Annotated in this window: 104 protein-coding genes (2 of these 104 running past the window's edge); 67 read left to right on the forward strand and 37 right to left on the reverse strand. The window is 67.6% G+C overall.

Annotated features, from left to right (window positions below):
- Positions 1–440 carry the 3' portion of an AAA family ATPase gene (locus tag F464_RS0108405; RefSeq protein ID WP_018989351.1) on the forward strand. 1684 nt of this gene lie to the left of the window's left edge, so the window shows 440 of its 2124 coding nt (coding positions 1685–2124); its start codon lies off the left edge, out of view; it ends in the stop codon at positions 438–440.
- A 36-nt stretch (positions 441–476) separates the two neighbouring features.
- Here F464_RS0108405 and F464_RS0108410 read toward each other — a convergent pair whose 3' ends face one another.
- From F464_RS0108410 to F464_RS0108420, 3 genes are all read right to left on the reverse strand, one after another.
- Positions 477–1052 carry a class I SAM-dependent methyltransferase gene (locus tag F464_RS0108410; RefSeq protein WP_018989352.1) on the reverse strand — a complete coding sequence of 192 codons (576 nt, stop codon included), beginning with the start codon at positions 1050–1052 and terminating at the stop codon, positions 477–479.
- A gap of 123 nt (positions 1053–1175) precedes the next feature.
- Entirely contained in the window at positions 1176–1505 is a 330-nt protein-coding gene (locus tag F464_RS0108415) for a TfoX/Sxy family protein (protein WP_018989353.1), read from the reverse strand.
- Between the two features lie 122 nt (positions 1506–1627).
- The gene (locus F464_RS0108420; protein WP_018989354.1) at positions 1628–1843 is read right to left on the reverse strand and encodes a DUF3079 domain-containing protein; all 216 of its coding nucleotides are present in this window, start codon (positions 1841–1843) and stop codon (positions 1628–1630) included.
- A 252-nt stretch (positions 1844–2095) separates the two neighbouring features.
- Between F464_RS0108420 and trmA the strand changes: the two genes are divergently transcribed.
- Positions 2096–3199 (forward strand): tRNA (uridine(54)-C5)-methyltransferase TrmA, encoded by a 1104-nt coding sequence (gene trmA, locus F464_RS0108425; protein WP_018989355.1) that lies wholly within the window; start codon positions 2096–2098, stop codon positions 3197–3199.
- 4 nt (positions 3200–3203) lie between these two features.
- Here trmA and F464_RS0108430 read toward each other — a convergent pair whose 3' ends face one another.
- The 6 genes from F464_RS0108430 to F464_RS0108455 form a co-directional block, all read right to left on the reverse strand.
- Positions 3204–3566: a hypothetical protein gene (locus tag F464_RS0108430; protein WP_018989356.1), complete on the reverse strand. Its 363-nt coding sequence runs from the start codon at positions 3564–3566 to the stop codon at positions 3204–3206.
- Between the two features lie 104 nt (positions 3567–3670).
- Positions 3671–4555 (reverse strand): DUF6708 domain-containing protein, encoded by an 885-nt coding sequence (locus tag F464_RS0108435; protein ID WP_018989357.1) that lies wholly within the window; start codon positions 4553–4555, stop codon positions 3671–3673.
- Positions 4556–4564: 9 nt separating this feature from the next.
- A complete protein-coding gene (locus tag F464_RS0108440) occupies positions 4565–4762 on the reverse strand; it encodes a hypothetical protein (RefSeq protein WP_018989358.1) in 198 nt (65 codons plus the stop codon).
- 233 nt (positions 4763–4995) lie between these two features.
- Positions 4996–5793 carry a hypothetical protein gene (locus F464_RS30880; protein WP_157353614.1) on the reverse strand — a complete coding sequence of 266 codons (798 nt, stop codon included), beginning with the start codon at positions 5791–5793 and terminating at the stop codon, positions 4996–4998.
- Complete coding sequence (locus tag F464_RS0108450) at positions 5790–7142, reverse strand: hypothetical protein (RefSeq protein WP_018989360.1); 1353 nt, start codon at positions 7140–7142, stop codon at positions 5790–5792. The genes F464_RS30880 and F464_RS0108450 overlap by 4 nt, the downstream gene beginning before the upstream one ends.
- Positions 7143–7151: 9 nt before the next feature.
- Positions 7152–10064 carry a type VI secretion system Vgr family protein gene (locus tag F464_RS0108455; RefSeq protein WP_040394756.1) on the reverse strand — a complete coding sequence of 971 codons (2913 nt, stop codon included), beginning with the start codon at positions 10062–10064 and terminating at the stop codon, positions 7152–7154.
- A 290-nt stretch (positions 10065–10354) separates the two neighbouring features.
- Here F464_RS0108455 and F464_RS0108460 point away from each other — a divergent pair, with 290 nt between their 5' ends.
- The 5 genes from F464_RS0108460 to F464_RS0108480 are packed head-to-tail and all read left to right on the forward strand — an operon-like array spanning position 10355 to position 16398.
- Positions 10355–11458, forward strand: coding sequence for a polyamine ABC transporter substrate-binding protein (locus F464_RS0108460; protein WP_018989362.1), 1104 nt, complete (start codon positions 10355–10357; stop codon positions 11456–11458).
- Positions 11459–11481: 23 nt separating this feature from the next.
- Positions 11482–12615: an ABC transporter ATP-binding protein gene (locus F464_RS0108465; RefSeq protein WP_018989363.1), complete on the forward strand. Its 1134-nt coding sequence runs from the start codon at positions 11482–11484 to the stop codon at positions 12613–12615.
- Positions 12612–13574, forward strand: a complete 963-nt coding sequence (locus tag F464_RS0108470) for an ABC transporter permease (protein ID WP_018989364.1) — start codon at positions 12612–12614, stop codon at positions 13572–13574. The genes F464_RS0108465 and F464_RS0108470 overlap by 4 nt, the downstream gene beginning before the upstream one ends.
- Positions 13574–14455 (forward strand): ABC transporter permease subunit, encoded by an 882-nt coding sequence (locus F464_RS28040; protein ID WP_018989365.1) that lies wholly within the window; start codon positions 13574–13576, stop codon positions 14453–14455. The genes F464_RS0108470 and F464_RS28040 overlap by 1 nt, the downstream gene beginning before the upstream one ends.
- A 5-nt stretch (positions 14456–14460) precedes the next feature.
- Positions 14461–16398, forward strand: a complete 1938-nt coding sequence (locus F464_RS0108480) for an ABC transporter ATP-binding protein (RefSeq protein ID WP_018989366.1) — start codon at positions 14461–14463, stop codon at positions 16396–16398.
- A gap of 21 nt (positions 16399–16419) precedes the next feature.
- Here F464_RS0108480 and F464_RS28045 read toward each other — a convergent pair whose 3' ends face one another.
- Positions 16420–16917, reverse strand: a complete 498-nt coding sequence (locus tag F464_RS28045) for an SRPBCC family protein (protein WP_018989367.1) — start codon at positions 16915–16917, stop codon at positions 16420–16422.
- A 415-nt stretch (positions 16918–17332) separates the two neighbouring features.
- On the opposite strand from F464_RS28045, the gene F464_RS0108495 reads away from it, so the two are divergent.
- Both F464_RS0108495 and F464_RS0108500 read left to right on the forward strand, forming a co-directional pair.
- Positions 17333–17812, forward strand: coding sequence for a VOC family protein (locus F464_RS0108495; RefSeq protein WP_018989368.1), 480 nt, complete (start codon positions 17333–17335; stop codon positions 17810–17812).
- 57 nt (positions 17813–17869) lie between these two features.
- Entirely contained in the window at positions 17870–19159 is a 1290-nt protein-coding gene (locus F464_RS0108500) for a cystathionine gamma-synthase family protein (protein WP_232428851.1), read from the forward strand.
- 89 nt (positions 19160–19248) lie between these two features.
- On the opposite strand, the gene F464_RS0108505 is transcribed toward F464_RS0108500, so the two are convergent.
- The 5 genes from F464_RS0108505 to F464_RS0108525 form a co-directional block, all read right to left on the reverse strand.
- Positions 19249–19821, reverse strand: coding sequence for a glycine zipper 2TM domain-containing protein (locus F464_RS0108505; RefSeq protein ID WP_040394700.1), 573 nt, complete (start codon positions 19819–19821; stop codon positions 19249–19251).
- 226 nt (positions 19822–20047) lie between these two features.
- A complete protein-coding gene (locus tag F464_RS28050) occupies positions 20048–21325 on the reverse strand; it encodes an HlyD family type I secretion periplasmic adaptor subunit (protein WP_018989371.1) in 1278 nt (425 codons plus the stop codon).
- Positions 21325–23049, reverse strand: coding sequence for a type I secretion system permease/ATPase (locus F464_RS0108515; protein WP_018989372.1), 1725 nt, complete (start codon positions 23047–23049; stop codon positions 21325–21327). Before F464_RS0108515 ends, F464_RS28050 begins: the two co-directional genes overlap by 1 nt.
- Positions 23050–23149: 100 nt before the next feature.
- On the reverse strand, positions 23150–24736 hold the full coding sequence (locus F464_RS0108520) for a calcium-binding protein (protein ID WP_018989373.1): 1587 nt from the start codon (positions 24734–24736) through the stop codon (positions 23150–23152).
- Positions 24737–24873: 137 nt separating this feature from the next.
- The gene (locus F464_RS0108525; RefSeq protein ID WP_232428852.1) at positions 24874–25791 is read right to left on the reverse strand and encodes an SdiA-regulated domain-containing protein; all 918 of its coding nucleotides are present in this window, start codon (positions 25789–25791) and stop codon (positions 24874–24876) included.
- A 226-nt stretch (positions 25792–26017) separates the two neighbouring features.
- Here F464_RS0108525 and recC point away from each other — a divergent pair, with 226 nt between their 5' ends.
- The 5 genes from recC (at position 26018) to F464_RS0108550 (ending at position 38839) form a co-directional block, all read left to right on the forward strand.
- Positions 26018–29593: an exodeoxyribonuclease V subunit gamma gene (gene recC, locus F464_RS0108530; RefSeq protein ID WP_018989375.1), complete on the forward strand. Its 3576-nt coding sequence runs from the start codon at positions 26018–26020 to the stop codon at positions 29591–29593.
- Complete coding sequence (recB, locus tag F464_RS0108535) at positions 29590–33390, forward strand: exodeoxyribonuclease V subunit beta (protein ID WP_018989376.1); 3801 nt, start codon at positions 29590–29592, stop codon at positions 33388–33390. The genes recC and recB overlap by 4 nt, the downstream gene beginning before the upstream one ends.
- Complete coding sequence (gene recD / locus F464_RS0108540; RefSeq protein WP_018989377.1) at positions 33390–35579, forward strand: exodeoxyribonuclease V subunit alpha; 2190 nt, start codon at positions 33390–33392, stop codon at positions 35577–35579. The genes recB and recD overlap by 1 nt, the downstream gene beginning before the upstream one ends.
- Positions 35580–36006: 427 nt before the next feature.
- Positions 36007–37422: a sensor histidine kinase gene (locus tag F464_RS0108545; RefSeq protein WP_018989378.1), complete on the forward strand. Its 1416-nt coding sequence runs from the start codon at positions 36007–36009 to the stop codon at positions 37420–37422.
- Positions 37423–37426: 4 nt separating this feature from the next.
- Positions 37427–38839, forward strand: coding sequence for a sigma-54-dependent transcriptional regulator (locus F464_RS0108550; RefSeq protein WP_018989379.1), 1413 nt, complete (start codon positions 37427–37429; stop codon positions 38837–38839).
- Positions 38840–38896: 57 nt separating this feature from the next.
- Here F464_RS0108550 and F464_RS0108555 read toward each other — a convergent pair whose 3' ends face one another.
- Complete coding sequence (locus F464_RS0108555; RefSeq protein ID WP_018989380.1) at positions 38897–40087, reverse strand: type II secretion system F family protein; 1191 nt, start codon at positions 40085–40087, stop codon at positions 38897–38899.
- Between the two features lie 30 nt (positions 40088–40117).
- Entirely contained in the window at positions 40118–40564 is a 447-nt protein-coding gene (gene gspG / locus F464_RS0108560; RefSeq protein WP_018989381.1) for a type II secretion system major pseudopilin GspG, read from the reverse strand.
- 196 nt (positions 40565–40760) lie between these two features.
- Between gspG and F464_RS28055 the strand changes: the two genes are divergently transcribed.
- From F464_RS28055 to F464_RS28070, 20 genes are all read left to right on the forward strand, one after another.
- The gene (locus F464_RS28055) at positions 40761–41399 is read left to right on the forward strand and encodes a lytic transglycosylase domain-containing protein (protein WP_018989382.1); all 639 of its coding nucleotides are present in this window, start codon (positions 40761–40763) and stop codon (positions 41397–41399) included.
- A gap of 378 nt (positions 41400–41777) precedes the next feature.
- Positions 41778–42143 carry a hypothetical protein gene (locus F464_RS0108570; RefSeq protein ID WP_018989383.1) on the forward strand — a complete coding sequence of 122 codons (366 nt, stop codon included), beginning with the start codon at positions 41778–41780 and terminating at the stop codon, positions 42141–42143.
- Positions 42144–42722: 579 nt separating this feature from the next.
- On the forward strand, positions 42723–43181 hold the full coding sequence (locus F464_RS0108575; RefSeq protein ID WP_018989384.1) for a hypothetical protein: 459 nt from the start codon (positions 42723–42725) through the stop codon (positions 43179–43181).
- A gap of 54 nt (positions 43182–43235) precedes the next feature.
- On the forward strand, positions 43236–43418 hold the full coding sequence (locus tag F464_RS0108580) for a hypothetical protein (protein ID WP_157353616.1): 183 nt from the start codon (positions 43236–43238) through the stop codon (positions 43416–43418).
- A gap of 917 nt (positions 43419–44335) precedes the next feature.
- The gene (gene mnxG, locus F464_RS0108590) at positions 44336–50131 is read left to right on the forward strand and encodes a manganese-oxidizing multicopper oxidase MnxG (protein WP_018989387.1); all 5796 of its coding nucleotides are present in this window, start codon (positions 44336–44338) and stop codon (positions 50129–50131) included.
- Positions 50132–50384: 253 nt separating this feature from the next.
- Entirely contained in the window at positions 50385–52331 is a 1947-nt protein-coding gene (locus F464_RS0108595) for a cytochrome D1 domain-containing protein (protein WP_018989388.1), read from the forward strand.
- 101 nt (positions 52332–52432) lie between these two features.
- Complete coding sequence (locus F464_RS0108600; protein WP_198292246.1) at positions 52433–53188, forward strand: SCO family protein; 756 nt, start codon at positions 52433–52435, stop codon at positions 53186–53188.
- 4 nt (positions 53189–53192) lie between these two features.
- Positions 53193–53891, forward strand: a complete 699-nt coding sequence (locus F464_RS0108605) for an SCO family protein (RefSeq protein WP_018989390.1) — start codon at positions 53193–53195, stop codon at positions 53889–53891.
- 19 nt (positions 53892–53910) lie between these two features.
- Positions 53911–55497 carry an ABC transporter substrate-binding protein gene (locus tag F464_RS28060; protein WP_040394703.1) on the forward strand — a complete coding sequence of 529 codons (1587 nt, stop codon included), beginning with the start codon at positions 53911–53913 and terminating at the stop codon, positions 55495–55497.
- A gap of 94 nt (positions 55498–55591) precedes the next feature.
- Positions 55592–56248, forward strand: a complete 657-nt coding sequence (locus F464_RS0108615) for a SurA N-terminal domain-containing protein (RefSeq protein WP_018989392.1) — start codon at positions 55592–55594, stop codon at positions 56246–56248.
- A gap of 217 nt (positions 56249–56465) precedes the next feature.
- On the forward strand, positions 56466–57023 hold the full coding sequence (locus tag F464_RS0108620) for a response regulator (protein ID WP_026295856.1): 558 nt from the start codon (positions 56466–56468) through the stop codon (positions 57021–57023).
- Between the two features lie 104 nt (positions 57024–57127).
- Positions 57128–58852, forward strand: coding sequence for a GspE/PulE family protein (locus tag F464_RS0108625; RefSeq protein WP_018989394.1), 1725 nt, complete (start codon positions 57128–57130; stop codon positions 58850–58852).
- A complete protein-coding gene (locus F464_RS0108630) occupies positions 58833–59627 on the forward strand; it encodes a hypothetical protein (protein WP_026295857.1) in 795 nt (264 codons plus the stop codon). Before F464_RS0108625 ends, F464_RS0108630 begins: the two co-directional genes overlap by 20 nt.
- A complete protein-coding gene (locus F464_RS0108635; RefSeq protein ID WP_018989396.1) occupies positions 59627–60208 on the forward strand; it encodes a PilN domain-containing protein in 582 nt (193 codons plus the stop codon). The genes F464_RS0108630 and F464_RS0108635 overlap by 1 nt, the downstream gene beginning before the upstream one ends.
- Positions 60195–60743: a GspMb/PilO family protein gene (locus tag F464_RS0108640; RefSeq protein ID WP_018989397.1), complete on the forward strand. Its 549-nt coding sequence runs from the start codon at positions 60195–60197 to the stop codon at positions 60741–60743. Before F464_RS0108635 ends, F464_RS0108640 begins: the two co-directional genes overlap by 14 nt.
- Complete coding sequence (locus tag F464_RS0108645) at positions 60743–61348, forward strand: hypothetical protein (protein ID WP_018989398.1); 606 nt, start codon at positions 60743–60745, stop codon at positions 61346–61348. The genes F464_RS0108640 and F464_RS0108645 overlap by 1 nt, the downstream gene beginning before the upstream one ends.
- On the forward strand, positions 61345–63720 hold the full coding sequence (locus F464_RS28065; RefSeq protein ID WP_018989399.1) for a secretin and TonB N-terminal domain-containing protein: 2376 nt from the start codon (positions 61345–61347) through the stop codon (positions 63718–63720). The genes F464_RS0108645 and F464_RS28065 overlap by 4 nt, the downstream gene beginning before the upstream one ends.
- Positions 63721–63729: 9 nt before the next feature.
- Complete coding sequence (locus F464_RS0108655) at positions 63730–64200, forward strand: type II secretion system protein (protein WP_018989400.1); 471 nt, start codon at positions 63730–63732, stop codon at positions 64198–64200.
- A gap of 8 nt (positions 64201–64208) precedes the next feature.
- Complete coding sequence (locus F464_RS0108660; RefSeq protein WP_018989401.1) at positions 64209–64595, forward strand: type II secretion system protein; 387 nt, start codon at positions 64209–64211, stop codon at positions 64593–64595.
- A 2-nt stretch (positions 64596–64597) separates the two neighbouring features.
- Positions 64598–65230 (forward strand): hypothetical protein, encoded by a 633-nt coding sequence (locus tag F464_RS28070; RefSeq protein WP_018989402.1) that lies wholly within the window; start codon positions 64598–64600, stop codon positions 65228–65230.
- Positions 65231–65292: 62 nt separating this feature from the next.
- Here the strand turns inward: F464_RS28070 and F464_RS0108670 are convergent, their stop codons facing one another.
- The gene (locus F464_RS0108670; RefSeq protein WP_018989403.1) at positions 65293–65496 is read right to left on the reverse strand and encodes a cold-shock protein; all 204 of its coding nucleotides are present in this window, start codon (positions 65494–65496) and stop codon (positions 65293–65295) included.
- Positions 65497–65794: 298 nt separating this feature from the next.
- Here F464_RS0108670 and F464_RS0108675 point away from each other — a divergent pair, with 298 nt between their 5' ends.
- The 3 genes from F464_RS0108675 (at position 65795) to F464_RS0108685 (ending at position 67816) form a co-directional block, all read left to right on the forward strand.
- Positions 65795–66238 (forward strand): NfeD family protein, encoded by a 444-nt coding sequence (locus F464_RS0108675; RefSeq protein ID WP_018989404.1) that lies wholly within the window; start codon positions 65795–65797, stop codon positions 66236–66238.
- A 9-nt stretch (positions 66239–66247) separates the two neighbouring features.
- On the forward strand, positions 66248–67111 hold the full coding sequence (locus F464_RS0108680) for an SPFH domain-containing protein (RefSeq protein ID WP_018989405.1): 864 nt from the start codon (positions 66248–66250) through the stop codon (positions 67109–67111).
- A gap of 399 nt (positions 67112–67510) precedes the next feature.
- Positions 67511–67816 carry a hypothetical protein gene (locus F464_RS0108685; protein ID WP_018989406.1) on the forward strand — a complete coding sequence of 102 codons (306 nt, stop codon included), beginning with the start codon at positions 67511–67513 and terminating at the stop codon, positions 67814–67816.
- 88 nt (positions 67817–67904) lie between these two features.
- Here the strand turns inward: F464_RS0108685 and F464_RS0108690 are convergent, their stop codons facing one another.
- The gene (locus tag F464_RS0108690) at positions 67905–68420 is read right to left on the reverse strand and encodes a retropepsin-like aspartic protease family protein (RefSeq protein ID WP_018989407.1); all 516 of its coding nucleotides are present in this window, start codon (positions 68418–68420) and stop codon (positions 67905–67907) included.
- A 502-nt stretch (positions 68421–68922) separates the two neighbouring features.
- Between F464_RS0108690 and F464_RS0108695 the strand changes: the two genes are divergently transcribed.
- From F464_RS0108695 to F464_RS0108705, 3 genes are all read left to right on the forward strand, one after another.
- A complete protein-coding gene (locus F464_RS0108695) occupies positions 68923–69714 on the forward strand; it encodes a helix-turn-helix domain-containing protein (protein WP_018989408.1) in 792 nt (263 codons plus the stop codon).
- Between the two features lie 62 nt (positions 69715–69776).
- Positions 69777–71930: a bifunctional acyl-ACP--phospholipid O-acyltransferase/long-chain-fatty-acid--ACP ligase gene (aas, locus tag F464_RS0108700; RefSeq protein ID WP_018989409.1), complete on the forward strand. Its 2154-nt coding sequence runs from the start codon at positions 69777–69779 to the stop codon at positions 71928–71930.
- A 44-nt stretch (positions 71931–71974) separates the two neighbouring features.
- The gene (locus tag F464_RS0108705) at positions 71975–73855 is read left to right on the forward strand and encodes an MFS transporter (protein ID WP_018989410.1); all 1881 of its coding nucleotides are present in this window, start codon (positions 71975–71977) and stop codon (positions 73853–73855) included.
- A 1-nt stretch (position 73856) separates the two neighbouring features.
- Here F464_RS0108705 and F464_RS0108710 read toward each other — a convergent pair whose 3' ends face one another.
- From F464_RS0108710 to F464_RS0108720, 3 genes are read right to left on the reverse strand one after another with little or no spacing between them, the layout of a single operon-like run.
- Positions 73857–74726, reverse strand: a complete 870-nt coding sequence (locus F464_RS0108710; protein WP_018989411.1) for an alpha/beta fold hydrolase — start codon at positions 74724–74726, stop codon at positions 73857–73859.
- A 58-nt stretch (positions 74727–74784) separates the two neighbouring features.
- Positions 74785–75894 (reverse strand): transglutaminase-like domain-containing protein, encoded by a 1110-nt coding sequence (locus tag F464_RS0108715; protein WP_018989412.1) that lies wholly within the window; start codon positions 75892–75894, stop codon positions 74785–74787.
- 19 nt (positions 75895–75913) lie between these two features.
- Positions 75914–76471, reverse strand: coding sequence for a TlpA family protein disulfide reductase (locus tag F464_RS0108720; RefSeq protein WP_018989413.1), 558 nt, complete (start codon positions 76469–76471; stop codon positions 75914–75916).
- Between the two features lie 391 nt (positions 76472–76862).
- On the opposite strand from F464_RS0108720, the gene F464_RS0108725 reads away from it, so the two are divergent.
- On the forward strand, positions 76863–77564 hold the full coding sequence (locus F464_RS0108725) for a hypothetical protein (RefSeq protein WP_228215165.1): 702 nt from the start codon (positions 76863–76865) through the stop codon (positions 77562–77564).
- Between the two features lie 75 nt (positions 77565–77639).
- Here the strand turns inward: F464_RS0108725 and F464_RS0108730 are convergent, their stop codons facing one another.
- Positions 77640–78128, reverse strand: a complete 489-nt coding sequence (locus F464_RS0108730; protein ID WP_026295858.1) for a CreA family protein — start codon at positions 78126–78128, stop codon at positions 77640–77642.
- A 381-nt stretch (positions 78129–78509) separates the two neighbouring features.
- Between F464_RS0108730 and F464_RS0108735 the strand changes: the two genes are divergently transcribed.
- Complete coding sequence (locus F464_RS0108735) at positions 78510–79178, forward strand: c(7)-type cytochrome triheme domain-containing protein (RefSeq protein WP_157353617.1); 669 nt, start codon at positions 78510–78512, stop codon at positions 79176–79178.
- 17 nt (positions 79179–79195) lie between these two features.
- Here F464_RS0108735 and F464_RS0108740 read toward each other — a convergent pair whose 3' ends face one another.
- The 6 genes from F464_RS0108740 to F464_RS0108765 form a co-directional block, all read right to left on the reverse strand.
- Positions 79196–79858 carry a DsbA family oxidoreductase gene (locus F464_RS0108740; protein ID WP_018989418.1) on the reverse strand — a complete coding sequence of 221 codons (663 nt, stop codon included), beginning with the start codon at positions 79856–79858 and terminating at the stop codon, positions 79196–79198.
- A 172-nt stretch (positions 79859–80030) separates the two neighbouring features.
- On the reverse strand, positions 80031–81041 hold the full coding sequence (locus F464_RS0108745) for a DnaJ C-terminal domain-containing protein (protein WP_018989419.1): 1011 nt from the start codon (positions 81039–81041) through the stop codon (positions 80031–80033).
- Between the two features lie 5 nt (positions 81042–81046).
- Positions 81047–82129, reverse strand: coding sequence for an extracellular catalytic domain type 2 short-chain-length polyhydroxyalkanoate depolymerase (locus F464_RS0108750; protein WP_040394707.1), 1083 nt, complete (start codon positions 82127–82129; stop codon positions 81047–81049).
- 27 nt (positions 82130–82156) lie between these two features.
- Positions 82157–82651, reverse strand: coding sequence for a GDYXXLXY domain-containing protein (locus tag F464_RS0108755; RefSeq protein ID WP_018989421.1), 495 nt, complete (start codon positions 82649–82651; stop codon positions 82157–82159).
- Positions 82648–83709 carry a DUF4401 domain-containing protein gene (locus tag F464_RS0108760; RefSeq protein ID WP_018989422.1) on the reverse strand — a complete coding sequence of 354 codons (1062 nt, stop codon included), beginning with the start codon at positions 83707–83709 and terminating at the stop codon, positions 82648–82650. The genes F464_RS0108755 and F464_RS0108760 overlap by 4 nt, the downstream gene beginning before the upstream one ends.
- Positions 83706–84683, reverse strand: coding sequence for a DUF2157 domain-containing protein (locus F464_RS0108765; RefSeq protein ID WP_018989423.1), 978 nt, complete (start codon positions 84681–84683; stop codon positions 83706–83708). The genes F464_RS0108760 and F464_RS0108765 overlap by 4 nt, the downstream gene beginning before the upstream one ends.
- Before the next feature lie 226 nt (positions 84684–84909).
- On the opposite strand from F464_RS0108765, the gene gmk reads away from it, so the two are divergent.
- Genes gmk through F464_RS0108785 form a run of 4 tightly spaced genes read left to right on the forward strand, consistent with a single transcriptional unit; the run spans position 84910 to position 89087 of the window.
- A complete protein-coding gene (gene gmk, locus F464_RS0108770) occupies positions 84910–85524 on the forward strand; it encodes a guanylate kinase (RefSeq protein WP_026295859.1) in 615 nt (204 codons plus the stop codon).
- 3 nt (positions 85525–85527) lie between these two features.
- Positions 85528–85743 carry a DNA-directed RNA polymerase subunit omega gene (gene rpoZ, locus F464_RS0108775; RefSeq protein WP_018989425.1) on the forward strand — a complete coding sequence of 72 codons (216 nt, stop codon included), beginning with the start codon at positions 85528–85530 and terminating at the stop codon, positions 85741–85743.
- 31 nt (positions 85744–85774) lie between these two features.
- Complete coding sequence (locus F464_RS0108780; protein WP_018989426.1) at positions 85775–87979, forward strand: RelA/SpoT family protein; 2205 nt, start codon at positions 85775–85777, stop codon at positions 87977–87979.
- A gap of 7 nt (positions 87980–87986) precedes the next feature.
- Positions 87987–89087 (forward strand): CobW family GTP-binding protein, encoded by a 1101-nt coding sequence (locus F464_RS0108785; RefSeq protein WP_018989427.1) that lies wholly within the window; start codon positions 87987–87989, stop codon positions 89085–89087.
- Here F464_RS0108785 and F464_RS0108790 read toward each other — a convergent pair.
- On the reverse strand, positions 89082–90515 hold the full coding sequence (locus F464_RS0108790) for an aminotransferase-like domain-containing protein (protein WP_018989428.1): 1434 nt from the start codon (positions 90513–90515) through the stop codon (positions 89082–89084). The two genes, F464_RS0108785 and F464_RS0108790, sit on opposite strands and share 6 nt — an antisense overlap.
- 164 nt (positions 90516–90679) lie before the next feature.
- On the opposite strand from F464_RS0108790, the gene F464_RS0108795 reads away from it, so the two are divergent.
- The 3 genes from F464_RS0108795 (at position 90680) to F464_RS0108805 (ending at position 93047) form a co-directional block, all read left to right on the forward strand.
- Positions 90680–91279: a LysE family translocator gene (locus F464_RS0108795; protein WP_018989429.1), complete on the forward strand. Its 600-nt coding sequence runs from the start codon at positions 90680–90682 to the stop codon at positions 91277–91279.
- Positions 91280–91366: 87 nt separating this feature from the next.
- Positions 91367–91555: a DUF3460 family protein gene (locus tag F464_RS0108800; protein ID WP_018989430.1), complete on the forward strand. Its 189-nt coding sequence runs from the start codon at positions 91367–91369 to the stop codon at positions 91553–91555.
- Positions 91556–91643: 88 nt separating this feature from the next.
- Positions 91644–93047, forward strand: a complete 1404-nt coding sequence (locus F464_RS0108805; protein ID WP_018989431.1) for an exonuclease domain-containing protein — start codon at positions 91644–91646, stop codon at positions 93045–93047.
- A 16-nt stretch (positions 93048–93063) separates the two neighbouring features.
- On the opposite strand, the gene F464_RS0108810 is transcribed toward F464_RS0108805, so the two are convergent.
- Complete coding sequence (locus F464_RS0108810; RefSeq protein WP_018989432.1) at positions 93064–93744, reverse strand: Crp/Fnr family transcriptional regulator; 681 nt, start codon at positions 93742–93744, stop codon at positions 93064–93066.
- 219 nt (positions 93745–93963) lie between these two features.
- Between F464_RS0108810 and F464_RS0108815 the strand changes: the two genes are divergently transcribed.
- The 18 genes from F464_RS0108815 to ccmI all read left to right on the forward strand — a co-directional run bounded on the left by F464_RS0108815 (position 93964) and on the right by ccmI (position 110114).
- Positions 93964–95913 (forward strand): histidine kinase, encoded by a 1950-nt coding sequence (locus F464_RS0108815; protein WP_018989433.1) that lies wholly within the window; start codon positions 93964–93966, stop codon positions 95911–95913.
- Positions 95910–96563, forward strand: a complete 654-nt coding sequence (gene narL / locus F464_RS0108820) for a two-component system response regulator NarL (RefSeq protein ID WP_018989434.1) — start codon at positions 95910–95912, stop codon at positions 96561–96563. The genes F464_RS0108815 and narL overlap by 4 nt, the downstream gene beginning before the upstream one ends.
- A 120-nt stretch (positions 96564–96683) precedes the next feature.
- Positions 96684–97184, forward strand: coding sequence for a ferredoxin-type protein NapF (gene napF, locus F464_RS0108825; RefSeq protein ID WP_018989435.1), 501 nt, complete (start codon positions 96684–96686; stop codon positions 97182–97184).
- Positions 97181–97504: a chaperone NapD gene (locus F464_RS0108830; RefSeq protein WP_018989436.1), complete on the forward strand. Its 324-nt coding sequence runs from the start codon at positions 97181–97183 to the stop codon at positions 97502–97504. Before napF ends, F464_RS0108830 begins: the two co-directional genes overlap by 4 nt.
- A 1-nt stretch (position 97505) precedes the next feature.
- Entirely contained in the window at positions 97506–100058 is a 2553-nt protein-coding gene (napA, locus tag F464_RS0108835) for a nitrate reductase catalytic subunit NapA (RefSeq protein ID WP_026295861.1), read from the forward strand.
- Positions 100059–100087: 29 nt separating this feature from the next.
- Positions 100088–100951, forward strand: coding sequence for a ferredoxin-type protein NapG (gene napG, locus F464_RS0108840; protein ID WP_018989438.1), 864 nt, complete (start codon positions 100088–100090; stop codon positions 100949–100951).
- The gene (napH, locus tag F464_RS0108845) at positions 100948–101829 is read left to right on the forward strand and encodes a quinol dehydrogenase ferredoxin subunit NapH (protein ID WP_018989439.1); all 882 of its coding nucleotides are present in this window, start codon (positions 100948–100950) and stop codon (positions 101827–101829) included. The genes napG and napH overlap by 4 nt, the downstream gene beginning before the upstream one ends.
- Entirely contained in the window at positions 101826–102278 is a 453-nt protein-coding gene (locus tag F464_RS0108850) for a nitrate reductase cytochrome c-type subunit (protein WP_018989440.1), read from the forward strand. Before napH ends, F464_RS0108850 begins: the two co-directional genes overlap by 4 nt.
- A 30-nt stretch (positions 102279–102308) precedes the next feature.
- Positions 102309–102947 (forward strand): NapC/NirT family cytochrome c, encoded by a 639-nt coding sequence (locus tag F464_RS0108855; protein WP_018989441.1) that lies wholly within the window; start codon positions 102309–102311, stop codon positions 102945–102947.
- Positions 102948–103061: 114 nt separating this feature from the next.
- The gene (ccmA, locus tag F464_RS0108860) at positions 103062–103688 is read left to right on the forward strand and encodes a cytochrome c biogenesis heme-transporting ATPase CcmA (RefSeq protein ID WP_018989442.1); all 627 of its coding nucleotides are present in this window, start codon (positions 103062–103064) and stop codon (positions 103686–103688) included.
- On the forward strand, positions 103685–104362 hold the full coding sequence (gene ccmB, locus F464_RS0108865; protein ID WP_018989443.1) for a heme exporter protein CcmB: 678 nt from the start codon (positions 103685–103687) through the stop codon (positions 104360–104362). Before ccmA ends, ccmB begins: the two co-directional genes overlap by 4 nt.
- Before the next feature lie 8 nt (positions 104363–104370).
- Positions 104371–105135, forward strand: a complete 765-nt coding sequence (ccmC, locus tag F464_RS0108870) for a heme ABC transporter permease CcmC (protein WP_026295862.1) — start codon at positions 104371–104373, stop codon at positions 105133–105135.
- The gene (gene ccmD / locus F464_RS28075) at positions 105135–105347 is read left to right on the forward strand and encodes a heme exporter protein CcmD (protein ID WP_018989445.1); all 213 of its coding nucleotides are present in this window, start codon (positions 105135–105137) and stop codon (positions 105345–105347) included. The genes ccmC and ccmD overlap by 1 nt, the downstream gene beginning before the upstream one ends.
- On the forward strand, positions 105344–105790 hold the full coding sequence (gene ccmE / locus F464_RS0108880; protein WP_018989446.1) for a cytochrome c maturation protein CcmE: 447 nt from the start codon (positions 105344–105346) through the stop codon (positions 105788–105790). The genes ccmD and ccmE overlap by 4 nt, the downstream gene beginning before the upstream one ends.
- On the forward strand, positions 105787–107760 hold the full coding sequence (locus F464_RS0108885; protein WP_018989447.1) for a heme lyase CcmF/NrfE family subunit: 1974 nt from the start codon (positions 105787–105789) through the stop codon (positions 107758–107760). Before ccmE ends, F464_RS0108885 begins: the two co-directional genes overlap by 4 nt.
- A gap of 8 nt (positions 107761–107768) precedes the next feature.
- The gene (locus F464_RS0108890) at positions 107769–108365 is read left to right on the forward strand and encodes a DsbE family thiol:disulfide interchange protein (RefSeq protein ID WP_018989448.1); all 597 of its coding nucleotides are present in this window, start codon (positions 107769–107771) and stop codon (positions 108363–108365) included.
- Positions 108366–108369: 4 nt separating this feature from the next.
- Entirely contained in the window at positions 108370–108846 is a 477-nt protein-coding gene (locus tag F464_RS0108895) for a cytochrome c-type biogenesis protein (protein WP_018989449.1), read from the forward strand.
- Positions 108843–110114 (forward strand): c-type cytochrome biogenesis protein CcmI, encoded by a 1272-nt coding sequence (gene ccmI / locus F464_RS0108900; RefSeq protein ID WP_018989450.1) that lies wholly within the window; start codon positions 108843–108845, stop codon positions 110112–110114. The genes F464_RS0108895 and ccmI overlap by 4 nt, the downstream gene beginning before the upstream one ends.
- Positions 110115–110464: 350 nt before the next feature.
- Here the strand turns inward: ccmI and F464_RS0108905 are convergent, their stop codons facing one another.
- From F464_RS0108905 to F464_RS0108930, 6 genes are all read right to left on the reverse strand, one after another.
- Positions 110465–111661, reverse strand: a complete 1197-nt coding sequence (locus F464_RS0108905) for a ligand-binding sensor domain-containing protein (protein WP_018989451.1) — start codon at positions 111659–111661, stop codon at positions 110465–110467.
- An 87-nt stretch (positions 111662–111748) separates the two neighbouring features.
- Positions 111749–112828 carry a ligand-binding sensor domain-containing protein gene (locus F464_RS0108910; RefSeq protein WP_018989452.1) on the reverse strand — a complete coding sequence of 360 codons (1080 nt, stop codon included), beginning with the start codon at positions 112826–112828 and terminating at the stop codon, positions 111749–111751.
- Positions 112825–113136: a c-type cytochrome gene (locus tag F464_RS0108915; protein WP_157353618.1), complete on the reverse strand. Its 312-nt coding sequence runs from the start codon at positions 113134–113136 to the stop codon at positions 112825–112827. The genes F464_RS0108910 and F464_RS0108915 overlap by 4 nt, the downstream gene beginning before the upstream one ends.
- Positions 113133–113786: a tetratricopeptide repeat protein gene (locus F464_RS0108920; RefSeq protein ID WP_018989454.1), complete on the reverse strand. Its 654-nt coding sequence runs from the start codon at positions 113784–113786 to the stop codon at positions 113133–113135. The genes F464_RS0108915 and F464_RS0108920 overlap by 4 nt, the downstream gene beginning before the upstream one ends.
- Before the next feature lies 1 nt (position 113787).
- Positions 113788–115212, reverse strand: a complete 1425-nt coding sequence (locus tag F464_RS0108925; protein WP_018989455.1) for a sigma-54-dependent transcriptional regulator — start codon at positions 115210–115212, stop codon at positions 113788–113790.
- Between the two features lie 39 nt (positions 115213–115251).
- Positions 115252–115343, reverse strand: partial view of a sensor histidine kinase gene (locus F464_RS0108930; protein WP_018989456.1) — the final stretch only. The gene runs 1459 nt beyond the window's last position; only the last 92 of its 1551 coding nucleotides appear in the window; the start codon falls outside the window, past its right edge; the stop codon is at positions 115252–115254.

The following is a 115343-nucleotide window of genomic DNA, read 5'->3' on the forward strand; positions in this document are numbered from 1 at the left end:
ACATCGAACACGACGTGCGCGTGCTGCTCGGCGGCATGGCCAACGAGGAGCTTTTCTTCGGCGAGGACGGCACCACCAACGGCGCCCACAACGACATCACCCGCGTCACGCAGCTCCTGCACCACGCCGTCGGCGAGATGGGCATGTACCGCAAGACGCGCCTCAACTTCGGCGCGCTGACGAACGACGGCCAGGGACCGAGTCGCGTACTCGACGAGGAGACGCGCGGCATCATGGAAGCGCAGAGCGAACGCCTGTATGGCGAGACCAAGGCCGTGCTGGCGGGGCTCAAGCCGCTCACGGAGCATCTGGCCGGCAAGCTGCTCGAGGCCGGCGAGATGGGCCTGGACGACGCGTTGACGGAGATCCGGCGCTTCGAGGCGGCGAGTGCGGCATCGGACCGCGGCGTGGGCCTGAGCGCAATGAAGGCAGCGGGTTGAAGCCGTCGGGCATGTCGCCCGGTCCGAGCCGCGTGTTCAGGGTGCCAGCCGCAGCTCCCAGATCCCCGCCGGCGGCGTGTTGCGCCAGATCACTGCCGTGCGCTTCCAGCGCAGGTGGCGCGGCGCAGCGAACGGCGCACGCGGATGGTACGTGAACTGCACGAGCTTGCGTTCCGGGCTATGCGCGAGGAAGCGGCACAGGCTGTGCGCCGTCTCGGATGCGACAGCTGCGGGAAGCGAACGGAAAGGCAGGCTGGAAACGAGGACGATACGGCCGGGCTGGTCGAACAGCGAGTCGACCACCTGCCGTGCCGTCGCCTCGCGCACGTCCATGGACGGGTAACGATGGCGCAGGCGTTGTGCGAGGGCAGTCTGCAGTTCGACCGCGATCAGCGGCACGTCGGGCAGCTTCGTCAGCAATGCGTCGGTGACCGGGCCGGTGCCCGCCCCGAGCTCTACGACGAGGTCCGCGCCTTCCGCGGCACTCGCCAGTGCGTTCGCGAGCGCGCGCGACGACGGCAACAGCGTGCCGGTCGAGCCCGGATCGCGCAGCATCGCGACCAGCAGTTGCAGGTGTGCGGAGGGGGGGGCGAGACGGAACATGTCCGCCATCTTAGTCAGGCCTCCTGTTCATGGGGCGGATGCTTGCGTGTGGATATGTAACGGTGGTCGGCGGCGACGGCCCGCGGCAGGCATTTCCGCGGGCTCGCCCCGGGTGTCGCCACTCCTCGCTCCTCATTTCGGCGGCAGCGAAGTATTGAAGCGCAAGGCTCGCTTGACCCAGCGCGACAGGTCGGCGTCCGACTCGAAGCCGGGCGGTTCGACCATCACGAATCCGGTCAGCGGGCGCCCCGTGAAGTCCATCGGACGTGCGTGGGCTGTGCGCAGGGCGTCCTCGTAGCGTTCGGCGCCGACGCGCACGACCAGCGTGTCGTCGAGGATGCCGACGCACATGTGGCCGTGCAGCATGAAGGCGAGGCCGCCGAACATGCGCCTTTCGGCGATGTCGTGGTGCGCCCTGAGTTCGTCCCGCAGCCGCTCGGCGAGTCCTTCGTCGAAAGCCATCCTGCGCGTCTCCCGCCAATCGGGGGTGACCCCCATGCTGCAGTGTAGTACCGCAGGAAGGTCGGGGCGGGCGAATGTTCGCGGCGCTGCCCGCAGGAGGGGCGTCCTGCCCCCCGGTCGAGTCAGCGGCTCGCCGGCTCCGCGGGCTTCTTCGGATCTTCCGTCACATCCAGCCCCCAGTCGCCGTATTCGTACCAGTCTTCGCCGAGCATCTCGGCAGGGTGCAGCGTGCGGCCGGAGCCGTTGCCGCAGGCGAGGGAATCGGCCGGGCAGTATTTGTCGCAGCCCCAGCAGATGCGTTCGGGGTGCTTGGGATGCAGGGGAAACTTCTTGGCCATGTCGGGGAGCCTCGTGACCGCTTGGATTGCGGATTCTGGGAATATCCGAGTAGTTTACTCGGTCATGACCGGCGGGCTTTGATGCCCGTCAAGACAGCCCGCAACCGGGGCGGCTGCATCGCAGGCTCGGGCGGCGTATAGTCGCGTCTCCGCAGATTGCCCGCTCTACCGTCCCCTCTTTCGCCCCACCTCCGTCACCGCTCGCCGCCCGTTTCCATCCGCGACGCGGGGCGCCACCGCCGCCGAATCACGATGTCACTGCCCCGCTTCGATCCCGCCGAATACTCCGCCCAGCTCGCCGAGAAGGTCGCCCGCTTTGCGGCCGATTTCGCCCCGTTGGGCGTGCCCGCACCCGAAGTGTTCGCGTCCGAGCCGCTGAACTACCGCCTGCGCGCCGAGTTCCGCATGTGGCACCACGGCGACGGTCTCGTCGACTACGCGATGTTCGCCCAGCACGACCCGAAGACGCCGGTGCTGATCGACGATTTTCCCGCCGCGGCAGCGCCGATCTGCGCACTGATGCCGCGCCTGCGCGACGCGCTGCGGACGAACGAGGTGCTGCGGAAGAAGATCTTCCAGGTCGAGTTCCTCGCGACTTTGAGCGGCGAGCTGATGGTGAGTCTGGTCTACCACCGCGCGCTCGACGCGGACTGGGAAGCGGCCGCGCGTGCGCTCGCGGCCGAACTGGGGGTACAGGTCATCGGCCGCAGCCGCAAGCAGAAGATCGTGCTCGGCCGCGACTGGCTGCTCGAGGAGTTCGAGGTGGACGGACGGCGCCTGCGCTACCAGCAGATCGAGGGCAGCTTCACGCAGCCCAACGGCGGCGTGAACCGCCAGATGCTGGGCTGGGCGCGGCGCCAGGTCGCGGCCGTGGGCGGCGACCTGCTGGAGCTCTACTGCGGCAACGGCAACTTCACGATGGTGCTGGCGCCGCTCTTCGAGCGCGTGCTCGCGACCGAGGTCAGCAAATCCTCGGTGCGCGCCGCGCACTACAACATCGAGGCGAACGGCGTCGACAACATCACGATGGTGCGCATGTCGAGCGACGAGATCAGCGACGCCTTTGCGGGCGGGCGCGAATACCGCCGCATGAAGGACGTCGACCTCGCCGGCTACCGCTTCTCGACGCTGTTCGTCGACCCGCCGCGCAGCGGCCTCGACGACGCGACCGTCAAGCTCGCCCGCGGCTTCGACCGCATCCTGTACATCTCCTGCAACCCGAACACCCTGCGCGACAACGTCGCCGCGCTCGCCGACACCCACGACATTTCCGCCGCGGCGGTGTTCGACCAATTTCCCTACACCCATCACCTCGAGGCCGGCCTGCTGCTGACGCGGCGCGGCCTGCAAGCCTGAGCGTTCAGCGGCCGCGCGTGCTCGCCCGCGCCTGAGACGGCGGATCGGGGCGATCCGCGTCCTGCAGCGGGTAGGAATCGGCGAAATAGGCCGGTCCCTTCATGATCAGCACGATCACCGCGCCGATCGCGAGCACAGTAACGGAGCTGAAGGTCAGGCCCAGGATGCTGAGGCCGATGATGTCGGCGGTGGTGATGCTCGCGGCGGGATCCGGGCCGATGCCGGCCCACGCCATGACGCGGGCGAGTGCGGGCGCGAGGGCGGCCATCAGCGTACCGCCTGCCAGCACGAAGGGAAGCCGTACAAGCAAGCTGCGTTCGAACGCCGTCGAGACGGTGTTCCTGTCGGGGGACGCGGGGGAGTTCATGACGACTCCTTTCGTTCTGGTCGGGGTTTGACGCTGAGGGGCGCGGATGATTCCGTTTTCACGCGATAACATATTCCGCCGCTGTGGCATTGCGGCAAATTACGTTAGTCAACGTACACATTGGTCGACACATCCATCACGCACGGATCGTCGGGCGCAATAGCGCATTCGTCCTCAACCCACTTAGGCCACCGCGGGATCTTGCTGGTACGCATCGCTACCCAGCGGAACAGACTTTGCGGGAAAAACCCCACTTGGAGCAGAAGCTGGAAGAGCGGCAGGCCGTTGAGCTGCAAAGTGATGCGCTCCCAGCCGAAACGCCAGGTTTCACGTTTGAGATCGAGCCGAGGCAAGCAGATGAGAGGTTTCTCCAGGGCCGACAATACGGCCTGAGGCCCCTCTTCCATATAGCGACGGTAGAACTCCCACAGGGTATGGAGCTGATCCTTCTCTCCACTGGCCCCCAATGCAAAGGTCTCGCGCACCGTCTTCCCGTCTGCATCCATCACATGGCCGGCGACATACAGGTCTTTCCATGTTGTCTCGCTGCCGCCGATTGTGAAATAGATGTCATCCCAACCAACCTTGAGCACGGTTCCATTGCGTCGCCAGACGTAGACCTGGCGGTTCTTGCGATTCAGGCGGATGGGGAAGTGGGTGTAGGTGAAGGTGTCACGAAATACAAGCCAACTGCATCCAGTTGCAACTGCAAGGTTCAAAAACATCAAAATGGCTGGTCGAGTAATGCCATCGTAGGCAAACACAAGCCATAGAAGCACAGCAAGTGGAATTCCGGCCATCGCAACAAAACCGCGAGAATAATAAAATTTATCGGCCCCTTCCAAGAAGGTGCCGTTTATGCGAATCACTGAGAGGTTGTAATGCGGTACGACACCCAATCGTTTCGTAGGCGTAAGGTGTTCTTCTCTCTCGAAATCTAGTAGTTGGCGGTTGATCCTGTAAGGCTGCACAAATCCGTAAAAATCCATGTTTGCTCCTTACTGGAAAGCACGGTCAAGCTGAATTTGTTCAAACTCAGCAGTGGCGTACTTGTCCGAATTGAAGCCGAAGAGACAGCGCGCCAGCCATTCATGGATTCTGTTTTCCTTTTTGTCTTCAATCAGGACGGTAACAACGATAAAGGTTATGCAAACACAAGCCGCGACTACCCAGCCGATCGGCACAAGAAGATTCATGCAGAGAAGCAAAATACCAAGTAGTGCCCCCAGGGCTGCCGCAGCTACGCAGATCGCATAGTCGACACGTCCGGAGACAGCCCAGGGTGACCGCGGGTTGCACAAATTTTGTGCAACTTGGTACCGTTTTGGTTGGGGAGGCAGCTTCTGTCGCCCACCTCACTGACAGTCTCAACATGCATAATGGGTAGCTGCGGCTGCCCTGTGGGATAGGCCAGAAATCTTCGATCCCTCTACGATGATCCCTCGGGAATAAGATCGAAAAGCACAGGCTTGCCAGTCTTGCGCTCAACCTGCCAGACGAGATAGATATTAAGGTAGATGCCAGAAACGAGCTTCGAAATTCCCCACAAGGAAATCGGCAACCCGAGAAAAGTCAATAACAGCAGGACCGCCTCCGCGCCACCGGCTGCGTCAGCAATCCGGGAAATTGCATAACCTGCGCTGGCCAGCGGGGCCAATGCCATAACTATTTTGGCTCCGTGACTGTTCCATAGGCGGCCGAGCATTGTGTTGCTGCTAATCGAAGGTGTTTCGAGATCCGTTTTTCGTTCCCACCGCAACGTAACGTGATCGGTGGATTCAGCGAATTCCCGTTCTATGTAATGTTTCTTTGTGACTCGTCGGCGTGTTCCGTTGAGGTCGATCCAACTCCACAGTCCCCCCGCAAAGAAAATTGCAGTCCATTGCAGCAGTCGGACTTCGAACGGTTGCGGAATTAGGATGAAGTAGGCAAAACCCATAAACCCAAAGAGGACGAGAACTGGCGTCGCACTTGCAAAGCCAATAGCAATCGCCCACGTGAGCGCTCGACGAATTCTTAATTTAACGTGGCTAAGGGCGAGAAAGGAGATTCCGCCTGCAATTCCAGATCCGGCGAAAATGGTCGGAGCGTCGCTTGCGATTCCGAGGCTATCATGAATTGCCCAAGCGCCAAACGCGGAAAATAGGCCAAGAAATATCCAGCTCCATGCGAAAATTTTGCACCGATCGGCATCGAACGCTGGTCGGCGATGAGATACGTTACTCATTGCGCCCCCTGCGACAGCATCTCATGGACCGATGACTGGTAATTTGCGTAATCGTTAGGAAATTTTTGGTCGAGATGTGCAGCTGAATTCCGAGCCGTTTCGGCGATGGTTGCTGTGATTCCAAATTTGGAGTCGAGCCATGCGAGTCCGTAGCCTACAAGAACTGCTGCGGCAATTGCTCCAACCACCACGACGGCACCTAAAATAGCCCCACCCGTCAGGGTCAATATAACCGACGTCGCCACCGATCCAATCCACGCGCCCAGCGCCGCCCAAGCAACATCGGTAAAAATTTTTGCACCAAGATCGAAAAAATCCCGTTTAGGCCGGCCGGTCCTGGGATTGCGCGCTTCATAATCGGAAAGCCATTCAGCTACATCTAGGCTGATGGTGAAGACCACGGCCCAACCGGCTGTGCCTTTGAAACTGCCTTTGGATGCGTCCCATGCGGCATTGTGTGCCCCTTTCAACGTACCTGCGCCGGCACTGATGGCAACAACCTTGCTGTTGTCCGAAAGGTAGCGAGTGCCTTTCAAATACTCGCGCAGCTCGTGGTTTCCCTTGAAAATGATGTACGCCTTGTCCTTGACCTTGGTAATCAGGAACTTTTGAGTCCACAGTTCACGTATCCATGCCTTGTTGCTGTCGAGATACGCGATGGTCCCCGTGATCTGCGCCCACAGCCAGTTGCGGGTCATCAGTTTGCTTGTGTCGATGGCAGTTTCCTCGCCACCTTTCTTGAAGAAATCGGCGAGATCTTCCGGTAACGATCCAAGGCCCCGCCTGACCTCCAATACATGCATGGTCTCTGTCGATTCGGGGGCTCTGCGGATTGTTCCCGAATTGGGGGTGGCGGAATCGACTACCACAATCATAGGTGCCGGCTTCGCTTTCGGGTCCGATCCATAGCGGAAGGCATCGAATGCGTTCGGTTCAAACCGGCCCACGACCTCGTCGCCTCGCTTCACAAGCAACACACCGTTGAATTCGCGTCCGACCCAGAGATGTAGTTGCTCACCATCCTGGAACTGGATTTTCTGTTTCAGTCGGGCTTCAATCAGTTTCTTGTCCCGGGCATTATAGAAGTCGCGTTGGGAAAGGATCGATTCGTGCGGACGTCCGGCCGATGCCGCTCTCAAGACCGGGTTCGGCTCGCTCTCAACGGTATACGTCGAGCCCGCCTTCATCTTGAACTGCAGGATGATGTCTCTGTGTTTTCGCAGGATCACCTCGACCTTATCGTTTGACCGCCAGCAGCGAACGGCCTCGCCGGGCAGGTCAATACAGACGCGCTGGTACGCAGTTTCAGGTGCCGCTTGACGTTTGGATGGTTCCGCAAGCATCTTCATCTTCATTCCTTACGTGCGACGACGCGGTTGGCGTCCAATAACAGGCCCTAGCGGCACGTTCCTAAGAATTGTCTTGCCGGTGGCGTCCAAAGTCGCTGCTTTGCTAGACCCGTCGTTGAAGGACAAGGCAATGTGTTCTCCTGCGGCGGGCTGGCCATCAGCATCGAGATAACGAATCTCCATGTCGCGCTTGAGGCGCAGTTCGTCGACCTTGGCAGCATGTTCGGCGGTTTCAATGCTCGCTGGTCCGGTAAAAACTTTCTGCGAGGCTTTGAGCTTGACTGCGCTGGGCGCATGCAACTGGATGTTGCCGCCCTCGATCCTGAGATACGCCCCCTGCGCGGTGGCGAGAATGTGCTTCTTCGCGCTGGCGGACAGCGCGGCGGTGGTGCTTGCGATGGTCATCTTCTTGTCGGCGGCGGCGCTGAGCTTGCCGCTCTGGCTTTGCACGCTGACCTGCCCGCTGGCAGCATGCAGGTGGATGCCGGTTTCGGTGTTGGGTTTCTGCCCGCCTGGGGCCTTGCCGATGGTGAAGAGGGCGAGGCCATGCGCGATCGCCATGGCGTGATTGCCCTGGCTGACGAGCTGGGTGTCGCCCGACGCGGTGACGAGGTTCTGCCCGGTGGCGAGGATGAGGTCTTGCGGGGTGAGCTGGGCGATGCCGGCGGGGGCGCTGTACTGGATGCGGGGGGCGGACCACGCGGGGACGGTGCCGGTGCCGCCGCCGGCGGCGAGGAAGCTGCCGCGGCTCGCAGCGGCGTCGGTGCCTTGACGTTCGGTGGTGCTGCGCAGGACCTCGAGGGCGTGGTCGAGTGACGTGGTGGCGGGCAGGCTGTCCGGGGCGTCGTCGGCGCTCAGGCCCGCGTGGTGTTTGTGGGCGGTCGCGGCGAGGCCGTGGACGAGGTCGCGGGCTTCGTCCGTGCCATCGATCGCCTCGCGGCTGTCGAGATGCGGGCCGCGTGCGTCGAGGCGGGCGTCGGCGCTGACGAGCAGTCCGCTGCCGGCGCGGGTGGCGAGCGCGGCGCGGGTGGCGAGTTCGGCGCCGTGTCCGCGGTTGGCCTCGCGCGCGTTGCCGGTTTGCTGCTTGAGGTGGCCCAGTTGCAGGCGGGTGTCGTGGGCCGTGGTGGAGAGTTCGATGCGTGCTTCGTTCGCGGTGTCGTCGAACACCAGCTGGTTGTAGCCGCCTTGGCCGCTGCGGCTGGCGGCGAGTTCCTGCGTCTTGATGCCGGAGAGGCTGGCGCGGTGGGTGTGGGCGGGGTCCGACTGGCCGGCGAACCAGGCCGGTGCGTTGGCGGTGGCGCGCTGGGTGCCGCCGGCGAGGCGGTTGCCCGCGGCGTCGGGGTTGCCCTCGCCGTTGTAGAGGGTGCCGATGACGACGGGGCGGTCGATGTTGCCGTGCTGGAAGGCGACCAGCACTTCCTGGCCGGGACGCGGGACGAAGTGGCCGCCCCAGTCGGCCCCGGCCATCGGCGAGAGCACACGCAGCCACACGCCGCGGCTCGAGTCGGCGGGGGCGTTGTCGCTGCCGCTCGGGTGCGTCTGGCGGCCGGCCGAGCGTTCGCCGCGCTGCCAGTGGAATTGCACACGCACGCGCTGGTCGCGGTCGGTGTGGGTCGGGGCGGGCTCGCCGGCGCCGGCGCAGTCGCCGACGACGATGGCGGTGGTGGGGCCGTGGGCGGTGGGGCGCGGGTGGATGGCGCGGCCGTGGCCGTCGCGCAGCATCGGACGCCAGGGGACGGCGGCGGGGATGCAGCGGATGTGGCTGCGGTAGAAGTCGGCTGTGCCGCCTTCCGGCGAGGTGCCCGCTGCGCTTGCCGGCAGCGTCGCGAGGTTGTTGCGCGCGCGGTGGGTGACGGCGGTGATCAGGAAGCGGCGCTGCACGCTGTCCGTGCCGGCATGGCGCGGGTGGTCGGCGAGTTCGAAGATGGTGCCGGGGGCGGCGCTGCGTGCGGTACCTTCGCCGCTCATCTGCCGCATGCGTGCGTCGATGGCTTCGCGCTGGCCGCGGATCATGCGTTCGCCGTCCGCCGCGGTCTGCCAGGCGTAGGGGCCGGGGTCGTCGGTGGCGACGGTCGTGGCCGCTGCGTCGCGATGGGCGCTGTCGGCAGCCTGGGGGCGCGTGGCGAGGCTGCGGTAGTCCCAGCTCGCGGCCCGGGTGGAGGCGGTGTCGACGCGGGCGGTGGCGGTCCAGCGGTCGATGCTGTCTTCGGCGAGCGTCGCGCCGGCCTGGGTGAAACGGATGCGCGGCTGCGGGGTGTCGCGGAAGGCAGCGTTGTGGTCGGCGATGACGAGCGTGTGGGCGCCGAGCGCGGGGCCGCTGTCGGACTGGTGTTCGAACCAGCAGAAGAGGCCTTCCTCGGCGAGCAGGCGTCGGAGGAAGGCGAGATCGCTCTCGCGGTACTGGGCGGTCATGCCACGGCGTGGGTAGACGGCGGGATCGGCGAGTTGCCAGCGCCAGGCGGGGGCGAGCCGGCCCTTGCCCTGCCAGTCGCCCAGCAACTCGTCGACGATTTCGACGACGCTCATGTCCTGGAAGAGGTAGCTGTCGCGCGTGTGGCCGAGGAAGCTCAGCCACGGTTCGATGGTCAGCCGGTAGCGCGCGAAGCCTCCGTCGGCGCCGAGCCGGTCGGCATGGGTGACGTGGCCGTGGAAGGGGCGGAGCACGGTGCGCGAGGCCGCGGTGACGAGATCGACGCGGGCGGGCTGCCCGAGCAGGGCGGCGAGCGGCAGGTGGGCGTCTGCGCTCAGGGCGGTGAGCTCGATGCGGAAGCCGGCATGTTCGGCGAGCGGGCCGAGCGCCTCGTCGATGGTGGCGGTTTCGGCGAGCAGCACGTCGGGGCCGAGCGGCGTCGTCAGGGTGAGCAGGCGTGCGCTCTGACGCCAGCCGGCGCTGCCGGCGATGAAGTCGGGAATGCTGTGCATATGGAGGTCGGGACGCGCGCCCCCGTGAACAGGGCAGCGTCGCCGCTTGCGCTTGATTGCCGGAAAGCCCGTCAGCATATCCGAAAAACATGGCAACGGGATTTTCCTGAAGCCGCTCCCACGGGTTCGCACGGACCGCGCAATACGGGGTCGAAGTTCATGGCGTTTGCCTGCTGCGCACGCACGCGGCAGTCGGGCGCGGGACGGTGGCGCGCTGCGCAAAATGTTGCGTACATTTTTCCGGCGCCTATGCACAATGGCGGCAGGTGAGACGTGGTGCGAGGAATGCGATGCGACTGCACGGGTTTCTGGCGGTGGTACTCGGCCTTTTGGGGATTGGTTTCGATGTGTCCGGGGCGGGCGCGGCGGATACGAATGCGCTCAACGTCTATAACTGGAACGACTACATCGCGCGCGACACGATCCCGGCCTTCGAGAAGGCGACCGGCATCGCGGTGAAGTACGACCTGTACGACAGCAACGCGACGCTGCAGGGCAAGCTGCTGACCGGTGCGAGCGGTTATGACGTCGTCTATCCGAGCGTCGAGTATGCGGGGCGGCAGATCCAGGCGGGCATCTTCCAGCCGCTCGACAAGGCGCGCCTGTCGAATCTCGCCAACCTCGATCCGGTGATCCTCAAGGCGGTCGAGCGTGCGGACCCGGGCAACCGTTTCGTCGTGCCCTACATGTGGTTCACGACGGGGGTCGCGATCAACGTCGATAAGGTCGAAAAGGCGCTGGACGGCAAGCTGCCGGACAACGCGTGGGATCTGCTCTTCGACCCCGCCGTGACCGCGCGCCTGAAGGGCTGCGGCATCGCGCTGATGGATGAGGCGAGCGACGTGATTCCGGCGGCGATGCTCTACGCGGGCGCCGACACCGCGAAGATGGATCCCGCCGACATCCGCGCCGCGGTCGAGCGCATCCGCCCGGTACGGGGCGACATCCGCGTGTTCAACTCGTCGCCGATCGACCAGATGGCCAAGGGCAGCCTGTGCGTGGCGATGATGTTCTCGGGCGATGCGCTGATCGCCGCGCGGCGGGCGGCCGAATCGCACACGGGCGCGAACGTGCGCTACCTGATCCCGAAAGTGGGGGCGATGATGTCGGTGGACGTGATGGCGATTCCGCGCGATGCGCCGCACGTCGCCAACGCGCACGCCTGGATCAACGCGATGCTCGATCCGCGGGTCGTCGCGCGGATCTCCAACGAAACCTACTACCTCAGCGCGAACAAGGCGGCGCTGCCGCTCACTGCGGCGGAAATCACCGGCAATCCGGCGATCAACGTGCCCGAGGCGCTGAAGCTGCGCCTGCACGCGAAGCCGGTGCTGACGAAGGAGGTTCAGCGCGAGCTCACGCAGGCGCTGAACCGTTTCAAGACGGCAAAGTAGCGCGGCCGGGCCGGGAGGCGGTCGTGGATCAGGCAGGCGAAAAGGGGGCGGCAAACCGGCGGGCCTACCTGCGCATCGAGGGCGTGACGAAGCGCTTCGACGACACGCTGGCGGTGGATGAGGTGTCGCTGGAGATCGGCGAGCGCGAGATCTTCGCGCTGCTGGGCAGCTCGGGCTGCGGCAAGACCACGCTGCTGCGCATGCTGGCGGGGTTGGAGACGCCTGATGCGGGGCGCATCGTGCTTGACGGCGAAAACCTCGCCGAGGTGCCCGCGCACCGGCGCCCGACCAACATGATGTTCCAGTCCTACGCGCTCTTCCCGCACATGACGGTCGAGGCCAACGTCGCGTTCGGGCTGTGGCAGGAGCGGCCGCGGCTGACGCGCGCCGAGGTCGAGGCGCGTGTCGCCGAGATGCTGGATCTGGTGCAGATGCAACGCTATGCGCGGCGCAAGCCGCACGAGCTCTCGGGCGGGCAGCAGCAGCGCGTCGCGCTCGCGCGCAGCCTCGCGAAGGAGCCCAAGCTGCTGCTGCTCGACGAACCGCTCGCCGCGCTGGACAAGAAGATCCGCCAGCGCACGCAGCTGGAACTGGTGAACCTGATCGAGCGCGTCGGCGTCACCTGCATCCTCGTCACGCACGATCAGGAAGAGGCGATGACGATGGCCGGGCGCATCGGTGTAATGAACGAGGGGCGGTTGCTGCAGGTCGGCACGCCGGGCGAGATCTACGAGACCCCCGACTGCCGCTTTACGGCCGAATTCATCGGCGAAGCGAACCTGTTCCACGGGCGCGTCGCCGACGGGGCGCTCGCGGGCGCGGACTTTCCCGCGGCAATCGTGCTGCCGCCGGAGGCGGGATTGGCCGAGGGGGACGAGGCCTGGGTGTCGGTGCGCCCCGAGCGCGTGAGCCTGAGCCGCGCCGGTGCCGCATCCGCTGGCGTATCCGAGCCTGCCGACTGCAACGCCGCGACCGGCGAGGTCGCCGACATTGCCTACCTCGGCAGCCATTCCGTGTATCACGTGCGGCTTGCGAACGGCCGCATCGTGATCGCGAGCGTGCCCTCCGTGCATTGGGGCGATGCGCCGCCGCCGACCTGGGGCGACGTGTTGCGGGTCGCGTGGTTCGCGCCCGACGGCGTGGTGCTGACGCGATGAGACGGCAGCACTTCTTCCTCGCACGCGGCCGCTTCTGGGTGGGGATGCTGCCCTGGGCGTGGATGCTGCTGTTCTTCGCGCTGCCTTTCGCGCTGATCCTCAAGGTCAGCCTGTCCACGCCCGAACTCGCGATCCCGCCCTACCTGCCGCCCTTCGTCATGGAGCCGGGCGACGTGTTGCCCCATCTGCGCCCGGATTTCGCGAGCTACCGCCGCCTGCACGACGAGCTGCTCGCGCTCGGCACGCCGGGCGCGGACCTGCAGTACCTCGCCGCATGGGGCAATTCCCTGCTGCTCGCGGCGCTCACGACGCTGCTGTGCCTGCTGATCGGCTATCCCTTCGCCTACCACATCGCCCGCTCACGCGAGGCCGCGCGCAACACGCTGCTGATGCTGGTGATGCTGCCGTTCTGGACCTCGTTCCTGCTGCGCGTGTATGCGTGGATGGTGCTGCTCGACAGCAGCGAGCTCGGACTCATCAACCGGGTGCTGCTCGCGGCGGGCCTCGTCGATGCGCCGCTGCAGCTCCTCTACAACCAGGGCGCGGTGCTGGTCGGCATGGTCTACAGCTATCTGCCCTTCATGGTACTGCCGCTCTACGCGAACCTCGTGAAGCTGGACCCGCAGCTGCTCGAGGCGGCGGCGGACCTCGGTGCGCGGCCGTGGACGACCTTCCTGCGCGTGACCCTGCCGCTGTCGCGGCGCGGCATCGTCGCCGGGTCGATGCTGGTGTTCATCCCGGCGGTGGGTGAGTTCGTGATCCCGGATCTGCTCGGGGGCGGCGACGTGCTGATGATAGGGCGCAAGATCTGGGAGGATTTCGGCCCCAACCAGGACTGGCCGATGGCGGCGGCGGTCGCCGTGACGATGGTGCTGGTGCTGATCGCGCCCATCGTGCTGCTGCACCGGCATGGCCGCGCCGATGGTCGCACCGATGGCCGCAGCGGGGAGGCCGGATGATGAGCGCGCGCGTCCGTCCCGGCGCGACAGTCTGGCTGCTGGCGGTGTACGCCTTCCTGTACGTGCCCATCCTGTGCCTGATTGCGTTCTCCTTCACCGCGGGCGAGATCACGACGCAGTTCGACGGCTTCTCGCTGCGCTGGTATGGAGAGCTGCTGCGCGACGACGAATTGGTCGACGCGGTGCTGCTGTCGCTGCGCGTCGGCGCGTTCGCGGCGACCGCGGCGGTCGTCGTCGGCAGCGCGGCGGCCTTCGTGCTCGCTCGCTTCGGGCGCTACCCGGGCAGCGCCGCCTTCGCCGGCATGACGACGGCACCGATGGTGATGCCCGAGGTCGTGATCGGGCTGTCGCTGGTGCTGCTGTTCACGCATCCGCTATTCACCTTCCTCGGCGGGCGCGGCGTCGCGGCGATCTGGGCCGCGCACACGACCTTGTGCACGGCCTACGTGACGGTGCTCGTGCAGTCGCGCCTGCGCGAAATGGACCGTTCGCTGGAGGAGGCCGCGCTCGATCTCGGCTGCCCGCCGTTCAAGGTCTTCTTCGTGATTACCGTGCCGGTGATTGCGCCGGCGCTGGTGGCCGGGTGGCTGCTCGCCTTCACGCTGTCGATGGACGACTTCGTGCTCGCGGCGATGCTGTCCGATCCGGGCAGCACGACCCTGCCCGTGCTCGTGTTCGCGCGCCTGCACCACGGTCTCAAGCCCGAGATCAACGCGCTCGCGACGGTCATCGTCGCGCTCGTATCGCTGGCGGTCGTCGTCGCCAACCGCGCGATGCTGTCGGCGCAGCGGAAACGTGCGGCGGCGCTGCGTCATGCGGCGGGAATTTCACCGACGGGCGTGCCAAACGTTACACTTGGGAGTCCCGACATTCGGAGGTGAGAGGATTGCGCGTTCCCGAAACCGTCGAAGTCATCGACGAGCAGGATGACGAGAAGGCAGTCCAGGCGGCGGTCGCCGTTCAGGCGGCGGTCGCCGTTGACGAGCATGCCGCCCATGAGCGCCCGGCCAGCCTGCCGGCGATGTACCGCGCGCTGTGGCAGCACGCGGACGGCGTGCGCCACCTGATCTTCGGCGCCTTCGGCCTGCTGCTCGCGTCCCAGCTCTTCAAGCTCGGCGTGCCGTGGTTCGCCGGCAATGCGATCAATGCGATCCAGAAGGGAGGGCTTGAGGCGCTGTCCGACGCCGGGCGCTGGCTGATCCTCGTGTTCACGGCCATCGTCGCGACCTGGCTGCTGCATGGCCCGGGCCGCATCCTCGAGCGCAACGTCGCGCTGCGCGTGCGCGAACGCCTGTCGGCGCTGCTCGTCGGGCGCCTGATGCGCGCGCCGCTGGCATGGCACGAGCGCCACCACTCCGGTGAGATCACGCACCGCGTGCAGCAGAGCACCGGTGCGCTGTACGACTTCGCGCAGAGCCAGTTCATCTACCTGCAGAACACCGTGCAGCTGATCGGCCCGATCGTCGCGCTGTGGCTGATCTCGTCGCTCGTCGGCAGCGTGGCCGTGATCGGCTACGGCCTCATCGCGCTGATGATCACCCGCTTCGACCGCGTGATGATGACGATCGCCGTCGATACCAACCGCGCCGAGCGCGCGTGGTCCGCGACCATGGTCGATGTGCTCGGCAACGTGCTGTCGGTGCTCGCGCTGCGCCGTGCCGACGGTGTCGCGCGCCTGATCGCGGCGCGGCTGGAGGCGATGGCCGGGCCGCTCAAGCGCAGCATCGTCATCAACGAGGCGAAGTGGGCCGCGGTCGATCTCCTCGCGAGCCTGCTGTGGTGCGTCCTCGTTGCTGTGTATGCCGCGCAGGCGGCCGGCCTGATCGGCGCGGAGGTGACGGGAGGGGCGGCTGCGGGCGTCGCGACCGGCATCGCGCTGGGCAAGGTCTTCATGGTGTACGAATACTCGCAGCAGGCCGGCGGCGTGATCACGGCGATCGCCTCGCACTTCCAGTCGTTGTCGCGCCAGCGCGCGGACTTCGCCTCGGCGCAGCCGGTGTTCGCGGCGCGCGAGTCCGCCGAGCCCGCGCGCTGCACCGCCGACGGCGAGCCCTGGCGCCGCATGACCGTCGCGGACCTGCGCTTCGCCCACGCCGGCAGCGACCGCGCCGGCGCGGCGATCGACATCCCGCACCTCGAGCTCGAACGCGGCCGCCGCTACGCGCTGGTCGGCCCCAGCGGCGCGGGCAAGAGCACGCTGCTGCGCCTGCTCGCCGGGCTGGATACCCCGGCCGACGCCGTCGTCAGCTTCGACGCGATTCCCGCGCCCGAGACGGCCTCCATCCTGCGCGGCATCGCGACGCTGATCCCGCAGCAGGCCGAGATGTTCGACGGCACCGTGGCCGAGAACCTGCTGCTCGGCGGCACCGCCAATCCGGAGGCGATCAGCGCCGCGCTGCGCGCCACCTGCGCGGACACTTTCGTCGAAAGCCTGCACGGCGGGCTCGCCGCGCGCGTCGTCGAAGGCGGCGCGAACTGGTCCGGCGGCCAGCGCCAGCGCCTCGCGCTCGCCCGCGGCGTGCTAGCGGCCGAGGGCAGCTCGCTGGTGCTGCTCGACGAACCGAGCAGCGCGCTCGACCCGGAAACCGAGGCGCGTTTGTATCAGGGTCTGTTCGAGCACTTCGCCGATGCGGTCGTCGTGTCCTCGGTGCACCGCCTGCATCTGCTCGATCGCTTCGACCAGGTGATCCTCATGCAGGACGGGCGCATCGAGGCGATGGGCAGCGCGTGGGAACTCGCGCAGGCCTCACCCCTCTTCCGCGAAATGCTCGCAGTGCAGGCGCGGCCGGAGAGGCGCAAGCAGCCGGGAACGCCGCACCATTAACCCGGCTGCGATGGCGCCGCGTCACGAGCGGCGCGCTTGCATGAACTCGATCAGCTGATCGAGCGCCTTGCCCCAGCCTTCCTCGAACCCCATCGCCGCATGCCGCTGGCAGTCCTCCGGCGTGCCATGCACGACGCGGGCGCCGTAGAGCGTGCCGTCGCCCTGCGGCGTCATCGTGACGATGCCGGTGAAAAAGAAGAAATCCGCCATCGTGCCGGCGGGAACCGGTCGAAATCCCGGCTCCAGGGCATTCGTCCAGACGAGGCAGCGATTCGGCTCGACCTCCAGGTAGCAGCCGCTGTTGGGGAATTCCTGTCCTTCCGGCGAGCGCATCACGGTGTGGAATTCGCCGCCCGGACGCAGGTCGATCCGGCATGCCACGGTGGTCCACGGGCGCGGACAGAACCATGGCATCAACAGCTCGGGCTGCGTCCACGCGGCCCAGATGGCGTCCGCCGGCAGATCGACGAAGCGCTCGAAGGACAAGTCGCGGGAAGGATCGTGGTCGGGGGTGTTCATTGCGTGGCCTCCATGCAGGGATCACGTCGTTGTGGCGTGTTCCCATTGACGCATGAAGGTGTGCGAGGGTTCCGGTGCGTGTGGCCTGCCGACTCGCGCAAGCCGACGGTTCCTCCGTCCTGCTGCCGTGTCTGGACGATCGCCCGGTGACGCTCCGTGAGGCGACCAGAAAAGGCGCCCGGTGTCTCGAAATCAAGTGTTTCGCCCCGTTCGTTGTCGAAACCGACCACGCGCACAGGTTGTCAACTTCGCCAGCAGCTAGAGTACGTCGAAGAGGAAAGCGCCACCGGCGTGGCCCGGCAGGCGTTGAACGGCCCGCAGGTTCCTGGTCCGCTTGTGGATCAGTGTCGCCTTCGTTCGCCGCTTCGCTGCGCGGCGCGAATGCACGTGATTCTTTCAATCTTGGAGAACCCCGATGGTCAGCAAGAACACGATATGCCTGTGGTACGACGGCACCGCGCTGGACGCCGCGAAGTTCTACGCTCAGACGTTCCCGGACAGCTCGGTAGGGGCCGTCCATCGTGCGCCCGGTGACTATCCGGACGGCAAGCAGGGCGATGTCCTGACGGTCGAATTCACGGTGATGGGTATCCCTTGTCTCGGACTGAACGGAGGCCCGGCGTTCAAACACAGCGAAGCTTTTTCGTTTCAGGTTGCGACCGAGGACCAGGCCGAAACGGACCGTTTGTGGAACGCGGTTGTCGGAAACGGCGGTCAGGAAAGCGCATGCGGCTGGTGCAAGGACAAGTGGGGACTGTCGTGGCAGATCACGCCACGCGCCCTGATCGCCGCGATTACCGATCCTGACCAGGCGGCGGCCAAGCGCGCGTTCGAAGCGATGATGGAGATGAGCAAGATCGACATCGCGGTGATCGAGGCCGCTCGGCGCGGCTGAAGCCGGTGTCGGCGAAGCGACGGCCGGCCGGTTCCCGGGTCAGATGGAAAGCTTTGCATGAGACCGAGTTCCAGACTGGTCGCGGCGATGTACACTTCGACGATGCATTCATCAGCCGACAATCGTGCACTCAGCACGGATAACGTCCATTCCGATCGCCGCTTCGGCGTCGAGCACGGAGGAATCCACAAACCGATCCACACCTCGGTTCAGTATGGTTTCGACCGCGCCGAGGACCTGATCGGAGCCTTTCAGGGAACCTACAAGGGAGGCTACCAATACGCGCGTCAAGGCACGCCGACTACGGCCGCGCTGGAGGCCAAGATCACCGCGCTGGAGGACGGCGCAGGAACGGTGTGCTTCGCGACCGGCATGGGGGCGATCGCCGGGACCCTGCTTACGCTCCTGCGTGCAGGCGACCATCTGGTTGCGAGCAGGTACATCTTCGGCAACACGAACAGTCTGCTCGGCACCATCCAGGGCTTGGGGGTTGCGGTCGACAAGGTCGACGCGTGTTCCGTCGAGAACGTCGCAGCCGCGATCCGGCCCGAAACGCGCATGGTATTCGTCGAGACCATTGCCAATCCGAGGACGCAGGTCGCCGATCTCGCCGCCATCGGCAAGTTGTGCAGCGAGCGCGGGCTCATCTACGTGGTTGACAATACGATCACCTCGCCGGCCCTGTTCAGGCCGCGCACGGTCGGCGCGAGCCTGGTGATCAACTCCCTGACCAAGACCATTGCTGGTCACGGCGAGGCGCTCGGCGGCGCCGTCACGGACACCGGGCTGTTCGACTGGTCGCTCAGCCCGAACATCTTTCCGTCGTATCGCAAAGGAGACCCCAAAGCCTGGGGGCTGCTGCAGGTCCGCAAGAAAGGCCTGCGCGACATGGGGGGCACGATGTGCTCCGACCAGGCGCATCGGATCAGCGTCGGCAGCGAAACCTTGCCGCTGCGTGTGCGGCAGACGAGCAGCACGGCGCTCGCGCTGGCGCGGTGGCTCGAAGCGCACCCGAAAGTTCAGGCGGTGCACTACCCGTTCTTGCCGTCGCACGCCGAACACGAGCGCGCGAAGAGCCTGTTCGCCGCCGGTTCGTGGCTGTTCAGCTTCGAGCTGTGCGACCCGTCGTCGATGATAGACGTGCTCAACCGCCTCACCCTGCCGATCAAGGCGACAGGCCTTGGCGATACGCGCACATTGATCATTCCGGTCGCGCCGACCATCTTCTGGGAGGCCGGACCGGAGGCGCGCGCCGCAATGGGCATTGCCGAAGGCTTGATCCGCGTTTCGGTCGGGCTCGAAGACGAAGCCGACCTGATCGCCGATTTCGACCGTGCGCTTGCGTAACGACTATTGGCTCCGGCGCTCCGGCGCCGTTTCAGGCTCGCAGCACCGAGCCTGTAGCGGGAGGGCTGCAATCGGTCCGGCGGACCGGATCAACTGCCCGAGCCGGAGCCCGATCGCGCGTCCGCACCCTGCGCCCCGGTCAGGACGAGCTGGCCATCCTTGACCGGAATGCGCGGGCCGGGCTCGTGGTCCATGCGCACGCGTCCGAGGTGCTCGCCGAGTCGATATTCGACGTCATAGCCGACGACCCGCTGGCTGGTGTCCGTCACCGTCTTGCACCGGGTTTCCGTGGTGCTGTAGGTGTCGTTGGCCTGCATGTTCTCCTGGACCTTCTTGCCCGCATAACCGCCGGCGGCTGCGCCGGCGATGGTGGCGACCTTCTTGCCGGTGCCGGCGCCGATCTGGTTGCCCAGCAGGCCGCCCGCGAGGGCGCCGACCACCGTCCCGGCGACCTGGTGTTGGTCCCTGACCGGGGCGCGACGATTCACGACGACGTCCCTGCATTCTTCGCGCGGCGTCTTGACCGTTTCGGTGAGCGCTTGCACGGCGACCACATCCGCGTACTTCGGCCCGTGCTCAACCAGGCTGTAAGTTGCGAAGGCACCTCCTGCGGTGACGCCCAGTGCTCCCAGCCCGATACCCAGCATCATTGATTTGTCCACGGCTTCTCCCGGTTCTCCGAATCTCGTGCGACGAGATCGCGGTGGGCGATTGTACGTGCGCGCCATCCGGCAGTTTCAGCGTGGAAACAAAGAGATACCTAAATTCTGGGCGTGTTTTCCATTGCCTGAGCATGCGGGGCGGTGGGCCGGGGAGGGCTTCGTTCCCCGTCCGTGCCGGCCTCCGTCCGGGCGAACGGGGGGCCAGCCGATCGCCCTGTTATCAGTCTCAGCGTTCGCGGAAGGCGCGCATCATCGTGTCGGTGACCGGTTCGAGCAGGTATTCGAGCGCGGTGCGCGGCTTGGTGCGGATGAATACCTCTGCGGCCATGCCGGGCTGCAGCTCTGCGAGCAGCGAGCCGGCTTCGGCGGCGTCGGGGATGAGCTGGACGAGGTAGAAGGTCGCACCGTCCTCGACCGTCAGCGCGTCGGGCGAGATGTAGCTGACCTTGCCGGGGAACAGCGGCGTCGTGCGGTGCGGCAGCGCGGTGAGGCGGATGTCCGCCGCCTGGCCGACGTGCAGGTCCTTGATCGAGTCGACATGCACGCGGCCTTCGAGCACGAGCGGGCCGGTGTTGGGCACGATCTCCATCAGCATCGCGCGCGGCGCGATCGTGCCGCCCGAGGTATGCACGGCGAGGTTCAGCACGCGGCCGGCGACCGGCGCGCGAATGGTCAGGCGCTGCAGCAGGTCGGAGGCGGGCCGCAGGCGGTCCTGCAGTTCCATGATGCGCGTGGTGCTGGCCTTGGCCTCTTCGGCGGCCTGGCGCACGAGGTCGCTGCGCAGCGTCACCGCGCGCAGGCGCAGTTCCTCGCGTTGGCTCTGCGCGTGGGCGATCTCGGAGCGGCGCTCTTCCTGGCGCGAGCGGTAGTCGGAGATCACGCGCTTCTGCGTCAGCAGCCGGGTGTTGGCGACGAACTTCTGGTCCTTCAGCGACGCGAGGCTGGCCATCTCCTCCTCGGCGGCCGCGGCACCCATGCGCTCGGCTTCCATCTGCGCCTTGAGCGCCTCGACTTCGTCGCCGACGCTCTTCGCCTGGTTGTCGAGCAGCGCGATCTGCGCGGCGAGCGCACGACGGCGCTCATCGAAGAGTGCCTGCTCACGGTGCATCATTTCGGCGGCGACCGGGTCGTCCTTGCGCTGCAGCAGCGCCTGCGGGAATTTCGGGGTGCTGCCGGTCATTTCCGCTTCGAGGCGGGCGTGGCGGGCGAGTTCGGCGTCGAGCGCGGTGTGCGTGACCGAGTACAGCGCCTCGGCTTGCGCGTCGCGCAGCACGATGAGCGGCTGGCCTTCGGTGACGATGTCGCCGTCGCGCACGAAGATCTCGTTCACGATGCCGCCTTCGTTGTGCTGCACGGCCTTGCGGTTGGCGTCGACCTTGGCCTGCGCCATCATGATGACGGCGCCTTGCAGCGGCGCGAGCGCGAGCCAGATGCCCACGCCCACGAAAGCGATGGCGATGATGAACTGGCCGACGCGGATGAGGCGTTTCGTCTGGTCGATCATCATGCCTCCTGCACGCGGTTGGGGGGCACGGGGGCGACGGGCGCGACAGCTGTGACGGGGGCAACGCGCTGCGGCGCGATGCGCGCGAGCAGCTCCTCGCGCGGCCCGTAGCCTTCGACGCGGCCTTCGCGCAGCACCAGCACGCGGTCTATGCAGTCGAGCAGGCTGGGTTTGTGCGTGACCATCACGACCGTCACGCCGTCGTGCGTGATCTGGCGTATGCAGCGCACGAGGCTGGCTTCGCCGTCGGCGTCGAGGTTGGCGTTGGGTTCGTCGAGGATCACGAGCGCGGGGTCGTCGTACAGCGCGCGTGCGAGACCGATGCGCTGCATCTGTCCGCCGGACAGGATGTAGTCGGTCTGGCTGATGCGGGTGTCATAGCCCTCGGGCAGGCGCAGGATCAGCTCATGCACCTGCGCCCGCTGGGCGGCGGCGATGACGCGTTCGGCGTTGACGGTGCCGAGGCGGGCGATGTTTTCGGCGATGGTGCCGGGGAACAGTTCGACGTCCTGCGGCAGGTAGCCGATGTGGCGACCGTGGCCGCTGGCGACGAGCTGGCGCACGTCCGCGCCGTCGACGCGCACGGTGCCGTGGGTCGGCGCCCACACGCCGGCGAGCAGGCGCGCGAGGCTGGACTTGCCCGAGGCGCTGGGGCCGACGATCGCGAGCGACTGGCCGGCGGGGAGCTGGAAGCTCACCTGGCGCAGGATGGTCTGCATCGCCGTGCGGCCGGCAAGGGTGACGGCCTCGACCGACAGCTCGCCGTGCGGTTCGGGCAGGCTGGTCGGCGCCGCGGTCTCGTCCTCGTCGAGGAAGGGCTTCATGCGCGCCCATGCCGCGCGTGCGAGCACGAAGTTGTTCCAGTTGCCGATGACGCTTTCGACCGGGGCGAGCGCGCGGCCCAGCAGGATGGTCGAGGCGATCATGATGCCCGGCGTGACGTGCTGGTCGATCACGAGCCATGCGCCGGTGCCCATGACGGCGACCTGGATGAACTGGCGCACGAAGCGCGACAGGCTCGTGACGCCGCTCATGATGCGGCTGGTGGCGAGCGAGGTGGCGATCACCTCGTCGTTGAGCGTGTGCCAGCGCTCGACGAAGGGGGCGGTCATGCCCATGGAGTTGAGCACGTCGGCGTTGGCCATGCCCTTGTCGATGTACTGGCCGGCGCGACGGGTGCGATCCTGCACCGCTTCGACCTTCTTGCGGTTCATGCGCTCGTTGAACAGCGCCAGCACGAGCAGGACGAGCATGCCGCCGACGGCGACGATGCCCATCAGCGGGTGGAACAGGAAGATCAGGACGACGAAGATCACGCCCCATGGCGCGTCGAACAGCGAGATGACGCCGGCGCCGGTGAGGAAGCCGCGCAGTTGTGCGACGTCGCGCAGGCCGTGCAGGTTTTCGCGGCGCTGGATGTTCGAGGCGTTGCGGATCAGCGCGACGAGCACGCGCCGGCCCAGCGTGCGGTCGAGCAGCGCGCCGGCGCGCTGCAGCAGCAGGTTGCGCAGGTAGTCGAGGGCGAGCGCCGTCAGCAGTGCGCCGGCGGTCGCGATGCTCAGCATCAGCAGGGTTTCGTCGCTGCGGCTGGCGAGCACGCGGTCGAATACCTGCAGCATGTAGAGCGAGGGGGCGAGCAGCGCGATGTTGATCGCGAGGCTGAATACGCCCGCGTTGAGGAAGATCGAGCGGAAGGTGGAGACGAACTGCCGGGTTTCTGACATCACGGGAAGGCGGCTTGCAGCCGGTGCGGCTAATTGAGCATATTGGCATGAAAAAGGCTGCCCCGGGGGCAGCCTTCGCGATTGCCGGGATACCGGGGGGTCAGGCGAACAGCACCGCTTCGTCGATGAAGTTGTGGCCGTCCTCCATGCTGGTGAGCGAGCCCTTCACGACCGCGATCTGCACCGCGGCCCCGGCCCCGCTGCCGTCCGCATCGTAATACAGCTTGCCGCCCTGCGTGTCGAGGATCAGGTAATCGTCTGTTTCCAATGCGACCGCCTTCGCGCCGACGACGACGTTTTCCGCGCTGATGCCGCCCGCGAGCGACGTGAATACGCTGGTGTCGAAGGCGAAGAAATCCTCGGTCGCATTGAAATCGTTGATGACGTCCTTGCCGCCGACGGCGACGTTGTCGAACACGAAGACGTCGCTGCCGGCTCCGCCCCAGATCTTGTCGGCGCCTTCGCCGCCGTAGATCACGTCGGCACCCGCGCCGGTGCGCAGCACGTCGTTGCCCGCGCCGCCTTCGACCCAGTTGTTACCGTCCCCGGCCACGACCTTGTCGTTGCCGCTGCCGGCGAAGATGAAATCCGCGCCGGACCCGGTCGTGATGTTGTCGTTGCCGGCACCGGATTCGACGTCGTTGTTGCCGTCGCCTGCGAGGATGCGGTCGTTGCCCGCGCCGGTGGTGATGGCGTCGTTGCCGGCACCGGTGGTGACGCGCGCGTTGCCTTCGGTGTCGAGCACGGTGTTGTTGCCGGACTCGTCGACGATCCTGTCGTTGCCGGCGCCGCCGATGATGTGGTCGTCGCCGTCGCCGCCGAAGAGCTGGTCGTTGCCCGCGCCGCCGTTGATGTGGTCGTTGCCCGCTTCACCGAAGACCTTGTCGTTGCCGGTCGAGGATTCGAGGAAGTCGTCACCGGCAGTGCCGTCTATCACGTCGCTGCCGGCGTACAGGCCGGCCATCAGCGTATCGAAGCCGCCGGAGTCGAGTCCGGCGAGCGTGGCGGCCGCATCCATCTTCAGTCCGCTGAACGTCGTGGTGGGCGCGAAGTCCAGCGGATTGCCGTCGGCATCGGTGGTCATCGTGCCCCACTCGAAGCCGCTGATCCGGCCGCTCAGCGTGCCGAAGTCGGACGAGAAGGCGTCGCCGCGCAGGCCCACGCTGCCCTTGAGCGTCACGTAGTGCCATTCGAGGGCCGGCGTGGCGAGGTTGTCGTCGAGCCAGCTGAAGGTCATGGACGTGACCTTGCCGGACATCGTGCCGTCCTCGAGGTTCATGCGCCCGGAGCCGTTCAGGATCTGGCCGGCCTGGTCACTGCCGACCATCAGGCGTGTCAGGCGCAGGTTCGAGGCGCTGAGATCACCCGCCGAATCGAGGCCGACGCGACCTCCGCCCTGCAGCGCGAAATAGTCGCCATCCGCAGCTTCGAGCCGCATGCCGTTCATCGTGAACGAGCTGGTGCCGATGGAGGTGATGCCGATCTGCAGCTGCGTGCCGTCACCCCATCCCATCTGCATGGTTCCGACGCCCGGCGGCGACATGGACGTCGGATTCGCGATCAGCATGGTGTCCGTCGCGTGGTCGATCGAAGTCATCGTCGACAGCATTTCCGCCGAGTATGCGGAAAAGGTGAAGCCGGGATCGAGCACCGGTGCGGTGCTGTGTACATCAACGAATTTCGTCATTTTCCTTCCCCTTGCGTCTTATTGCCTGAAGCCTTGTGAGCTTTTCAAGTATAGGCTGTGTAAGACAATCCTAATTTCCAAATCGGGTAAGTTTGATCTGACGCAAACTCGTGGCGATGGCGGGGAAAGTACCCCGCTCAGTCGGGGCGGAAGGCGTAGAAAAGATTCGGTTCGCTGACGACGTACAGGTTGCCGCGTTCGTCGAGCGTGACGCCTTCGGCCTGCGGGATGCTGCCGGCGAGGCCGGCGAATCCGGCGGCGAGGCCCTGATAGCCAACGTAGCGGCCGTCGGCGTCGAGTTCGAGCGCGAGCCTGGAGGCGTCGCTGAGCAGGATCAGGTGGCCGGTGCGCGGGTCGAACTCGACCGAGGAGAAATCGCGCGCGACGAACTTGTTGCGGATCCAGTCCTCGCGGTCGATCACTTCGATGTCGAGGCGGCCGGCGAGGCTCGCGCGCAGGCCGCGGATCTCGTAGAGCTTGCGTGGCGAGTGTTCCTTGACGACGAACAGGCGGTCGCGGGCTTCGTCGTAGGCGAGCCCTTCGAGGCCGGCGTTGTCGCCGCCCCCCAGCGCGAGCGTGAGCGCTGGCAGGCCGTCGCGCGACAGCGCCGCGTCGGCGCCCGCGGGCATCGGTACGACGACGAGGGTCTGGCGGCGTTCTTCGGCGAGCAGCAGCTGGCCGTTGCCCAGCACGGCGATGCCTTCGACGTCGTGGAAGCCGACCAGGGGGTGGCGCGCCAGCACGTCGCCGTCGGTGTCGAGCGCCAGCAGTTGCGGGGGTTCGTTGACGACGGCCCACAGGTGGCCGCGCTGTGCGTCCCACGCGAGGCCCGAGAGGTTGCGCGTGACGCCGGCGACGGGGTAGGCCTCGACGCTCACGCGGTAGTCGGGCAGGGCGCTGATGGTGCCTTCCGCGCGGGCGGGCCTCAGGGCGGAGATCGTCGCCGCAAAGGCGCGGTCCAGCAGTCCGCCGTCGGCCTGTTGCAGTGCCAGGGCGAGGCCCAGCATCACCGTCGCGGCAAGGCCGCCGCGCCAGCGGGCCGGGCGGGGAAGCACGAGTGTTCTGGAGTGCGGCGTCATCGTTCGGCCTGTTTATCGTTGCGCGTGTACGACTGACTATCGCAGGGCAATGTTTCAGGCGCTTGTCGACGAGCGCGGGCTGCATGCTACTGTTACCGGTTGCACGCGGCCCCGGCAAAGGGATGCGACGCGTTCTGTCGTACGCGGGCGCTACAGTGCGAGACGAATGGATTCGGTGCGGCAAGGGGAGACCGGGACAGGCATGGAGCGTGAGGACGAGGTGGCTGGCGAGCTGACGGGCGGGCTGATGGTGATCCACGGCAATCACCCGGAGGCGCTGCGCGACGTGCTGGTCGCGTGGATGAAGCGTCATCCGCTGGCGCCGCTGGAGAACGAGCTGATCCTCGTGCAGAGCAACGGCATCGCGCAGTGGCTGAAGATGGCGCTGGCGGCCGACGAGGCGGCCGGGGGCTGCGGTATCGCCGCGGCGCTGGACGCCTTCCTGCCCTCGCGCTTCGTGTGGCAGGCGTATCGTGCGGTGCTGGGCGGCGAGGCGGTGCCGGAAGTGTCGCCCTTCGACAAACCTCTTCTCGTGTGGCGGCTGATGCGGCTGTTGCCCGCATTGCTCGCGCGCGACGAGTTCGCGCCGCTCGCGCGCTTCCTGTCGGACGACGAGGACTTGCGCAAGCGCCACCAGCTCGCCGAGCGCCTCGCCGACCTCTTCGACCAGTACCAGATGTACCGTGCCGACTGGCTCGAGGCCTGGGCTGCGGGCGAGGACGTGCTGCTCACGGCGCGCGGCGGGCGCGAGCCCTTGCCGGCGGCACAAGCCTGGCAGCCGGCGCTGTGGCGCGCACTGCTGGAGGACGTCGGCCCGGCACTCGCGGGCAGCGGCCGCGCCGCCGTGCATACGCGCTTCCTCGATGCTGTCGCGGGGATGCGCGACGCGCCCCGGCCGCCCGCGCTGCCGCGGCGCGTGATGGTGTTCGGCATCTCCTCGCTGCCGGCGCAGACGCTGGAGGTGCTCGCGGCGATCGCGCAGTGGAGCCAGGTGCTGCTGTGCGTGCATAACCCGTGCGAGCATTACTGGGCCGACATCGTCGCGGACAAGGATCTGCTGCGCGCGAGCGGCTCGCGCCACGCGCGCCGCGCCGGCATGCCGGCCATGCTGGGGGAGGAGGAACTGCACCTGCACGCCCATCCGCTGCTCGCGGCCTGGGGCAAGCAGGGGCGGGACTTCATCGGCCTGCTCGACGAGCACGACGCGGGCGAGGCGCGCGAGCGCTATGCGCGCCGTTTCGCCGAGGTCGGCACGCGTATCGACCTGTTCGCGCCGCATGGCGAGGGCTCGCTGCTGCACCAGCTGCAGGACGACATCCGCGACCTGCGTCCGCTCGCCGAGACGCGCACGCGCTGGCCGGCGGTCGATCCGGCGACGGACACGTCGATCCGCTTCCACGTCGCGCACGGCCCGCAGCGCGAGGTCGAGATCCTGCATGACCAGCTGCTGGCGGCCTTCAACGCCGACGCGAGCCTGCGTCCGCGCGACGTGATCGTGATGGTGCCGGATATCGACGCCTACGCGCCGCACATCCAGGCGGTGTTCGGCCTGCTCGACGCCGAGGATCCGCGCTCCATCCCCTTCACGGTCGCCGACCAGGGCCTGCGCCACCACGATCCGCTGCTGGGCGCGGTCGAGAAGCTGCTGGGCCTGCCGCAGTCGCGCGTGGCCGTCTCCGACGTGCTCGATCTCCTCGAAGTGCCCGCGCTGCGCGCGCGCTTCGGCATCGCGGAGGACGAGCTGCCGCTGCTGCACCGCTGGGTGCGCGGCGCGAACATCCGCTGGGGCCTGCACGCGGAGCAGCGCGCGAGCCTGGGCCTGCCCGACGGGGCGGAGCAGAACTCGTGGCTGTTCGGCCTGCGCCGCATGCTGCTGGGCTATGCGGTGGGCAGCGCGGGGGATGGCGCGGGGAACGCCAATGAGGCCTGGCAGGGCATCGAGCCCTACGACGAGATCGGCGGCCTCGATGCGGGCCTGGTCGGGCCGCTCGCGACGCTGCTGGAGCGTCTCGACGCCGCGTGGCGAGGGCTGCGCGAGGCGGCGACGGTCGAGGACTGGTGCCGGCGCCTGCGCGGCCTGCTCGCGGACTTCTTCGACCCCGCCGACGCCAGCGGCGCCTACACGCTGCAGCGGCTCGAATCCGCGCTGCAGGCTTGGCAGGAAGCCTGCGCCGCCGCGGGGCTCGCCGAGGCGCTGCCGCTGTCGGTGGTGCGCGAACACTGGCTCGCGCAGATCGATGATTCGGGCCTGTCGCAGCGTTTCTTCGCCGGCGCGGTGACTTTCGCGACGCTGATGCCGATGCGCGCGATCCCCTTCCGCCACGTGTGCCTGCTGGGGATGAACGACGGCGAGTACCCGCGCACGCGCGTGCCGATGGACTTCGACCTGATGGGGCGCGATTACCGCCCCGGCGACCGTTCGCGCCGCGAGGACGACCGCTACCTGTTCCTCGAAGCGCTGCTCTCCGCGCGCGAGCGCCTGCACCTGAGCTGGGTCGGGCGCAGCATCCACGACAACACCGCGCGCCCGCCTTCGGTGCTGGTCGGGCAGCTGCGCGACCACCTCGCGGCGGGCTGGCGGCTCGCGGGGCGGGATGGCGAGGGGGCAGGCGAGGGGCTCCTCGCCGCGATCACCGTCGAGCACCGCCTGCAGCCCTTCAGCCCGGATTACTTCCCGGCCGATGGTGCCGCCTCGCCGCTGTTCACCTATGCGCGCGAGTGGCACGATGGGCACGATGGGCACGACGGCGTTGCGGGTGATGCCACCGCGCCCGTGCCGCTTCCGCCGCTCGAAGAGCCCGAGCCGCTGACGCTGCGCGAGCTTGCCGATTTTCTCAAGGAGCCCGCGAAGGTCTTCCTGCGCCGGCGCCTGGGCGTGTATTTCGAGCTCCCCGACCCGGCGAGCGAGGACCACGAGCCCTTCGCGCTCGACGCGCTGCAGAACTGGCAGCTGCAGGACGAGCTGATCGCCGCCCAGCTCGACGCGCTGGGCCGTGGCGATGCGCGCGAGGCGGCGCTGGAAAGCGCGCTCGCGCGCATCGAACGCCGCGGCGAGCTCGCACCCGGGCGCTTTGCGGCGCTGGCGCAGGTGCAGCTCGCCGAGCCGATGGCAAGCCTCTTCGAGCGCTACGCGCAGGCGCTCGCGGACTGGCCCGAGGTGGTCGAGCCGGACGAGGAACTCGCCTTCGCACACGAGGCCGGCGGTGCGCAGCTCGTCGTCGCCGATCGCCTCGGCGGCCTGCGCCGCAATACGGAAGGCGCGCGCGGGCGGCTCGTGCTGGAAAGCGGCAGCGTCATCAAGGACGGCAAGTACCGCCGCGACAAGCTCCTCGGCCACTGGGTCGCGCATGTGGCCGGCCATCTCGGCGGCGTGCCGCTGACGAGCCGCATCGTCAGCAAGGCGGGCGATGCGCCGATCAACCCGCTCGCACCCGAAGCGGCGCAGGAATACGTCTGCCGCCTGCTGGAAGCCTGGCACGAGGGGCTCACGCGCCCGCTGCCGCTCGCGGCGCAGACGGCCTTCGCGTGGATCGGCAAAGGGGGGCGCCCGGACACGCCCAAGGACAGCGACGCCGGGCGCGAGGCGCGCATCGCCTTCGACGGCGACGGCTTCATGCGCCAGGGCGAGCGCGCCTACAGCGTCTATCTCGCGCGCACGTGGCCGGATTTCGACGCGCTGTGGGCCGGCGGCGAGTTCGCGCGGCTTGCGGACATGCTGCTGCGCCCGCTGTACGACGCGGTCGGCGCGTCCAGGGGCAGCAAGGGACACGAGGCATGAATCCGCAGACAATGACCGCCCCGCAGACACTCGACCCGCTCGCCTTCCCGCTGCACGGCAGCCGCCTCATCGAGGCGAGCGCCGGCACGGGCAAGACCTTCACGATCGCCGCGCTGTACGTGCGCCTCGTGCTCGGCCACGGCGGCGAGGCCGCCTTCGCGCGCGCGCTGACGCCGCCCGAGATCCTCGTCGTGACCTTCACCGACGCCGCGACCAAGGAGCTGCGCGACCGCATCCGCGCGCGGCTGGCCGAGGCGGCGGGGTATTTCCGCGCCGATCCGTTCGGTGTCGGGCAGCAGGAGCCGGGCAAGGATCTCCTGCACGACCTGCGCGCCGACTATCCGCCGGAAAGCTGGCCCGGCTGCGCGCGCAAGCTGCAGCTCGCCGCGGAATGGATGGACGAGGCCGCGGTGTCGACCATCCACGGCTGGTGCAAGCGCATGCTCAACGAGCACGCCTTCGACAGCGACAGCCTGTTCACGCAGCAGCTCGAAACCGACCAGCGCGAACTGCTCGCCGAGGTCGTGCGCGATTTCTGGCGCAGTTTCTTCGTGCCGCTGGACGAGCGCGCGGTCGCGGAGATTGCCGGCTGGTGGGCGACGCCGGACGCGCTGCAGGGCGAGCTGGGCAAGCTCGTCGAGCACGCCGCGGAACTGGACGATGCGCCGCAGCCGGCCGACGCGATGGCCGCCGCGCGCGAGGAGAAGGCGCAGGCGCTCGCGGCGCTCAAGGCGCCGTGGCCCGGATGGGCGGACGAGCTGGAAACCCTGCTGGACGCAGCGGTCGCCGCGAAGCAGGTCAACGGCCGCAAGATCCAGAAGCGCTTTTACCAGCCCTGGCTCGACGCCCTGCGCGCCTGGGCGTCGGATGACGCTGCAGTGGCACCGGGGCTCAACAGCGGGTGGGACCGCCTCACGCCCGAAGGAATCGCCGACGGATGGAAGGAAGGCGTCGCGCCGCCCGCGCACCCCGCCTTCGATGCGATCCCCCGCCTGCAGGCCGCGCTCGCCGAGCTGCCCGATGCGCGCGCCGAGCTGCTGTGCTTCGCCGCGCGCTGGGTCGCCCGGCGCTTCGCCGCCGAGCAGCAGCGTCGAGCGCAGATGGGCTTCAACGATCTGCTCACGCGCCTCGCAGCGGCGCTGCGCCAGCCCAACGGCGAACGCCTCGCCGAACTGATCCGCCGGCAGTTCCCGGTCGCGCTGATCGACGAGTTCCAGGACACCGACCCGGTCCAGTACGACATCTTCGACCGCGTCTATCGCATCGCCGACAACGCGCCCGACGCCGGCGTGGTGCTGATCGGCGACCCCAAGCAGGCGATCTACGCCTTCCGCGGCGCGGACATCTTCACCTACCTGCGCGCGCGCCGCGACGCCGGCGGACGCCTGTTCACGCTGGGCACCAACTACCGCTCGACCGACGCGATGGTCGCGGCGGTGAACCGCTGCTTCGCCCAGGCCGAAGCGCGCGAGGACGGTGAGGGCGCCTTCCTGTTCCGCGCGCAGGACGACAACCCCGTGCCCTTCCACGCCGTCGCGGCGAGGGGACGGCGCGAGCGCCTCGTCGCGGACGGGGCGCCGGTCACTGCGCTGACGTGCTGGGCGCTCGCGCCGCGTGAGGCGGGCAAGGCGGTTGGCGTCACGGACTACCGCGCGCGCATGGCCGCGAGCTGTGCCGCGGAGATCGTGAGCCTGTTGAACCTGGGCCAGCAGGGGCGGGCGGGTTTTGCGCGCGAGGGTGACGCAAGTGCGGGCGAAGCCTTCGCCGCGCTGCGCCCGGCCGACATCGCGATCCTCGTGAACAGCCGCAAGGAAGCCGACGCGGTGCGTGCCGAGCTCGCCGCGGGCGGGGTGCGCAGCGTCTATCTCTCCGACCAGGAATCGGTGTTCGCCAGCCCGCAGGCGGAAGAGCTGCAGCGCTGGCTCGCCGCCTGCGCCGAACCGGACGACGCCGGCCTGCTGCGGGCCGCGCTCGCGACCCCCAGTCTGGGTCTGGACTGGAGCGCGCTCGATCGCCTGCGCCGCGACGAACTCGCGTGGGAAGGCCGCGTGCTGCAGTTCCGCGCCTACCGCCAGCTGTGGCGCCGCCAGGGCGTGCTGCCGATGCTGCGCCGCCTGCTGGGCGACTTTGGCGTGCCGCGGCGGCTCCTCGGCGGGGCAGGGGACGCGCCGGTCGATGGCGAGCGTGCGCTCACCGACCTGCTGCATCTCGCGGAACTGCTGCAGCACGCCAGCGTCGCGCTCGACGGCGAACATGCGCTGATCCGTCACCTCGCCGAGCAGCGCGCCGACGCCGGGAACGGCGATGACGCGAGGAAACTGCGCCTGGAGAGCGACGCCGACCTCGTGCAGGTCGTCACCGTGCACAAATCCAAGGGCCTCGAATATCCGCTGGTGTTCCTGCCCTTCGCGTGCACCTACTTCGAAACCACGGCGAAGAGCCTGCCGCTCAAGCTGCACGACGCCGAGGGCGGGCTCCGGCTCGTGCTGGAACCGGAAGGCGACGACGTCCCGCATGCCGACCGCGAGCGCCTCGGCGAGGATTTGCGCAAGCTCTACGTCGCGCTGACGCGCGCGCGCCACGCGACCTGGATAGGCGTCGCGCCGGTGGACAAGCTCGAACTCAGCGCGCTGGGCTATCTTCTCGCCGGTGGCGCGCCGATCGCGGTGGCCGCCTTGCCCGAGGCGCTGGACGCCCTGCGCGGCAGCTGCAAGGACATCGCGATCGAGCCCGCCCCGGCGAGCGTGGGCGCGCGCTTCGTGCCGCAGGTTGCGCGCAGCGCAGTCGGTGCCGCGCGCGAACCGCGCCGGCCGGTGCGCGAATTCTGGTGGATCGCGAGCTATTCGGCGCTGCGCACCGCGGAGGCGGATGGCGCGGAAGCCGGCGCGCGCGAGTTTGCCGCAGCCGGGGCAGGTTCCGTCGCCGTGCCCGCCCTTGCTCCGCAACCCACGATTGTTCCACCACTCCCCGCCGCGCAAACGCCCGCCGAGGAGACCTTCGCCGAGATCCTCGACGAAGCCCCCGGCGCCCTGCTTGCCCCCGGCGGTGATCAGCGCCTGCACCGCTTCGCGCGCGGGGCCGGCCCCGGCACCTTCCTGCACGAGATCCTCGAATGGGCCGCGCGCGAAGGCTTCGGCCGCGTGCTCGCAGCGCCCGCACGCACCCGCGACATGATCGCGCGCCGCTGCGCCGTGCGCGGCTGGAGCCACTGGACCGAAACGCTCACGCGCTGGCTGCTCGACTTCATCGCGACGCCGCTGCCGCTGCCCGGCGGCGCAGCGCCGCGGTTGGCCGAGCTCGCGGGCGCCCGCCCCGAGATGGAGTTCTGGTTCGCGACGCACCGCGCCGACCTCGTCCGCCTCGACGCCCTCGTGCGCGCGCACACGCTCGCCGCCGCGCCGCGCCCGGAGCTCGCGCCGGGCCAGCTCAACGGCCTGCTCAAGGGCTTCATCGACCTCGTCTTCGAACACCAGGGGCGCTACTACGTGGCCGACTACAAATCCAACTGGCTGGGGCCGGACGACGCGGCCTACACGCCTGCCGCGATGCGCGACGCCGTGCTCGCGAAGCGCTACGAGCTGCAGTACGTGCTCTACCTCTTCGCGCTGCACCGCCTGCTCAAATCGCGCCTGCCCGATTACGACTACGACCGCCACGTCGGCGGCGCGGTGTACCTCTTCCTGCGCGGCAGCCACGCGCCGACCCGCGGCGTGCATGCCGAGCGTCCGCCGCGCGCGCTGATCGAGGCGCTCGATGCCGAATTCGGCATGGCGGTGGCCGCCGGGGAGGGCCGGTGATGGCGCGCGCGAGCAAGGGCAGCCGTCCCGGCGCCGACCGCATGGACGACCTGTTCGCGGCCGACGCCGCGCCGGCCCGCACGGACATCCCGGCGCTGCTGCGCCGCTGGGCCGAGCGCGGCTGGCTGCGTCCGCTCGACCGCGTGTTCGCGGAATTCCTGCGCGACGAGGCGCCCGCCGCCGACCCGCTGCTGCTGCTGGCCGCGGCGCTCGCGAGTCACCAGCTCGGCCGTGGCCACGTGTGCCTCGACCTCGCCGCGACGCTCGCCGACCCGCGCTTCGCGCTCTCGCTGCCGCCCGAGGGGGATGACGAGACGGATCTGCCGCCGCTCCCGGACGAGGCGCTGGCGGGCGTGACGCTCGAGCGCTGGCGCGCGGCGATCGTGCATCCGCTGCTGGTAGCGATTCCCGGGTGCAGGGTGGATGAGGCGCAGCCCTTATCCGCCGCCATCTCCGACCGCTCGGCAGCGAACACTCCGCTCGTTCTCGTCGGCACCCGCCTCTACCTGCGTCGCTACTGGCAATACGAATGCGACGTGCGCGCGGGTATCGCCGCGCGGCTGGCCGCACCGCCCGCTGAGCCCGATCCGACGGCCTTCCGCCAGGCGCTCGACGCGCTCTTCCCGCCGCGCGCGGACGGTGCCGTGGATTGGCAGAAGCTCGCCTGCGCGCTGGTCGCGCGCAGCGCCTTCGGTATCGTCACCGGCGGCCCCGGCACCGGCAAGACGACCACCGTCGTGCGCCTGCTCGCGCTACTGCAAAGCCTCGCGCTCACCGGGCCGCAGCGGCGCCCGCTGCGCATCCGGCTGGCCGCGCCCACCGGCAAGGCCGCCGCGCGGCTCAACGAGTCGATCGCCGGTGCGGTCGAGAAGCTCCAGCTCGACCACCTGCCCGGCGGCGAAGCCGTGCGCGCGGCGATCCCGGTCGCGGTCGGCACGCTGCACCGCCTGCTCGGCAGCCGCCCCGACACGCGCCACTTCCGCCACGATGCGCGCAACCCGCTGGCGCTGGATGTGCTCGTCGTCGACGAGGCCTCGATGGTCGATCTCGAGATGATGGCCGCGGTGCTCGCGGCGCTGCCCGCGCACGCACGTCTCGTGCTGCTCGGCGACAAGGACCAGCTTGCGTCGGTCGAGGCCGGCGCGGTGCTCGGCGAACTGTGCGCCCGCGCGGGCAGAGCACATTACACGCCGGCCACACGCGACTGGCTCGCCGGCGTGACCGGCGCGCGTATCGACGACGCTCTCGTCGACCCGCGGGGCGAAGCGCTCGACCAGGCCGTGGCGATGCTGCGCACGAGCCACCGCTTCACCGCCGACAGCGGCATCGGCCGCCTCGCCGAGGCCGTCAATACCGGCGACTTCGTCGCGATGCACGGGCTGCTGGACGGATCGGGGCCGCGGCCCTGCGTCGATATCGCGCGCCTGCGGCTGGCCGGCGACGCCGACTTGCGCGCCCTCGTCATCGACGGCGGCGCGGAGAATTTCCCCGGTGGCGCTCAGCGCGCCTGCAACGGTGCGCCCTCGCCGCTCGTGGGTTTCGGCCATTACCTGCAGGTGATGCGTGCGGAGCGGCCCCCGCTGAGTGCCGCGCAGGCCGACTTCGACCGCTGGGCGCGCGCGGTGCTCGCCGCACAGGGACGTTTCCAGCTGCTGTGCGCGCTGCGCCGCGGCCCGTGGGGCGTCGAAGGGCTCAACGAACGCGTCGCCCGCATGCTGCACGCGGCCGGCCTGATTCCGGCCGATCACAGCTGGTATCCCGGCCGGCCCGTGCTCGTCACGCGCAACGACTACGGCCTGGGGCTCATGAACGGCGACGTCGGCGTGACCCTCGAACTGCCGCGCCCCGCGCCGGATGGCGGACTGCAGTGGGGCCTGCGCGTGGCCTTCCCCGCCGGCGACGGTAGCGCGGCCGTCCGCTGGGTGCTGCCGAGCCGGCTGCAGGCGGTCGAGACGGTGTACGCGATGACGGTGCACAAGTCGCAGGGTTCCGAGTTCACGCACGCCGCGCTGGTGCTGCCCGACAGCCTGAACCCCGTCCTCACGCGCGAGCTCGTGTACACGGGCATCACCCGCGCGCGCCAGTGGCTGACGCTGGCCACCGCGGGTTCCGACCGTGTGCTGGACGAGGCGGTCGACCGGCGCGTGCTGCGCGCGAGCGGCCTGATGGCGGCTCCGTCCCGCGCGTGAGCCGGCGGGCGGCCGTCGATCGGCGTCGCCAGGCAATGTTCACCCCCTCCTGATCGCCGCCGTGCGCACGATGTCGCCGGCAAGTGCGCGGATCGGTGCTTGGCAGCATCCGGATGTCGGGCAGGCTCATCACGCGTGCGCCGGTCTTTTGCAAGTCACATGCCATACCCAATAAGTAATAGAGTTGTATCCGTATATATGTATCAGTCGGCGTAAAAGCCGGAAAATGCGGGGGATTTCGGGTGGGGAATCCCCCCCCATTTTGGGGAGTTTGGGCCGTCTGAAATGGCAATTGAATGCCACCGCACGGCGTACATTCAGTAACGTTAAGTCGATCACGGTGGCGACCGCGATTTGGCGTCACACTGGCCGAACCTGTGTCCGGGGCATCTCACCCGGTCCCCTGCTTCTGTGGAGTTTCACGGACATGGACGGTATCCGGAAGCCCTTCAACCTGCGCAAATGGTTTTCCATCGTCAGCCTGGCGGTGACCGGCGGGGCCGCCATCGTCTCGGGCGCGATCCTGTCGAACTTTTTCGTCACCGAAGCGATCAAGCGCGACGCGATGCTGACGCGGCAGTTCATCCAGTCGATCGCCGAGATCGAGCTGCGTCATGCCCGTTTCGGTCCCGTCGGTGTGTCCTTCGGCGCCATCCTCGACGAACGCCTCTCGGCGCAGGATCTCGGCCTCGAGCCGGAAAACCTCGCGCGTGCGCGCCAGGAATTCTTCGATCACCTGCGCCAGATGCCCGAGGCGCTGCTCGCCACCGTGTTCGCAACCGACGGCTACGTGATCTGGTCAACCAATCCGCTGTTGATAGGCAAGACGCTGCCCGACAACGACGAACTGGAGGAGGTCATCGAACGCCGCGAGGCGGTCGCGGGAGGACACCTGAAGGGGACCGCCGGCTCGAAGATGGAGCAGCAGTTCATGCGCTATCCCGAGGACATCTATATCGAGAACTACGTGCCCTTGTTCGACCGGGATGGCTCGGTGGCTTCGGTCGTCGAAATCTACAAGGAACCGCGCGAACTCATCTACTCGCTCAAGCGCGGCTACCTGCTGATCTGGCTCGCTGCCTTCCTTTCGGGCGCGGCCGTGTACCTGTGTCTGCGCTGGATCATCATCCGCGCCGCCCGCCAGATCGACACCCAGCAGCGCGAATTGGTCGAAAACAAGACCCTGGTCGCGCTCGGCGAAATGTCCTCGGCCGTCGCGCACGGCCTGCGCAACCCGCTTGCGTCGATCCGCTCCAGCGCCGAGGTCGCCCTCGAAGTCGCTGACCCGTCGACCGCGAAGAACCTCACAGACATCGTTACCCAGGTCGATCGGCTCTCAAAGTGGGTACGAGAATTGCTTCAATTTTCGAAGCCGATCAGCGACGAACGCGAGGCCGTGAAGATCGATTCGGCCCTGAACAACGCGCTGTCCACCTACGAGGTGCAGATCCACCGCGCCGGCATCGAAGTCGACTGGACGCCCGAGGCGGCGCCTGCGGTCGAGGTGCATGCGAACGGAGCGCTGCTCGAGCAAGTGCTGAACAGCGTGCTGTCCAATGCCATCGAAGCCATGCCGCGCGGCGGGCGCCTCGGCGTGTCGGTGGCGCCGCCGGAGCACGATCGGGTAACCATCGAGATTGTCGATACGGGCTGCGGGATGTCGGCGAAGCAGATCGAAAAGGTCTTCAAGCCTTTCTACACGACGAAACGCGGCGGGCTGGGTGTCGGTCTGGTGTTGGTAAAGCGGATAATGGAACGATTCGGTGGGAACGTCGTGCTGGACAGCAAGGAGCAGGCGGGAACCACCGTGCGTCTGACATTCAAGGTAGCGGAGCAGGAGTAAGGAAATGCCAAACACGATCCTGGTCGTCGAGGACGACGAGATCCTGGGCGACAACATTTGTACCAGCCTCAAGCGCAATGGCTGGGATGCACAGCTGGCTGGCTCTTCGGAAGAGGCTCTCAAGCTGTTGTCGATGCTGCACCCCGATGTCGTTCTCACCGACCTCAACCTGCCGGGCATCACCGGCATCGAGCTGATCGCCAAGGTGCGCGAAGCCGAGCCGGAAACGAAGGTCATTCTCATGACCGGGGACGGCAACGTGCAGCGTGCGGTCGAGGCGATGAAGGCTGGCGCCTACGACTACCTCACCAAGCCCCTCGTGCTGGCCGAGCTCAAGCTCCTCATCGAGCGCGCCCTCGAGGCGCGGCGCATGGAAAAGACGCTGTCCTTCTACCAGGAGCGGGAGACACGCGATGCCGGCGTGGCGGCGCTGATCGGCGCCTCGGGCCCGATGCAGGCGATGAAGAACATGATCCGCCAGCTTCTCGAGGCCGAGAAGCACATGCCCGTGAACGAGCTGCCCGTGGTCCTCATCAACGGCGAAACCGGCACCGGCAAGGAACTCGTCGCGCGTGCCCTGCACGTCGACGGCACGCGCAGCGCCGGCCCCTTCGTCGAAGTGAACTGTGCCTCGATCCCGTCGCATCTGCTGGAGGCCGAGCTGTTCGGCCACGAGAAGGGCGCCTTCACCGACGCGCGCGACCGCCGCGCCGGCCTCGTCGAAGCGGCCGACGGCGGCACGCTCTTCCTCGACGAGATCGGCGAGATCGACCTCGCGCTGCAGGCCAAGCTGCTCAAGCTGCTCGAAGAGCGCACGATCCGGCGCCTCGGCTCGGTCAAGGAGATCAAGGTCAACCTGCGCATCATCAGCGCCACCAACCGCGACCTCGAAAAGATGGTGCGCGAAGGCAAGTTCCGCAGCGACCTCTACTTCCGCCTGCGCATCATCACCGTCAAGGTGCCGCCGCTGCGCGACCGCGACGAAGACATCGTCACGCTGGCCAAGCACTACCTCGAACAGCACGCCCGCCGCTACGGCAAGCCGGGCCTGTACTTCAACGACGACGCGTTCGCCGTGCTGAAGAGCTACGCCTGGCCGGGCAACGTGCGCGAACTGCGCAACATGCTCGAGCAGACGGTGCTGCTCGCCGCCGGCAAGGTCATCACGCCCAACCAGCTGGCGATCTGCCCGGGCCTGTACGGAAGCTGCGACCGCGACTTCCACTCGCTCGACTCCTACTGCATGTCGGTGCCGTCTACGGGCGTCAGCGTCCCGGAAGTCGAGCGCGACCTCGTCATCAAGATGCTCGACAAGACCGACTGGAATGTCACCAAGTCCGCACGCCTGCTGGGCCTCACGCGCGACATGCTGCGCTACCGCATCGAGAAGCTGGGCCTGGAGCGTCCGGAGCGCTGACGGGAAGGAATACGGGAAGGGAGGGAGAGGGGGCGCGGCGCAAGCCGCGCCCTTTTTTCACTGGATGCTGCTTGCCAACTCGAAGATCGGGATGTACATCAGGATCACGATGACGCCGATCACCAGGCCGATGAAGGTCATCAGCAGCGGCTCGAACAGGCGCACAAACCACTCGATGAAGCGGCTCATCTCCTCGTCGTAGAAGTCGGCCGTGCGCTCCATCATCTCGCCGAGGTTGCCGGCGTGCTCGCCCGCGCGCAGCATGCGCAGCGACACCGGCGTGGCCATGCGGTGTTCCTCCAGCGCCCACGACAGCGCCTGGCCTTCGCGGATGCGGGCGGCGACTTCGTCGAGGCGGCTGCGCGTGGCGGCCGCGAGCAGGCCGCGCACCATGCCGATTGCGGTCAGGATGGGGATGCCGCCCTGCAGCAGGATGCCCAGCGAACGGTAGAAGCGCGCCATCTCGTAGACGAACAGCCGCTTGCGGATCGCCGGCACCGCCTCCAGCACCTGCGACAGCGCGCGCCGCACCGGCGGCTGGCGCAGCAGCAGCGTTGCGCCGGCGAGCACGGCGAGTGCGCCGCCGCCCAGTTCCAGCTGATGCGTGTGCAGGAACTGCCCCGAAGCCAGCAGCACGCGCGACAGCCACGGCAGCTTGGTGCCGACGTCCTCGAACACCGCCGCGAAGCGCGGCACGACGTAGCCGACCAGGAACAGCAGCACCCCGCAGCCGACGAGGAACAGCAGCACCGGATACACCGAGGCGCTGACGATCTTCTGCCGCACCTCGTCCACGCGGCCGCGGTAGGCCACGTAGCGGCCCAGCGCGGCGCCCACGTCGCCGGTCTTCTCGCTCGACTGGATCAGCGCCACGTACAGCTCGGGAAACACCTCCGGCGCGCGCGCCAGGGCCTGCGACAGCGACTTGCCCTCGTACAGCGCGCGCACCAGGTCGTCCAGCACCTTGCGCGCGTGGCCGTCGCTTTCCTTCTCCGCGAGGCTCTCCAGCGCGTCGATCAGCGCCAGGCCCGCCTTCAGCAGCGTGGCCAGCTCCTGGCTGAACAGTACCAGCGGGAACACCTCCTTGCGCTGCCAGCGCAGCGCCGGCAGGCGTTGCGCCGCGCGCAGCGACATCACGCGCAGGCCCTGGTCCTCGGCCTGGCGACGCGCGTCGGCGAGGCTGGTGGCGTCTATCGTCAGGGCGACGACGCCCGCATCCCGACCGACACCCTTGACGAGGAAGCGCATGGCGGCACCCGGCGCGACGCGGTCAGCGCCTCACTCCCAGCTCACGATGTCGGCGTTCTCGCCCTCGCCGCCGGGCTGGCCGTCCTTGCCCAGCGAGTACACGTCGTACTCGCCATGCTCGCCCGGCGCCGCGTAGACGTAGTTGCGGCCCCACGGGTCCGCCGGAACGCTCTTCTGCAGATAGGGGCCGCCCCACTTCGTCTCGTTGGCGGGGCGGGTCACCAGCGCTGCGAGCCCCTGTTCGGTCGTGGGGTAGTGGCCGGTGTCGAGGCGGTACAGGTCCAGCGCCTTCACCAGGCCCTCGACCTGCGCACGGGCGGCCTTCACTTCCGACTTGCCGAGCTGGCTGAAGTACTTCGGGGCCACCAGGCCGGCGAGCAGGCCCAGCACCACCAGCACCACCAGCAGTTCCAGCAGCGTGAAGCCGCGCGAGGTGCCACCAGTGAGGCTGCGGCGGAACATTCGACGATCGTCCATGGGCTTTGCTCGCTCAGTTGATTAGGTGTCCGCCAGTGTGGGACCAGGCTCCGGGCGGCGTCAATTTGTCCGAGCAGGAAACATGCCCGTGGCGTGACGCGTGTCGCGCCGCGGCGGCGTGCGGCATGGCGCTTGCGTAGTCCCCGATGAAGTGGGGAATTTTCCCCAATAAAGACGCAAGAACGGGAGACGCCGCATGCCATCGCCAGTTCCGCTCCTCGTTGCCGCATGGCTCGCGCTGCCTCTGGCCGCGCACGCCGATGTCTATATGAAGGTCGAGCCCGACGGCTCGCTCACCCTCACCGACGAACCGCGCCGCGGCTTCGAGCACGTCGTCGCCACGCCCGGTCCCGCCAGCGGAGGGCGAGCACCCATAGGCGGGACCGGCGTGCCGGTCGCCGCGTCGGCAGCCGGCACCGGCACCGGCAGCCTGCCGTATGCGCCGCTGGTCACGGCGGCCGCGGCGGAGCACGACCTGCCCGAGGCGCTCATCCATGCCGTGATCCGGGCCGAATCGAACTACGACCCGGGGGCGGTATCGCCGAAGGGGGCAGTCGGGCTGATGCAGTTGATGCCCGACACGGCGCGCGAGATGGGGGTGGCGGACGCGCGCGACCCGGCCGACAACATCCGTGGCGGTGCGCGCTACCTGAAGCGCCTGCTCGGCATGTTCGGCAACGACGTGGGGCGTGCCGTCGCGGCCTATAACGCCGGCCCGGGCGCGGTGGCGCGCAGCGGCGGCACGCCGCCCTACGCCGAGACGCGGCGCTACGTGCCGCGCGTGATCGAGCATTTCGAACGCCTCGGTGGCCGCCGTGGGGGGCGGGTGTCCTAAGTTTTGGGGAAATTTGCCCGGCCTTGGGGAAGTTTACCCACGCACCAGCGGGGTGCGCGCAAAACCCTTTGACGCCGCGAGATCTGCCCGCTCAGACGATGTGTATAAGCCCTTCGGTATATGTCATGAAGCTAATGCGCCCCCCCGGAAGTGGGGGTTCGAATTGGGTGAGATAACCCACCGCTGCCGTGAAAGCCGCGAAATACCTGAGGGACGGTAAGTCCGGAATACCTGGCACAGGGGTTGCTGTATGTCCCGCGGGACTCTCCCGAAATGCATCCGCCGTCCGAACTGCCAAGGTTTCATCGGCCGACGTGGTGTCAGGCAAGGGGTCTCAGGACCCTGAACCCAAAACCCAAACCCTTCGGAGATATTGAAATGGCCAAGAACATTCGCACCCTCGTCGCGATCGCATCACTTCCTCTCATGGTCGGTGTCGCCAGCGCGAGCGGACCGTATGCGGGGGCGTGCGGCGCCAGCCTGGACGGCGTCGAAGCGGCGATCGTCGCTGCGACCTTCTACGATCCCAAGGCGGCGTCGAACGAGAGCAACCTGATCCTCAAGCTCGACTCGGCGGCGGCCAAGCTGGCGCAGAACAAGCCGCTCGACGCGATCGCCAACCTCGAGTCGATCTCGAACCGGGCCACCGAACTGGCCAATGCGCCGAAAGCCAAGCTCGACGATGCGACCGGCATCAACGTGGCGGCAGCGAGCGCGATCACCTGCGTGGGGGCGAACTACTGAGCCTGGGGGGCTCGCCAGGCGACTTGCCTGCGGTTTCGACTGCGGCAGGTGGCGTTTCATGGCCGAAAGGCGCGACTTGCAGGTCGCGCCTTTCGGCCATGCTTGCTTTATGGCGTCCGTGCGCCGCGCCCTGGCCGGGACCAAGTGCGCCGGCTTCGGGCAAACCCCGGCCATCGGGAGGCGGGCCGGCCGGGAATGATTTGGGTGGGGATTCCTGCTCATGTTTGGGGCGGCGCCCATACATCGCCGAGGCGAGGCCCCAAACCCCTGTGCGGCGCGGGCTGTGTCGATTCCGGTGCCGTGCATGAGCGCTTGGATATGTGACGCGAAGGTCATCGGGTGCCCCCGTATGTGGGGGGGGGATTGGTGAAAAAACCGCACTCCGGCGCTGAAAGCCGCGAAATACCTGATGAAGGGGTGTGCCGGCTTTCCTGGCACGCGGGTTGCTGAACGTCCTGCGGGAGTCTCCCGCAACGCTTTCGCCGGCCCGAACTGCCAGTGCGCCATCGGTGGAAACGGCGTCAGACGAAGGCTCTTCGGACCCCGCGTCCGAACATCCAATCCTTCGGAGAAAATGAAATGGCCATGAACATCCGCACCCTCGTCGCCCTTGGCGCTGTTCCCTTCCTGTTGTCGGCGGGGGCGGCAAATGCCGCAAAGCCCAACACCGAACCGCCGGGCCAGTACGACCTCTACGCTTACGAAAGCGGTTGCGAGGACCACTTTGCGGGCTTGGATGCGGTGTTGAGGGGGATGTACGGAGCCACGCCGTCGGACAAGCAGCGATCGGTCATCGATGGGCTGGTGTCGAAGGATTACGGCGCGGACCAGAAGACCGATCAGGGTAAATATCCTGAAGCGCTGGGGCTTCTCGGGCAGATCGAGGACAAGGCCCTTTATCTCTATTCCCTGACGGGCAAGAGCATGGAGACCTCGGCCGCCACCTACGAAGCGATCATGGCCTACGTGAGTGCGGAGCCCATGCTGGACGGAACCTTGAAGGGTACCGCGAGCAACTGCGTCCAGAGCCTGCAGTGACGGGCTGGAACGGCATCACTGCGTCGTAAGCAAATGGGTACGTCAGGGGCCGGATTGGCGTTCCGGCCCCTGGACTCCGGGGGGTGGCGCAGGGGCGAGCGTATCGTCGTCGCCGTGCTGGCCTTCGTGCTGTGGCTGGCGTCCATCATCGCGCTCGGCAACACTGCGCCACGCGGCGCGGTGCCGGGCTCCGACATCTGCAGGGCGTCCGCGACGACGGGCAAGGCGCAGGAGTAGGACGCCGCCGCCTTCCGCTGCCGGAATCAAGGCCACCGAACCCCGCATCGGCTGATCGGCCGCTGCGCTCCGATTCCGCGTCATCCGGTTGCGGGCCGTCCCGATTCGACGGCGGTCCGGGCTATGGGAGGCGCCATGTTCTGCATTCTCCGCCCGCTCGCAGCGAGCCTGTTCGCTGTCGCTGTCCGCACCCCTTTCCGCCGTAGCGTCCTGCGGTGCCTCAATACCGGTTCGGCGTTCATGAACGCCGACCGAGCGGGCTGGCTGTGCAAAGCCAGCCCTCCGGACAGGATGGGGATGGGTGTCTTGCAGACGCTGCGGAGTCCCCCCGTCCCCACCCCAACCCGGGAGCCTGCGCTTCGCTCCGTCGTTCGGCAGGCGGCGAGCAGTGCTCGCCGAAACCCCTGCCTCACCCCCTTGAAGGGCAGGGAGCAAAACGCGTGACCCACGCCGCCACGAACTTGCTTACCGCCCGCGTGGGGACGATTCCCCATTCTCGGGGCGCCTTCCCCGTTCACGACCTTCGCGCCCGAGTCCATGCGGCCCATCCTGGGCAATTGACCCTCGATCGCAAAGTTGTCACAAGTTGTCACGTACCGATGAAAATGCCATGGGCATTTTCAATGCGGCATTCCGGACAGCCCGGATCGCGTGGTTCGCGCCATTGCTGGCGTTCGGTGGGGAAACCCGGCCCTGCTTATGGGGAAAAAATGGGGAAATATCCCCGGTTAATTCGCCCCGGAAAGACAAGCTGTTGAAAAGTAGTGAGTTTTTGTAATGGCACGACCGTTGCGAGGAGGCTTACGGGATTTTCCCGTTTTTTGGTTTTTGCCCGGCATGCAAGGTGTTGCCGGTCACGAACCGGAGGTTTGCAGGGCATCGCAGACCAAAGCGTTGTAACCGTGGGGGGAACGACGATGAAGTATCTTTATCCGAATGGGCGGGCGCCAGCAGCCGGCTATCAAGGCCGGCTGAAGCAGCTGGCCGGCCTGCTGATGCTGACCGGGGCGACTTTGTTCGCCGCCGGCCCGTCCCAGGCGGCACCACCGAGCGGCAACACGACGGCGACGTCGACCGGCATCCGGTGCACGCGCACGCTGGTCGCCAACGTGATCGCACTCGACCAGCCGCTGATGTACAACCGGCTCGGCGCGCAGAACATCAACGGCATGATGTTCGCGCTCGAGGAAGACGTGGTCGACTCGAACGGCAAGCCGCTGACGCTCGGCGGCACGAAGGCCGCGGGCAGCGTGAAGCTGCGCGCCGACAAGCGGCCGCGTCCGCTGGTGCTGCGCCTTGCGGCGGGCGAATGCCTGACCGTGAACCTGACCAACCTGCTGCACCCGACGGCCAACCCGTACGCGGCCACGCCGGCCATCATGACCAACGATGACCAGGTTGCCGACCGCAACGCGGGCTTCTTCGCGCAGGGCATGCAGGCGGTCAACAGCATCGCCGATATGGGCGACAACACCGGCAAGAACATGAGCGCGCTGGCGGCGCCCGGCCAGACGAAGACCTACACGCTTTACGGCGAGCGTGAGGGCACCTTCGTCGTCACGAGCTACGGCGCGACCTTCGGTGCCGACGGCACTGCCGGCAACATCACCAACGGCCTGTTCGGCCAGCTCATCGTGCTGCCCAGGGGCGGCCGCGCCTACCGTAACGTGGTGAGCGAGGAGGATCTGCGCCTCGCCGCCGACAAGAACGGCGACGGCATGCTGACGGCGGCGGCAGGCGAACTGACCGCGGGCGGCCAGCCGGTGGTGAACTACGAGGCCACCTATCCGAACCGCGAGCCGTGGATCAGCGAGGGCAAGGCCGGCAAGCCGGTGCTGAACATGGTCCAGGACACCCGCATCGTGCATACCGAGATGGATGCGGTGGTGCTGGGCCCGAATGCCAACGGCAGCTTCCCGGCCACGACCTACCCGCTGGAGAACATGGGCAAGCGCAACCCGGCCTACCCGAACCGCCTCGAGCCGTTCCGCGACTTTTCGGTGGTCTTCCATGACGAAGTGACCGCGGCGCAGGCCTTCCCGGCCTTCTACAGCGACCCGGTGTTCGGCTACGTGCTGCAGGCGACTCGCGACGCGTTCATGATCAACTACGGTTCCGGCGGCATCGGTTCCGAGATCATCGCCAACCGCCTCGGCGTCGGCCCGATGCACGACTGCACCTCCTGTGCGTACGAGGAGTTCTTCCTCACCGCGTACGTGGTCGGCGATCCCGCGCAGCTGGTCGACATTCCCGCGAACGTCGGCCTCGAAGCGCTGAAGCCGGGCGAGGCGCCGGCGCCGGGCACCACCGGCATCAAGGCGACCAAGGTGCTGTATCCGCAGGATCCGGCGAACGTGCATCACAGTTACATCGGCGACTTCGTGAAGTACCGCAACGTGCACGTAGGCCAGGAACAGCACGTGTTCCACCTGCACAACCACCAGTGGCTGTTCAACCCCAACGACGACAATTCCAACTACCTCGACGCGCAGGGCATCGGGCCGGGCTCCGGCTACACCTACGAGATAGTCAACGGCGGCTCGGGCAACCGCAACCGTTCTCCGGGCGACGCGATCTACCACTGCCACTTCTACCCGCACTTCGCGCAGGGGATGTGGTACCTGTGGCGGAACCACGACACCTTCGAGGCGGGCACCAAGCTGGCGGTGTCGAACGGGACGAAGGGCTACCACAGTACGCCGTTCGCGTTGCAGGACGGCACACCGGCCGCCGGTGCGCGCGCCTATCCCGATGGCGAAGTGGTGGTCGGCAGCCCGATCCCCGCAGTCGTGCCGCTGCCGGGCAAGGCCATGGCGCCGATGCCGGGTACGGTGAGCGTGGTGACGAAGTACGTCGGTGCCAACAACGACATCGTTGCGGGTTCCAAGGCCCAGATCGATCGCAGCGCCGCCAACAGGAATGCCGACGGCACCCTGAAGAACCCGGGTTATCCGTTCTGGGTCGCAGGCATCGAGTCGACGATGGGTCAGCGTCCGCCGACTCCGCCGCTCGACATGTTGACGCAGGCCCAGGCGACGGCGCTGAAGGCGAGCGGCAACACGCTGTGGCAAGGTCTCGTGCCCGAGCAGGCAGGCGGCTGGGACGGCGGTTTGGCACGGCACACCATCGAAGGCACGCTGTCCGGTGCCGAGGCGGTGGTGACGACCAGCCCGGTGGACTTCCTGAAGAAGCTGGTCTCCGTTCCGGCGGTGTTCTTCCCCGAGGAAGGCACGGACGCCGAGCAGGCGGCGATGAGCTTCCACTCGAAGCCCTTCCACGGCAGCTATGCAGTCACGCCTGACGGCAGCACGGTGACGGCGGCGAACTTCAGGACCAACGGCGCGAAGCCCTCGGTCGCGGCCCCGTTTGCCGAGCCCTGCATCGACGACACGCAGAAGCAGCTGACTGCGAGCGCCGGTGCGGGCGCGTGGTACAGCGGCGCGACGATGAGCGCGATGTGGACCGGTGCGGCGTCGCAGTTCAACGCGAGCACCCCGCGCGTGTACAAGGGCGCCAACATCCAGTTCGACGCGGTGATCAACAAGGCCGGTTACCACTTCCCGCAACAGCGCATCATCGCGCTGTGGGAGGACGTGATGCCGGTGATCAACAAGCAGCAGCCGCCCGAGCCCCTGGTGATGCGCCTGAACACGTTCGACTGCGCGATGTATCACCACACCAACCTGGTGCCGGAGTTCTACGAGCTGGACGACTACCAGGTGCGCACGCCGACCGACATCATCGGCCAGCACATTCACCTGCCCAAGTGGGACCTTTCCACCACGGACGGCGCGGCGAACGGCTGGAACTATGAGGACGGCACGATCTCCCCGGGAGCGATCGTCGAGCGCATCCATGCGATCCGCCACTTCAACCTCTGCACCACGCCCGATGCACGCGACGGCACCAACGCATGCCCCGTCGAGCAGGCTCACCCGTACTTCGGCCAGTTTGGACGGCCCGACTGGATGGGCGCACGCACGACGATGCAGCGCTGGTTCTCCGACCCGCTGTTGAACCAGTACAACATCGACCGCGGCCTCGGCAACATCTTCACGCATGACCACTATGGCCCCTCGACCCACCAGCAGATCGGCCTGTACGGAACCGTGCTGACCGAACCGGCGGGCTCGAAGTGGTACCAGGCAGAGACCGGCACCCCGCTGTACACCCGTGCCGACGGTGGTCCGACCTCGTGGCAGGCGGTGATCAACTCGGGCGACATCGATGGCGACAAGATCGATGACAGCTACCGCGAGTTCTACCTCGAGTTCACCGACTTCCAGCATGCGTACGAAGCCGGCGTGTATGTGGGTGCAGGTCCCGACGGCATCCCCAACCCGGCCGCCTACCCGACCAGCCCGGAAAGCTTCCGCTACGCGATCAACCCGCCGGCGAAGAAGACCACGCTGCCCATCTTCCCCGACATGCAGCGCATCGTGGCGGGTGGCGAGAAGGAGGGTTGCCCGGTCCGTCCGTGCCCGCAGGCGATCTCGGCGGACGACCCCGGCATGTTCGTGGTGAATTACCGCAACGAACCGGTGGGGCTGCGCATCTACGATCCTTCCAGGACCGGTCCCGACGGCAAGTCCGGGATGCAGGCTGACGGGCTCGCGGGTGACCTCGCCTACGCACTGCAAAGCCGTACCGACCGCAAGATCGACGCCTTCAACCAGGCACCGAGCGCGATCACGCAGGCGACCGGCCCGACCGGTGGCATCACGATCTTCCCGCCGCACATCAACAGTGCGGGCGACAAGGCCGGCGACCCCTTCACGCCTATGCTGCGCACCTACGCGGGTGACATCGTCCGCGTGCGTGTCCAGGCCGGCGGCCAGGAAGAGGCGCACAGCGTGAGCATCCACGGCGTCAAGTGGCTGCAGGCGGGTTCGTCGTTCGGCGCGGCAGGCAACTCCGGCTGGCGCAATGGCCAGATGGTCGGCATCTCCGAGCAGTTCAGCTTCGGAATGCCGGTGGCGATGTATGCGGATGCGACCCGTACCGAAGCCGACTACCTGTACGCGATCAACTCATCGATCGAAGGTTACTGGAACGGTTCGTGGGGCGTGATGCGCAACTACGCCGAGAAGCAGGCTGATCTGTACGCGACGCCGAACAACCCGCTGCCGGTCGCCCTGAGCAACACGGCGGACTTCAACGGCATCTGCCCGAAGAACTATGTCGATCCGAAGCTCGGCGTGCTGCCGGTCAAGCAGCGCGACTTCAACGTGGTGGTGGCGCTCGCCAACGACATCCTGCCCAACCCGCTCGGCCTGACCATCGGCATGGCGGGCAGTGACGGCAAGCATGTCGGCGGCCCGCTCAAGGCCGACGGCGGTACGCTGGTGTACAACTCGCGTCCGACCAGCATCCCGGCTGCGACCATCATCGACGAAGTGACGGGCGAGGCGATCACGGTCGGCGGCAAGTCAGGCCCGCTGCACGATCCGACCGCGGTGATGTACGTGCGCAAGGACGACCTCGATCCGACCACCGGCAAGCTGAACGCGGGTGTCCCGGTCGAACCCCTGGTGCTGCGTGCCGCGTCCGGCGAGTGCGTGAATCTGGTGCTGGAGAACCGGTTGCCGACGGTGATGCCCGACTTGCCGTCGCCCAACCTGATGGCGCCGGTGGTCGTGCGCGACCGCTACGACACCACGGGCACCACGGCCTTCAACAACAACCTGATGCGCCCGTCCAGCCATGCCGGCTTCCACGCCCAGCTGCTGATGTATGACGTGACCAAGTCGGACGGCACCAACGTCGGTATCAACCCGGTGCAGACGGTTGCACCCGGAGAGGCACCGAAGACCTATCAATTCTACGTAGGAGACCTGGGCCGCGCGTACTCCGCGCAGACTTCCACCATCAAGAAGGCAACCGACACCGTCACGGCGGTGGGTATCGAGTTCGGCGGGGTCAACATCATGCCGGCGGACAAGATCAAGCAGACGCAGAAGGGTCTCAACGGGGCGTTCGTCGCCATGCCGCCGGAATCGACCTGGGTCGAGGACGACAACATGCGCGCCGCCGCCACGGTGACCAAGACCACGAAGCCGGAGCTTGCCACCTACCGCGATTTCGCGCTGCAGTGGGCGAAGGGTCTGAACATGCGTTGGGCCAATGGCGATCCGGTGGAGAACGTCGCCGCCGAAGGTCCGATGGTGCATGAGGATCCGGAAGACAACTCGGCGATGGCGGTGAACTACAAGGCCGAACCGATGTGGTACCGCTTCCAGAAGGCTCCGGATGCGCCCTTCGGTCACGCCAACGGTGCAGGCTTCGCCGACGTGCCCAACGCCAGCATGGCTTACAGCAACGCGCTGGTCGGTGGTGCGGATCCGGAGACCCCGGTCCTGACGGTGAACCGCGGCATGCCCTTCCGCATCCACGTGGTGCAGGCTTCGGGCGGCAGCCGGATGGGTACCTTCGGCCTCCATGGCCACGTGTGGCAGCGTGATCCGTACCGCGCGAACAACACGGATAGCAGCGGTTATCCGTCGCGCAAGTTCGGTGTGGGTTCGACGCGGATCCTGTTCAACCCGCTGGGGATGTTCCTGGGCGGTCAGGAGAGCATCCTGCCGGCCGCGCACTTCACCTTCAACCTGGCCAGCGCAGGCGGCGCCAATGCAATCCCGGGCGACTACCTGTACCGCGACTTCGAGTCGCTGGGCAATCTGAGCGGCCGCTGGGGGATCGTGCGGGTGCAGTAAGCATCACGTAGCAACCACGGGGTGCGGTTCTGCCGGCCGCATCCCGCTGGTACGAAGCATGCACACAGTTGCGACAGCACCATGGCTGTTGCGGATTCGGTGGGTCTTAATGGCAGTGGGGCCCACCACCCTTTTTGCGGATTCAGCCGCATCTTGAACAGCAAACGGCGTATTCCGGCGCGTCGGTGAACGCGCAGCCACTCGAATTCGTAGTCCGGGGCTGCCCCATAGGTGGGCCCCGAAACAGGGGGAAATGATCGTGAGCAAACTTCGCTTCGCAACACTTTCGCTGCTGGTGTCGTACGTATTGTTGGGAACCGCTGTCGCTGCCCCGGCCCCCGCGCCCATCGCGGCGGATGCCAAGCCGGCAGCCAGCGGTCGCCTGGTGCGCGACGGCGTGGCGATCGACTTCGAAGCGCGCCCGGCCGGCGGCGCAACCGAACTGGTCGAAGGCGGGCTCGCCGACATCCGCTTCCGCATCACCGACGCTAACACGGGCAAGGGCGTGCCGGGACTCGCACCGGGCGCGTGGCTGGACCTCGCGCAGGTGATCTCGAACCCGAAGGCCAACGAGCAGAAGGAATGCAAGGACAAGATCGCGCTCTACCTGAAGGGCGTGGTCGGCGTGCGGCCGATGGTGGACCTCAACAGCTATTACCTGATGGTGCTCAACAAGGATCCGAGCATCAGCGTGATCGACCCGCTAACCTCCGTGGGCGGCGTGACCAGCACGCTGACGCGCATCATGCTCAAGAGCCAGCCGATGGACTGGGCCAAGAGCACGGACGGCAAGTACCTCTTCGTGTCGATGCCGCTCGCCGACCGGGTTTCCGTCGTCGATGCGGCCAGCTTCCGCGTCGTCAAGGATGTCGATGCCGGTGACGAACCGGTGCGCGTCGCGGTGCAGCCCGACGGACGCTACCTGTGGGTCGGCAACAATTCGCGCGACCCCGGCAAGAGCGGCGTCACGGTGATCGACGCCCACACTTTCAAACCCGTGAAGACGGTCCAGACCGGCAAGGGTCACCACGAGATCGCCTTCAGCGACGATTCGCGCCATGCCTTCGTGAGCAACCGCGATGCGGGCACCGTGACGGTGTTCGACGTCGCCTCGATGCAGAAGGTGAAGGATCTCCCGACCGGGCCACGGCCGATCTCGGTGGCGCAGTCCTCGCTGTCGAAGGCGCTGTACGTGGCCGACGGCCAGGCCGGAACGATCACCGTGATCGACGCCAGGACGCTGGCGACACGCAAGCTCATCCAGGCCAAGCCGGGCCTCGGCCCGGTGCGCTTCACCGCCGACGGCCGCTACGCCTTCGCGCTCAACACGATGGAGAACGTGGCGACCGTGCTCGATGCGGGCAGCGACGAGGTCGCGCATGAAATCACGGTCGCCGCGGAACCCTACCAGGTGACCTTCACCTCGGGTTATGCCTACGTGCGCGGACTCGCGAGCGAGCGCGTGACGATGGTGAAGCTCGACTCGCTGGGCAAGGGCCACGAGCCGGTGCTGCAGAGCTTCGCCGCGGGCGGCGAGGCGCCCAGGCTGGCGGGCGACCTGCCGCTGGCGGCGAGCCTCGCGGCGCGCAACGACGAGGGGTCGGTGTTCGTCGTGAATCCGGCGAACAACACCACCTACTTCTACATGGAAGGCATGAACGCGCCGATGACCGGCTACCTCAACCGCGGCCACACGGCGCGCGCGGTCACGGTGGTCGACCGTGCGATGAAGCAGGGCGAAGCGGGCGTGTTCTCGACCCAGGTCACGCTGCCCGCCTCGGGCAAGTTCGACGTCGCCTTCATGCTCGACCGGCCGCAGGTGCTGCACTGCTTCAGCGCCGAGGTGAAACCCGGCGCGGTGAGCGACGCGAAGCTCGCGGTGCCGCGCCTCGAGTTCCTGCCCGCGCCGGTGACGGTGCAGGCGCCGGGCAAGGCGACGGTGCGCTTCCGCCTCGTTGCCGGCCGCAAGGACACGCCGCGCACCGGCCTCACGGACCTCATGGTGAATTACTTCGTCGCCCCGGCCGGCACGCGCCAGAGCGCAGCGGCACGCGAAGTGGGCGACGGCGTGTATGAGGCCAGCCTGCAGCTCGCCGAGACCGGCGCGTACTACGTGCATGTGGAGTCGGCGGCGCTGCAGGACGCGCAGAACAAGCCCTACCTGACGCTGCGCGCGGTGTCGGCGGTGGCGGGCAAGTGAGGCGGGCATTCCTTCTCCCTCCCCCTTGAAGGGGGAGGAACCCGGTCTCGAGCGATATTTGGGTGTCAGAGCATTCAGGAACAAGTGAGCAGGAGGGGGCAATGAAAAAGGGAGCAAAACGCATGAAGCACGATCGCACGACCAGGATCATGCGCGCGAGCCTGCTCGCGCTGGCCGTGACGGTGGCCGCGAGCTTCATCCTGCCAGGCCTGGCGCGGGCGCAATCCGGACCCGCGATGAAGCCGCAGCCCGCGCAGGTCGCCGCGGCCGATGCCCACGCGGGCCACGCCAATCACGCCGACCACTCGCAGCACGCCAATCACGCCAATCACGCCGACTCCGACCTGAAGCTGCCCGAGGATGTCGTCGTGCGCTTCCCCGACGTGACGCTGCTCGACCAGAACAGCCGCGCGCGCAGTCTCAAGTCCGACGTGATCGGCGACCGCATCGTCGTGATGGATTTCGTCTATACGAGCTGCACGACGGTATGCCCGGTGGTCTCCGCGATCATGGGCGAAGTGCAGCAGAAACTCGGCGGGCGGGTGGGGCGCGACGTCTCGCTCGTCTCGCTCACCGTCGACCCGGTCCGCGACACCCCCGCCCGCCTGCGCGACTACGCACGCTCCCGCGGCGCGGGCGCGGGGTGGTCGTGGCTCACCGGCAGCACGACGGCAGTCAACGACACGCTCAAGGGCCTGGGCACATGGACGCCGAACTTCGAGGATCACCCCGTCGTGATGATGGTTGGCGACGGCCGCAGCGGCAAATGGACGCGCTTCTACGGCTTCGCGGACCCCGCGATGCTGGTCGCGCAGGTCGAATCGCTCATCGCGGCGCGGGCCGCAACCCGGGAGTAATCTCATGATCGCAGCACGCTGCACCGTCCCACGCCGCACCCTTCTCCTCGCCTCCGTGGCGGCCCTCGCGCAGGCCCTCACCCTCGCCGTCGCTCCCGGTGCCTTCGCGCATGACAAGCAACACGACGACCACGCCGCCCCGGCTGCAGCCACCGCGCAGGCGGTGACGCCCCCGGCCACCGGCGGCGGCACGCACGATGCACGCGCCTACTTTACCGACACCGAGCTCGTCGACCAGAACGGGCGCAAGCTGCAGTTCTACAGCGACGTGCTGAAGGACCGTGTCGTGATGCTCAACGTGGTCTACACGAACTGCAAGGACGCCTGCCCGCTCATCACGCGCAAGCTCAAGGAGGTGCGCGACGCGCTGGGCGAGGAGGCGGCGCGCAAGGTGCATTTCATCTCGATCAGCAGCGACCCGCTGAACGACACGCCGCAGTCCTTGAAGGCCTTCGCGGCGAAGAACGAGGCCGACAGCCCGAACTGGACCTTCCTCACCGGCGACAAGGCCAGCGTGGACTTCGTGCTGAGCCGCCTCGGCCAGCTCGGTCAGAGCGCCGAGGAGCATTCCACTCTGCTGATCGCCGGCGACGTGGCCACCAAGCGCTGGAACAAGATCCGTCCCGATGCGCCGCCTCCGGCGATCGCTGAGCGGCTGAGGATGCTCACCGAGCCCGTGGCCAAGGTGAGCATGGGAAAGTGAGGTCGGGAAGGTGACGATCATGGCAAGCCGCCGCCTGTTACGGTGGTCGGGTGTGATAGCCGCGCTGGCATGCGTCGCGGGGCCTGTGGCCGCAATCGAGCTGACTGCTTCCGAAACGGCCGGAAAGCAGATCTTCCTCGAAGGCCGCAGCGCCTCCGGTAGCAGCATCGCGGCCCGCGTCGGTGGCGCGGACACGGCAATACCGGGAACGGTGGTGCCGTGTGCCAACTGCCACGGCGCTGATGGCCGCGGGCGGCGCGAGGGGGGCGTGCGCCCGCCCGACATCACCTGGCGGCGGCTTGCCCTCCCTTACAACCAGCGGCTCGAAAACGGGCGCGAACGGCCGCCCTACGATGCGGCGAGCTTCGCGCGCGCCATCACCAGCGGGGTCGATTCGGGCGGCAACCGGCTCGACCCCGCGATGCCGCGCTTCGTGATGGCGGCGCGCGACGTGGAGAACCTGACGGCCTACCTGAAGCGCCTGGAGGACGACGGCGACCCCGGCCTGCTGCCGGATACCGTGCGCGTCGGCACGCTGCAGCCGGCCACCGGGCCGCTGGCGGAGCTGGGAAAGACCGTCACGGCCATCCTGCGCGGCACCTTCGATGCCGTGAACGCCGGCGGCGGCGTGCATGGCCGGCGCGTCGAGCTGGTCGTCGCCGATCCCGGCGCCGACGCAGCCGCCGCCGAGGCCGCGCTGCGCCGTTTGATGGACGAGGACAAGGTGTTTGCCGTCATCGCGCCGCTGGTGCCGGCGCTCGACGGGCGACTCGGCGAGCTCGCCGACGCCGCGCGCATTCCCGTGGTCGGTCCGCTCGCGCAGGTGTCGGGCAGCGCCGGCCGTTTCGTGTTCGACCCCCTGCCCGGTCTTGGCGAGCAGCTCGGCGCGCTCGGCGAATACGCCGCCACCGCCCTGAAGCTGACGAATCCGCCCGCCGCGATCGTGCACCCGGACGAAGCCCGCAGTGGCGCCATCGCCGGCGCACTGGCCGAGCGCCTCGCGCGCCGCGGCTGGTCGCAGGTGCGCGCCTATGCCTACGTGCCGGGGGCGTTCAACGCCCCATGGGTGGGCGCGGCAGTGGCCGGGCAGGGGGCGAAGGCCGTGTTCTTCATCGGCCGCGACGCCGACTTCGGCGCGCTCGCCGCGCAACCCGAGCTGCAGAAGGACCCGCCATGGATGTTCGCGGCCGCAAACCAGGTCGGCCCGTCCGCGCTGCAGCTGCCCGCGGCGCAGGCCGAGCGCGTGTTCATCGCCTACCCGACGCTGCCGCAGGACTGGAGCCCGCAGGGCGCGGGCGCGCTGCGGGCGGTGCGCGAACGCAGCGGCGCAGGCGATCGCCACCCCGCCTTCCAGGTCGGCGCCTATGCCGCCGCGATGGTGATGGTGGAAGGCTTCAAGCGCGCCGGGCGCGACGCCAGCCGCGACAAGCTGGTCGCCGCGCTGGAGAACATGCACGGCTTCCAGACCGGCGTGACGCCCGCCATCGGCTTCGGACCTGGGCAGCGCATCGGCGCGCCCGGGGCCCACATTGTCGGTGTGGATGCGCAGAAGCGCGTCTTCCGCCCCACCGGCCGCTACGTGCGCCTCGACACCGTGCAGGAGTGAGGCGATGGGCTATTCTTAGGAGGAAAGAGTTGTGAGGACAGACCAGACACAGGGCAGGTGCGCCGCCACGGCGCAGGAGAGGAGAGGAGGGACCGTGCGCCACGTGCTGCGCGGTCTGCGGCTCGGGACGGCAGCCCTGTGCCTGGTCTGCACCCTCACGCTGCCGACACCGGCCACCGCGCAGGAGGTCGGCGTCGCCGCGCGGGTAAACGGCGCGGACATCTCCGTATTCCGCCTCGAACGCCATTTCGAGGACTACCTCAAGTTGCAGGCGCGTAACGTCGCCGCCATCCGCAATCCCGAAGTGTTCAAGCGCCTCAAGCGCGAAGCGCTCGATCAGCTGATCGACAAGGAACTGCTGTGGCAGGAGTCGCAGCGGCGCGGCGTGAAGATCGACGACGCCGCCGTCGAGCAGGCGCGCAAGGGAATCGAGGCGGGTTTCGCCACCCGCGATGCCTACGAGCGGCGCGTGCGCGACGCCGGCTTCAACGAGGCCACCTACGCCGAATACCTGCGTCACGAGCTGGCGGCGAGCCGCACGCTGCAGGATCTCGCGGGCATGCCCGAGGTCAGCGACGACGAGGTCAGGCGCACGCTGGAAAGGGAACCGGCGCCCGAGGGTATGCCCGAGGCCGAGGCGAAGCGGCAGGTGCGCGAGTACCTCGTCGTGAGCCAGCGCGCCGAGGCCGGACACAGCGCGCTGCAGAAGTTGCGCAGCGGCGCGAAGGTGGATGTGATGCAGAAGTTCTGAACGAGGCAGGGCCGCTTGCCCCACGCTGGGGGGAGTGGCCCATGAGGCGGGCTGCATTTCCCCACTTCCGGGGGCGAAACAGGTTAGCCCGGCCCTCGGGATTCATGCAAACCCCAACAGTTCCGCGAGATCCAAATGTTGGCACGAAGCATGCTGAAGTACCGTCAACGACGCATCCGGCATTGTGGACCGGGGCGGCGCGGAAGCGGAGAAGGTCATGTCAGCCAGCCGAAGGGTGTTGATAGTCGAAGACGAGGACATCCTCGCGGAGAACCTGCAGGCCTACCTCCAGCGGGCAAGCTGCGACGCCCGCGTGGCGCCCGACGGCGCGAGCGCGATCAGGGCGCTGGACGGTTTTGTGCCCGACGTGCTGGTCCTCGACTACCGCCTCCCCGACATGTCCGGTTTCCAGGTGCTGGATGCGATCCGCATGCGCGGCGCGACCGCCAACGCCATCCTGATGACGGGGCAGCCGCGCAACGAGGTGTACGACGAGGCCGTGCGGCGGGGCATCGAGCACATCCTGTTCAAGCCCTTTCCCCTCGCGGAGCTGTCGAAGGTCGTGCGCTGCATCGGCCCTTATGTGGCGACCCCTGTCGGAGGCGGGGCCGAGCCGTACGGCGACGGGCAGGGGCTGACGCATCCGGACCGGCGCCTGCATGCGAGCAACCGCTTCCCGATGCGGCTGTACGACGGGACGTGGCTGTTTGCCGATCGGCGCCATGCCGGCAGGTTCCGGCCGTTGCGCGAAGGTGAAGGCGAAGGCGAAGAATGACAACAGAGAGACGCGACAGGGCGCGGCAGGGACGGGAAGGACGCGCCGTGCAGCAATAACAAGCAGCGGGCCAGGTCGGACGCAACCCGCAGGAGATCGATGCGATGGACATGCATGTCACGCCAGAGATGGTCGTGCCGGACGACGGCAACGGTGTGGCGCCGCGGCTCGATGCCGCACTGCTGCGAACGGCGCGCGAGCGCGCCACGACGCACGGCCGCCGCGTCATTGATGAACTGGAGGAACTGGCCGGACTCGAGCCGCGCGAATTCGTGCGCAGCCTGGCGGTCACGCTGCATTTCCCGGTGCTGGGCAGCGAGCAGCTGTTCGCCAGCGCGCCGGATTTCTCGAAAGTGCCGCTCGCGGAGGCGATCAAGCACGAGTTCGTGCTGGTGAGGCGTCCGCCCGAAACCGGCGGCGCCCTGGTCGGCGTATGCTCCGACCCCTTCGACGGCGCGCGCCTTGCGTGGATCGACGAGCGCATGGCCGGCGCCGAGCTGTATCTCGCGCACCCGGCGGACCTTTCGGCCTATCTCGCGCGCCACGAAGAGGACTTTCACGCGGTGGACTCGCTCGCCGGTGCGCACGAGGAGACCGAGATCGTCGAGGACGTCGAGACGCTCTCGCTCACGCGCATCAGCGAGGATTCCAGCGTCGTCGTGAAGCTGGTCAATTCGACGCTCTACGACGCGCTCAAGGCCAAGGCCAGCGACATCCACCTCAGCGTCACCGGCAGCGGCATGGTCATCAAGTACCGCGTCGACGGCGTGCTCAACACCGCAAGCCGCGTGCAGGGCGCCGAAGTCGCCGAGCAGATGATCTCGCGCGTGAAGGTGATGGCCGAGCTCGACATCGCCGAGAAGCGCGTGCCGCAGGACGGCCGCTTCAAGGTGTCGATCAAGGGCCGCCAGATCGACTTCCGCGTCTCCATCATCCCCAGCATCTTCGGCGAGGACGCCGTGCTGCGCGTGCTCGACAAGCAGGATCTGGCTGATCAGACGCACGGCGTGCGCCTCGACTCGCTCGGTTTCGAGGCGGACGTCATGAAGACGCTGCGCCGCCTCGCCGGCGAGCCCTACGGCATGGTGCTGGTGACCGGCCCGACCGGCAGCGGCAAGACCACCACGCTGTACGCGATGCTCACCGAGATCAACCGCGGCGTGGACAAGATCATCACCATCGAGGACCCGGTCGAATACCAGCTCCCCGGCGTGCTGCAGATCCCGGTCAACGAGAAGAAGGGGCTCACCTTCTCGCGCGGCCTGCGTTCCATCCTGCGCCACGACCCGGACAAGATCATGGTCGGCGAGATCCGCGACCCCGACACGGCGCAGATCGCCGTGCAGTCCGCGCTCACCGGCCACCTCGTGTTCACCACCATCCACGCCAACAACGTGTTCGACGTGATCGGCCGCTTCACGCAGATGGAGGTCGATCCCTACAGCTTCGTGTCGGCGCTCAACGGCGTGCTCGCGCAGCGCCTGATCCGGCTGGCCTGTCCGCATTGTGCCGTCGAGCTGCGCCCGCGCGACGAGGAGCTCATCGCCTCGGGCATCGATCCGGCGCAGACGCACGGCTGGCGCTTCGTGCACAGCCCCGGCTGCGGCCGCTGCCGTGGCAGCGGCTACCGCGGCCGCACCGCGATCGCCGAAGTGCTGCTGCTCGACGACGAGCTGCGCCAGACCATCATCGACCGCAAGCCCATCGCCGAGCTCAAGGAGCTGGCGAAGAAGCGCGGCCTGCGCCTGCTGCGCGAATCCGCACTCGATCTCGTGCGCACCGGCCAGACCACGCTCGAGGAGATCAACCGTGTCACTTTTGTCGCGTGAGCATTTCGTCGCCGTTCTCGCTCCGACGCGGGCGACGCTGCTGCGCGCGGGGCGAGGGGGCCCCGCGCCCGGCGGCGCCAGCGACTGCGAGGGCGGCTGGAACGGCGCCGCCGACGCGCTGCAGGGGCTGATACGCGAGGGCGGCACGCGCCGCGGCCGGCTGACGGTGGTGCTCTCCAGTCATTTCGCGCATTTCGTCCTCGTGCCGTGGAGTGACGCGATCGGCTCGCCCGCCGAGCTGGAGACCTTCACCCGCATCGCCTTCGAGGACATCTACGGGCCGGTCGCGGCCGGCTGGGCGCTGCGCATCTCGCCCGAGGCCGCGGGGCGTCCGCGCGTGGCGGTGGCGATCGAACAGGCGCTGCTGGACCGCCTGCAGGCCGTCGCGCAGGGCGCCGGGCTGCGCCTCGCGTCGGTGCAGCCGCACCTGATGGCGGCCTACAACCGCCTGCAGCCGCGCCTCGCACGCGACAACTTCGTGTTCGCGGTGGCCGAGCCGGGCCGCTGCAGCATGCTGCTCGCGCGCGCCGGACAGTGGCTGTCGGTGCGCTCCAACGCCAGTGCCGACAGCGAGCGCGCCGTCGCGGCGCTGCTCGAACGCGAATGCGAGCTCAACGGCATCGGCGATCCGGCGGCGGGGCCGGTGCCCGCGGTGTACGTCCATACCCCGGGCCGCACGGCCGCGGCCTGGCCCGCCGTCGAAGGCATCGCGCCGCAGGCGCTGGCGCTGGGCGGCGCCGATGCGTGGCAGGACATGGCGCGGGCGGTGGCGTGATGAACCGGCTCGAACTCGACTTCCGCCGCCCGCCCAAGCCCCGCGCCGGCGGCTGGGTCCTGTTGGCCGCGGGCATCGCCCTCGTCGGCACGGCGATGTCGGCCGGCCTGCGCGTCGACGCCGAGGCCGCCGCGCTGGAGACCATCGTGCGCGACATCGTCGCCGGCCTGCCCGAAGCCCTGCTCGACCAGCACCCGCCGGGCGCCGGCGTGAAGGGCGGCGGGAAGGCGGGCGCGAGTGGCGCCGGCAAGGAGCGCGACAACGCGCTGGCGGACATGCAGCGCGTGCAGGCGCGCATCGACAACCGGCCCTGGCAGGCGCTGTTCGCGACGCTGGAATCGCTCGCCAGCGACGACGTCGCGCTGCTGTCGCTGACGCCGGACGCGCGCAAGGGCCAACTGCGCATCACCGCCGAGGCGCGCGACCTCGGCGCGATGCTCGCCTACCACCGCAAGCTGGAGGACACCGCCGTGCTGCGCGACGTGTCGCTCGTCAATCACGAATTCGCCGAGCAGGTGCAGGGCCGGCCGGTGCGCTTCAGCCTCGTCGCAAGCTGGGTGACGGATCATGCGGCTCCATAAGCTGACGCTCCACGAAGCGGTGCGCCGCCTCGGCCTGCCCGGCCTAGGCGGCGTGGTGCTGCTGGCCGCCGCCGCGGGCTGGGTCGTGCTGGCCGTGATGCCCGGCATCGAGTCGCGCGAACGCGCCGAACAGCACATGCTGCGCGCGCAGGCCCAGGCCACCGCCGTGCTCAACGGCGAAGTGCGCATCGCGCAGCCGCCCGCGCGCCAGCTCGACGATTTCTACGCCGGGCTGCCGGCCCAGCTCGCCGCGACGAGCGCGATCGACGGTCTGTACGCCGCTGCCGACGCGGAAAAGATCTCGCTCGCGCGCGGCGAATATTCGCTCGCGGTGGAGCAGGGCACGCACATGGCGCGCTACCAGATCCTGCTGCCGGTGCGCGGCAACTACGCGCAGCTGCGCCGCTTCATCGACACCGCGATCGCGAAGGTGCCGGGCCTGAGCGTGGAAGACCTCGACGTCGAGCGCAAGGCGGTGTCCGACACCGAGCTCGAAGGGCGCATCCGCATGACCCTCTACCTGTCGAGGCGCTGATGGCGGATCGGCGCAGGCTCTTCTGGGTGGTGTTCCTCGGCGCGGCGGCGGCGCTCGCGATCGTGCCCGAATTTTTCGACCATGCCGACGCCGAACCGGTGCAGGCGGTGGCCCGCCCGCGCGCGGCGGCGCCCGACCCCGCCCCGCTCGTACAAAACGGCCAGCTCGCAGCGCTGCGCTCCGCTCCGGCCGCCGCTGCGGCACCGGCCGGTACGCCTTCCGCCGCCGCAACTCGTGCAGGGGAGGACACCCCGGCCAGCCCGGCCACCCCGGCCGATGCGCCCCCCCGTCCGGCGCCGGAACTCTTCGCCGCGCACAGCTGGTACGTGCCGCCGCCGCCACCTCCGCCGCCCCCGCCGGCGCCTCCTCCGCCCCCGCCACCCGCGCCCACCGCGCCGCCCATCCCCTACGAATATCTCGGCAAGCTCGCCGACGGCCACAGCGTGCGCGTCTTCCTCGTGCGCGGCGACCGTCCCTACACCGTCCGCGAAGGCGATGTGGTCGATGGCAGCTACAAAGTGAAAAGCATCACCGACACCACCATGACGTTCGTCTACCTTCCTCTGAACATCACCCAGACCCTGCCTGTGGGAAGCAAACCATGATGCTGGAGACAATGCTCCGCCGTGCCTTACCCCGGGTTGCAGTCCTGCTGCTGGCGTCATGGCTTGCCGGCTGCGCCACCGACGCCCTGCAGCGCGACGGCTCGCGCCTGATCGACGAGGGGCGTTACGAAGAAGGTCTTGCGAAGCTTGACCAGGCCGTGCGCGAACAGCCGCGCGATGCGGCGGTGAACATGGCGCAGACGACCCAGCGCGCGCGCGTGATCGCCGCCCTGCTGGCCACCGCCGAGCGCTCGCGCCTGATGCGCGACCACAATGCCGCCGTGCGCGGCTTCGAGCGCGTGCTGGCCATCGATCCCGCCAACGAGCGCGCGCGCGAGGCCCTGCGCCAGATGGACAAGCTGCGCAACACCGGCGAGACCGTGCGCCAGGCCCAGACGGCGCTGCGCCGCGGCGACCCCGACGGCGCCGACCGCCTCGTGCGCCAGGTGCTCGCGATCGACCCGCGCAACGAAGGCGCGCTCGCGCTCAAGCGCGAGATCGAGGACATCCGCGCGAACAACGTCACGCCCTACCCGCAGCTGCGCTCGAAGATGTCCGCGCCCGTGACGCTCGAATTCCGCGACGGCAACCTCAAGCAGATCTTCGAGGTGCTGTCGCGCAATGCCGGCATCAACTTCCTGTTCGACAAGGACGTGAAGTCCGACCTCAAGGCGACGCTGTTCGTGCGCCAGGTGCCGGTCGAGCAGGCCGTCGAGCTGCTGTTGCTGCAGAACCAGCTGCAGCTCAAGATCATCAGCGAGAACACCGTGATGATCTACCCCGACACGCCGCAGAAGCAGCGCGACTACCTCGACCTCACGATCCGCACCTTCCACCTCGCGAACATCGACGCGAAGACCGCGATGAACATGATCAAGACCCTGCTCAAGAGCAAGGACGTGTTCATCGACGAGCGCCTCAACACCCTGACGATGCGCGACACGCCCGACGCCATCCGCCTCGCCGACAAGCTGCTGACCACGCAGGGCCTGCCCGAGCCCGAAGTCGTGCTCGAGGTGGAAGTCATGGAAGTGTCGCGCCAGCGCATCCTCGACCTCGGCCTGCAGTGGCCCAGCACCTTCGGCATCCTGCGCCCCGACCTCGGCGGCGTGCCCGGGGTGCTCAGCGATTACCGCGGCATCAACGGCGACCGCATCACGATCGGCCCCTCGCCCGAGCTGCGCATCAACGCCAACGACAGCGACGTGAACACGCTGGCGAACCCGGTGATCCGCGTCAGCAACAAGGAGAAGGCGCGCATCCACATCGGCCAGCGCGTGCCGGTGGTGAGCGCCACCTCCACGCCCTCGACGCAGGGCCCGGTGATCACCGAGAGCATCCAGTACCTCGAGGTCGGCCTGAAGCTCGAGGTCGAGCCCACCGTGCATCTCAACGACGAGGTGCTGATCAAGATCGGGCTCGAGGTCAGCAAGGCCACCGCGCAGACGCCGACCAAGAACGGCACCATCCCCGTGCAGGTCGACACCCGCAACGCGACGACTTCACTGCGCCTGAAGGACGGCGAAACGCAGATCCTCGCCGGCCTGATGCGCAACGACCACGACGTCTCCGGCAACCGCATCCCCGGCCTCGGCGACATTCCCGGACTCGGCCGGCTCTTCGGCAGCAACAAGGACACCATCGGCAAGTCCGAGCTGGTACTCTCGATCACGCCGCGCATCGTGCGCAACATGCCCTACATGAACCCCTACGACATCGAGTACCCGTCGGGCACCGAGGCGGTGCTGAAGGCGCGCAGCGACACCATGCTGCGCGTGACCACGACCGCCCCGGCAGTCCCGAACGCCGCGACGCGCGACGCCATCGCCCCCGCAGCGGCCGCAGCGCCGCAGGTGCAGGCAGCGGCGGTGGCTGCGCCCGCAGCGGTGCTTGCCCTTGCGCCGCCCGCCGCGGCCGGCAGCGACGTGCCCGCCGTGGCCGCCTCGCCCGCCGCCGCGACGCTGTCATGGACCGCGCCCGCCGCGCTGAAACCCGGCGAGGAAACCGACATCATCCTGCGCGCGAGCGTCACGCAGCCGCTCACGGCGACGACCCTGCAGCTCGCCTACGACCCGGCCGCGCTGCGTGTCGTCGCCGTGACCGAGGGCGACGTGATGAACGCCGACGGCTCGATCACCTCCTTCGCGCCGCGCATCGACGACAAGGCCGGACGCATGTTCGTCGCGCTGTCGCGCTCGGCGCCGCAAGGCGCACGCGGCGACGGCGCGCTGATGCGCCTGCGCGTGGTCGCGCTGCCGGGCAGCAGCGCGGCGGCCGAACTCAAGGTGACCAGCGTGACGGCCTTCGGCGAGGGCAACCGTCCGGTTTCGGTGCCGCTGCCCGCGGCGCTCGCGCTCGGCGCCAAGCCCTGAGGTCCGACGATGCGGCGCGTGCGCGGCTTCTCCCTCGTCGAGGTCGTCATCACGGTGGCGATCGTCGCGCTGCTCGCCAGCATCGCCGCACCGCTCACCGAGACCGTTGTGCGCCGCAGCAAGGAGCAGGAGCTGAAGAACGCGCTGTACCGCATCCGCGACGCCATCGACGCCTACAAGCTCGCGGCCGATTCGGGCCAGGTCGAAAAGCTCGCGGACGCCAGCGGCTACCCGCCGACGCTGCGCGTGCTGGCCGAAGGCGTGCGCGACGTGCGCAATGTCGAAGGCAAGCGCATCTACTTCCTGCGCAGCATCCCGCGCGACCCCTTCGCCGCGCCCGAGCTGCCGCCCGACGAAACCTGGGGCCTGCGCGCCTACGACAGCCCGCCCGACAACCCCCGTGCCGGCGCCGACGTCTTCGACGTGTTCTCGCTCGCCACCGGCGAGGGGATGAACGGCATTCCCTACCGCCAGTGGTGAGGCCTGCGATGGATACCCCGTACAAAACCCGCCCCGGCTTCACGCTGATCGAACTGCTGGTCGTGCTGGCCATCATCGCGACCCTGCTCGCGATCGCCGCGCCGCGCTACTTCGGCAGCCTGGAGAAGTCCGAGGACACCGCGCTGCGCCAGACCCTCGCGGTGATGCGCGACGCGCTTGACCACCACTACGGCGACACCGGCGCCTATCCCGACTCGCTGCAGGCGCTCGTGGACAAGCGCTACCTGCGCAGCGTCCCGACCGACCCGATCACGCAGCGCAACGACAGTTGGGTGATCGTGCCCCCGCAGGGCGGGGCGAGCGGCGCGGTGGGCGACGTGCGCAGCGGCGCCGAGGGCAACGCGCGCGACGGGACGCCTTACGCGGAGTGGTAGCGGTGGCGGTCGATGTGCGAGCTCACGCACCCGAGGGCGCACGCGAGCGGGGCTTCACTTTCATCGGCGTGCTGGTGCTGGTCGTGCTGATGACGCTGGCGCTGGTGGGCACCGCGCAGCTGTGGTCCACGGCCAGCCTGCGCGCCCGTGAGCGCGAGCTGCTGTGGGTCGGCTCGCAGTACGCGCGTGCGCTGCGCCTTTACTACGAGAACTCGCCGGAGGTGAAGCGCTTCCCGCAGCGCCTGGATGATCTGCTCACCGACCAGCGCAGTCCGACCTCGCGCCACTACCTGCGCCGCCTGTACGCCGATCCCATCCTGCGCAGCACCGACTGGGGGCTGATCCGCGGTGCGGACGGCGGCATCATCGGCGTCTTCAGCCAGTCGCGCGACGCGCCGCTCAAACGCGGCCGCTTCCCGCCCGAGTGGGCGGAATTCGAAGGCATGGAAAGCTATGCCGACTGGCAGTTCGTCGCCGACCGCGCCTTCAGCACCACGGCCGCGCAGGCCGGCGCGAACGTCAGGCCGGGGCCCACGGGCACCGCGGCCCCCATCGACCCGCGCCAGGGCGTGATCGACGCCGCCCGCAACCCGCGCCCGGCGCCGACCGTGTCGCCCTTCCAGCTCACGCGCTGAGCGGGCAGAAAACAAAAAGCCCGGCAATGCCGGGCTTCTTCGTCAGATCCTGCCGAGGCGGATCAGAGCGGGCGGATGTTGCCTGCCTGCTTGCCCTTCGGGCCGGAGGTCTCGTCGAATTGCACCTTCTGGCCTTCGGTCAGGCTGCGGAAGCCATTGCCCTGAATCGCGGAGAAGTGAGCGAAGAGGTCCTCGCCGCCGTTGTCCGGGGTGATGAAGCCGAAGCCCTTGGCGTCGTTGAACCACTTGACGGTACCAGTTGCCATTTTGAAGTATCCCAAATCAAAGATTAAATAAGGGGCGTTTGCCCAAAGTTGCGACAACCGCGATCGGGGGGATGACGGACTGAGTACCGGAGGACTTCAAGCACGAAACGCCACGCGATGACTGATGCGCGCCGAGAAGTCTGGTGAAAAACCGCGGCGCGGTCAACTACCCCGCGCACCCTTGCGGCCTTTCCCGCTGTGGCGGCGTGAAATTGGTCGCGGCCGCGTGCGTGCGATCCGGCACAGCGGGCGCACGCCTCGATGACATCCCGCTACAATCGGCGGCGAGGAGGATGCTATGAATATCGAATGGTGGCACTGGACCGTAATTGGCTTTGCCCTGATCCTGGCCGAGCTGGCGCTACCGTCCTTCTTTCTGATCTGGTTCGGCATCGCGGGGCTGGCGCTGGCGTTCGTGCTCTTCGTCGCGCCCGGCCTGTCGCTCACCGCCCAGCTCGCCACCTGGACCGCCCTGTCGCTGGCCATGGTCGTGCTGTGGTTCCGCGTGTTCAAGCCCGGCTTCCACAAGACCCGCATCGGCACCTCCGCGGGCGAGGTCATCGGCGAAGTCGGCCTGCTCGTCGGCGCGGTCGCGCCTTTCCAGCGCGGCAAGGTGCGCTTCCAGCGCCCGCTGCTGGGCGCCGAGGAATGGGTGTGCCTCGCCGAAAATCCGATTGCAGCCGGCGAGCGCGTGCGCGTCGTCGCCGTCGAAGGTAGTTTCCTGAAAGTCGTCAAAGCCTGAGGAGGTTTCATGAGCGGTAGCTTCGTCTTCGTCGTCGCGGTACTCATCTTCGTCGTCGTCACCCTCGCCAAGGGCGTGCGTATCCTGCCGCAGGGCGAGGAATGGATCGTCGAGCGTCTCGGCAAGTACCACGGCACCTTGAAGCCCGGCCTCAACATCATCATTCCCTACCTCGACAACGTCGCCTACAAGCTCGTCACCAAGGACATCATCCTCGACGTGCAGGAGCAGGAGGTCATCACGCGCGACAACGCGGTGATCCGGACCAACGCCATCGCCTTCGTCAAGATCACCGATCCGGTCAAGGCGGTGTATGGGGTCACGGACTTCTCCGAAGCGATCCGCAACATGATCATGACCACGCTGCGCTCCATCGTCGGCGAGATGGATCTCGACGAGGCACTGTCCTCGCGCGACAAGATCAAGGCGCGGCTGCGCGAGAGCATCGCCGACGAGGCCGTCGACTGGGGCCTCACCGTCAAGTCGGTCGAGATCCAGGACATCAATCCGTCCGAATCGATGCAGCGTGCGATGGAACTGCAGGCCGCCGCTGAACGCGAACGCAAGGCCGCGGTCACCAAGGCCGAAGGCGCCAAGCAGGCGGCGATCCTCGAGGCCGAGGCGCGCCTCGAATCCGCCAAGCGCGACGCCAATGCCCAAGTCATGCTCGCCGAAGCCTCCGCCGAGGCGATCCGCCGCGTCGCCGCCGCCATCGGCGACCAGCCGGGCCCGATGATGTACATGCTGGGCGAGAAGTACATCGCGTCGATGGAACGCATGGGCTCGTCGGAGAGCGCCAAGGTCGTCGTGCTGCCGGCCGACCTGCAGGAGACGGTGCGGGGCTTGCTGTCGCGCGGCAAGACGGCCTTGTAAGCGGGGGCGATCCGCACGTCCGGGCATCGACAAGTAACAGAACGTTACAGCCGCCTGCCGTCAGCGCGTTTCGGGTGGAGGTGCGGGGCCCGGCCGGCACCTCATGAATGGTGGAATATTCAATTCAATCAGCCGTTTATGTGAATCCTGCGCCCGCCCTGATGGCGGGCGCAAGCGGTCGGCTGCGCCCGGCGCGATGACCTAGGCCGTTGCGCACGCGTCCCGGCCCGGAACTCGGCAACCTGCAGGTCGTTCGAATAGCCGTATCGATCTCCTCGCCGCAGCCGAATTCTCCCCAACAGGGCATATGCGACTAGTGGGGGTGCCGGATCGATGCCGGAACATCGTTCCCGATGCGGACGATATTCTCAGATAGACCCTAACAGGCAGGAGGATGCTATGAGTTCCATGAAACGGAAGTCGTTGCTGGCCATCGCCGTCACTACGCTCGTTGCGGTCCCGCTCGGAGCAGCGGCGGAGGACGACCCATACGCAGAGGGCCAGAGCCTGCAGCAGTTGCACTTGCGGATGATGGGCCAGTCGCAGAGCGAGTTCTCTGCGTTCGAGACGGTAACGGACCGGTCGACGACGCAAAGCCAGACGAGAAGCGGCGAACGGGGCACGATGTGGCGTCAGGACAGCAGCAAGGGTGCCGAGAGCCGCGCGAACGCGTTCTATCCCGAAAACCAGCAGTTCACGCCGTAAGCACCCCGACAGGACAGTGTCGGATAAGGATTGTCCGATGCACAACGACCGGCACGCCGGATGACGCGCCGGTTTTTTTTGCTTCCGTTCAGTTGTCGAAGGCCGCGAGGTCGGCGACGTCGCCCGAAGGGCTTGCCGCGGTCGTCGGGCAGTTGCTGAGGACGAGGCGCGGCGGCTCGAACGAGAAGATGAACGGCGCCGCCCGCTGCAGCGCGCTGAGTCCCAGGATGGGGCGCGTGGCGCCCGGGAAGACGGCGGCCTCGACGTCCTTGAGCCAGCATCCGCCGCCGATGCTGACGGACTCGATCGTGTACACCGGAACCGTCAGTTCGCTGCCGTTCGCGAGCCGGCCCCGCAGATCCTTCACGTAGCGCACGCGGCCCGATTCCTTGAGCCGGGCGAGCATCTCCTCGTTGATCGTCATGTAGCCCGAGCCGGTATCGACCATCAGATCGACTGCGCCGAGCCCGGCGATCTGTCCTTCGACGTTGAAAGTCGTCGCGCTCGTCGCACGCATGTCGACGGTGGTATCAAACTCCCCGGCGGACGCGAGGTGGAATGTGCCGGCCAGCACTGCGGTCAAAAGGCACAGAATCTTCCTCATGCGACGATCCCCGGAAAAGCGGTTTGAAGGCGAGTCCGGCGCTCCGGACCTCGTGATGATAAACCAAGCAACAGCCGTGCCGGCCACAAGCGTTTACACTCAATGTAACGGCTTGATTCTGCGTTTCTTTAGCGAATTGCGGAGAGCGGCGCATGCTGCGGATCTTCCCCGCGCGCCCATCCGATGGGCATGGACATCGGACCCCTGCAGGAGTCGACTTTTCGGGGACGGGTCCCGAATCCGGGAAGGCTGCGAGCGCGTGTCGGCGATGCGTGGCGTGCGCGCCGCACCGGCATGGGGCGCACGGATTTCTCGGGACGGGTTTCGCGGAACAGCCTTCTTCGGTGCCGTGCGTCCTCTTCGCGCCGACGGGCCTTCTTCGTGATATCGGGTGTGGCTCGTGTGCGCCAAAGGTATCGATATGTGATACTTGATGACATTGGCTCGCACAGACTAAGCGAAATCGATAGTCTTGGCGCCGTCCGTCACCCGCCGCCCGCCCATGAGCACCACCGCCGACCTCGTCACCACGCTGAAGACCGAGCTGAAAACCGCCGGCCTGACCTACGCAGCGCTCGCCGCACGCCTCGGAATGGCCGAATCCAGCGTCAAGCGCATGTTCTCCGCGAGCGGCGACATGCCGCTGTCGCGCATCGACGCGATCTGCCGGGTCCTGAACCTGGATTTCGCCGACCTTGCGCGCCGCGTCGCCGAGAACGAGCCGCTGCTCGATGAGCTGTCGCTCGCGCAGGAGAAGGCCGTCGTCGGCGACCGCAAGCTGCTGCTGGTCGCGATCTGCTGCCTGAGCCACTGGACCGCGGAGCAGATCGTCGCGACCTACCAGCTCGGCGAGGCCGAGGTCGTGAAGCAGCTGACGCACCTCGATCGTCTCGGCATCATCGACCTGCGCCCGGGCAACCGCTACCACCTCAAGGTCGCGAAGGGCTTCCGCTGGCGTCCGCAGGGGCCGGTGATGCACTACTTCCGCGGCGAGGTCATCGACGACTACTTCGCCGGCGGCTTCGACGGCGAGTCCGAGATGCTGATGGTCGTGCACGGCCAGATCGGGCGTGGCCTCGCACATTCCTTCCGCGAGCGCCTCGCGCGCGTCGGCCAGGACTTCGCGCAGCAGCACATCGCCGACCAGAAGCTCGCGCCCGCCGACCGCCGCCCCTACACGATCGTCATCGGCATGCGTTCGTGGCTGATGGCGGCCTTCCGCGACATGAAGCGCCCCGAGGTGCCGTGGCCGGACGTGCCGGCATCGAATGTTCCGTCGCGCCCGGTCGACTAGGCAGACAGCCCGTTACCGATCGCCGGCCAACAACACCCAACACTTCGACGACGAATCCGACCATGCTCCGATCGCTCCTCAAACCCCTGCTGCGCGCCTTCGCAAGCCTGCTGTTCCGTGTGCGCGTGAACGGCGCCGTGCCGGCCGATGCCGGACGCCTGCTCGTGATCGCAAATCACGAGTCCTTCCTCGACGGCCTGCTGCTGGGCCTCTTCCTGCCGCTCGACCCGGTGTTCGTCGTGCATACCGGGGTCGCGAACAACCGCTGGTTCCGCATGATGCTGTCACTGGTGGATTATCTCGCGGTCGATCCGGCGAGCCCGATGGCGATGAAGAAAGTCGTGCGTCTGCTCGAATCCGGCCGTCCGGTCGTGATCTTCCCGGAAGGGCGCATCACGACCACCGGCAGTCTGATGAAGACCTACGAGGGCCCCGCCTTCGTCGCCGCGCGTACCGGCGCGACGATCCTGCCGGTGAAGATCGACGGCGCCGCGCGCACCTACTTCTCGCGCATGGGCGGGCGCTTCCCGCGCCGCCTGCTGCCGCAGCTCGCGCTGACGATCCACCCGGTCACGCGCATCGACGTGCCCGTCGCCCCGACCGCGCGCGAGCGCCGGCGCAAGGCCGGCGAGGCGATGCGCCGCATCATGCAGGAGATGATCTTCGCGAGCCGTCCGCAGGAGACGCTGTTCGAGGCGCTGCTGGATGCCGCGTCCATCCACGGCCGCTCGCGCCGCCTCGTCGAGGACCTCAAGCAGGAGGAGTATTCCTACGGCGACCTCGTGAAGATGGCGCTCGCGCTGGGCCGCCTGGTCGCGAAGGAATCCGCGCCCGACGAACACGTCGGCATCCTGTTGCCCAACCTCGCGCCCACGCTGGCGCTGGTCTTCGGCCTCACGGCCTTCCGCCGCATCCCGGCGATGCTGAACTACACGGCCGGCGCCGACGGCATGCAGGCCGCGTGCACGGCGGCGCAGATCCGCACCCTCCTCACCTCGCGCGCCTTCGTCGAGCAGGCCAAGCTCGGCGACAAGCTCGCTGCGCTCGGTGGCGTGCTCCCGGACGTGCGCCTGGTCTATCTCGAGGACCTGCGTGCCGGCATGGGTCTCGTCGACAAGCTGTGGCTCATGCTGTGGGCGATCCGTTTCCCGCGCGCGGCGACGCACATCGGCTCGCCCGAGGACACGGCGGTGGTGCTGTTCACTTCCGGCTCCGAAGGCAAGCCCAAGGGCGTCGTGCTGTCGCACCGGGCGCTGCTCGCCAACATCGCGCAGATCCGCGCGGTGGTCGATTTCTCGGTGGACGACAAGATCCTCAACGCGCTGCCGCTCTTCCACTCCTTCGGCCTCACCGCCGGCGGACTGCTGCCGGTGCTCTCGGGCGCCAACGTGTTCCTCTACCCCAGTCCGCTGCATTACCGCGTGATCCCCGAGCTCGCCTACGACCGCGGCTGCAGCGTGCTGCTGGGCACGAGCACCTTCCTCGCGAACTACGCGCGCTTCGCCCACCCGTATGACTTCTACCGCCTGCGCTACGTCATCGCCGGCGCCGAGAAACTCGCCGAGCCGGTGCGTCAGCTGTGGTTCGAGCGCTTCGGCATCCGCATCTTCGAAGGCTACGGCGCGACCGAGACCGCGCCGGTGATGGCGGTGAACACCCCGATGGCCTACCGCAGCGGCACCGTCGGCCAGTTCCTGCCCGGCCTGCACGTGCACCTCGTGCCGGTGCCGGGCATCGCCCAGGGCGGCATGCTGCATGTGTCCGGTCCCAACCTGATGAGCGGCTACCTGCGGGTCGAGGCGCCCGGCGTGCTGCAAGCCCCCGTATCGACCGCGGGCGAGGGCTGGTATGAAACCGGCGACGTCGTCGATATCGATGACGACGGCTTCGTGCGCATCGTCGGCCGCGTCAAGCGCTTTGCCAAGATCGCGGGCGAGATGGTGAGCCTCGAGGCGGTCGAGAAGCTCGCCGCGGCGACCGTGCCGGCGGCCCAGCATGCCGCCTCCACGCAGGCCGATGCCGCCAAGGGCGAGGCGCTGGTGCTGTTCACGAGCGACCGCGGCCTCACGCGCGAGCGCCTGCTCGCGGCGGCGCGCGAGTCCGGCGTGCCCGAGCTCGCGGTGCCGCGCAAGATCGTGCCGGTCGAGGCGCTGCCGCTGCTGGGCACCGGCAAGATCGACTACGTGACGCTCGGGCGCTGGGCGCAGGCCGCCTGAACCCGGCCCCTATACTTGCAGCCAATTTCCGTATCGGACCCGACATGAGTTCGCAATTCAAGCTGATGGGCGAGCGGCGCTTCCGGCCCTTCTTCCTCACCCAGTTCCTCGGCGCCTTCAACGACAACGTGTACAAGAACGCGCTCGTGGTGCTGATCACCTTCCAGGCGGCGCGCTACACGACGCTCGCGCCGGGGGTGCTGGTGAACCTTGCCGCGGGCATCTTCATCCTGCCCTTCTTCCTGTTCTCCGCGACCGCCGGGCAGCTCGCGGACAAGTACGAGAAGAGCCGCCTGATCCGCCTCACCAAGATCATGGAGATCGGCGTGATGGGCCTCGGCACGCTTGCCTTCGCGCTCGATTCCCTGGTGCTGATGTTCTCGGCGCTGTTCCTGATGGGCACCCAGTCGTCGATCTTCGGGCCGGTGAAGTACGCGATCCTGCCCGTGCATCTACGCGAGGACGAACTCGTCGGCGGCAACGCACTGGTCGAGTCGGGCACCTTCGTCGCGATCCTCGTCGGCACCATCGCCGGCGGCGTGACGATCGCCCTGCCGGGCGGCGCAATGTGGGTCTCGGCCGCCGTGCTGGCGGTCGCGGTGCTCGGTTATCTCGCGAGCCGCGGCATTCCTGCCGCCCCGGCTGCCGACCCCCGGCTGAAGATCAACTGGAACCCGCTCACCGAGACGTGGCGCAACATTGCCTTCACGCGCGGCAACCGCACCGTGTTCCTGTCCATCCTCGGCATCTCGTGGTTCTGGTTCTACGGCGCGCTGTTCCTGTCGCAGTTCCCCGGCTACGCGAAGGACGTGCTGGGCGGTGACGAGCACGCGGTGACGCTGCTGCTTGCGCTGTTCTCGGTGGGCATCGGCGTGGGCTCGCTGCTGTGCGAGAAGCTCTCCGGCAAGCACGTCGAGATCGGTCTGGTGCCTTTCGGCTCGATCGGCCTGTCGCTGTTCGCGTTTGACCTGTGGTGGGCCAGTCCCGCTGCCGTGCACGCCGGCGAGGCCCTGCCGCTGTCGACCGTGCTGGCGAGTCCGGCGACCTGGCGTGCGCTAGTCGATCTCGTGATGATCGGTGTCTTCGGCGGCTTCTTCATCGTGCCGCTGTATGCGCTGGTGCAGGTGCGCTCCGAGCCCGGCCACCGCTCGCGCATCATCGCCGGCAACAACATCCTCAACGCCGCCTTCATGGTCGTGGCCGCGGGGCTCGGCGCGGGCCTGCTCGCCGCCGGCGTCACGATCCCGCAGCTGATCCTGATCACCGCCGTGCTCAATGCCGCGGTCGCGGTGTACATCTACACGCTGGTGCCGGAATTCCTCGTGCGCTTCATCGTGTGGCTGCTGGTGCACACGGTCTATCGCCTGCGCGTGAAGGGCGTCGAGCACATCCCGGAAGAGGGGCCGGCGCTGCTCGTCGCCAACCACGTCAGCTTCGTCGATGCGCTGGTGATCACGGCCGCGTCGCGCCGCCCGATCCGCTTCGTGATGGATCACCACATCTTCCGCTGGCCGATCCTGTCCTTCGTGTTCCGCTCCAGCCGGGCGATCCCGATCGCGCCGGCGAAGGAGGATCCGCAGATGATGGAGCGCGCCTTCGAAGAGGTGGCGCGGGCGCTGGAGGCGGGCGAGCTGGTCGGTATCTTCCCGGAAGGGCGCATCACCGACGACGGCGAACTGAAGCCTTTCCGCCCGGGCATTCGCCGCATCGTCGAGCGCACCCCCGTGCCGGTCGTGCCGCTCGCCCTGCGCGGCCTGTGGGGCAGCAGCTTCAGCCGCAAGGACGGGCCGGCCCTCAGCCGTCCGTTCCGGCGCGGCCTCTTCAGCCGCATCGAACTGGTCGGCGGCGCACCCTTCGCGCCGGAGGCGGCCACGCCCGAAAGCCTGCAGGCGGCGGTCGCCGGGCTCCGCGGCGAGATGCGCTAAGTCAGTCGCGCGTGAGGAAGGCCTCGATCGCCGCCGCAACCTGTTCCGGCTGGTCGTGCTGCAGGTTGTGGCCGGATTCCGTGATCGTCACGCGCCGCAGGTCCGCGAAGCACGCGAGGCGGCGTTCGATCTCCGCGGGAGCGTCGGCGAAGCGCTCGGCCACGTAACCCTTGTCGGCCAGCAGCATCAGCACCGGCGCCTTGATCCCGCGCCAGGCCGCCATCACGTCGCCGGCCTGGTAGCGCACCGGTGACGGCACCTTGTGCCACGGGTCGCCCGCCATCGTCACCTGGCCGTCGGGCAGCGTGCGCGACACGTTGCGTGCAAGGAAGGCCGCGCGCGCGTCGGTGAGTCGGGGATTGGCCAGTTTTAAGCGGCGCGCGAATGAGTCGTGGTCGGGATAGCCGCGCACCGGCCGGTCCTTGCACAGGTTGTCGAGCCAGCCGGCGAGCTGGCCGGGCGCATCCTGCTCGAGCGTGGCCGTCAGGCCGAGGAAGTCCATCATCACGAGCTGCGCCACGCGCCCGGGCCGCACGCCGGCATAGGCCGAGGAGATCGCCGCGCCCATGCTGTGGCCGACGAGGCGCGCCGGGCGGTCGGGTGAATAGTGCGCGAGCAGCGCGTCGAGGTCGCCGTAGTAGTCGGGGAACCAGTACGGGCGGGCGAGCCATTCGCTCGCGCCGTAGCCGCGCCAGTCGGGCGCGATCACGTGCCAGTCGTGGCGGAGCGCATCGACGAGGAACTGGAAGGTCGCGGAGGCATCCATCCAGCCGTGCAGGAAGAGCACGGCCGGGGCGTCCGCGGCGCCCCAGTGGCGAACGTTGTAGCGCAGCCCGCGGATGTCGAGCTGCTCGCAGTGGGAAGCTTTCATCCTGCCGATGATAGCAAGCCCGGCGGTTGCGCGCCGGGCCGGCCTCATCGCGGCGGGCTCAGGCGCCGGTGATCTCGCGCGCGCTCAGCGTGTAGCGGAAGTTCGCCGGGTCCAGGCTGTCGAAGCGGCCGTCGCGGTTCTCGCCTTGCGGATACATAAGGTAAGGGGCCGCGGGGCCTTCGCTGCCGGGCAGACGGATGTCGTGGCCGAAGTTGTACGCCAGCCAGTTCATCTCCCACGCGCCGAACAGCGTGTTGCGCGCGGCGGCGACCTTCGGGTCGGCCAGCAGCAGGCTCCCGGGCGGCTCTTCGAGGGCGACCTTGCGCACGTCGGCGGGGTCGACCGGCACCCAGCCGGCGTGTTCCAGCCATACCTCGGCGCGGCAGTGCTGCGCTTTCGACACGTCGCCGCTCTTGCCCAGGCTCTTGTAGCCGTAGCGCGAGTCGGCGACACGGACGCCGTACACGTCGCGCGCGGGCAGGCCCAGCGCGCGTGCGAGGCCGACGTACAGCGCGTTGAGGTCGGCGCACTTGCCCGAGAGGTCACCCGTCTCCAGCATCGCGCGGATGTCGCCCAGCCCGCAGCCGCGCGTCTTCGGATTGCGGAAGGTGTTCGTGACGATCCAGTCGTAGATCGCGCGCGCCTTGTCCTCGTCGGTCTTCGCACCGCGCGTGATCTCGCGCGCAGTGTCGAGCACGATCCCGTCGGTCGGCAGCATCGCGGTCGCGCGGGTGTACAGCGCGCGCTCGGCGGCGGCCAGCCTGGGCATGCGGCCGCCGTGGGAGAGGTCGACGGCGCGGTCGCGCGTCGCGCAGCGACTGACGATCTCGATCGCCGGTGCGGCCGTCGCCGCGGGCCAGGTCGCATGCAGCATCGCCGCGCCGTACACCGGGTCGGTCGCGATATACATGCCGGTCGCGTTGCCGCTCCACAGGTTGCCCATCGGACGGCTCCAGTCCGTCTGTTCCACGGTCGGCAGCGGGATCCAGACCTGGGTCGGGCCTTCCGTCGCGACGGGTTCGACGCGGGTCACGAGTTCGAACACGCGCCAGCCGTTTTCCGGGCGGGGCGTGAAGGGTGGTGCGGCCGGGGCCGCAGCGCGGCTCCAGGTCGGCAGGGCGAGGCTGGCGGCAAGCGCCGAGGTCTTGAGGAAGTTTCTGCGGTTCATGGTCGATCGTCTCTTCGATTCAGGTCCGGGGCGTGCGGAGGCTGGTTGCCGCGCTGCGGATGCGCGTGCGCACGCTGTCGTGATGCCAGTCGATTTCGCCGCGCACGCGCAGCAGCGGCTGGTGGGCGGCGTCGAGCAGCACGGTGGTGGGCAGGTAGCGGACGTCCCAGGTGCGCGAGACGACCTGTTCCGGATCGCTCACGAGCAGGGGATCGACGAGGTGCTCGTCGAAGAATCGCCGCACTTCATCCGCGCGGTCGGCGACGGCGACCGTCACCAGCGCCAGGCCCGGTTCCGACTCGGCGAGGCTGACCAGCGCCGGCATCTCGGTGCGGCAGGGTTCGCACCAGGTCGCCCAGAAATTGACCAGGACGGCCTTGCCGCGCAAGGGCTCCAGCGCCCGGCGCAGGGCCGGCGGCGGCGGCGGAAGCTGCGCCAGCGTCTCCAGCCGTTCGCCCGGCGGTGGCGTGCGCGAATTGCCCGGCAGCGACAGGGCCGGCGGCGCGAAGGCGGCCGCGACCAGCCCCCCGATGGAGGCGAGCACGCGCCGGCGTCCGGCGCAATGCGGATCGAACATGAATCCTCTCCCGTTTCTCTCGTGACCGCGCGCATGCACGCGAGGCCACAGCCGTCCCGGTGCGGAAGCCGCCGGGATTTAAAAGACGCGAGCGCCGTGGCGCCCCGTCGAACGAACATGCGGTACCCAGACCGCAAAACCTGCGGGCGACCGATACACTGATCGGTCCTTGTTGCCCGGCCGTGAATTATCGCACGATGACGGGGCGACGACAGGCGTCGAACGCAGGGATCAGGGCGATGGTGCGAATACGCTCGTCTCCGGACTGCTCGCGTATTGCCCGGAAGCCGACAGGCGCCGCGACCATTCGGAGCTTCGGGTGGACTGATTTTTGCGTGCTAGAATTCACGGATTCATGGCCAGTCGGTCGTGACATTTGCGGAGAATTTCTGTGAAGCCTTGGTTGTTGGTCGCTGTTGCGGCCTCGGTCGGCCTTGCCGCGTGTTCGAAGAAAGAAGAGGCTGCCGCGCCCGCCAGTCCGGCCCCTCAGGCTGCAGCGCCTGCGGCCGTGTCCGCCGCGACCCCGAATTCCGGCAAGATCCTGCAGTTGCTGCAGGGCGGCGGCTATTCCTATGCCGAAGTCGAACAGGGCAGTGGCGAGAAGGTGTGGATCGCCGGCGGCCAGATCGCGGTGCAAGTCGGCGACACCGTCCAGTGGGGCGATTCGGCCGTGATGACCAATTTTGCGTCGAAGTCGCTGGGCCGCACCTTCGATCGCATCCTGTTCGTGAACGCCTGGGGTCCGGCCGGTGCCGCGCCGACCGGCGTCGCACCGCACGGCACCCAGCCGATGGCGGGCCCCGCGGGCGGGGCGCATCCCCCGATGGGCGCCGCACAGCCTGACGCCCAGGCCGCCGCGCCTGCCGGCAGCAGCGGCGAGGTCAAGAGCGTCGTGAATGGCGGTGGCTACACTTACCTGGAAGTGCTCCAGAACGGCGCCACCGTGTGGGTTGCCGCGCCGGTCACGCCGGCGCAGCCGGGCGACAAGGTGAGCTGGGGCGACGGCATGGTGATGACGAACTTCACCAGCACCTCGCTGAACCGCAAGTTCGACCAGATCGTGTTCGCGAGCGCCGTGCGCGTGAACAAGTAAGCCGGACCGGCGGCCTGCCCACGCAGGCCACCGCATCGGACAAGGGCCGCGCATGAGAGCGCGGCCCTTGTCGTTTCAGCGCATCGGAATCGGCGTGCCACGATCGACCGCGACTGCCGTGACGCTGTTCTGCGGACTGCCTTCGATGATCTTGTCCGAATAGGTCAGATACACGAGCACGTTGCGCTTCGGGTCGACCATGCGCACGACCTGCAGGCGTTTGAACAGGATGGACTGGCGCTCCGAGAACACTTCCTGCTTGGCCGGAAGGGGTTTCGTGATGCGTACCGGGCCCACCTGGCGGCAGGCGATCGATGCCTCGGCGACGTCCTCGGCGAGCCCGAAAGCACCCGACAGGCCGCCGGTCTTCGCGCGCGAGACGTAACAGGTGATGCCTTCGACGAGCGGATCGTCGTAGGCTTCGACGACGATCTTGTGGTTCGGGCCGATCAGCTTCCAGACGGTCGACACCTCGGCCAGCGGTTCGGCCTGCACGCCGCCCGCGGCGAGACCGGCCGCGAGGACGGAGGTGGTGAAGAGGATGGTCGTGAAGGGGCGGTTCATCGCGATTCTCATGCGTGGCGGCTTCCCATGCGGTTCATCGATCGGAGCGGTATCCGGGTGCGCCGTCGCGGCATCCGGAAAATGCATCGAGTATAGAGCGCCCGGCTGGCCTGCGGTCGGCGTTCCCGAATGCGGGAATCCGCTGTCGCGTGTCGCCGACTATGGGAACGCGGTGCGTCGGGCCATGCCGCGTGCGCACCGAGGCGCAGCGGGTGGCGGCAGGGCTGCGGACGAGGCAGAATGCGCTCCGCGCGACGGGGCGGCGCGCGGTCGGGCCCCGAGCGGGGTGCCGGGGCGGACGGCCGGGAGCCGGGCGGGTGCCGAACTTGCATGCATCGCCCGCATGCCGGGTGGGCGCAGTTGGGTGGGGAAGTCGAGCTGATGGGAAAACGATTCTTGCGCGGCCTGGGTGGCCTGTTGGTCGCCGCCGTGCTGTACGCGGGGGCACCGCATGCCGGTGCGGTCCTGAAGGCGGTCGAGGTGCCGCCTGCGGAAGAGGAGAAACCGGCTGCGGCCGCCGCGCCTGCAGCGGCTCCGCGCGCGCCCGGCCAGCAGCGCGCGACCGACGAGTTCTACGATCCCACGAGTCCGGCCTACGAGCGCCTGCAGCGTGCCGACGAGGCTCTGGGTGACCTGCCGCGCGACCGCGACGGCAAGATCGACTGGATGAGCGCGCTGCGCCAGGGGCTGATCAAGCCGCGTCAGCGCATCGACGGCAAGGACCGCGAACCGCCACTCGATCTCGATGTGATCCTGCGCAACACCAAGCAGATGCCCAACGTGCGCTTCCCGCACCGTGCGCACACCGAGTGGCTGGACTGCAAGAACTGCCATCCCGACCCGTTCGCGGAAAAGGCCGGCAGCACGCAGATTCGCATGGAGGACATCTTCCGCGGCCAGTTCTGCGGCAAGTGCCACGACCGTGTCGCCTTCATCACGCACCGCAACTGCTATCGCTGCCACAGCGTGAATCCGGACGGCACCCCGGCATTGCCGCCGGCGGTGCTGCCGGTACACCCGGCAGCCGCACCGCCCACACCCGCGCACTGAGCGGGGTGCGCCGCGGTTCAGGCGTTCTGTAGCGACTGCAGTACCGCCGCGCCCAGCGCCGCGGGCGTCTGCGCGCCCGAGACCGCGAGGCGGCGGTTGAAGATGAAGAAGGGTACGCCGGTCACTCCCTGCTTCTGCAGTTGCGCGGCCATGCGCTTCACCGTCGCGGCGTCCTCGTCGCTCTCCAGGTAGGCCTCGACGTCCTCGCGCCTGTCGCCCGCCGTCTCGACGGCGATGTCGGCCAGCGTCGCGATGTCGCCGATGTCGCGCCCCTGCTGGAAGTGCGCGGCGAACAGCGCTTCGCCGAGGGCATTGATCTGTGCGGCGGTGTGGCCCTGCGACTGCGCGCGGTAGGTCAGGCGGTGGGCGAGCAGGGTGCTGGGGCGCGTCGCGATGCGGTCGAAGGCGAACTGCAGGCCGTCCGGCACGGCGGCTTCGGTGATGCGACCGAGCATCTCGTCGACACCGCGGCGTCCGCCAAACTTCGCTTCGAGGAAGGGCCGGTACGGTTCGCCCGCGGCGGGCGTGTCCGGGTTGAGGAAGAAGGGCAGCCAGTTCACGCGCACTTCGAGGTCGGGATGGTTGTCACGGACCTGTTCGAGCGCGCGGGCGAGACGCGTCTTGCCGAGGAAGCACCAGGGGCAGACGAAGTCGGAAACGAAATCGATATCGAGAATCATGGATCCGGGGTGAGGTGATGGGCCGGGCGCTCTGTCCGGCCGAAGGGGAGCTTGCGCCGCACGTCCTGTCTAGGCGGCAATCAAATACCTCCGTTCGCCCCGAGCTCGTCGAAGGGCAATCGCAGGGCTTCGACAAACTCGGCCCGAACGGTATTTCGCGGCCGGGTCAATACTACTCGTCAGGCTGGTCGCGCAGCCAGCGTGCTTCCCAGAGTGCCACATCCGGCAGGTGGCGGGAATGATTCGCCGCGGCGAGGGCGTCGATCCGTTCGAGCAGGCTGCGCATCGCGTTGTCCGGAGCTTCGGGGAGCTGTGGCTGCAGATGCACGATCAGGTCGCCGGCCGGCAGCCCCTTGCGCCCCGGGAAGCCCGCTCCGGCGACGCGCAGCGTCCGCGCCGCAGCCGTGCCGGGCTCCAGTTTGAGGGTGCGCATGCCGCCGGGCAGCGGAATCGCCAGTTCGCCTCCGGTCAGCAGGCGCAGCGCGCTCACCGGCCGTTCCAGTACCAGATTGCGGCCGTCGAAGCGGTACAGTTCGTGGGGTGCGAGCCGCACGCGCAGCACGAGGTCGCCGGGAGGCAGGTCGGGGGCAGGGTCGCCGGCGCCGGCGATGCGCACTTCGTCGCCGTCGAGCAGGCCCGCGGGCAGATGCACGATCACCGGCCGCAGCGTGTGTTGCCGGCCGCTGCCGTGGCAGCTCGGGCAGGCCTGCCTGGTCAGGTAGCCGCGCCCCGCGCAGTGCCTGCAGGGGGTCAGCCCGTGGCGGCCGTGCGTGCGGCCGGTGCCGTGGCAGCTCGCGCACAGCCGCGTGTGGCGCAAGACTTCCTCGCCGCTGCCGGCGCAGGCGCCGCATTCGTCCTCGCCTGCGAGCTCGACCGTGCGTTCGCCGCCGAAAAAAGCCGCTTCGACCGTCAGGTTGATGTCCTGGCGGCGGTCTGCGCCGCGTGCTGCGGCGGTCTCTTCGTCGCGTTCTTTGTCCGCGTCCGGCGTTTCGTCGCCCGCGGGCGTGGACGTCAGTCCGGCGAGCAGGCTTTCGTAGGCGGCGCGCAGGGCCTTGAAATGCTCCAGCGCGTGCGGATCGGCGTTGCGGTCGGGATGCCACAGCATCGCCAGACGGCGGAAGGACCGCTTGATCTCATGCGCGCTGGCGCCCGGCGCGAGGCCGAGCAGCTCGTGGGCATCCATGTCGTTCAGCGCTCCGGCCGGGGCGGCGGCAGGGGAGCGGCGAGGCGCTCGAGCATTGCGCGCACCGCCTTGATCTGTCCACCGTTACGAGTCGCGTAATCCGGGTCCGCGTAACCCCACCAGTCCCAGCAGCCCTTCGGGTTGTACACCCAGCGCAGCGATCCCCAGGCGAAGCCGCTGCGCGGCCGGACCTGCGGATACAGCACGATCAGTCGGTTGCTGTCGGCCCATTCATTGTAGCCGGCGCCGTCGACGAAGCGACGGCCGACCTGCGCCTCGCCCTGGCGGCAGCCGTGGAAGGCCACGTGCACGCGGCAGCCGCCCTCGTGGCAGGCGGGCGGCACGTACACATAGCCGCGGTCGGCGAGACTCAGCTCGATCGGCGCGGCGCCCGTGAACGGGCGCTGGTCGAAGGCGAGCATCTCGCCGGCAGGCGGTGTGCTGCGCGGCGCGAGCGGTCCGATGAGGTGCTCGAGCAGCTCGCCCGCGGCGTCCAGGTCGCCACAGCGGTTGATGAAGGGCGGTTCGGAGCTCGGACAGGCGTTCGGCTGCGGGTCGGCGACCGACATCATCGCGTGCCCGGCCTCGCCGACTTCGACGAAGCGGATCGCGTCGCCGGGCAGCACGCGCCGGTAGAAATCGAGCAGCGCGTCCACGACGGGGCGCTCGACGGTATGGTCCGCGCCGCCGCTGAACACCCAGACCCGGTCGTCGCGCAGGCCCGCGGGCGGGTCGATGCTGTGTGACTCGGCCTCTTCCCGCACCCGCGCGAGCGTCTGCTCGGCGCCCGGGGCCCGTGCGCCGGCGCCGGGGGCCATGCAGTTGTTGAGCGCGCGCCACATGCTGCCGGTCGCGCATTCGTAGGGGCCGGCGGCGAGGATCCCCGCGCCCGTCACCAGCGCGGAATGGGCGACCTGGAACTGCACGGCCATGTAGCCGCCGGAGGACACGCCCGAGACCGTGAGTTGTGCGAGGCTGGCCCCGAGCGCCGGCAACGCCGGCGGGTCGGCGGCCGGCACGGTGCCCGCGAGCGTGGCGAGGGCGAGGCCGGCGAGCAGGCCAGCGGTGGAGCGGAAGGGGCGGGTCATGGCGTGCACGATAGCGGAAGCGGCCGCTCAGCGGCGGTTCTCGCCGAGCCGCAGGAGGTCTTCGCCGCGCAGGTGGGTGAGCAGTGCCTTGCCGCTCGCATCGACGCGAAACTCGCCCCATTGCGCACCGCTGAAGTCGTCGGCGTGGCCTTCCTGGAAGAAGAAGGCGTTCGGCCCGACCGTTTCGCGCCCGTCGCGCGAACGCAGCTCCATCGCGACGAGCGCCGGATCGTCCGGCACGCGGTCGCCGAGCCCGACCAGGCTCGCGCGTCCTTCCGCGTCGAGGGCGAGGTGGGCATAGCGGCCTTCGCCTTCGTTGCGCAGGAGTTCGTTGTCGATCGCATAGCGCAGCGCCATGTAGTCGCCCTGCATCAGCGAGCGCGGATCGACGGGTGCCAGCTGCACCAGCACGACGCGCCCTTCGGCGAGGACGCGCTCGTTGTCGCGTACGGCGTACAGCGCGCTCGCGACGATCAGCAGGAAGGCCGCAAGCAGCGCGGCGCGCAGGGGCTTCGGGTTCATGCAGTCCTCCCGGTGCGGGCGCGCAGCAGCGCGCGCAGCGCGAGCAGCACCGCGCCGCTGGCGATCAATGCGAGAGATTTCACCAGCAGCGTGTCCTGCAGGCCGTAGTAGAGCTCGCCGAGATAGAGGGCCGCGAACACGAGCGTCATCACGGTCCAGGGGCGGTGGCTGGCGTGGAAGGCGGCGAGCAGCAAGGCGACTGCCACCAGCAGGCCGGGCGCAGGGTGCGCGGCGAGGGCAAGGAGCAGTGCGCCCGCGAGTGCAGGCAGGCGCAGCGTGGCGGAGTCACGGCACAGCCATGCGGTCGTCGAGAGGAGCACGAGCGCGGCGCCGATGCCGTACACCGGCAGCACGAAGCCGGTCCGGTAGCCGGTGATCGCTTCTTCGAGCACGGTCAGCATGGAGTGCGCGTGGCCATAGGGGGCGATCGTCAGTGCCGTGAGGGTCAGCGCATGGGCGGCGGCCTTGATCAGCGTGGCCTGCGGGTGGCCGGCCCAGGCCGGGCGCGCGAGCCACAGCGCCGCGGCCCCGCCGGCGGCCGCGACGCCGAAGAGCGCGAGCCCGGTACCGGGGCCGATCAGCCACGCGAGGCTGGACAGCGCGATCAGCGCGCAGGCGCTGCGGTGCAGGTTGGACGCGGGCGCGGCGGCCATCGCGAGGCTGGCGGCCAGCGCCGTGAGCGCGAGCACATCGGAGCCTTCGACGACGTCGAAGAAGCGGTCGGCGAAGGCGGAGACGACCAGCGCCTGGCCGGCGAGCGAGAACGCGAGGCCCATCTGGTCGGTGAAGGGCTTGCGTCGGCGGAGCAGGAAGACGCTCGCTGCGGCCAGCAGGATGCCGGCGAAGGCGCGCGTCGCGGGTTCGTTGCCGAAGGCGAGGAGGGGGGCGAAGAATGACGACATGATCATCAGCGCGGCGACCCACGCGGCGAAGCCGAGCAGCACGGCGAGCCACCACGGCGTCCGTGCGGCCCCCCGCAGTGCGGCGAGCTGCGCTTCGTCGACGATGCCGGCAAGGCCGAGGCGTTCGAGCAGCCGGGAGGAAGGTGTGGCGCTCATGGATTGCTCCCTTCGCGGTAGAGCCGGGTCAGCCACACGCCGGCGATGCCGGTGCTGGCGATCACGAAGACCGCGACGATGTTGATCGTGACGAAGCTGGCGTCGTGCGGCATCACGCGGATCAGCGCGGATGTGGCGACGGCGATCGTCGCGAATGCGGTCTGCGCGAGCATCGGCACGTCGCGCCGGTGCGCAAGGTAGGCCAGCGCGAACGCGGCGGCGACCGCGGCGAAGACGAGGCCCGTGAGGCGGAAATCGGCGTCCCACCAGCTCAGGCATGCGCCGAGCGCGAGCGGCGCGAGCACGCCGAGGCCCGCGATGCGGTGGATGTGGCGCCGCGGCGTCGCGAGCAGGGCTGACCCGGCGAACTCGAACGCGAGCAGCACCGCGCCGTTGAACGCGGCGATCGCAAGCAGCGACTCTGCGTCGCCGAGTGCGCCGGCGAAGCGCGACCACCACGATTCCGACAGGTAGCGCAGCAGCCCCGCGTTGGCGACGGCGAGCCACAGCAGCCAGCTCGCGGACGAGCGCGCGAGCAGCACGAAGGGCAGCATCAGGGCGGCCCACGCGACGAAGAGTTCCCAGATGTCCGCCCCGGTCTGGTAGGTCTGCCCGATCAGCGCGAGCAGCGCGCCGGTGGCGAGGCAGGCCGCGAGCAGCGCGGCACGCCACACTGTCCCGAAGGGCGGGGCGGCGAGCGCCGTGCCGGTGCACGCGGCGAGCGCGGCGATCGCGATGCCCAGCTTCGCGAAGCGGTGCAGCGCGTCCCAGTTGTACGCAAAGAAGAAGATCAGGCCGGCCGCGAGGAGCAGGGCTCCGGCGAGCGCGAGCAGGCGGTCGGCGCCGGCCAGCCATTCGTCGCGCGTCGGCACGAGGGGCGCGACGGCCGCCGCCTGTTCGAGCTGTCGCGGCGTCAGTGCGCCGTCTTCGGCGAGTCCGAGCAGCGTGCCGCGATCGGGGAGGGTCCAGGACATTGGCTTATCCGGAGTGGCGGGATATGCATTTTAACCAGGCGCGGCGATCGTGCGTGTGCATTGCGCAACGCCTGGCCGTGGCGGTGGAGCTTCGCGGGGTTTGGCGTCGCCGCGTGCCGGCTGGCACAATCGGGGTTCCGCCTGCGTGCGGGGCCGGCGCATGCCGGCCATGGATCAACCCGCGAACCACGGAGGCGCCGCACGCAACGGAATGCGGCGCGAACATATGCCCGGTACCCTGATCATCATCACTGCGCCCTCCGGCGCCGGCAAGACAACCCTCGTGCGCGGCCTGCTCGAACGCGATCCGCAGATGCACCTGTCGGTGTCCTACACGACGCGCGCGCCGCGCCCCGGCGAGCAGGACGGGCGCGAATACCATTTCGTGGACGTCGAGACCTTCCGCGGCCTGCGCGACCGCGGCGAATTCCTCGAATGGGCCGAGGTGCACGGAAACTACTATGCGACGTCCAGGGTCTGGCTGAAGGAGCAGATCACCGCCGGGCGCGACATCCTGCTCGAGATCGACTGGCAGGGCGCGCAGCAGGTGCGCAAGAGCTTTCACGACGCGGTCGGCGTGTTCGTGCTGCCGCCATCGGTGGATGCGCTGGAGTCGCGCCTGCGCGGCCGCGGCACCGACAGCGAGGACGTGATCGCCCGCCGGCTGTTGGGCGCACGCGGCGAGATGCGGCATGTGGCGGAATTCGACTACGTTATACTGAATGACGATCTGCAAAACGCCATCGACGACCTCGTGGCGGTGGTGCGCGCGTCGCGGCTGCGCTACGGCCGGCAGCGTCTGCGGCACCAGCAGTACTTCGATTTTCTTGAACAGGACTGAAAAATGGCTCGTGTCACCATCGAGGATTGCCTCAAACGAATCCCCAACCGCTTCCAGCTGACCCTGGCCGCGACCTATCGCGCGCGCCAGATCACGATCGGCTCGACCCCGCAGGTCGAAATCGACAAGAGCGACAAGGACAAGCCGACCGTGATCGCCCTGCGCGAGATCGCCGCCGGCAAGGTCGGCCTGGAAGTCCTCAATCGCGGGCAGGCCTGATCCCGCACGGGGAGCCGGGAGTCGTTCCGTCATGGAAGCCGCCGCTGCGATTCCCGCCCCCGAACCTTTCCGTCCTCCCGTGTCGAGCGTGCTGTCGCTCGACTTCGCCGAACTCAAGGCGAAGCTCGCGACCTACCTGAAGCCGGAGGACGTGGGCCGCGTCGAGGCCGCCTATCACTTCGCCGCGAATGCCCACGAGGGGCAGTTCCGCATCAGCGGCGACCCCTACATCTCGCATCCGGTCGCGGTCGCCGACATCGTCGCCGACTGGCATCTCGACCCGCAGGCGCTGATGGCCGCGCTCCTCCATGACGTCATGGAGGACACCCACATCTCCAAGCAGGAGATCGCCGAGCGCTTCGGCAAGACCACGGCCGAGCTTGTCGACGGGCTGTCCAAGCTCGACAAGATCGAATTCCGCTCGCACGAAGAGGCGCAGGCGGAGAACTTCCGCAAGATGCTGCTCGCGATGGCAAGCGACCTGCGCGTGATTCTGGTCAAGCTCGCCGACCGCATGCACAACATGCGCACGCTGCACTGCGTGCGCCCGGCCAAGCGGCGCCGCATCGCCAGCGAGACGCTGGAGATCTACGCGCCGATCGCCAACCGCCTGGGCCTCAACAACCTCTACCGCGAACTGCAGGAACTGTCTTTCGAGCACAAGTACCCGATGCGCTACCGCGTGCTGTCGCGCGCGATCAAGGCGGCGCGGGGCAACCGGCGGGAAGTCGTCGGCAAGGTGCTGCAGGCGATCGAGGAGCGCCTGCCGCAGTGGAACCTCTCGGCCGACGTGCGCGGGCGCGAGAAGCACCTCTTCTCGATCTACCGCAAGATGGCCGAGAAGCACCTGTCCTTCTCGCAGGTGCTCGACATCTACGGCTTCCGCGTGATCGTGCGCGACGTGCCGAGCTGCTACCTCGCGATGGGCGCGCTGCATTCCATGTACAAGCCGGTGCCGGGCAAGTTCAAGGACTACATCGCGATCCCCAAGGCGAATGGCTACCAGTCGCTGCACACGACGCTGATCGGCCCCTTCGGCACGCCGGTCGAGGTGCAGATCCGCACCGCCGAGATGCACCACATCGCCGAGAGCGGCGTCGCCTCGCACTGGCTGTACAAGGAAGACGAGAAGACGCTCACCGAGCTGCAGCAGAAGACGCATTCCTGGCTGCAGTCGCTGCTGGAGCTGCAATCGACCTCGGGCGAGGCGACCGAATTCCTCGAGCACGTGAAGATCGACCTGTTCCCGGGCGAGGTCTACGTGTTCACGCCCAAGGGCCGCATCCTGTCGCTCCTGAAGGGCTCGACGCCGGTCGATTTCGCCTACGCGGTGCATACCGACATCGGCAACCGTTGTGTGGCGTGCCGCATCAACGGCGACCTGATGCCGCTGCGCACGGAATTGCGCAACGGCGACCAGATCGAGATCATCACCGCCGCGCACGCCAACCCCAACCCGGCGTGGCTCGCGTATGTGCGCACCGGCAAGGCGCGTGCGCAGATCCGCCACTTCCTCAAGGGCGCGCAGCAGGACGAATCGGTGACGCTGGGCGAGCGGCTGCTGAACCAGGCTTTGCGGCCCCACGGCCTCACGCTGGGCCAGATCAGCACCTTCGCGTGGGACCGCTTCCTGCGCGACCGCAGCATGCGCTCGAAGAAGGAAGTCTTCGCCGACATCGGGCTGGGCCGGCGCCTGCCGGTCATCGTCGCGCGACGCCTCGCGCAGGCACAGGACCTGGAGTCGGGCCGCCCGGATGTCATCAAGCCCAAGCCCGCCGGGGCGATCCTGATCCGTGGCAGCGAGGGCATCGCGGTGCAGCTCGCGCGCTGCTGCCAGCCGATCCCCGGCGACCCGATCATCGGCGTGATCCGCAAGGGGCAGGGGCTGGAAGTGCACCTGCACGACTGTCAGGTCGTCTCCAAGGTGCGCGGCGACCGCGGGCGCTGGGTGGATGTCGAGTGGGAGGCCGGCGAGGACCGCCTGTTCGACGTCACGATCCGCGTCCTGACCAAGAACGTGCGCGGCGTGCTCGCGCGCGTCGCCAGCGCGATCGCCGACGAGGACTGCAACATCCAGAACGTGTCGATGGACAACGAGCAGGGCGGCCTGTACACGGCGATGAACCTCACCGTGCAGGTACGCGACCGCATGCACCTCGCGCACGTGATGCGCGGCGTGCGGCGGGTGCCGGAAGTCGTGCGCATCGCGCGCATGAAGAGCGACGCGCGCGTCTGAGACGGACATGTCCGAGCCGCAGTCCGAAGCCGGCAGCGACCGCCGCATCCCCGTCACGCTGCTGACCGGCTTCCTCGGCGCCGGCAAGACGACGCTCCTCAACCACCTGCTGCGCGACCCCGCGATGTCGCGTGCCGCGGTGCTGATCAACGAGTTCGGCGAAGTCGCCGTTGACCATCACCTCGTCGACAAGGTCGATGAGACCTTGATCGTCCTCGACTCCGGCTGCGTGTGCTGCAGCGTGCAGGGCGACCTCGTGAAGGCGCTGAAGAACCTCTTCATGCGCGCGCTGCGGCGCGAGATCCCCGGCCTCGAGCGCGTGCTGGTCGAGACCACCGGCCTCGCCGATCCGGCGCCGGTGATCTACACGCTGATGCAGGAGCCCTTCATCGCCGAGCGCTACCGCTGCGACGGCGTGATTACCGCGGTCGACGCGACGCACGGCCAAGGCCAGCTCGACCGCCACCGCGAGGCCGTGCGCCAGGTCGCGATGGCCGACCGGCTGCTGCTGACCAAATGCGACCTTGCCGGCGAGGACGAGCGTGCGGCGCTCGCGACGCGGCTCGCGACGCTGAACCCGGGCGCGCAGCAGGTCGAGGTGTTCCGCGGCGAGGTGCCCGCTGCGGCGGTGTCGGGCTGCGGCCTGTACGACCCCGCGGGCAAGATCCCGGACGTCGCGCGCTGGCTCGGCGACGAGCGCGTGCGCGCGCAGGCCGCAGCGGCGCCGGCATGGCGCAAACCTGGTGCGAAGCCCGCCGCCGTCGCAGGTCACGAGACGCGCCACGACGAGCAGGTCACCAGCTACGTGCTGCGCTTCGACGAGCCGCTCGACTGGCTGGGCTTCTCCGACGGCCTTGGCCTGATCCTGCAGGTGTATGGTGCGCGCATCCTGCGCATCAAGGGCCTGCTCAACGTCGCCGGCGACCCGCTGCCGCGCGTCGTGCAGTGTGTGCAGCATGTCGCCTACCCGACCGGTAGCCTGTCCGCGTGGCCCGACGGTCCGCCCTACGACGACCGCCGCAGCCGCCTCGTCTTCATCGTGCGCGACTTGGCGCGCGAGGAGGTCGTCAGCATCCTGTCGAGCTTCTGCGGCCAAGTCTGTTCATAACTGCTGCCGCGCGAGCTCCCCCAGCGTCATCAGCGCATGCACGTGCCGATCCGAGAACGGATAGCAGCCCGACAGCCGGATGTGCCGCGTGTAGCGTCCGCTGGGCGAGAACAGCTGCCCCGGCGTGATGCTGATGCCGCGTGCGAGCGCGGTGTCGAACAGGCGGTTCGAGTCGCAGCCCGCCGGTAGCTGCACCCATAGCAGGAATCCCCCGGTCGGCCGTGTCGCCTGCGTGCCGGCGGGAAAGGCGCTGTCGATCAGGCCGCGCAGGCGCTCGACCTGCCCCGCGTAGGTGCGCCGCAGCCGGCGCAGGTGCTGCGCGTAGCCGCCGGTTTCGAGGAACACGCCGAGTGCCTCGCACAACAGCGCGGGCTGCGCGACCGAGCTGCAGAACTTGAGGTCCTTGAGTTCGCGCCGGAAGCGCCCGCCTTCCATCCAGCCGACGCGGAAACCCGGTGCCAGCGTCTTCGTGTAGGACGCGCACACGATCACCCAGCCGTCGCGGTCGAAGGCCTTGGCGGCCGGCTGCAACGGCGTCGCGTACTGCAATTCGGCGTACAGCGCGTCCTCGATCACCGGCACGCGATATTCGTTGGCGAGTTCCGCGAGCCGCTTCTTGCCTTCGACCGGCATGCTGGTGCCCAGCGGGTTGTGTACGTTGGGCATCGTCACGACCGCCTGCACGCGCCGCTCCGACAGCAGCAGCTCCAGCGCGTCGAGCGATATGCCGGTGTCCGGATGCGTCGGCACTTCGATCGTCTTCAGGCCCAGGCGCTCCGCGAGCGGGATCAGGTTGAAGTAGGTCGGCGACTCCAGCGCGATCGTGTCGCCGGGGCGCGTCACCGTGCGCAGTGCGAACTGCAGCGCCTCCATGCAGCCGTTGGTGAGGATGATGTTTTCGGGTTCCAGCGTCATCGCCAGATCCTGCGCGTGGCGGCAGATCTCGCGCCGCAGCAGCAGCGATCCGGGCGGCAGGCAGTAGTCGGACAGCAGTTCCGGCCGCCGCCGCGCGAGGTCGGACACCAGCCGCCCCAGGCGTTCGCCCGGATAGAAATCGCTGCCCTTGGGGCAGGCGAGCGACAGGTCGATCGTGTCGGAGCTCGCCTGCGCGGCGACGACGCGGCTGATCTGGTCGAGGACCTCCGCCTCCGCGGATTTCGCCGTCGTGCTGGCGGCTGCGAAGCGTGGCACCGCCGGCGTCGGCAGGCGCGAGCGCACGAAATAGCCCGACTGCGGCCGCGCCTCGATCAGGCCGTGCGCCTCGAGCTGGCGGTAGGCGGCGAGAACGGTGTTGATGCTCAGCCCGCGGCTCTTCGCCGCCTCGCGCACCGAGGGCAGGCGCTCGCCGCTCGCAAGGCGTCCGTCGGTCATCGCGTGGCGCAGCTCCAGGGCGAGGGACTGATAGAGCGGCTGGCTGTCGTCGAGCATGGTGGAGCCTCCGGGGGCGATGGGTGCAGTGTGAGCGGCGAACGACAGATACAGTTTGGTAATGATGAAACTGTATCCAGTATAAAAGTTATTTTCTGGCGCTGTAACCTTACGATGCGAATCCTTATTCTTGGGGACATGCAAGACAGCCCGGAGAAGGCACCATGTTTGATCTGCCCTTGATGACCTACGTGGTCACGATGTCCGTCACCCCCGGACCGAACAACCTCATGCTCGCCGCGAGCGGCGTAAATTTCGGCTTCCGCCGCACGCTGCCGCACCTGCTCGGCGTCAGCATCGGCCACGGCGTGCAGGTCGTGCTCGTTGCGAGCCTGCTGGCGTGGATCATGGTGTGGCTCGAAGCGCTGCGCGTGCCGCTCGTGATCGCCGGCTGCGCCTACCTGCTGTGGCTCGCATGGCGCCAGGCGCGCGCGGGCGAGCCGGCCTCGCGCGGCCAGTCCCGTCCGCTGGGCTTCGTCGGCGCCGCACTATTCCAGTGGGTCAATCCCAAGGCGTGGATGATGGTGCTCAACGTCGCGATCCTGTTCCTGCCGCGCGACGGCGGCTGGCAGTCGGCGGGCGAGCTGGCGCTGCGGTGCGCGCTGGTGAACCTGCCGTGCATCGCACTGTGGGCGCTCGCGGGCGACCGCATGGGTGTCTTCCTGAAGAGTCCGGTCGCGCTGCGTGCCTTCAACTGGACGATGGCCGCGCTGCTCGGGGCGACCGCGGCCTGGATCCTGATCGACGAACTGGTGTCGAAGTGATGTAAAGGAATCCCGTTTTGCGTGCGCGCATTGGCGGCGGCTGGCCGGGACGTCTACAATGCGTCGCCTTGTACCGGGAGAGAGTGAATGGCGATCTACGAATCGGAGCACACCAAGTTCATGCGCGAGTGGCTGGAAAAGCACCCGAAGGAACTCGACGAGCAGAAGAAGGGCCGTGCCCTGTGGTGGGACAAGCCGCAGGACGTCGCAATCCAGAAGCGCTACGACGAGTCGAGCGTGCCGGTGAAGGCCTACTACTACGATACGCACTACTGATCGGCAATGCCGGTCCGTCCGCCGCGCACGCGTCCATTCGTGCGGCGTGCGCCCTGTCCAGCGGGAACCCGCCCTTTCTTGAGCCCGCGTGTCGCTGCCTGACTCACTGGTCCTGATCGACGTCGAGACCACCGGCGCGAATCCGTTGCGCGACCGCGTGACGGAGATCGCCGTGTTGCGCATCGAGCGCGGCGAGCTGGTCGAGCGCTGGGAGACCCTGGTCAATCCCGAATGCCCGATTCCGCCGCTGATCCAGCGGCTGGTCGGCATCACCGACGCGATGGTGGCCGACGCCCCGATCTTCGCGGCCGTTGCCGACGAGGTGCGCGCCCGTCTCGGCGGGGCCGTCTTCGTCGCGCACAACGCGCGCTTCGACTACGGCTTCATCCGCAGCGAGTTCGCACGCATCGGCGAGACTTTCGACGCCCCGGTGCTATGCACCGTCAAGCTGTCGCGCGCGCTGTACCCCGAGCATCACCGCCACGGCCTCGACGCGCTGATCGAGCGCCACGGCTTCACCTGCGGCGCGCGGCACCGCGCGATGGGCGATACCGAGGTGCTGTGGCAGTTCGCCCGCCTCGTGACCGCTTCCTTCGCGCCCGACGTGCTCGCACGCGCCGTCGAGCGTGCGATGAAGCGTCCCGCGCGTGCGGTCGAGCTGCCCGAAGGCGTGCTCGAAGGTCTGCCGGAGTCGCCTGGCCTGTATTACCTCTATGGCGACAACGACCAGCTCCTTTACCTCGGCCGCAGCGCCTGCCTGCGCGCGCGCGTCATGGAGCATTTCGCACCCGGCGTGAAAGGCAAGGATGCGGAGCTCGCGCAGCGTGTGCGCCGCGTCGACTGGGAGGAGAGCGCCGGCGAACTGACCGCGACGCTGCGCGAAACGGCGTTCCTGCGCCGCCGTTGCCCCCAGTACAACCGCGCCGTGGGCAGTGCGGAGGTCTTCGGCCTGCAGTACGTGCCGGGACGCAAGCGTCCCCCCATCCTGCAGCGCGTGCCCCTCGCCGACAGCGATCCCGCGGCATGGGGCGACGTGCATGGCACTTTCCGCACGAAGAAGGAAGCCGACAATCTGCTGCGCGAACTCGCGCAGGCCTACCAGTTGTGCCTGCGGCGCCTCGGGCTCGAAGGGGGCAGCGACGGATCCTGTTCGGCGCATCTGGCCAAACGCTGCGCCGGCGTGTGCGCCGGCAAGGAAAGCACCGCGGCGCACGACGAGCGCCTGCTCGGCGCGCTCGGCGCGGTGAAGCTGCGCCCCTGGCCGTGGACGGGCCCGGTGATCATCGCGGAGCGCTGCGCGCACAGCGGCAGCGAGGCCTGGCACGTGTTCGACCGCTGGTGCCTGCTGGGCTCCGTCGACAGCGCGCAGGCGCTGGATGCGCTGCGAGGGGAGCTGCCCGCGCGCCGCTTCGACATGGACATCTACCGCATTCTCGTGCGCTGGCTTGCCGCGGACGGCAACCGCGACCGCGTGACGCCGCTCGCCCCCTGAAGCGGCCGGCCTGCCGTCAGGCGGCGATGCGCTCGAGCTGCAGGCGGTTCGTGAGGGTGATCGCGCGCCGTCCGCGCGGCACGATGAAGCCGTCGCGCCGCAGCCGGTTGAGTACGCGCGAGAAGGTTTCCGGCGTCAGGTTGAGTTGCGATGCGATCGTCTGCTTGTCGCAGGGAAGATGCACATCGCCGTCGTCGCTGTCGGCATGCTGCACCAGATAGTGCGCGACGCGCTGCGTGCTGCTGCGCTGGGTGCATTGCTCCATCCCGTCGACCAGCTCGCGCATGCGCTCCGAAAGCCGCGCCATCAATGCCATCGCGAAGGCCGGCTGCGCCGCCATCGCCGCCTGCAGCGCGCCGCGCTGGATGTGCAGCACGATGCTGTTGCGCGTCGCTTGCGCTGCGAGGCTCTGACAGGAGTCGCTGAAGATGTTCTCTTCGCAGAAGGTGTCGGCCGGCCCGGCGAGGCGTACGACCTTTTCCGCTCCCGCGCTGGAGATCAGGAATAATTTGATCTCGCCTTCGAGCACGAGGTACATGCCGCCGGGCTCCGTTCCGCGGTGCATGAGCATCTCGCCGCGCGATGCCCGTAGCGAGCGCACCCCGTGGGCGAGCCGCCCCAGCGCGGCCGTATCGAGTCGGTCGAAAGGTTCGATGCGGGCGAGGATCTGAACAGTCTGGACCTGGATCGTGTTCATGGCAGGAAGCTCCCTGGGCGTCATGATGCGGGGTCGGGCCGACATTCTTTCGCAAGTTTAGATGCAGAGAACTAGGCGATCCTAGTGGCATATGTCTCACTTTGCTGTTGACTACCACTTCAGAGGTATTGGTGGTAAGAGGAAAGTGTCGGATTTTTAAGGACTTTTTTTGAGCATGAAACATCCTGATACTGATCGGGGTATATGGAGGTATCTCCCATGAATCCAGCGGCGGCTCCGCAGGGGAGCGGATTGCGCGGACTGGCGCAGCGCATCTGGCTCATGATCGTCGGCCGCGCCGTCCTGCTGCTTCTGCTGCTGGCATTCTTCGCGGTCGCCGCGATCGGTGTCATCGGCATCGGCGTGTCGGTGGTCGTGGTCGAATCGGTGCAGGGCAGCGCCAGCGCCGTCAACGTTGCCGGAAGCCTGCGCCGCCTCGCCCATCGGGCCGGTGGCGTCGCGGTGGCGCGCGGCATGGGGGCGGCGGATCAGGCCGCGGTGCAGGACGCCGTAGCGCATTTCGAAGCCGCTCTCGACAGCCACGCAATCGCGAACGTGCTTGATCGTCAGCCGAGCAGCGTGTTCGCGTCGATTTTCCGCGGCGTCGAGGCGGGGTGGGCCGAGCGCATCCGTCCCCGCCTGCTGACGATCCCCGCGCCGTCTCCCGAGGACCCGCAGGCGAGCTTGCATTACCGCAGCCTCCTTGCCGAGGTCGACGCGTTCGCCGAGGAAATCAATACGCTGGTCGCGGTGCTCGAGCATGATGTCGAATCACGTATCGAGCAGCTTCGCACGATGCTCGGCGCGGCGCTGGCGCTGTTCGTGTTCGTCGTCGCAGTGGCGCTGTTCGTGTTGCACCGGCGCGTGCTCGCACCGTTGACGGACCTGCGCAGCTGTGCGGCACGCATCGCCCACGGCGACTTCGAGGCGCGCAGCCGCCACACCGGACGCGACGAACTGGGGCGCGTCGGTGAGGCCTTCAATGCGATGGCGGGCGAGCTGTCGGTGGCCTACCGCGAGCTCGCGGCCCGTGTCGACAAGAAGACCGCAGATCTCACGCGCAGCAACCGCGCGCTCGAACTCCTGTACTACGTGATCGCGCGTCTCTACCACGCGCCAGCCAGCAGCGAGTCCTATTCGGAAACCTTGCAGGACCTCGAACAGACCCTGGGTCTCACGGGGAGCTTCATCTGCATCGAGCCCAAGCACGGCGGGCCGGCATCGGCGATCGCGTCGACGATGGGCGAGTGCGCGGAACGCCTCTCGGGCGGAGGCGACTGCGGCCGCTGTTCCGGACGTGCGACGCCGTGGAGCTATCACCGCGAGGGCGAGTTCGACGTGCTGATGGTGCCGCTGCGCGATGCCGAGCGCCACTACGGGATGCTGCGCCTGGCGCTGCCGCCGGGCCAGCGCCTGGAGGAATGGGAATGCGACCTGCTCGAGGCCGTGTCGCGCCACATGGGCATCGCGCTCGGCATCTCCCGCCAGAGCGAGCGCGAACGCCTCCTCGCGCTGCAGGAAGAGCGCTCGATCATCGCCCGCGAGCTGCATGATTCGCTCGCGCAGTCGCTCTCCTTCATGAAGATCCAGGTGAGCCTGCTGTCCTCGGCGCTGGCCGGCACGCAGGCGGACGAAGGCGCCCGCAGCATCCTCGCCGACCTGCGTGAAGGCATCAACGTCGCCTACCGCCAGCTGCGCGAACTGCTGGCCACCTTCCGCCTGCGCATCGAGGGCGACTTCGCACGCCTGATCGGCAATACGGTGTCCGAGTTCGCCGCGCGCTGCGGAATGCCGATCCGATTCGATCTCGACCTGGCGGGCAGGCACCTCAACCCGAACCAGGAAATCCACGTCCTGCACATCGTCCGCGAGGCCCTCTCCAACGCGGTGCGCCATGCGCAGGCGACCAACATCCGCGTCGCGCTAACGTCCACGCCGGACGGCGAGATCGCCGTCGCCGTCGAGGACGACGGCTGCGGCGTGAATGCCGACGCGCAGGTCGCGGCGCAGCATTTCGGCCTTACGATCATGGCCGAGCGGGCGCGCGGTCTTGGCGGCTTGCTCGAAGTGCTGGAACGCCCCGGCGGCGGCACATGCATTCTCGTGCGCTTCAACCCCGAGCCGACACCGACTCGCACCCCGATACCCATCGCCCAGGAAGGCAAATGAGCGACACCCCGCAACGCGTCATCATCGTCGACGACCACCCGCTGTTCCGCAAGGGGCTGATCCAGCTGCTGCGCATGGTGCCCGGTTTCGAGCTCGTGGCCGAAGCTGCGGACGGCAAGGAGGGCATCCGCCAGATCCTGCGCCTGCGCCCCGACCTGCTGCTGCTCGACCTCAACATGAAGGAAATTTCCGGACTCGAAGTGCTGCGCTTCGTGAAGCAGGCCGACCTCGACACCCGCGTCGTGATGGTCACCGTCTCGGACGCGGCCGAAGATCTCGTCGCTGCGCTGCGCGCCGGAGCGGACGGTTACCTGCTCAAGGACATGGAACCCGAGGAAATGGTGGAGGCGCTGCGCGCCGCCGCCGCCGGACGCATCGTCGTCTCCGACGCGCTCACGCACCTGCTGGCCGCCGCCCTGCGCGACGAAAAGCGCCCCGAGAGCGCGTCGGCAGCCGGACTCACCGAGCGCGAGCAGGGCATTCTCACGTGCATCGCGGGCGGCCTGTCGAACAAGCAGATCGCCCGCGAACTCAACATCGCCGAAGGCACCGTCAAGGTGCACGTCAAGCACCTGCTGCGCAAGCTCAATTTCCGTTCGCGCGTCGAGGCGGCCGTCTGGGCCGTCGAACACATGCGCAGCGAACGCTGATCCGGCCATCCTGCGGATCAAGAATGCCAGCCATTCTCATCTTGACTGCAGTCAAGGTTCGGCGCTCCGGGCACGTGTCCAATGAAAACCATGAATGTTTCAGGGTATTGCGCGCGCATCATGTCGACTTCACGTCGTGGCTTTCTCAGGGGCCGCTTCCGTGCCGATCCCGACATGCTGCGTCCGCCCTGGGCGGTTCCCGAGGGCGTGTTCGAGGACGTCTGCACGCGTTGTGGTGACTGCCTGAAGGCATGTCCCCCCGCGATTCTTGTTGCGGCCCCCGGCGGCTATCCGGTTGTCGACTTCAGCCGTGGTGAATGCAGCTTCTGCGGTGACTGTGTCGCGGCCTGCAAGGCCGAAGCCCTTCGCCGGGCCGATGCGGCGGCAGCGCCGTGGCAGCTCAGGGCCGTGATCGGAGATGCCTGCCTCGCGCGCCGCGGCGTCGAGTGCCGGGTGTGCGGCGAAGTCTGCGGCGAGGCTGCGATCCGTTTCCGGCCCACCCTCGGCGGCGTCGCTCCGCCCCTGTTCGACGCTGCACGCTGCACCGGCTGCGGCGGCTGCCAGGCGCCTTGTCCGACCGGCGCCATCGCAATGAAGAATGAAGTGGAGATGCCCGCATGAAGATCGCAAGCCTTGTCGTTCGGGTCAGTCCCGGGCACATCGACGTCCTGAAGGACGCATTGTTGAAGATTCCCGGCGTCGAGCTGCACGGCGCGAGCAGCGAACTCGGGCGCGTCATCGTCACCGTAGAAGACGGCGAGGGCTACGCCATGACCGACTCCCTGCTGGCCGTCAACCTGGCCCCGCACGTACTCGGCGTGACACTCGCCTACGAATACACGGATGAAGGTTTGGACAACGAATTGGAACACCCGGAACCGATCCCGGGCCTGCCGCTCGCGGCGGACCGGGTCGGCAGCGCTCAGGACAAGGAGGCTTGAAATGACCATGGATAGACGCGAGTTCATCAAGACCAATGCCATCGCAGCCGCCGTGGCGACCGCCGGCATCGGCATCCCGGTGGTGGCCGAGGCGCAGGCCCAGCCGGCCGGTTCCGCCTCCACGAAGGTGCGCTGGGACAAGGCCGCCTGCCGCTTCTGCGGCACCGGTTGCTCGGTCCTCGTCGGCGTGCAGAACGGCCGCGTCGTCGCCACCCAGGGCGACCCCGACTCGCCCGTGAACCGCGGCCTCAACTGCATCAAGGGCTACTTCCTGTCGAAGATCATGTACGGCAACGACCGGCTCACCAAGCCGATGCTGCGCATGAAGAACGGCAAGTACGACAAGAACGGCGAATTCGCACCGGTCAGCTGGGACCAGGCCTTCGACATCATGGCCGAGAAATGGAAGGCCTCGATCAAGCAGAACGGCCCCGACTCCGTCGGCATGTTCGGCTCGGGCCAATGGACGATCTGGGAAGGCTACGCCGCGTCCAAGCTGCACAAGGCCGGCTTCCGCAGCAACAACCTCGACCCCAACGCGCGCCACTGCATGGCCTCCGCCGTCGCGGGCTTCATGCGCACCTTCGGCATCGACGAGCCCATGGGCTGCTACGACGACATCGAGAATGCCGACGGCTTCGTGCTGTGGGGCTCGAACATGGCGGAAATGCACCCCATCCTGTGGTCGCGCATCACCGACCGCCGCCTGTCCAAGGAAGGCAGCGAGGTGCATGTATTGTCGACCTTCGAGCACCGCTCCTTCGAACTCGCCGACAACGGCATGATCTTCGTGCCGAACACCGACCTCGCGATCCTGAACTACCTCTGCAACTACATCATCCAGCACAAGAAGTACAACGCGGATTTCGTCAAGACGCGCGTTAACTTCAAGAAGGGGGAGGCCGACATCGGCTTCGGCCTGCGCCCGAATCACGCCCTCGAAGCCAACGCCACCAACAACGGCTACCCCGGCGCCGACGGCAAGCCCAAGGGCAATACCGGCGCGGCGACCGACATCACCTTCGAGGAATTCGCCAAGTTCGTGTCCGAGTACACGGCGGAAAAGGTCTCCAAGCTCTCCGGCGTCCCGGTCGACCGCCTCGAACGCATGGCCAAGCTCTACGCGGACCCGAACAAGAAGGTCGTGTCGTTCTGGACCATGGGCTTCAACCAGCACACCCGCGGCACGTGGGTGAACAACATGATCTACAACGTGCACCTGCTGGTGGGCAAGATCTCCGAGCCCGGCAACAGCCCGTTCTCGCTCACCGGCCAGCCCTCCGCCTGCGGCACCGCGCGCGAAGTCGGCACCTTCTCGCATCGCCTGCCGGCCGACATGGTCGTCACCAACCCCATGCACCGCGCGATCACCGAGAAGATCTGGCAGCTGCCCGACGGCACCATCCCCGAGAAGATCGGCTACCACGCCGTCGCCCAGAGCCGCGCGCTCAAGGACGGCAAGCTCAAGTGCTACTGGACCAGCACGACCAACAACATGCAGGCCGGCCCGAACATCAACGGCGAGATCTATCCCGGCTGGCGCAACCCCGAGACCTTCATCGTCGTGTCGGACTGCTATCCGACCGTGTCCGCGCTGTCGGCCGACCTGATCCTGCCCGCCGCGATGTGGGCGGAGAAGGAAGGCGCTTTCGGCAACGCCGAACGCCGCACCCAGTTCTGGCGCCAGCAGGTGTCGGCCCCGGGCCAGGCCAAGTCCGACCTGTGGCAGCTCCTCGAATTCTCGAAGCGCTTCAAGGTCGAGGACGTGTGGCCCGCCGAACTCATCGCCAAGAAGCCCGAGTACAAGGGCAAGACCCTGTTCGACATCCTCTACAAGAACGGCAGCGTCAACAAGTTCCCGCTCGCCGACGTCGAGAAGACCAACTCGCACGCGATTCCCGGCTACATGAACGACGAGTCCAAGGAGCTCGGCTTCTACCTGCAGAAGGGCCTGTTCGAGGAATATGCCCAGTTCGGCCGCGGCCACGGCCACGACCTCGCCGACTTCGCGATGTACCACAAGGCGCGCGGCCTGCGCTGGCCGGTCGTTGACGGCAAGGAAACCCTGTGGCGCTTCCGCGAAGGCTACGACCCCTACGTCAAGACCGGCGAGGGCGTGAAGTTCTACGGCCACAAGGACGGCAGGGCGGTCATCTTCGCGCTGCCCTACCAGGATCCGCCGGAAATGCCGGACAAGGAATTCGATATGTGGCTGTGCACCGGCCGCGTGCTCGAACATTGGCATACCGGCACGATGACGCGGCGCGTGCCCGAGCTGCACCGCTCGGTGCCCGAGGCCCAGATCTTCATGCACCCGGACGACGCCACCAAGCGCGGCCTGCAGCGCGGCATGATGGTCAAGGTCGCCTCGCGCCGCGGCGAGATCACCGCGCGCCTGGAAACCCGCGGCCGCAACAAGCCGCCCGTCGGCCTCATCTTCATCCCGTTCTTCGACGAAGGGCGCCTGGTGAACAAGCTCACGCTCGACGCCACCTGCCCGATCTCGAAGGAAACGGACTTCAAGAAGTGCGCCGTCAAGGTGCTCAAGGTCTGACCGCGAACCGGGGCGCCAGAGCAGCGATCATGGGTGATACACAGGACAAACCGGTCGGCCAGGGAGGCCCCTCGCCCCGCCGCCGTTTCCTCCGGGAAGCGGCGGGGGTCGCGGGCGGCGCCTGCCTGCTGTCGCTCGGTGTCGGCCTGTACGCGAAGCAGGCCAGCGCCCTGCCCGCGATCGCCCTGCGCCCGCCCGGCGCGCTCGCGGAAGCGGACTTCCTCGCCGCCTGCGTGCGTTGCGGCCTGTGCGTGCGTGACTGTCCGTACGACACGTTGAAGCTCGCAGAGCTCGGCGACGGCGTCGCGACCGGCACCCCGTACTTCAACGCCCGCCAGATCGCGTGCGAGATGTGCGAGGACATCCCGTGCGTCGCCGCGTGCCCGACCGGCGCGCTCGACCGCAGCCTCACCGATATCGGCAAGGCCCGCATGGGACTCGCGGTGCTCATCGACCACGAAACCTGCCTCAATTTCCTCGGCCTGCGCTGCGACGTCTGCTATCGCGTGTGTCCCGTCATCGACAAGGCCATCACGCTGGAGCGCCAGCACAACCCGCGCTCCGACCGACACGCGATGCTGCTGCCCACCGTGCATTCGGACTATTGCACCGGCTGCGGCAAATGCGAGAAATCCTGCGTGCTGCCGGGCGAAGCCGCGATCAAGGTGTTGCCGCTGAAACTCGCGCAGGGCTCGCAGGCTGAGCACTACCGCAAGGGCTGGGAAGAGAAGGAAGCCGCCGGCCAGTCGCTGATCGGCGAGCAGCTGGAACTGCCCGTGCGCGGCCTCGAAGGCAGGTCCTACGGCGACACGCGCGTCGCGCCGGGCCAGGGACCGGCACCCGCCGCGCCGGTCCAGCCGGGCAGCGGCCTCGACTCGGGGTGGAAGCCATGAGCGCCGCCGCCTCGCCCCGCGCCGCCCGCCCCCGTGTCGGCGCCGATGCGATCGCCGGCAAGGGCTGGCTGGGTGCGCACAAGTGGCTCCTCCTGCGCCGCCTGTCGCAACTCGGCATCCTCGCGCTGTTCCTCGCCGGTCCGTGGTTCGGGCTGTGGATCGTCAAGGGCAACCTCTCGTCCAGCCTCACGCTCGACGTGCTGCCGCTCACCGATCCCTTCCTGCTCGCCCAGTCGTTTGCGACCGGAACACTCCCGTACAAGGAGGCCCTCATCGGCGCCGGCATCGTCGTCGCCTTCTACCTTTTTGTCGGCGGCCGCGTGTTCTGCTCGTGGGTGTGTCCGATGAACCTCGTCACCGACGCCGCCGCATGGCTGCGCCGGCGGCTCGGCCTCAAGGGCGGCAAGATCCCCTCGGCCGACACCCGCTACTGGCTGCTCGGCTTCATGCTGATCGCCGCGTTCGCCACCGGCAGCCTCGCGTGGGAGTGGGTCAATCCGGTGTCGATGCTGCACCGCGGCCTCATCTTCGGCTTCGGCCTCGCGTGGGGCATCGTCGGCGGCGTCTTCCTCTACGACCTGCTGATCGCCACGCGTGGCTGGTGCGGCCACATCTGCCCGATGGGCGCCTTCTACAGCCTGCTTGGCGCCGCCGCGCTGGTCCGCGTCAGCGCAGCGCAGCGCAGCGCCTGCGACGACTGCATGGACTGCTTCGCCGTCTGTCCCGAACCCCAGGTCATCCGTCCCGCCCTCAAGGCTGCCGGCCAGGACCATCCCGTCATCCTCGACCGCAACTGCACCAACTGTGGCCGCTGCGTCGATGTATGCGGCAAGAACGTTTTTCGAATCACGACCCGATTTGATAGGAGCGAGTCATGAAAAAACAGACCCGTAACCTGACGCTGGCGCTCATTGCCGCCGTGAGTTTCGGTACCTTCGGCGGACAGGCCGCCTTCGCCCAGCAGGTGCAGAGTCTGCGCGGCGCACCGGTCGACGCGGCCGAGCCGGTCACGCCGGCGGCGCATATCCGGCCCGACGGGCCGGCCATATCGCGCGACTACGTACAGCAGCCACCCTTGATTCCGCACAAGGTCGAAGGCTACGAAGTCACCAAGAACTTCAACAAGTGCATGGACTGCCACGCCTGGAGCCGCTACCAGGAGTTCAACGCGACCAAGGTCAGCCTCACGCACTTCAAGGACCGTGACGGCGGCGAGCTGTCGAACATCTCCCCGCGCCGCTACTTCTGCCTGCAGTGTCACATTCCCCAGACCGACGCCAAGCCGCTGGTTGACAACAACTTCAAACGCGCCGAGGGCCTGCGCTGATCCTCGACGCCTAAAGGACAGGGAACCAACATGACCCAGGACAACAACAACGCGAAGGGCAGCCTGTGGCAGCGCCTGCGTCGCCTCGCCTTCGGCGTCGTCGGCATTGCCTTCGTCGCCGGCATCATCTTCTGGGGCGGCTTCAACACGGTGCTGGAATTCACCAACCGCGAAGCCTTCTGCATCGGCTGCCACGAGATGAAGGAAAACGTCTTCAAGGAGTATCGCAACACCATCCACTACCAGAACCGCACCGGCGTGCGCGCGACCTGCCCGGATTGCCACGTGCCCAAGGAATGGATTCCCAAGATCATCCGCAAGATCCAGGCATCCAACGAAGTCTTCCACCACCTGCTCGGTTCGATCGACACCCCCGAGAAGTTCAACGCCAAGCGCGTCCAGCTCGCCCAGAACGAATGGCGTCGCATGAAGAAGAACAACTCGCAGGAGTGCCGCAACTGCCACAACTACGAGTATTTCGACTACTCCGTGCAGGGCCGCCGCTCCAACAAGGCGCACCAGACCGGGCTCGCCGAGGGCAAGACCTGCATCGACTGCCACAAGGGCATCGCGCACTCCCTGCCGCCGATCGCGCAGGACATCGGCGCCACGCGCGAAAGCGTCGCGCCCGAGGTGTTCCACCCGCCGGTTCCGCCCAGGCAGGACTGAAGTTCCCCCTTCTCACCGATCCGACCGCGATTTCACCTATCCACTGGTGAAATCGCGGGTTTTACCTTTTCCAGGGCTCCCGAATCGGTCGCGTCTGTGGTTAAATCCACGCCCATGCTTTATGCTAATGATCTCGCCTGCGTGAAGGGTGACCGCCCGCTGTTCCGTGGCCTTTCCGTGCGGGTCGCTCCGGGGGAACTGCTGCGCGTCGCCGGTCCGAACGGATACGGCAAGACCAGCCTGCTGCGCATCCTGTGCGGCCTCGCGATGCCCGAGAGCGGCGAAATCCGCTGGAACGACGTTCCCATCAACCGCGACCGCGAAAGCTACCATCGTTCCTTGCTGTACCTCGGACATGCGCCGGCGCTCAATGACCTCCTCTCGCCGCTCGAAAACCTGCGCTTCGCCTGCTCCTCGGGTGGCGACAAGATCGACGAGGACGCCTGCATCGATGCCCTCGTGCGCATAGGTCTCGCCCAGCAGCTCGACCTCCCCGCCCGCGTCCTGTCGCAGGGGCAGCGCCGGCGCGTCGGGCTGGCGCGCCTGTTTCTCGAGGCCGACCGCAAGCTATGGATTCTCGATGAGCCTTTCACCGCTCTCGACGTCGCCGCCGTGGCCGACCTGACGGCCACTCTTTCCGAACATTGCGCCGCCGGCGGCATGGTGGTGCTCACCACTCACCAGGACGCGCCCTTTGCAAAACCTCCGACGGTGCTCGATCTTGCCGAGGTAGCCTGTTGAGTCGCGCTCTGGGTCCTTTTACCGCGGTCCTGGGCCGCGACCTTCTGCTTGCATGGCGCGGTCGTGCCGACGTCCTCGTCACGCTCGCGTTCTTCGTCGTCGTCGTGTGCCTGTTCCCCTTCGGGGTCGGTGCCGAGCCCAACCAGTTGCGCGCCATTGCGCCCGGCGTGCTGTGGGTAGCCGCCCTGCTGTCGACACTACTGTCCCTGCATCGCCTGTTCGCGCAGGACCACGCCGACGGCACGCTCGAGCAGCTCCTGCTCACGCCCGAGCCCACGGTCCTGTGGGTCGTCGCGAAGATCTGCGCCCACTGGATCGCCACCGGCCTCCCGCTCGTGGTTGTCGCGCCGGGCCTGGCCCTGCTGTTTGACGTGGAGCAAGGCGCGCTGGGAGTGCTGATCCTGTCGTTGGCGCTCGGAACCCCGATCCTGGCGCTGCTGGGTGCGGTCGGTGCCGCGCTGACGCTGGGCTTGCGCGGTGGCGGCATGTTGCTCGCGCTCCTCGTGCTACCCCTGTTCGTGCCGGTGCTGATCTTCGGCGCCGGCGCGGTCGACGCCTACCTGTCCGGCGTCGGTGCGCAGGCACATCTTTTGCTTTTAAGTGGCGGACTATTGGCTACCCTGGCTCTGGCACCGCTGGCCTGTGCGGCAGCCCTCCGAATTGCGGTTGAATGATGAAAGACATGCACAAGCCCGAACGCAGCAAGAGCCTTTTCCGCTTCGCCGCTCCCCAGATGTTCTACCCGCTGGCCGGCAGGCTCGCCCCCTGGTTCGCCGGGATCGCCGCGATCCTTGCCGCGATCGGCCTATGGCTGGGTTTCTTCGTGGCGCCGACCGATGCCACCCAGGGCGACGTCTATCGCGTCATCTACATCCACGTCGCCGCGGCCTGGATGTCGATGTTCGTCTATATGGTCATGGCCTTCTGGTCTTTCGTCGGGCTGGTCATGAACACCCGCCTGTCCTTCATCATGTCGCAGGCGCTTGCGCCCACCGGCGCGATGTTCTGCTTCGTTGCCCTATTGACCGGCTCCCTGTGGGGAAAACCGACCTGGGGTGCGTACTGGGTATGGGATGCGCGCCTGACTTCCCAGTTGCTGCTCCTTTTCCTGTATCTGGGATTCATGGCACTCACCCGGGCCATCGAAGATCCGCGCCGCGCAGACAAGGCCGGGGCGATCATCGCGCTCGTCGGCGCCGTCAACGTGCCCATCATCTATTTCTCGGTGAAGTGGTGGAACACCCTGCATCAGGGCGCTTCCGTCAGCCTCGACAAGGCGCCTTCGATGGCGACGACCATGCTGACCGGGATGCTGGTCATGGCGCTCGCCGCGTGGGCCTACACCATCGCGGTCACGTTTTGGCGCGTGCGGTCGCTGATCCTCGAGCGCGAGCGCCATACCGACTGGGTCGCGGCCGAACTGAACGCGCTGGAGGGCAAGATCTGATGCAGTGGGAATCCTGGAGTGCCTTCTGGGACATGGGTGGGTTCGCCCCCTTCGTGTGGGGCAGTTACGGCGTGACGCTGCTGCTCGTTGTCGGGGAACTGATTCTCGTCGTGCGTCGTCGTAGGGATACCGTACGGCGCCTGTTGCGCCTGCGCCGGGCCAATGCGGCCGGCGCGGGCGGGCGTCGTGCTTTTGAGGAGATCGTTGAATGAAACCCCGTAGCAAACGGCTGATGCTGCTCGGCGGCGCCGTCGCACTGCTGATCGGGGCGGTGGCCCTCGTGCTCACCGCCTTCCAGGAGAACCTCGTGTTCTTCCACACCCCCACCGAGGTCGCCGAAGGCAAGGCGCCGACCGGCCGCACCTTCCGCATCGGCGGACTCGTCGAACCCGGCTCCATCAAGCGCGCGGCCGATGGCCTCACGGTGCAGTTCGCGATTACCGATACCGCGAAGGTCATCCCCGTGACCTACAAGGGCTCGCTGCCCGATCTCTTCAGCGAGGGCAAGGGCGCCGTGGTGCAGGGCAAGATGGGAGCGGACGGCCAGTTCGCCGCGTCCGAAGTGCTCGCCAAGCATGACGAAAACTACATGCCGCCTGAAGCGCAGCATGCGGTCGACCAAGCGCAGAAAACCGCCAAGACGGTGAAGCAATGATCCCCGAACTAGGCCACTTCTCACTGATCCTCGCGCTGATACTCGCCCTCGTGCAGGGCGTGGTGCCCCTCATCGGCGCGAGCCGCAACCGCCTCGCGCTGATGTCCGTCGGTCGCGCCGCCGCACAGGGCCAGTTCCTGTTCATCGTGTTTTCGTTCGGCTGTCTGACCTGGGCCTTCATCAACAGCGATTTCTCCCTGCAACTTGCTGCCAGCAACTCGCACTCGGCGACGCCGCTGATCTACAAGATCACCGGCGTATGGGGCAACCACGAGGGCTCGCTGCTGCTGTGGGCGATGTCGCTCGCGCTGTGGACGGTCGCGGTGACGGTGTTCAGCCGTAACCTGCCTGAAATTTTCATGGCGCGCGTGCTCGGTGTGCTCGGCCTGGTGAGCAGCGGCTTCCTGCTGTTCCTGCTGGTCACGTCCAACCCGTTCGATCGGATCCTGCCCGGTGCGCCCGAAGGTCGCGACCTCAATCCGCTGCTGCAAGACCCCGGCATGATCATCCATCCGCCGCTGCTCTACATGGGCTACGTCGGCTTCTCGGTCGCCTTTGCATTCGCGATCGCCGCGCTGCTGTCCGGCCGCATGGATGCCGCCTGGGCGCGCTGGTCGCGTCCCTGGACGACCGTCGCCTGGATCTTCCTCACCGCAGGTATCACGATCGGCTCGGGTTGGGCCTACTACGAGCTCGGCTGGGGTGGCTGGTGGTTCTGGGACCCGGTCGAGAACGCCTCCTTCATGCCGTGGCTGTTGGGTACGGCACTGATGCACTCGCTGGCCGTTACCGAGAAGCGCGGTGCCTTCCGCAGCTGGACCGTCCTCCTCGCGATCGGCGCGTTCTCGCTGTCGCTGATGGGCACTTTCCTCGTCCGCTCGGGCGTGCTGACCTCCGTGCACGCGTTCGCCACCGACCCCGCGCGCGGCCTCTTCGTGCTGGCGTTGCTGGTCCTCGTGATCGGCGTCTCGCTGACCCTGTTTGCCTGGCGTGCGCCGACTCTGGCCGGGGGGGGGAGCTTCGGTCTCGTGTCGCGTGAGGCGTCCCTGCTCGGCAACAACGTCCTGCTGTCCGTCGCCAGCGGCTCGGTGCTGCTCGGCACGCTCTATCCGCTGTTCATCGATGCACTGAACCTCGGCAAGATCTCCGTCGGCCCTCCGTACTTCGAAACCGTGTTCGTGCCGCTGATGACCCCGGTGATTGTGCTGATGATGATCGGCCCCTTCGTCCGCTGGAAGGGCGATGATGGCAGCCGCGTCCTGCGCAAGGTCGCACCGGGCCTGATCGCAAGTGCGGTCCTCGGTATCGGCGCTGCTTTCGCGATCGGCCACGTCACGTGGCGCACCGCCTTGGGTCTGTCCCTCGCGGCGTGGGTTCTCATCGGCAGCGTGCTGATCCTGCGGCAGCGCCTCGCCGACCGTCAGGGTGCGGGAACGGGCGCCCGCGTGCGCAGCATTCCCGCTGCTTGGTGGGGGATGTGGTTCGCGCACCTGGGGATTGGCGTGTTCATCATCGGTGTCACCTTGGTCGGCAGTCTCAACAGCCAGATCCAGGTGAAGATGCTGTCCGGCGATACCGCACAGCTCGCCGGCTATACCTTCACGTTCCGTGGCGTCGCGAACGCCCCCGGGCCGAACTACGCCGCTGCGCGCGCGACGATCGACGTCAGCCGCGGTGGCGTCAGGTTCGCGACGCTGACGCCGGAGAAGCGCTTCTACGAAGCCCAGGGCATGCCGATGACCGAAGCCTCGATCGATATCGGACCGCTCCGCGACGTGTACGTGAACCTCGGCGACCAGCTCGAGGACGGCGCCTGGGTCGTGGGCCTGTTCTACCGTCCGTTCATCAGCTGGATCTGGTTCGGCTGCTCGTTGATGGTGCTGGGCGGAATCTTCGCCGCCTCCGACCGCCGTTACCGTCGTCTTGCCGAGCGCGAAGTCCCTGCGGGGGCGGCGCGCCAGGCTGTCTGAGAGGTTCCATGAAAGCGAAGTTTCTTGTTCCCCTGTTCATCTTCTTGCTGCTGGCCGGATTTCTCGGTTATGGCCTGAAACTCAACCCGCGCGAGGTCCCGTCGCCGCTGATCGGCAAGGCCGCACCGGCCTTCCGCGTGCCGCAGTTGCAGGCCGAAGACAAGACCATCTCGCCCGAGGACCTGAAGGGGCGCGTGTGGCTCCTCAACGTGTGGTCCTCGTGGTGCATCTCGTGCCGTTACGAGCATCCGGTCCTGGTCGAGTTCGCCCGCAACAGTCCGGTGCCCATCGTCGGTCTAAACTATAAGGAAGTGCGGGGCGACGGAGCCGTCGACGCGAAGGGGCTCGATCCCGCCACCGAACTGGCCACCGCGCGTCAGCGTGCGCGCCAGTGGCTCACCGAGCACGGCGGCGATCCGTACATGGTGTCGGCCCTCGATCTCGACGGGCGCATCGGCATCGACTACGGGGTGTACGGCGTCCCCGAGACTTTCCTGATCGATCAGCAAGGGGTGATTCGCTACAAGCACATCGGTCCGATCACGCGGGAATCCTTGCGTGATGTGCTACTGCCCAAGATCGCGGAGTTGCAACGTGCGAGCTGATGTGATGCGCCGCCTGGCGCTTGTTGCAGCGCTGCTGCTTCCCGTGGCCGGCCAAGCCGGCGAAGCCGCGACGGTTTCCGACGACCCCGTCCTCGAGGAACGCGTCATGCGCCTGTCGCACGACCTGCGCTGCCTCGTCTGCCAGAACCAGTCGATCGCGGAGTCCAACGCGCCCCTGGCCGTGGATTTGCGCAACCAGGTCCGCGAGCAGTTCCTTGCCGGCAAGGACGAAGCTGCCGTCGTGGACTATCTTGTTGCCCGCTATGGTGATTTCGTCCTTTATCTGCCGCCGTTCAAGGGAACAACCCTGCTGCTCTGGCTTGGACCGGGGCTGTTGCTCGTCGCCGGAGCCGGATGGCTCGCCTGGCGTCTGCGCAGGCGCGTTCGCGAAGCCCCGCCGCCTCTGAACGCGGAAGAGCATGCCCGCGCCGCGGCCTTGCTCGACGGTACTGCCAAACCTTCCCAGGAGTCCCGCTCGTGACTGTTTTCCTGATCCTGGCCACCATGCTGGTGGCCGGCGCCCTGCTGCTCGTGATCCCGCCCATGCTGGGTACGGGAGCGAAGGCGCGCGAACATGCTGCACGTCAGGAACAGGCGCGTACCGTACTGATCGTCCTGCGTGAGCAACTAGCCGAACTTGAAGCCGACCACGCCGAAGGGCGTATGGCGGAAGCCGACTACAAGCGATCCCGCGAGGAGCTCGAGCAGCGCGCGCTGACGGAGGCCGGCACGGCGGAAGCCGGTGTCGACTTCGCTCCCGCCCGCGGCTGGGCGCTCGGCGTGGTTTTCGCCGTACCCGTGCTCGCGGCGGCTGTGTACCTGATTCTCGGCACCCCTGAAGGACTCGATCCTGCCAGCGTCAAGCCCGCGCCCGAGGCCGGTCACCAGATCACGCCCGAGCAGATGCAGGCGATGGTGGCCCAACTCGCCGAACGGCTCGAACGTGAGCCGAGCGACGTGCAGGGCTGGATGATGCTGGGCCGGTCGTTTGCCGTGATGCAAAATTTCCAGGGCGCCGTGGCGACCTGGAACAGAATCGGCGCGAATATCCCGGATCATCCGGACATTCTCGCCGACTGGGCTGACCTGCTTGCCGGAGCAGCCGGACGCAAGTTCGACGGTGATCCCGACCGGCTCATCGCCCGTGCGCTCGAACTGGCGCCGAATCACGTCAAGGCACTGGCGCTTTCCGGTACGTCCGCCTTCATCCGCCATGACTATGCGACCGCTTCCGCTCAATGGGAGAAGATCCTCGCCAACATGCAGCCCGGCGATGGCGCGTATAGCTCGATTGTCGCGAGTATCAACGAGGCCCGTACCAAGGGAGGCATGCCCCAACTGAATCCGCCCGCCGGCGCTCAGGTTGCAGGGATGGGGGGGGCGGGGCGGGAAGAAGGGGCGCAGGACTCGTCGGCGTCCCTCACGCTGCGCGGCCGTCTGAGCCTGTCACCCGAACTCGCGCAGCAAGCCGGCAGCGACGCGACCGTCTTCGTGTTTGCGCGTCCGCCGCAGGGCGGCATGCCCATCGCCGCGTTGCGGGTGCGCGCCGGCGACCTGCCCGTCGATTTCGATTTCAGCAAGGCACAGCGCATGTCGCAGGGCTCCCTGCCGGCACAGATTGCCGTCGGTGCCCGCCTGTCGAAGGGTGGCAGCGCGACCGCAACGGCCGGCGATCTCGAAAGCCAGGCCGTGCTGGCCTCTCCCGACGCGCAGGGCGTGAGCATCGTGATCGATCGCGTGCGCAAGTAAGACCGCAGTCGCATCAATCGGGGGCGTGGTGCCGCAGGCATCACGCCCCTTTGTTTTCGGGCGGGGCTTGTTGCAGGGATTGGCGTATGGCGGCGAACGTTCCGGACTTCTTTTCCGCGCAGATGCGATGAAGGGCAGAGATGTCCGCGTTGCCGTCGAATGGGTGATTCCCCCGCAGCTGCGGCCGAGCGCCTTCCTGGGCCGGCGGCCGCGGTGCGGCAAGTGAGTGGAGCGACGGCCGGAGGGCTCTCTCGCTGTGACCGCCCGCAGCGTTCAAACGCGCAGTCGAAAAAAAGCCGCCCCACTCGGTGGGGCGGCCCGGGCGCCGCAGTGCTGTCCTGCCGTCTGGCTCAGGTCGCCGGCCGGATATGCGCGACCCCGCCGTAGCTGCCGATCCAGAGGTCGCCTTCCTTCGTCGTCGTCATCGAGAACACGGTGTCGCTGAACAGGCCGTCGGAGGACTTCATGATGCGGAACTTGTCACCTTCCTTGACCGCCAGGCCATTGTTGGTGCCGATCCACAGGCGGTTCTGCTGGTCGCGGTGCAGCATGAAGACGTGATTGCCCGGTAGGCCTTCGACCGTCGTGTAGTTCGTCCATTTCTGGCCGTCGAAGTGAGCCAGGCCGCCACCCCAAGTGCCCGACCACACGCTGCCGTCCTGGTCGACGACGAGCGCAATGATGTAGTTCGGGTTGTAAGCCTGGTCGATGCCTTCCAGACCCATCTCGCGCTTCTGCTGCGCGTGGTGCAGCGATTCTTTCGCGGGATCGCTCTTGTAGGCGATGTCCTGCTTGACCTTGTCGTAGTCCGCGCCGATGCCGCGCGAGTGGTTCCAGTGCTCCCACTTGCCGTCGGCGTAGCGCGACATGCCGCCTTCGGTGGCGAGCCACATTTCGCCGTTCTTGCCTTCGGCGAGGCCGTACACCCAGTCGTTGGGCAGGCCGCCACCGGTGCTTTCGACCGTATGGAGCTCCCACGCCGCAGGATCCTTGAGCTTCCCGCCGCGGACGCGGTTCACGCCCGACCAGGTCGCGATCCAGATATCGCCCGAACGGGTCTCGACAACGTCATACACGAAGGCGTCACCGAGGCCTTCCGGAATGTTGTAGGTCTCCCACGTGCCCGTCTTTTCGTCCAGCATGGACATGCCGCCGCCATAGGTGCCGACGGTGATCTTCCCCTGTATACGGCCGACATAGAACATGCCGTTCGACAGCAGGCCGCTCTGGTTGTCGAACATCTTGTATTCGTCGGTACGCGTGTCGTAGCGGATGACTCCACCGGAGGTCGCGACCCAGATCACGCCGTTGTCGGCAAAGATCTTCTTGACGTTCTTGTTGCCGACGCGGAAATGGGTGAATTTCTCGCTCGGGTCGACGCCGACCTTCCCCTCGCGGATCTCCTGTGCCCCGCCTGCCGGGTGGGCGCCGACCGGCGCGCTCGCAACGGAGGCGGGTGCCTTGCCTTGCTGCTGCCCGAGCGTATAGGCGCCGGCAATCGCGATGGCACCGACGATGGCGGCGACGGTTGCAACTTTGTAACTCATGCGAAAGACTCCAGTTTAAGTTCCGGTTGTCGCCCGGCCGGCGGGGGCCGTAGAACGGTCCGCGGCGCGTCCGACTGTGAGTGTGCGTTACTTGCCGATGACCGCGACGCCGCGGCGCGTGCCGACCCAGACGTCGCCGTTGTCGGCCGCCGCAATCGTGTACACGTGCGAGTCAAGCAGCCCTTCCTTGGTCGTGAAGGAGCGCCAGGTCTTGCCGTCGAAGCGCGAAACGCCCTTGTCGGTCCCGAACCAGAACACGCCTTGCTTGTCCTGAGCCATCGAATACACGATGTTGCCGACCAGTCCGTCCTTGCTGTTGTAGTTCTTCCAGTTCTTGCCGTCGAAGCGCGCGACCCCGCCGCCCCAGGTGCCCACCCATGCATCGCCCTGCGGGTCGATGTGCATCGCAAACGAGTAGTTCGGATTGTAGGTCGGCTGACCGTGCTCCATCGTCGTCAGGTCGTGGCGCGACCGCGTGCCAAGGCCCGTGTTGCTCGACGCGGGGAGTTGCTCTGCGTTCGGTGCGCCCAATCCGTCCTTGTGCGTCCAGGACTTCCACGTCTTGCCGTCGAACATCGATACGCCGCCCTCGGTCGCGAACCACGCGCGACCCTTGGCGTCCACGTCAAGGCCGTACACCCACTCGTTGATGAGTTCCTTGACGTACTTTTTGAATTCGCCGGTCTTGACGTTGTAGTGGTTCACCCCCGCCCAGGTGCCGATCCAGAGGTTGCCGTCCTTGTCGTTGGCGTACGAGTAGATCCAGTAGTCGGCGAGGCCATGCATCGGGAAGTAGGTCTTCCATTTGCCGTCCTTGTAGCGCGAAGCACCGCCGGCGTTGGTGCCGAACCATTTGTAACCTTGCGAATCGATACCCACGGCAAACACGTATTCGTTCGCGAGGCCGTCGGCGCGCGTGAAGGTGTTGCGCGGCTTGCGCGTGGTGAGGTCGATTTCGTGCACCCCTGTCGATGTACCGACCCAGATGGTGTTCGTTCCTTTCTCGATGGTCAGTGCGCGCACGTATACGGTGTCGCCGACATTGAATGTCTCGCGGACCCGGTAGTCGGGCGCCGGTGCCTGGGCGAAGGCCGATCCGGTCATGCAGGTGAGGGCCAGTCCGACCGCCGCGAGGGCGAGCCGTGCGTGCTGCAGGTTCAGGGTCATCGTTGAAGTGTCCGTAAGTAAGCGATTACATCGAGAATTTCTTGATCCCTAAGGACGCCGTTGAATGATGGCATCATCATCTTGCCGCTCTTGATGCTGCCGAGCAACATCATGTCGGGCTGCATCAGGCGCTCGCCGCGGGAGAAATGCGGAGCGTTCGGTAGCGCGCTGTTTCCGCCGGGGCCGTGGCAGCCGATGCAGTACTGGTTATAGATGCGCTGACCTCCGACTACGTCTGCTGCGAATGCAGCTTGCGTGCAGAGCAGGCCCAGGACGAATGCGCCTGCCTGTTTGCGAAGAGGCATCATTTCTTCGCGCCCTTCTTCGAGGTGCCGAGAAGGCCGGCAAGACGGCTGTCCCACTGATCGGCTTTGGCCGCATCGGCCGTGAATCCGTACTTGCCGCCGCGGTAACCCTCCGCAACCGCCTTGATCGCATCGAGTTCCCCAAGCTCGGCTGCCTTGAGCAGAAACTCGCTTGCTTCCTGCGCATCGGAATTTTCGGCGTTCAGGCGCTTGTCGCCGCGGACGAAGGCGAGCGCGATCGTCACGATCGCAAGCTGGTGTCCCTTCGACGCGGCAGCCCGCATCAACCTTCCCGTCTCGACGTCGCTGGGCGCCTTGGCTTCGCCGGTGAAGTACATCTTTGCCAGTCCGTACTCGCCATCCATGTTCCCCTGTGCCGCGGCTTTCTGAAGATACGGGACGGCTTCTTCATCGAGTTCCGCGCTGTCGAGGATGGATCCGTACAGTGCCTGGGCTCCGGCGTGTCCGGTATCGGCTGCCCTCTTCAATGGCGCCATCGCGCCGACCACATCGTTGACGCGATAGGCTTCGCGTCCGCGTTGGTAGTCCGCTTCCGCATCGGCGAACGCAACCGGCGCCGTGGTGAGCAGGGCCAGTATGATAAGAGCGTGGCTGAAAGCGGGAACGAACTTCTCAGTTCCGGGAAGCTTCATTCTAGAATCCTTGTTCGAAGTTGGGGTCGCGTGTGGAGGGAGGATTGCCGGAATCGCTCCTGTGAATGCCGAACGCTTCGAATTCGTCGAGTTTCCGGTACAGGCTCGACAGGCCGATCCCCAGCTTCTGGGCTGCCGTGCGCCTGTCTCCGCCCGTCTCATCGAGCATCCGGTGAATCACGCTCGCCTCGAACTCGCGCAATTGATCGCGCAAGCTCCGCTGGGAAGCAATGGATGTGCCATGAGCCTGGATGCGGGAGCCGGTGCGGGCGATCTCGGGTGGCAGGTCGTCCAGGGTGATGCAACTGTCCTCGGCAAGTATGCACGCGCGGTTGATGACGTTTTCCATCTGGCGCACGTTGCCGGGCCATGGGTAGCCCACAAGGAGCCGTTCGACGTCGTCCGAGACCGTCATGCACGATGCCGCGTTGCGCTGATCGCGCGCGCGGTCGAGAATGAAGCGGATGAGACTGCGGATGTCTTCCTTGCGCTCGCGTAGCGGCGGTATGTGGATGTGGAACATGCTGAGGCGGAAAAACAGGTCCTCGCGGAAAGTGCCCTCCTTGACCATCTGGCTGAGGTCGCGGTTGGTCGCGGCAACGATCCGGCAGTCGACACGGCGCGACTGTTCACTGCCGACTGCACGAATTTCCTTTTCCTCGATGGCATGCAGGAGCTTGGTCTGCATCAGCATCGGTAGTTCGCCGACTTCGTCGAGGAACAGGGTGCCGAGGTCCGCCTGCAGGAACAGGCCCTTGCGGGCCTTGTCCGCGCCCGTGAACGCGCCTTTGGTGTGGCCGAAGAACTCGGCCTCCATGAGCGTTTCGGGAATCGCGCTGCAGTTGACCGGCAGGAACAGATGCTCGCTGCGCCGGCTCTGGTCGTGGATCAGGCGTGCAAGCACGCCCTTGCCGGTGCCGGATTCGCCGGTGATCAGTACGGTGCTGTCCGTGGGGGCCACCTTCCCCGCGAGGCGCTCAACCGCAGCCATCGACGGTGAGGTAAAACGGAACTTGTCGGAGTCCACCTTGGCGAATTTGCGCAGGACGCGGTTTTCCTCGCGCAGCCCGCGCAGGGCGGCAATCTGCTGCACCCGGTGCAGCATTTCCTCGACGTTGAACGGCTTGGTGACATAGTCCGAGGCGCCCAGGCGCAGCGCTTCGACCGCCGACTCCATCGAGGCGAACGCCGTGACCATGATGAAGTTGGTTTCGACGCCGGACTCCTTGATCGATCGCATGAGATCGACTCCGTTGCCGTCCGGCATCTTGATGTCGCAAAGCGCGAGGTCGACGTCTCCGCGGACCAGTTTCGATGCGGCTTCAGTACAGTTGCGCGCCTCGTCGACGGAGTAGCCTGCCTGCCGGCAGGCGTCCGCGAGAATTTCCCGGACTGCGCGTTCGTCGTCGATGACCAGTATGTGCATCGAATTCCCTTGTGGTGTGGATGCTGCCCAGTTCAGTTGTCAGGCTACCCGTTCCGGCGGGCGCAGGGGCAGGCGTATGCGTGCCGTCGCGCCCTTGCCGGGTTCGGATTCAAGCGTCAGGGTGCCTCCTG

Origin of the sequence: Aromatoleum toluclasticum ATCC 700605, assembly GCF_000378245.1 — a bacterium.
Lineage (GTDB): Bacteria > Pseudomonadota > Gammaproteobacteria > Burkholderiales > Rhodocyclaceae > Aromatoleum > Aromatoleum toluclasticum.

Coding starts and splice junctions, on each gene's coding strand:
- recC (WP_018989375.1), top strand. CDS start 26,018: ATGGAGCGTGAGGACGAGGTGGCTGGCGAGCTGACGGGCGGGCTGATG.
- F464_RS0108575 (WP_018989384.1), top strand. CDS start 42,723: ATGGCCATGAACATCCGCACCCTCGTCGCCCTTGGCGCTGTTCCCTTC.
- F464_RS0108730 (WP_026295858.1), bottom strand. CDS start 78,128: ATGAACCGCCCCTTCACGACCATCCTCTTCACCACCTCCGTCCTCGCG.
- F464_RS0108595 (WP_018989388.1), top strand. CDS start 50,385: ATGATCGTGAGCAAACTTCGCTTCGCAACACTTTCGCTGCTGGTGTCG.
- F464_RS0108545 (WP_018989378.1), top strand. CDS start 36,007: ATGGACGGTATCCGGAAGCCCTTCAACCTGCGCAAATGGTTTTCCATC.
- F464_RS28040 (WP_018989365.1), top strand. CDS start 13,574: ATGAGCGCGCGCGTCCGTCCCGGCGCGACAGTCTGGCTGCTGGCGGTG.
- F464_RS0108635 (WP_018989396.1), top strand. CDS start 59,627: ATGAACCGGCTCGAACTCGACTTCCGCCGCCCGCCCAAGCCCCGCGCC.
- F464_RS0108550 (WP_018989379.1), top strand. CDS start 37,427: ATGCCAAACACGATCCTGGTCGTCGAGGACGACGAGATCCTGGGCGAC.
- aas (WP_018989409.1), top strand. CDS start 69,777: ATGCTCCGATCGCTCCTCAAACCCCTGCTGCGCGCCTTCGCAAGCCTG.
- F464_RS0108910 (WP_018989452.1), bottom strand. CDS start 112,828: ATGACCCTGAACCTGCAGCACGCACGGCTCGCCCTCGCGGCGGTCGGA.
- F464_RS0108780 (WP_018989426.1), top strand. CDS start 85,775: ATGGAAGCCGCCGCTGCGATTCCCGCCCCCGAACCTTTCCGTCCTCCC.
- recB (WP_018989376.1), top strand. CDS start 29,590: ATGAATCCGCAGACAATGACCGCCCCGCAGACACTCGACCCGCTCGCC.
- F464_RS0108755 (WP_018989421.1), bottom strand. CDS start 82,651: ATGAACCCGAAGCCCCTGCGCGCCGCGCTGCTTGCGGCCTTCCTGCTG.
- F464_RS0108620 (WP_026295856.1), top strand. CDS start 56,466: ATGTCAGCCAGCCGAAGGGTGTTGATAGTCGAAGACGAGGACATCCTC.
- narL (WP_018989434.1), top strand. CDS start 95,910: ATGAGCGACACCCCGCAACGCGTCATCATCGTCGACGACCACCCGCTG.
- F464_RS0108520 (WP_018989373.1), bottom strand. CDS start 24,736: ATGACGAAATTCGTTGATGTACACAGCACCGCACCGGTGCTCGATCCC.
- F464_RS0108920 (WP_018989454.1), bottom strand. CDS start 113,786: ATGAAGCTTCCCGGAACTGAGAAGTTCGTTCCCGCTTTCAGCCACGCT.
- recD (WP_018989377.1), top strand. CDS start 33,390: ATGGCGCGCGCGAGCAAGGGCAGCCGTCCCGGCGCCGACCGCATGGAC.
- F464_RS0108435 (WP_018989357.1), bottom strand. CDS start 4,555: ATGGATTTTTACGGATTTGTGCAGCCTTACAGGATCAACCGCCAACTA.
- F464_RS0108855 (WP_018989441.1), top strand. CDS start 102,309: ATGACCCAGGACAACAACAACGCGAAGGGCAGCCTGTGGCAGCGCCTG.
- F464_RS0108760 (WP_018989422.1), bottom strand. CDS start 83,709: ATGAGCGCCACACCTTCCTCCCGGCTGCTCGAACGCCTCGGCCTTGCC.
- ccmD (WP_018989445.1), top strand. CDS start 105,135: ATGCAGTGGGAATCCTGGAGTGCCTTCTGGGACATGGGTGGGTTCGCC.
- F464_RS0108785 (WP_018989427.1), top strand. CDS start 87,987: ATGTCCGAGCCGCAGTCCGAAGCCGGCAGCGACCGCCGCATCCCCGTC.
- F464_RS0108710 (WP_018989411.1), bottom strand. CDS start 74,726: ATGAAAGCTTCCCACTGCGAGCAGCTCGACATCCGCGGGCTGCGCTAC.
- F464_RS0108515 (WP_018989372.1), bottom strand. CDS start 23,049: ATGTCAGAAACCCGGCAGTTCGTCTCCACCTTCCGCTCGATCTTCCTC.
- F464_RS0108645 (WP_018989398.1), top strand. CDS start 60,743: ATGGCGGATCGGCGCAGGCTCTTCTGGGTGGTGTTCCTCGGCGCGGCG.
- F464_RS0108915 (WP_157353618.1), bottom strand. CDS start 113,136: ATGATGCCTCTTCGCAAACAGGCAGGCGCATTCGTCCTGGGCCTGCTC.
- F464_RS0108655 (WP_018989400.1), top strand. CDS start 63,730: ATGCGGCGCGTGCGCGGCTTCTCCCTCGTCGAGGTCGTCATCACGGTG.
- rpoZ (WP_018989425.1), top strand. CDS start 85,528: ATGGCTCGTGTCACCATCGAGGATTGCCTCAAACGAATCCCCAACCGC.
- F464_RS0108895 (WP_018989449.1), top strand. CDS start 108,370: ATGCGCCGCCTGGCGCTTGTTGCAGCGCTGCTGCTTCCCGTGGCCGGC.
- F464_RS0108885 (WP_018989447.1), top strand. CDS start 105,787: ATGATCCCCGAACTAGGCCACTTCTCACTGATCCTCGCGCTGATACTC.
- F464_RS0108470 (WP_018989364.1), top strand. CDS start 12,612: ATGAGACGGCAGCACTTCTTCCTCGCACGCGGCCGCTTCTGGGTGGGG.
- F464_RS0108420 (WP_018989354.1), bottom strand. CDS start 1,843: ATGGCCAAGAAGTTTCCCCTGCATCCCAAGCACCCCGAACGCATCTGC.
- napA (WP_026295861.1), top strand. CDS start 97,506: ATGACCATGGATAGACGCGAGTTCATCAAGACCAATGCCATCGCAGCC.
- F464_RS0108430 (WP_018989356.1), bottom strand. CDS start 3,566: ATGAACTCCCCCGCGTCCCCCGACAGGAACACCGTCTCGACGGCGTTC.
- mnxG (WP_018989387.1), top strand. CDS start 44,336: ATGAAGTATCTTTATCCGAATGGGCGGGCGCCAGCAGCCGGCTATCAA.
- F464_RS0108740 (WP_018989418.1), bottom strand. CDS start 79,858: ATGATTCTCGATATCGATTTCGTTTCCGACTTCGTCTGCCCCTGGTGC.
- F464_RS0108850 (WP_018989440.1), top strand. CDS start 101,826: ATGAAAAAACAGACCCGTAACCTGACGCTGGCGCTCATTGCCGCCGTG.
- F464_RS0108605 (WP_018989390.1), top strand. CDS start 53,193: ATGATCGCAGCACGCTGCACCGTCCCACGCCGCACCCTTCTCCTCGCC.
- napG (WP_018989438.1), top strand. CDS start 100,088: ATGGGTGATACACAGGACAAACCGGTCGGCCAGGGAGGCCCCTCGCCC.
- napH (WP_018989439.1), top strand. CDS start 100,948: ATGAGCGCCGCCGCCTCGCCCCGCGCCGCCCGCCCCCGTGTCGGCGCC.
- F464_RS0108745 (WP_018989419.1), bottom strand. CDS start 81,041: ATGGATGCCCACGAGCTGCTCGGCCTCGCGCCGGGCGCCAGCGCGCAT.
- F464_RS0108600 (WP_198292246.1), top strand. CDS start 52,433: ATGAAAAAGGGAGCAAAACGCATGAAGCACGATCGCACGACCAGGATC.
- F464_RS0108790 (WP_018989428.1), bottom strand. CDS start 90,515: ATGCTCGACGACAGCCAGCCGCTCTATCAGTCCCTCGCCCTGGAGCTG.
- F464_RS0108905 (WP_018989451.1), bottom strand. CDS start 111,661: ATGAGTTACAAAGTTGCAACCGTCGCCGCCATCGTCGGTGCCATCGCG.
- F464_RS0108690 (WP_018989407.1), bottom strand. CDS start 68,420: ATGAGGAAGATTCTGTGCCTTTTGACCGCAGTGCTGGCCGGCACATTC.
- F464_RS0108795 (WP_018989429.1), top strand. CDS start 90,680: ATGTTTGATCTGCCCTTGATGACCTACGTGGTCACGATGTCCGTCACC.
- F464_RS0108685 (WP_018989406.1), top strand. CDS start 67,511: ATGAGTTCCATGAAACGGAAGTCGTTGCTGGCCATCGCCGTCACTACG.
- F464_RS0108830 (WP_018989436.1), top strand. CDS start 97,181: ATGAAGATCGCAAGCCTTGTCGTTCGGGTCAGTCCCGGGCACATCGAC.
- F464_RS0108925 (WP_018989455.1), bottom strand. CDS start 115,212: ATGCACATACTGGTCATCGACGACGAACGCGCAGTCCGGGAAATTCTC.
- F464_RS0108555 (WP_018989380.1), bottom strand. CDS start 40,087: ATGCGCTTCCTCGTCAAGGGTGTCGGTCGGGATGCGGGCGTCGTCGCC.
- ccmE (WP_018989446.1), top strand. CDS start 105,344: ATGAAACCCCGTAGCAAACGGCTGATGCTGCTCGGCGGCGCCGTCGCA.
- ccmA (WP_018989442.1), top strand. CDS start 103,062: ATGCTTTATGCTAATGATCTCGCCTGCGTGAAGGGTGACCGCCCGCTG.
- F464_RS0108455 (WP_040394756.1), bottom strand. CDS start 10,064: ATGCACAGCATTCCCGACTTCATCGCCGGCAGCGCCGGCTGGCGTCAG.
- F464_RS28050 (WP_018989371.1), bottom strand. CDS start 21,325: ATGATCGACCAGACGAAACGCCTCATCCGCGTCGGCCAGTTCATCATC.
- F464_RS0108500 (WP_232428851.1), top strand. CDS start 17,870: ATGAGACCGAGTTCCAGACTGGTCGCGGCGATGTACACTTCGACGATG.
- F464_RS0108735 (WP_157353617.1), top strand. CDS start 78,510: ATGGGAAAACGATTCTTGCGCGGCCTGGGTGGCCTGTTGGTCGCCGCC.
- F464_RS28045 (WP_018989367.1), bottom strand. CDS start 16,917: ATGAACACCCCCGACCACGATCCTTCCCGCGACTTGTCCTTCGAGCGC.
- gmk (WP_026295859.1), top strand. CDS start 84,910: ATGCCCGGTACCCTGATCATCATCACTGCGCCCTCCGGCGCCGGCAAG.
- napF (WP_018989435.1), top strand. CDS start 96,684: ATGTCGACTTCACGTCGTGGCTTTCTCAGGGGCCGCTTCCGTGCCGAT.
- F464_RS0108660 (WP_018989401.1), top strand. CDS start 64,209: ATGGATACCCCGTACAAAACCCGCCCCGGCTTCACGCTGATCGAACTG.
- F464_RS0108705 (WP_018989410.1), top strand. CDS start 71,975: ATGAGTTCGCAATTCAAGCTGATGGGCGAGCGGCGCTTCCGGCCCTTC.
- F464_RS0108640 (WP_018989397.1), top strand. CDS start 60,195: ATGCGGCTCCATAAGCTGACGCTCCACGAAGCGGTGCGCCGCCTCGGC.
- F464_RS0108415 (WP_018989353.1), bottom strand. CDS start 1,505: ATGGCTTTCGACGAAGGACTCGCCGAGCGGCTGCGGGACGAACTCAGG.
- F464_RS0108460 (WP_018989362.1), top strand. CDS start 10,355: ATGCGACTGCACGGGTTTCTGGCGGTGGTACTCGGCCTTTTGGGGATT.
- F464_RS0108670 (WP_018989403.1), bottom strand. CDS start 65,496: ATGGCAACTGGTACCGTCAAGTGGTTCAACGACGCCAAGGGCTTCGGC.
- F464_RS0108410 (WP_018989352.1), bottom strand. CDS start 1,052: ATGGCGGACATGTTCCGTCTCGCCCCCCCCTCCGCACACCTGCAACTG.
- F464_RS0108675 (WP_018989404.1), top strand. CDS start 65,795: ATGAATATCGAATGGTGGCACTGGACCGTAATTGGCTTTGCCCTGATC.
- F464_RS0108570 (WP_018989383.1), top strand. CDS start 41,778: ATGGCCAAGAACATTCGCACCCTCGTCGCGATCGCATCACTTCCTCTC.
- F464_RS0108815 (WP_018989433.1), top strand. CDS start 93,964: ATGAATCCAGCGGCGGCTCCGCAGGGGAGCGGATTGCGCGGACTGGCG.
- F464_RS0108625 (WP_018989394.1), top strand. CDS start 57,128: ATGGACATGCATGTCACGCCAGAGATGGTCGTGCCGGACGACGGCAAC.
- F464_RS28055 (WP_018989382.1), top strand. CDS start 40,761: ATGCCATCGCCAGTTCCGCTCCTCGTTGCCGCATGGCTCGCGCTGCCT.
- F464_RS0108720 (WP_018989413.1), bottom strand. CDS start 76,471: ATGTTCGATCCGCATTGCGCCGGACGCCGGCGCGTGCTCGCCTCCATC.
- F464_RS28065 (WP_018989399.1), top strand. CDS start 61,345: ATGATGCTGGAGACAATGCTCCGCCGTGCCTTACCCCGGGTTGCAGTC.
- gspG (WP_018989381.1), bottom strand. CDS start 40,564: ATGGACGATCGTCGAATGTTCCGCCGCAGCCTCACTGGTGGCACCTCG.
- F464_RS0108695 (WP_018989408.1), top strand. CDS start 68,923: ATGAGCACCACCGCCGACCTCGTCACCACGCTGAAGACCGAGCTGAAA.
- F464_RS30880 (WP_157353614.1), bottom strand. CDS start 5,793: ATGAGTAACGTATCTCATCGCCGACCAGCGTTCGATGCCGATCGGTGC.
- trmA (WP_018989355.1), top strand. CDS start 2,096: ATGTCACTGCCCCGCTTCGATCCCGCCGAATACTCCGCCCAGCTCGCC.
- ccmC (WP_026295862.1), top strand. CDS start 104,371: ATGCACAAGCCCGAACGCAGCAAGAGCCTTTTCCGCTTCGCCGCTCCC.
- F464_RS28060 (WP_040394703.1), top strand. CDS start 53,911: ATGGCAAGCCGCCGCCTGTTACGGTGGTCGGGTGTGATAGCCGCGCTG.
- F464_RS0108495 (WP_018989368.1), top strand. CDS start 17,333: ATGGTCAGCAAGAACACGATATGCCTGTGGTACGACGGCACCGCGCTG.
- F464_RS0108680 (WP_018989405.1), top strand. CDS start 66,248: ATGAGCGGTAGCTTCGTCTTCGTCGTCGCGGTACTCATCTTCGTCGTC.
- F464_RS0108765 (WP_018989423.1), bottom strand. CDS start 84,683: ATGTCCTGGACCCTCCCCGATCGCGGCACGCTGCTCGGACTCGCCGAA.
- F464_RS0108800 (WP_018989430.1), top strand. CDS start 91,367: ATGGCGATCTACGAATCGGAGCACACCAAGTTCATGCGCGAGTGGCTG.
- F464_RS0108450 (WP_018989360.1), bottom strand. CDS start 7,142: ATGAAGATGCTTGCGGAACCATCCAAACGTCAAGCGGCACCTGAAACT.
- F464_RS0108715 (WP_018989412.1), bottom strand. CDS start 75,894: ATGAACCGCAGAAACTTCCTCAAGACCTCGGCGCTTGCCGCCAGCCTC.
- F464_RS0108890 (WP_018989448.1), top strand. CDS start 107,769: ATGAAAGCGAAGTTTCTTGTTCCCCTGTTCATCTTCTTGCTGCTGGCC.
- F464_RS0108750 (WP_040394707.1), bottom strand. CDS start 82,129: ATGACCCGCCCCTTCCGCTCCACCGCTGGCCTGCTCGCCGGCCTCGCC.
- F464_RS0108810 (WP_018989432.1), bottom strand. CDS start 93,744: ATGAACACGATCCAGGTCCAGACTGTTCAGATCCTCGCCCGCATCGAA.
- F464_RS0108440 (WP_018989358.1), bottom strand. CDS start 4,762: ATGAATCTTCTTGTGCCGATCGGCTGGGTAGTCGCGGCTTGTGTTTGC.